Origin of the sequence: Pseudoduganella umbonata (assembly GCF_014192225.1) — a bacterium.
GTDB classification, from domain to species: Bacteria; Pseudomonadota; Gammaproteobacteria; order Burkholderiales; family Burkholderiaceae_D; genus Rugamonas; species Rugamonas umbonata.
Genome location: NZ_JACHXS010000016.1, coordinates 55,849 through 144,053, shown reverse-complemented (window position 1 = coordinate 144,053; position 88,205 = coordinate 55,849). Strand labels below are relative to the sequence as shown.

At 62.3% G+C, this 88,205-nt stretch carries 74 protein-coding genes and 1 pseudogene (1 of these 75 running past the window's edge); 43 read left to right on the top strand and 32 right to left on the bottom strand.

Translation table 11 applies throughout. The annotated features are described in order from the left end of the window. The 9 genes from FHS02_RS29710 to FHS02_RS29670 all read left to right on the top strand — a co-directional run. A partial coding sequence (locus FHS02_RS29710; protein ID WP_260115675.1) for a flagellin occupies nucleotides 1-170 on the top strand: 170 nt, incomplete at its 5' end. Between the two features lie 400 nt (nucleotides 171-570). Continuing rightward, a complete protein-coding gene (locus FHS02_RS29705) occupies nucleotides 571-2,040 on the top strand; it encodes a flagellin N-terminal helical domain-containing protein (RefSeq protein ID WP_137314265.1) in 1,470 nt (489 codons plus the stop codon). A gap of 107 nt (nucleotides 2,041-2,147) precedes the next feature. Next, complete coding sequence (locus tag FHS02_RS29700; protein WP_137314266.1) at nucleotides 2,148-2,537, top strand: flagellar protein FlaG; 390 nt, start codon at nucleotides 2,148-2,150, stop codon at nucleotides 2,535-2,537. A 179-nt stretch (nucleotides 2,538-2,716) separates the two neighbouring features. Continuing rightward, nucleotides 2,717-5,359: a flagellar filament capping protein FliD gene (gene fliD / locus FHS02_RS29695; protein ID WP_229422693.1), complete on the top strand. Its 2,643-nt coding sequence runs from the start codon at nucleotides 2,717-2,719 to the stop codon at nucleotides 5,357-5,359. A gap of 26 nt (nucleotides 5,360-5,385) precedes the next feature. Continuing rightward, on the top strand, nucleotides 5,386-5,826 hold the full coding sequence (gene fliS, locus FHS02_RS29690) for a flagellar export chaperone FliS (RefSeq protein ID WP_137314267.1): 441 nt from the start codon (nucleotides 5,386-5,388) through the stop codon (nucleotides 5,824-5,826). 59 nt (nucleotides 5,827-5,885) lie between these two features. Then, nucleotides 5,886-6,218, top strand: coding sequence for a flagellar protein FliT (locus tag FHS02_RS29685; RefSeq protein WP_229422695.1), 333 nt, complete (start codon nucleotides 5,886-5,888; stop codon nucleotides 6,216-6,218). A 40-nt stretch (nucleotides 6,219-6,258) separates the two neighbouring features. Next, complete coding sequence (locus FHS02_RS32010) at nucleotides 6,259-7,455, top strand: flagellar hook-length control protein FliK (RefSeq protein WP_137314268.1); 1,197 nt, start codon at nucleotides 6,259-6,261, stop codon at nucleotides 7,453-7,455. Then, complete coding sequence (locus FHS02_RS29675; RefSeq protein WP_137314269.1) at nucleotides 7,439-7,801, top strand: EscU/YscU/HrcU family type III secretion system export apparatus switch protein; 363 nt, start codon at nucleotides 7,439-7,441, stop codon at nucleotides 7,799-7,801. Before FHS02_RS32010 ends, FHS02_RS29675 begins: the two co-directional genes overlap by 17 nt. Then, nucleotides 7,801-8,559, top strand: a complete 759-nt coding sequence (locus FHS02_RS29670) for a flagellar brake protein (RefSeq protein WP_137314270.1) — start codon at nucleotides 7,801-7,803, stop codon at nucleotides 8,557-8,559. The genes FHS02_RS29675 and FHS02_RS29670 overlap by 1 nt, the downstream gene beginning before the upstream one ends. A gap of 93 nt (nucleotides 8,560-8,652) precedes the next feature. Here the strand turns inward: FHS02_RS29670 and fliE are convergent, their stop codons facing one another. Beyond that, entirely contained in the window at nucleotides 8,653-8,994 is a 342-nt protein-coding gene (gene fliE / locus FHS02_RS29665; protein ID WP_137314271.1) for a flagellar hook-basal body complex protein FliE, read from the bottom strand. A 274-nt stretch (nucleotides 8,995-9,268) separates the two neighbouring features. Here fliE and fliF point away from each other — a divergent pair, with 274 nt between their 5' ends. The 14 genes from fliF (at nucleotide 9,269) to FHS02_RS29595 (ending at nucleotide 21,600) form a co-directional block, all read left to right on the top strand. Further along, nucleotides 9,269-10,990, top strand: a complete 1,722-nt coding sequence (gene fliF / locus FHS02_RS29660; RefSeq protein WP_137314272.1) for a flagellar basal-body MS-ring/collar protein FliF — start codon at nucleotides 9,269-9,271, stop codon at nucleotides 10,988-10,990. After that, complete coding sequence (fliG, locus tag FHS02_RS29655; protein WP_137314273.1) at nucleotides 10,983-11,981, top strand: flagellar motor switch protein FliG; 999 nt, start codon at nucleotides 10,983-10,985, stop codon at nucleotides 11,979-11,981. Before fliF ends, fliG begins: the two co-directional genes overlap by 8 nt. A gap of 126 nt (nucleotides 11,982-12,107) precedes the next feature. Continuing rightward, a complete protein-coding gene (locus tag FHS02_RS29650; RefSeq protein WP_137314274.1) occupies nucleotides 12,108-12,875 on the top strand; it encodes a flagellar assembly protein FliH in 768 nt (255 codons plus the stop codon). A gap of 120 nt (nucleotides 12,876-12,995) precedes the next feature. After that, nucleotides 12,996-14,405, top strand: a complete 1,410-nt coding sequence (gene fliI / locus FHS02_RS29645; protein ID WP_137314275.1) for a flagellar protein export ATPase FliI — start codon at nucleotides 12,996-12,998, stop codon at nucleotides 14,403-14,405. Between the two features lie 34 nt (nucleotides 14,406-14,439). Then, nucleotides 14,440-14,880, top strand: a complete 441-nt coding sequence (fliJ, locus tag FHS02_RS29640; protein WP_137314276.1) for a flagellar export protein FliJ — start codon at nucleotides 14,440-14,442, stop codon at nucleotides 14,878-14,880. Between the two features lie 23 nt (nucleotides 14,881-14,903). Beyond that, nucleotides 14,904-16,151, top strand: a complete 1,248-nt coding sequence (locus FHS02_RS29635) for a flagellar hook-length control protein FliK (RefSeq protein ID WP_137314277.1) — start codon at nucleotides 14,904-14,906, stop codon at nucleotides 16,149-16,151. Nucleotides 16,152-16,309: 158 nt separating this feature from the next. Then, on the top strand, nucleotides 16,310-16,831 hold the full coding sequence (gene fliL / locus FHS02_RS29630; RefSeq protein WP_137314278.1) for a flagellar basal body-associated protein FliL: 522 nt from the start codon (nucleotides 16,310-16,312) through the stop codon (nucleotides 16,829-16,831). Nucleotides 16,832-16,871: 40 nt separating this feature from the next. Then, complete coding sequence (fliM, locus tag FHS02_RS29625; RefSeq protein WP_131144338.1) at nucleotides 16,872-17,855, top strand: flagellar motor switch protein FliM; 984 nt, start codon at nucleotides 16,872-16,874, stop codon at nucleotides 17,853-17,855. A 9-nt stretch (nucleotides 17,856-17,864) separates the two neighbouring features. After that, nucleotides 17,865-18,281, top strand: a complete 417-nt coding sequence (gene fliN, locus FHS02_RS29620) for a flagellar motor switch protein FliN (RefSeq protein ID WP_137314279.1) — start codon at nucleotides 17,865-17,867, stop codon at nucleotides 18,279-18,281. Then, nucleotides 18,278-18,928, top strand: coding sequence for a flagellar biosynthetic protein FliO (gene fliO, locus FHS02_RS29615; protein ID WP_137314280.1), 651 nt, complete (start codon nucleotides 18,278-18,280; stop codon nucleotides 18,926-18,928). Before fliN ends, fliO begins: the two co-directional genes overlap by 4 nt. Further along, nucleotides 18,918-19,661, top strand: coding sequence for a flagellar type III secretion system pore protein FliP (fliP, locus tag FHS02_RS29610; RefSeq protein WP_137314281.1), 744 nt, complete (start codon nucleotides 18,918-18,920; stop codon nucleotides 19,659-19,661). Before fliO ends, fliP begins: the two co-directional genes overlap by 11 nt. Before the next feature lie 12 nt (nucleotides 19,662-19,673). Further along, complete coding sequence (gene fliQ / locus FHS02_RS29605) at nucleotides 19,674-19,943, top strand: flagellar biosynthesis protein FliQ (RefSeq protein ID WP_137314282.1); 270 nt, start codon at nucleotides 19,674-19,676, stop codon at nucleotides 19,941-19,943. A 45-nt stretch (nucleotides 19,944-19,988) separates the two neighbouring features. Further along, complete coding sequence (gene fliR / locus FHS02_RS29600; protein ID WP_137314283.1) at nucleotides 19,989-20,813, top strand: flagellar biosynthetic protein FliR; 825 nt, start codon at nucleotides 19,989-19,991, stop codon at nucleotides 20,811-20,813. A 139-nt stretch (nucleotides 20,814-20,952) separates the two neighbouring features. After that, on the top strand, nucleotides 20,953-21,600 hold the full coding sequence (locus FHS02_RS29595; protein WP_137314284.1) for a transposase: 648 nt from the start codon (nucleotides 20,953-20,955) through the stop codon (nucleotides 21,598-21,600). 119 nt (nucleotides 21,601-21,719) lie between these two features. Here FHS02_RS29595 and flgL read toward each other — a convergent pair whose 3' ends face one another. From flgL to flgB, 11 genes are all read right to left on the bottom strand, one after another. Beyond that, nucleotides 21,720-22,958, bottom strand: a complete 1,239-nt coding sequence (gene flgL / locus FHS02_RS29590; protein ID WP_137314285.1) for a flagellar hook-associated protein FlgL — start codon at nucleotides 22,956-22,958, stop codon at nucleotides 21,720-21,722. Nucleotides 22,959-22,973: 15 nt separating this feature from the next. After that, nucleotides 22,974-24,866: a flagellar hook-associated protein FlgK gene (gene flgK, locus FHS02_RS29585; protein WP_137314286.1), complete on the bottom strand. Its 1,893-nt coding sequence runs from the start codon at nucleotides 24,864-24,866 to the stop codon at nucleotides 22,974-22,976. A gap of 97 nt (nucleotides 24,867-24,963) precedes the next feature. Next, nucleotides 24,964-25,920, bottom strand: coding sequence for a flagellar assembly peptidoglycan hydrolase FlgJ (flgJ, locus tag FHS02_RS29580; RefSeq protein WP_137314287.1), 957 nt, complete (start codon nucleotides 25,918-25,920; stop codon nucleotides 24,964-24,966). Between the two features lie 12 nt (nucleotides 25,921-25,932). Beyond that, nucleotides 25,933-27,039 carry a flagellar basal body P-ring protein FlgI gene (locus FHS02_RS29575; RefSeq protein ID WP_137314288.1) on the bottom strand — a complete coding sequence of 369 codons (1,107 nt, stop codon included), beginning with the start codon at nucleotides 27,037-27,039 and terminating at the stop codon, nucleotides 25,933-25,935. A 1-nt stretch (nucleotide 27,040) separates the two neighbouring features. Next, nucleotides 27,041-27,697, bottom strand: coding sequence for a flagellar basal body L-ring protein FlgH (locus tag FHS02_RS29570; RefSeq protein ID WP_137314289.1), 657 nt, complete (start codon nucleotides 27,695-27,697; stop codon nucleotides 27,041-27,043). Nucleotides 27,698-27,738: 41 nt separating this feature from the next. Further along, a complete protein-coding gene (gene flgG / locus FHS02_RS29565; protein WP_137314290.1) occupies nucleotides 27,739-28,521 on the bottom strand; it encodes a flagellar basal-body rod protein FlgG in 783 nt (260 codons plus the stop codon). 59 nt (nucleotides 28,522-28,580) lie between these two features. Continuing rightward, nucleotides 28,581-29,324, bottom strand: a complete 744-nt coding sequence (gene flgF, locus FHS02_RS29560) for a flagellar basal-body rod protein FlgF (RefSeq protein ID WP_137314291.1) — start codon at nucleotides 29,322-29,324, stop codon at nucleotides 28,581-28,583. A 91-nt stretch (nucleotides 29,325-29,415) separates the two neighbouring features. Beyond that, nucleotides 29,416-30,948: a flagellar hook protein FlgE gene (locus tag FHS02_RS29555; RefSeq protein ID WP_137314292.1), complete on the bottom strand. Its 1,533-nt coding sequence runs from the start codon at nucleotides 30,946-30,948 to the stop codon at nucleotides 29,416-29,418. 28 nt (nucleotides 30,949-30,976) lie between these two features. Further along, on the bottom strand, nucleotides 30,977-31,663 hold the full coding sequence (locus FHS02_RS29550; RefSeq protein ID WP_137314293.1) for a flagellar hook assembly protein FlgD: 687 nt from the start codon (nucleotides 31,661-31,663) through the stop codon (nucleotides 30,977-30,979). A 14-nt stretch (nucleotides 31,664-31,677) separates the two neighbouring features. Next, nucleotides 31,678-32,082 (bottom strand): flagellar basal body rod protein FlgC, encoded by a 405-nt coding sequence (gene flgC, locus FHS02_RS29545; RefSeq protein ID WP_131144323.1) that lies wholly within the window; start codon nucleotides 32,080-32,082, stop codon nucleotides 31,678-31,680. A 25-nt stretch (nucleotides 32,083-32,107) separates the two neighbouring features. After that, the gene (gene flgB / locus FHS02_RS29540) at nucleotides 32,108-32,524 is read right to left on the bottom strand and encodes a flagellar basal body rod protein FlgB (protein ID WP_137314294.1); all 417 of its coding nucleotides are present in this window, start codon (nucleotides 32,522-32,524) and stop codon (nucleotides 32,108-32,110) included. 150 nt (nucleotides 32,525-32,674) lie between these two features. On the opposite strand from flgB, the gene flgA reads away from it, so the two are divergent. From flgA to FHS02_RS29525, 3 genes are all read left to right on the top strand, one after another. Continuing rightward, complete coding sequence (flgA, locus tag FHS02_RS29535) at nucleotides 32,675-33,364, top strand: flagellar basal body P-ring formation chaperone FlgA (RefSeq protein WP_137314295.1); 690 nt, start codon at nucleotides 32,675-32,677, stop codon at nucleotides 33,362-33,364. A gap of 108 nt (nucleotides 33,365-33,472) precedes the next feature. Further along, a complete protein-coding gene (flgM, locus tag FHS02_RS29530) occupies nucleotides 33,473-33,778 on the top strand; it encodes a flagellar biosynthesis anti-sigma factor FlgM (protein ID WP_137314296.1) in 306 nt (101 codons plus the stop codon). Nucleotides 33,779-33,796: 18 nt separating this feature from the next. Continuing rightward, a complete protein-coding gene (locus FHS02_RS29525; RefSeq protein WP_137314297.1) occupies nucleotides 33,797-34,264 on the top strand; it encodes a flagella synthesis protein FlgN in 468 nt (155 codons plus the stop codon). Nucleotides 34,265-34,403: 139 nt separating this feature from the next. Here the strand turns inward: FHS02_RS29525 and motD are convergent, their stop codons facing one another. From motD to flhB, 7 genes are all read right to left on the bottom strand, one after another. Continuing rightward, a complete protein-coding gene (gene motD / locus FHS02_RS29520) occupies nucleotides 34,404-35,198 on the bottom strand; it encodes a flagellar motor protein MotD (RefSeq protein WP_137314298.1) in 795 nt (264 codons plus the stop codon). A gap of 7 nt (nucleotides 35,199-35,205) precedes the next feature. Beyond that, nucleotides 35,206-35,952 carry a flagellar motor protein gene (locus FHS02_RS29515; RefSeq protein ID WP_137314299.1) on the bottom strand — a complete coding sequence of 249 codons (747 nt, stop codon included), beginning with the start codon at nucleotides 35,950-35,952 and terminating at the stop codon, nucleotides 35,206-35,208. Then, nucleotides 35,934-36,665 (bottom strand): RNA polymerase sigma factor FliA, encoded by a 732-nt coding sequence (locus tag FHS02_RS29510; RefSeq protein WP_137314300.1) that lies wholly within the window; start codon nucleotides 36,663-36,665, stop codon nucleotides 35,934-35,936. Before FHS02_RS29510 ends, FHS02_RS29515 begins: the two co-directional genes overlap by 19 nt. Nucleotides 36,666-36,681: 16 nt before the next feature. Continuing rightward, nucleotides 36,682-37,560, bottom strand: a complete 879-nt coding sequence (locus FHS02_RS29505) for a MinD/ParA family ATP-binding protein (RefSeq protein WP_229422697.1) — start codon at nucleotides 37,558-37,560, stop codon at nucleotides 36,682-36,684. Further along, entirely contained in the window at nucleotides 37,553-39,010 is a 1,458-nt protein-coding gene (gene flhF, locus FHS02_RS29500; RefSeq protein WP_137314301.1) for a flagellar biosynthesis GTPase FlhF, read from the bottom strand. The genes FHS02_RS29505 and flhF overlap by 8 nt, the downstream gene beginning before the upstream one ends. A 228-nt stretch (nucleotides 39,011-39,238) precedes the next feature. Then, a complete protein-coding gene (flhA, locus tag FHS02_RS29495) occupies nucleotides 39,239-41,392 on the bottom strand; it encodes a flagellar biosynthesis protein FlhA (protein ID WP_137314302.1) in 2,154 nt (717 codons plus the stop codon). A 24-nt stretch (nucleotides 41,393-41,416) separates the two neighbouring features. After that, nucleotides 41,417-42,562: a flagellar biosynthesis protein FlhB gene (gene flhB, locus FHS02_RS29490; RefSeq protein WP_137314303.1), complete on the bottom strand. Its 1,146-nt coding sequence runs from the start codon at nucleotides 42,560-42,562 to the stop codon at nucleotides 41,417-41,419. Nucleotides 42,563-43,101: 539 nt separating this feature from the next. On the opposite strand from flhB, the gene FHS02_RS29485 reads away from it, so the two are divergent. The 4 genes from FHS02_RS29485 to FHS02_RS29470 all read left to right on the top strand — a co-directional run bounded on the left by FHS02_RS29485 (nucleotide 43,102) and on the right by FHS02_RS29470 (nucleotide 52,482). Then, the gene (locus FHS02_RS29485) at nucleotides 43,102-44,151 is read left to right on the top strand and encodes a DUF4214 domain-containing protein (RefSeq protein WP_137314304.1); all 1,050 of its coding nucleotides are present in this window, start codon (nucleotides 43,102-43,104) and stop codon (nucleotides 44,149-44,151) included. 11 nt (nucleotides 44,152-44,162) lie between these two features. After that, nucleotides 44,163-46,187, top strand: a complete 2,025-nt coding sequence (locus tag FHS02_RS29480; RefSeq protein ID WP_137314305.1) for a glycosyltransferase — start codon at nucleotides 44,163-44,165, stop codon at nucleotides 46,185-46,187. Continuing rightward, a complete protein-coding gene (locus FHS02_RS29475) occupies nucleotides 46,139-48,580 on the top strand; it encodes a glycosyltransferase family 2 protein (RefSeq protein WP_137314306.1) in 2,442 nt (813 codons plus the stop codon). Before FHS02_RS29480 ends, FHS02_RS29475 begins: the two co-directional genes overlap by 49 nt. A 446-nt stretch (nucleotides 48,581-49,026) precedes the next feature. Next, nucleotides 49,027-52,482, top strand: coding sequence for a glycosyltransferase (locus FHS02_RS29470; RefSeq protein WP_137314307.1), 3,456 nt, complete (start codon nucleotides 49,027-49,029; stop codon nucleotides 52,480-52,482). 41 nt (nucleotides 52,483-52,523) lie between these two features. On the opposite strand, the gene FHS02_RS29465 is transcribed toward FHS02_RS29470, so the two are convergent. After that, complete coding sequence (locus tag FHS02_RS29465; protein WP_137314308.1) at nucleotides 52,524-53,681, bottom strand: alginate O-acetyltransferase AlgX-related protein; 1,158 nt, start codon at nucleotides 53,679-53,681, stop codon at nucleotides 52,524-52,526. 320 nt (nucleotides 53,682-54,001) lie between these two features. Next, on the bottom strand, nucleotides 54,002-55,828 hold the full coding sequence (locus FHS02_RS29460) for an HAD-IIIC family phosphatase (protein ID WP_137314309.1): 1,827 nt from the start codon (nucleotides 55,826-55,828) through the stop codon (nucleotides 54,002-54,004). A gap of 638 nt (nucleotides 55,829-56,466) precedes the next feature. Here FHS02_RS29460 and FHS02_RS29455 point away from each other — a divergent pair. After that, entirely contained in the window at nucleotides 56,467-57,525 is a 1,059-nt protein-coding gene (locus tag FHS02_RS29455) for a phytanoyl-CoA dioxygenase family protein (protein WP_137314310.1), read from the top strand. A 167-nt stretch (nucleotides 57,526-57,692) separates the two neighbouring features. Here FHS02_RS29455 and kdsA read toward each other — a convergent pair whose 3' ends face one another. Continuing rightward, nucleotides 57,693-58,535, bottom strand: a complete 843-nt coding sequence (kdsA, locus tag FHS02_RS29450) for a 3-deoxy-8-phosphooctulonate synthase (RefSeq protein WP_137314311.1) — start codon at nucleotides 58,533-58,535, stop codon at nucleotides 57,693-57,695. Between the two features lie 213 nt (nucleotides 58,536-58,748). After that, nucleotides 58,749-59,465, bottom strand: coding sequence for a pseudouridine synthase (locus FHS02_RS29445; RefSeq protein WP_137314312.1), 717 nt, complete (start codon nucleotides 59,463-59,465; stop codon nucleotides 58,749-58,751). 179 nt (nucleotides 59,466-59,644) lie between these two features. Between FHS02_RS29445 and FHS02_RS29440 the strand changes: the two genes are divergently transcribed. Next, nucleotides 59,645-59,848: a hypothetical protein gene (locus tag FHS02_RS29440; RefSeq protein ID WP_137314313.1), complete on the top strand. Its 204-nt coding sequence runs from the start codon at nucleotides 59,645-59,647 to the stop codon at nucleotides 59,846-59,848. Nucleotides 59,849-60,201: 353 nt separating this feature from the next. Here FHS02_RS29440 and FHS02_RS29435 read toward each other — a convergent pair whose 3' ends face one another. Genes FHS02_RS29435 through FHS02_RS29420 form a run of 4 tightly spaced genes read right to left on the bottom strand, consistent with a single transcriptional unit; the run spans nucleotide 60,202 to nucleotide 63,342 of the window. Beyond that, nucleotides 60,202-61,206 carry a S49 family peptidase gene (locus tag FHS02_RS29435; protein ID WP_137314314.1) on the bottom strand — a complete coding sequence of 335 codons (1,005 nt, stop codon included), beginning with the start codon at nucleotides 61,204-61,206 and terminating at the stop codon, nucleotides 60,202-60,204. After that, nucleotides 61,203-61,577 carry a Rieske (2Fe-2S) protein gene (locus FHS02_RS29430; RefSeq protein ID WP_137314315.1) on the bottom strand — a complete coding sequence of 125 codons (375 nt, stop codon included), beginning with the start codon at nucleotides 61,575-61,577 and terminating at the stop codon, nucleotides 61,203-61,205. The genes FHS02_RS29435 and FHS02_RS29430 overlap by 4 nt, the downstream gene beginning before the upstream one ends. A 40-nt stretch (nucleotides 61,578-61,617) precedes the next feature. Continuing rightward, nucleotides 61,618-62,280 (bottom strand): HAD-IIIA family hydrolase, encoded by a 663-nt coding sequence (locus FHS02_RS29425; protein WP_137314316.1) that lies wholly within the window; start codon nucleotides 62,278-62,280, stop codon nucleotides 61,618-61,620. Nucleotides 62,281-62,319: 39 nt separating this feature from the next. Then, nucleotides 62,320-63,342: an RluA family pseudouridine synthase gene (locus tag FHS02_RS29420; RefSeq protein WP_137317462.1), complete on the bottom strand. Its 1,023-nt coding sequence runs from the start codon at nucleotides 63,340-63,342 to the stop codon at nucleotides 62,320-62,322. Nucleotides 63,343-63,931: 589 nt separating this feature from the next. On the opposite strand from FHS02_RS29420, the gene FHS02_RS29415 reads away from it, so the two are divergent. From FHS02_RS29415 to FHS02_RS29390, 6 genes are all read left to right on the top strand, one after another. Next, complete coding sequence (locus tag FHS02_RS29415; protein ID WP_137314317.1) at nucleotides 63,932-67,327, top strand: Rne/Rng family ribonuclease; 3,396 nt, start codon at nucleotides 63,932-63,934, stop codon at nucleotides 67,325-67,327. Nucleotides 67,328-67,404: 77 nt separating this feature from the next. Then, nucleotides 67,405-68,736, top strand: coding sequence for a chromate efflux transporter (gene chrA / locus FHS02_RS29410; protein WP_137314318.1), 1,332 nt, complete (start codon nucleotides 67,405-67,407; stop codon nucleotides 68,734-68,736). 114 nt (nucleotides 68,737-68,850) lie between these two features. Then, the gene (gene moaA / locus FHS02_RS29405) at nucleotides 68,851-69,963 is read left to right on the top strand and encodes a GTP 3',8-cyclase MoaA (protein WP_137314319.1); all 1,113 of its coding nucleotides are present in this window, start codon (nucleotides 68,851-68,853) and stop codon (nucleotides 69,961-69,963) included. A gap of 74 nt (nucleotides 69,964-70,037) precedes the next feature. After that, nucleotides 70,038-71,912: a molybdopterin molybdotransferase MoeA gene (moeA, locus tag FHS02_RS29400; RefSeq protein WP_260115673.1), complete on the top strand. Its 1,875-nt coding sequence runs from the start codon at nucleotides 70,038-70,040 to the stop codon at nucleotides 71,910-71,912. A 419-nt stretch (nucleotides 71,913-72,331) separates the two neighbouring features. Continuing rightward, nucleotides 72,332-73,312, top strand: coding sequence for a MerR family transcriptional regulator (locus tag FHS02_RS29395; protein WP_137314320.1), 981 nt, complete (start codon nucleotides 72,332-72,334; stop codon nucleotides 73,310-73,312). Between the two features lie 90 nt (nucleotides 73,313-73,402). After that, nucleotides 73,403-73,816 (top strand): BLUF domain-containing protein, encoded by a 414-nt coding sequence (locus FHS02_RS29390; RefSeq protein ID WP_137314321.1) that lies wholly within the window; start codon nucleotides 73,403-73,405, stop codon nucleotides 73,814-73,816. A gap of 39 nt (nucleotides 73,817-73,855) precedes the next feature. On the opposite strand, the pseudogene FHS02_RS29385 reads toward FHS02_RS29390, so the two are convergent. The 3 genes and pseudogenes from FHS02_RS29385 to FHS02_RS29375 all read right to left on the bottom strand — a co-directional run. Next, a pseudogene (locus FHS02_RS29385) lies at nucleotides 73,856-75,406 on the bottom strand (acyl CoA:acetate/3-ketoacid CoA transferase); the annotation flags it as partial. An 88-nt stretch (nucleotides 75,407-75,494) separates the two neighbouring features. Beyond that, the gene (locus tag FHS02_RS29380; protein ID WP_137314323.1) at nucleotides 75,495-76,766 is read right to left on the bottom strand and encodes a DNA recombination protein RmuC; all 1,272 of its coding nucleotides are present in this window, start codon (nucleotides 76,764-76,766) and stop codon (nucleotides 75,495-75,497) included. 168 nt (nucleotides 76,767-76,934) lie between these two features. Next, a complete protein-coding gene (locus tag FHS02_RS29375) occupies nucleotides 76,935-77,336 on the bottom strand; it encodes a group II truncated hemoglobin (RefSeq protein WP_137314324.1) in 402 nt (133 codons plus the stop codon). 123 nt (nucleotides 77,337-77,459) lie between these two features. Between FHS02_RS29375 and FHS02_RS29370 the strand changes: the two genes are divergently transcribed. After that, nucleotides 77,460-78,734: a sensor histidine kinase gene (locus FHS02_RS29370; protein ID WP_137314325.1), complete on the top strand. Its 1,275-nt coding sequence runs from the start codon at nucleotides 77,460-77,462 to the stop codon at nucleotides 78,732-78,734. Beyond that, entirely contained in the window at nucleotides 78,731-79,735 is a 1,005-nt protein-coding gene (locus FHS02_RS29365) for a response regulator (RefSeq protein ID WP_137314326.1), read from the top strand. The genes FHS02_RS29370 and FHS02_RS29365 overlap by 4 nt, the downstream gene beginning before the upstream one ends. 158 nt (nucleotides 79,736-79,893) lie before the next feature. Here FHS02_RS29365 and FHS02_RS29360 read toward each other — a convergent pair whose 3' ends face one another. Both FHS02_RS29360 and FHS02_RS29355 read right to left on the bottom strand, forming a co-directional pair. Beyond that, entirely contained in the window at nucleotides 79,894-82,425 is a 2,532-nt protein-coding gene (locus FHS02_RS29360; RefSeq protein WP_137314327.1) for an ABC transporter permease, read from the bottom strand. A 14-nt stretch (nucleotides 82,426-82,439) separates the two neighbouring features. After that, on the bottom strand, nucleotides 82,440-83,453 hold the full coding sequence (locus FHS02_RS29355) for an adenosine deaminase (protein ID WP_137314328.1): 1,014 nt from the start codon (nucleotides 83,451-83,453) through the stop codon (nucleotides 82,440-82,442). A gap of 589 nt (nucleotides 83,454-84,042) precedes the next feature. Here FHS02_RS29355 and FHS02_RS29350 point away from each other — a divergent pair. The 3 genes from FHS02_RS29350 to FHS02_RS29340 all read left to right on the top strand — a co-directional run. Beyond that, the gene (locus tag FHS02_RS29350) at nucleotides 84,043-85,965 is read left to right on the top strand and encodes a PrkA family serine protein kinase (RefSeq protein WP_137314329.1); all 1,923 of its coding nucleotides are present in this window, start codon (nucleotides 84,043-84,045) and stop codon (nucleotides 85,963-85,965) included. A gap of 110 nt (nucleotides 85,966-86,075) precedes the next feature. Next, nucleotides 86,076-87,344, top strand: coding sequence for a YeaH/YhbH family protein (locus FHS02_RS29345; protein ID WP_137314330.1), 1,269 nt, complete (start codon nucleotides 86,076-86,078; stop codon nucleotides 87,342-87,344). Then, nucleotides 87,344-88,205, top strand: the 5' portion of a protein-coding gene (locus FHS02_RS29340; protein ID WP_371861472.1) for a SpoVR family protein. 680 nt of this gene lie beyond the right edge of the window; the window shows 862 of its 1,542 coding nt (coding positions 1-862); it begins with the start codon at nucleotides 87,344-87,346; the stop codon falls past the right edge of the window. The genes FHS02_RS29345 and FHS02_RS29340 overlap by 1 nt, the downstream gene beginning before the upstream one ends.

The following is an 88,205-nucleotide window of genomic DNA, read 5'->3' as shown; positions in this document are numbered from 1 at the left end:
TGTCGACCACGGCCGAGAACCTGTCGGCATCGAAGAGCCGCATCGTCGATACCGACTTCGCAGCGGAAACCGCCAGCATGACCCGCGGCCAGATCTTGCAGCAGGCCGGTACCGCCATGTTGGCCCAGGCAAACCAGCTGCCGAACGGCGTGATGAGCCTGCTGCGTTAATGAACCTGCTGCATTGATGAAACTGCTGCGTTGATGAGCCTGCTAAGTTGACAAGCCTGCTACATGAGCCTGCCAGGCTGATCGGGCATCCACCTGCCTGAACAATAAAAATCCCCGGACTGCATCGCCAGCCGGGTTTTTTTGACGCGGCCTCCCACGCCGCGGAAGCACATCCCTGCCTCGCCACGAGGCCCGAGAGCCGTTCCTCACGGCTGACAATCCCCATCCCCTGCACCAAAGAAATAAATCCATACGGAAAAAAATACTTCCACAAATCCCTAAAGATTACCGATGGGAAACCGTAACCAGATACAACAGCGGCTTGATCGTCCCGGAACACGGGGACGGGCCAAAGTAAGCGAGCAAATGCCGAATCGAAGTATCTGTCTGGAGTAATACCATGGCTTCCCCAATCAACACCAACGTCGCATCCCTTAACTCGCAGCGTAACCTGAGCCAGTCGCAATCCGCACTGTCCACCTCGCTGCAACGCCTGTCCTCCGGCCTGCGCATCAACAGCGCAAAGGACGACGCTGCTGGCCTTGCAATTTCTGACCGGATGAATTCGCAGATTCGCGGCATGTCGCAAGCAACCCGCAATGCCAACGATGGCGTGTCGATGACGCAAACAGCCGAAGGCGCCCTGTCCTCGTCCGGCGACATCCTGCAGCGTATCCGCGAACTGGCCGTGCAATCGTCGAACAGCACCAACTCGGCTTCCGACCGCCAGGCCCTGCAGACCGAAGTCGGCCAGCTGTCGTCGGAACTGAACCGCATTGCCCAGACCACCACGTTCAACGGCCAGTCGCTGCTCGACGGCACGATGGGTACCGCGAACTTCCAGGTCGGCGCCGATGCCAACCAGCTGATCTCTGCCAACGGCGCGAACTTCCTGACCAGCACCTACGGCAACAACCGCGTGGCCGACGACCAGATCGCCGAAATCACGGATACCACCAACATTACCGCCGGCACGTTCACCATCAATGGTGCGCGCGGTTCGGCCAACGTCGACACCGTGGTGACCGACAACGCCGCGACGCCGCCAGTGGTCGGCGATACCGCAAAAAGCATTGCGGAAAAGATCAACAAGCAAACCGGCGACACCGGCGTGACGGCCACTGCCCGCACCGACGTCAACATGACCCTGACGGCCGGCACCGCCTACTCGTTCGACCTGAAGGGTGACAACGGCGAAGCGAAGACGATTTCGTTCACGACCGGTTCGGGCACCTCGGCCAGCGACTATGCATCGGGCATCAGCGCCATCAATGCGCAATCGGCCAGCACCGGCATTACCGCGCAGTACGACCAGGAAAACGGCGGCATCAAGCTGACCCATGCCAGCGGCAACGATATCGAGATTACCGACAGCTCGGAAACGATGGACCTGTCCACCTACAAGGCCGACGGTTCGAAAAACGAGGCGACCGAAGGCGTGAATGGCGGCCTGGTCAACGGCCGCATCACGATGGACTCCGCGCAGGGCTTCTCGATCGACGATAGCGCTTCCGGCCTGGACCTGGGCGGCTCCAACAACGGCTCCTCGAAGCTGAACTCGGTGGCAAACCTGGACGTGACGTCGTTCGAAGGCGCCCAGCTGGCCATCAAGATCGCCGACGCGGCACTGTCGACGGTCAACAGCCAGCGCGCCGAATACGGTGCACTGCAGTCGCGTTTCTCGTCGACGATCTCGAACCTGTCGACCACGTCGGAAAACCTGTCGGCATCGCGCAGCCGTATCGTCGATACCGACTTCGCTTCGGAAACCGCCGCCATGACCCGCGGCCAGATCCTGCAGCAGGCCGGTACCGCCATGCTGGCCCAGGCGAACTCGCTGCCGAACGGTGTGATGAGCCTGCTGCGTTAATTCGCGCAGGTAGCAACCGGTAAGCTTCGCGCCGGTTCACCCGTCACTCAACGGTTCCCCGTCTGGTCCAAACCAGCCGGGGAATTTTTCGCATCCAGGAGTTCATCATGACAATCGACCCGCTCGGCCTCGCCGCCATCCGGCCGGGGAACAGTTTCGCGGCCCAGGCGCCGCCGCCGGCAGCCAGCCGCGCACCCGCAGCGGCAGCCACTACCGCTACGACCGCCACCGCCACGGACGAGACGCCGCCAGCTGCCACGATCCCCGGCACCGACGGTTCGACCGACGCGCTGGACGACGCGGTCAGCAAGCTCAATGCCTCGGTCCACGCGCAAAGCCTGGAGTTTTCCATCGACGAGGACAGCAAGCGCACCATCGTCAAAGTCATCGACAGCGAGACGAAGGAGGTAGTGCGGCAGCTGCCGACTAAGGAAGCGCTGGAGATCGCCAAGTCGCTCGACAAGGCTTTCGGCCTGCTGATTCGCCAGCAAGCCTGACTGGCGGCTGGCTTGCGGCCACGCCGTACAGCGGGGCCGGCGCCTACACGGGCGTCGGCCCCGTTGCCATTGCGCTACCATCGGACGCATCGCGCAAACTGGGCTTTATTTCCCCCTCTCAAGTCTCGTTTGATTCTGCCGATAATGAACTACATTATCGCTTTCTCAGGAGCACAGCCGTGGCAACCATCACCGCATCCGGCGGCGTACTAGACGTCAGCAGCATCGTTTCCCAGCTGATGGCTGTCGAACAGCAGCCGCTGGCCAAGTTCCAGCAAAAGCAGGCGTCCTACCAGGCGACGCTGTCCGCCTATGGTTCGTTGTCCGGCGCCATCGGCGTCTTCCAGTCATCGCTCGGTGCCCTGAACAAGGCGTCCGACTTCAACGCGCTGAGCGCCACGCCGAGCAAACCCGAAGTCATGACTGCCTCGGCAACGTCGAAGGCCGTGGCCGGCAACTACAAGGTCAATGTCACGCAGCTGGCCCAGGCGCAAACGCTGACGACGCCGGGCATCACCAGCAACAAATCCGCGATCGGTCTCGGCGGCAAGACCACGCTGTCGTTCCAGTTCGGCACCGTCAGCGGCAATTATGGCCAGGCTGGCACCGCGCTGACCGGCGCTGTCGCCACGAACGGCATCAGCAACGGGTCGCTGACGATCAACGGCACCGCGATCGCCACCGACAGCACTACCAGCAGCGCCCGCGCACTGGCCGAAGCCATCAACGCGAAAAGCACGACGACGGGTGTCACCGCCACCGCCACGGCTACCGCGACGGACGGCACGCTGTTCAAGGTCTTCGGCGACGTGTCCACCACGTCCGGGACCTATGCGCTGAAGGTCGGCGGCATCGAGATCGCCGCCCTCGGCGAGAACGAGAGCGGCGTCACCTTCGCATCGATCGACGCGACGCTGGCCGGGCCGAGCACCGCGCTGACGGCACTGACGAACGCCGGCATTACCTTCACGGGCAGCGTTGAAAACGGCGACCTGACCTTCACGCGCGCCGATGGCTCGAACCTCGCAATCGAGGAAGTGGTAACGGGCGACGCCCAGGGCGGCATCGGCAAGCTCGCCGGCGCCGTCAACGCCGGCTCCAGCGTTACCGCTTCCAGCGGCGTTTCGCTGAGCTCCACGGACGCCAGCCCGATCACGATCGCCGGCAGCAATCCGGCTGCGGCCGGCCTCACGGCCGGCACCGGCGGCACATACCTCGGCGGCGGCTTCTCGCAGGATGCCAACGTGGCATCCGGCACGGTCACGATCGACTCCACCAACAACTCGCTGGAAGGCATTCGCGACGCCGTCAACAAGGCCGGCCTGGGCGTGACCGCCACCATTGTGTCGGACGGCAGCAGCACGCCTTACCACCTGGTGTTCACGTCGAATGCCACCGGTGCCAACTCGTCGATGAAGATTTCGCTGTCGGGGACCGACACCGATCCGCCCGATGCCGCGCTGGCCAACCTGCTGGCCTACGATCCGGCCGGCGAGCAGAAGATGTCACAGACTTCCGCCGCGCAGGATACCAAGCTGACGGTCAACGGCATTGCCGTCACCAGCAAATCGAACAATGTCGGCGAGGCGATCCAGGGCGTGAGCCTGACCGTGAACCAGATCGGCGCCAGCACGCTGGCGGTCAGCCGCAACACGGCACAGGTGAAGACCAATGTCGAAGCCTTCGTCAAGGCGTACAACGACCTCAGCGGCACGCTGAAAAAGCTGACGGGGTATAACGCCGATACCAAGTCGGCCGGTGCATTGCAGGGCGATTCGACGGCGCAGTCGGTCCAGTCGCAGATGCGCCGCATGCTGACTTCGAACATCACCGGCATCTCGGGTGCGTTCAGCAGCCTGAGCGACGTGGGCATCGGTTTCACGAAGGATGGCACGCTGGCACTCGATTCGACCAAGTTCCAGAAGGCCATCGACACCAATTTCGCCGATATCGGCACGCTGTTCGGCGCGGTCGGCAAGACCACCGACAACCAGGTTGCGTTCACCAGCTCCAGTGCCGCCACCAAGCCTGGCACGTATGACCTGAACATCACGCAAATGGCGACCCAGGGCGAGCTGACGACCGGCGCGGCAGTGCCGGCCAGCACCACCATCGCGGCCAACACCTCGTGGGCGGTCACGCTGAACGACACCAAGCCCAGCAGCAGCAAGAACATGGCCATGGTCACGATCCCGGCCGGTACCTATACCCCGGCCGAGCTGGCCAAGGTGGTGCAGTCGTCGATCAACGGCACCACGGCGTTTTCCAGTGCAGGCAATTCCATAACGGCTTCGATCGACGCCGACGGCAAGCTCGTCGTGTCGTCGGCGAAGTACGGATCGACCTCGAATATCGCCCTGGCGTCGGGCACCGGCACCACCACCGACAGCCTGTTTGGCGGCAGCACGGCGGTGGCCGGACTGGACGTGGAAGGCACGCTCGGCGGTCATCCGGTGACCGGATCGGGGCAAACCATGACAGGCAAGGCGGGTACGGATGCCGAAGGCCTGAAGATCGAGATTACCGGCGGCACCACCGGTTCGCGCGGCACCGTCAGCTTCTCGCAGGGCTATGCCTACCAGATGAACAACCTGGCCACCCAGATGCTGAGCAAGACCGGCCAGATCACCAGCCGCACGGACGGCATCAACCAGTCGATCAAGAATGTCCAGAAGCAGAGCGACGCGTTCACGGACAAGCTGGCCGGCATCGAAGCCCGCTACCGCAAGCAGTACGCCGCGCTGGACGTGATGCTGGCGAACATGCAGACGACATCGAATTATCTGACCCAGCAGTTGTCGGCCCTGGCCGCCAACAGCTGATCGCAACAAGGAACGAGGAGAACATTATGTTCGGAAGCCCCCAACGCGGCGTCAATGCGTACGCCAAGGTCGGCCTGGAAACCGGCGTCGCCGCGGCCTCGCCGCACAAGCTGATCACGATGCTGTACGACGGCGCCGTGCTCGCGGTGATCAACGCCACCACGCATATGAAGGCCGGCAATATCGAAGCGAAAGGCAAGGCCATTTCGCACGCGATCCAGATCATCGACAACGGCCTGAAGGCCAGCCTGGACAAGGAAGTGGGCGGCGAGATCGCCAGGAACCTCGATGCGCTGTACGAATACATGAGCTCGCGCCTGCTGACGGCCAACCTGCAGAACCAGGTCGAGATCCTGGACGAGGTGCGCGGCCTGCTGACGGACCTGCGCGATACGTGGAAGCAGATCGGCGAGGACGCCGGCGGCGCCCCGGCCGGTGGCACCCCGGTGGCCAACCACCGGCAGTAAGCAAGAACAAACAGCATAAAAACAAGCAGGACTTTTCCCGTTTCCAGGATTTACAAACGATGACGATGACCAATCATGACGTGCTGTCCGTGTATGCGGCAATGAGCGAACTGACCAACCAGATGGTGGCGGCCGCCAACGCTTCCGACTGGGAACACCTGCAGGACCTGGAACAGCGCATGAACGCGCACGTGGCCGTGCTGAAGGTCAACGAGGGCATGGTGCGCCTGGAAGGCGAGCAGCGCACGCGCAAGGCCACGCTGATCAAGCAGATGCTGGAAGACGACCGCAAGGTGCGCGACCTGATCACGCCATGGATGGCGCAACTGTCCCGGCTGATCAACAGCGCCGGCACGGAGCGGCGCCTGGTCAATGCCTATGGCGGCGTGTAAGCCGCCCCATGCGATAAACCGGTAAACGGAGCGACAAGCAGTGCAGACGCGGCTCGATTCTGCCGGGCTGCGGCCCCTGGTACCCGGTGGCGGCCAGCCGGCCGCCGATCCGCGGCAGGCCGCGTTCCAGCGCGCACTGGCGCCGATGGTGGGCAAGACCGTGCCCGGCGAAGTGCTGGCGAAGATCCCCGACGGCAGCTACCTGGTGCGCGTGGCGGACACCAATGCGCGCATGATGCTGCCCGGCGGTACGCAGGTAGGCGCCCAGGTGGCGCTGAACGTCGTGGCCGCGCACCCCAGGCCGCTGCTGCAGGTGGGGACCGAACAGGCCCAGCCCGCCACCGTGTACACCCCGCCGGGCGGAGCGTCCGCCGCATCCTCCCGCCCGATGAGCGCCGCCGCGGTGCTGCTGAACAAGGCGCCGCTGATCGCCGCCGACCAGCTCCCCACTCTCGACCATACTTCCGCGCAAGCCACGCTGAGTCCCGCCGCGCGCGCAATCGCCAGTGCGCTGACGCAGGCCTACACGGCGCCCGGTGCGCCGGTAACGATCCATGGCAAGCATCCGCTGGCGGCCGCCGGGGCGCCCGATCCCGCACGGGTCGAAACGGCCCTGAAAAATGTGCTGGGCGAATCCGGCCTGTTCTATGAATCTCACGTGGCCGAATGGGCCGAAGGCAAGCGCAGCCTGCAGGAACTGGCGCGCGAACCGCAGATGCAGCGGATGACGCAGCAGGGATCTTCCGAGGCGCTGGCGCGCGCGATGGGCGGTCCCGACCTGTCCGCCGCACAGATGATCAACCTGCAGCTGCACGCGCAGGAACAGGGCAAGGTGCAATGGCATGGCGAAGCGTGGCCTGGCCAGAAGATGCAGTGGGAGGTGGAACGCGAGGAGAACGACGGCCGTTCGCGCGGCGGCCGCGACGAGGCCGACGGGCAGCCGGTGTGGCGCAGCGGCGCGCGCTTCTCGCTGCCGCTGCTGGGCAATGTGGCGGCCAGTGTCACACTGGTCGGCGACCAGGTGCATGTGACCCTGCAATCCGGTACCGAGGAGTCGGCGGACGACCTGCGCGCGTGGTCCGGTATGCTGCAGCGGGCACTGGAGGCGGCCGGAACGCCGCTGTCGTCGCTGTCGATCGGTGCCGATGCGGAAAAGGAAACGGGCACGCAAGCAGGCGTGGCGGGAAATGCGGCCGGGGCGGTCGCGGCGCCGGAAGGAAATGCCGATGCGGCGTGACGAGGGCACCAAGCGCCCGCTGAACAGTGCCGCCGCCCTCGCCTATCGCGACGGCTCGGGGGCGCCGAAGGTGGTCGCCAAGGGACGCGGGCTGGTGGCGGAGCAGATCATCGCCGTGGCGGCCGAAGCGGGTGTCTACGTGCACGAGTCGAAGGAACTCGTGTCGCTGCTGATGGACATCGATCTCGACCGGCAGATTCCGCCCGCGCTCTACCGTGTCATTGCGGAACTATTGGCCTGGCTTTATCATATCGAAGCAGCAAAAAAATCCGGCACGGCGCCACCGCCCGCACCCGATACCGAAGCTGTCCTCCCCCCTTCCACATCTACCTCTGGCGAACCCTGATGCAACCCTTCATTGCGGACACGGATACCGAAAACTGGCACGATTTCGAGGTAGGATCGCGCCGTGAAATCATCGCGCTGCTACGCGCAATCTCTGACAAGAAACAGGAAGTGCGCGTGGCCGCGCGCGACGGCGGTGCCGTGTACACCACGTCGATCCTCGATGTCGACGGCGATACCGGCACCGTGCTGGTCGACCGCCCGCTCGACCCCGATTACGAGCGCGCCCTGCTCAGCGGCGACGTTTCGTTTGAAACCTCGCTCGACAAGATCCGCATCTTCTTCGGCACCGATCATTTGCAGGCATCGCTGCACGACGGCAAGCCGGCGCTGAAAATGGGCGTTCCCGCCAGCCTGATCCGGCTGCAGCGGCGCGAGTACTACCGGATGGCGACACCGCTGACGAACCCGGTGCGCGTCTCGATCCCGTTGCCGCCCGAGCTGGGCGGCGGCGTCGGCGTCTTCCCGCTGGCCGACATCAGCGTGGGCGGCATCGCCATCCTCGACAACCAGTTCGTACTGGGCGACACGATCGGCCGCGATTATGCGGAATGCCGCATCGAATTGCCGGACCTGGGCAATGTCACCACGGGCCTGCAGATCCGCAACATGCTCGACATGACGCTGCTCAACAACAACACCAACCGCCGCCTCGGCTGCCAGTTCACCGACATGGGCCGCGGCGCCGCCGCCGCCGTGCAGCGCTACATCACCAAGCTGGAACGCGAGCGCAACGCCCGCATCGCCGGACTGGGCTGATCGCAAAAGTTGCTTAAAAAATGGGGACGTACCCCATTTTTCAGGAAACATTGCTCGAAAAATGGGGTCCGTCCCCATTTTTCAGGAAACATTTCACACCTGCATGTTCATGATGTCGGTATAAGCCTGCACCAGCTTGTTGCGCACCTGGACGGTGGCCTGGAAGTTGATGCTGGCTTTCTGCATCTGGATCATCACGTCCGACAGGTTCACCGAATCGTCGCCGAGCTGGAACCGCTTCGACATGTCCTGCGCCTTGTTCTGGCTTTCCGCCACGGAATCGAGTGCGCCTTTCAAGGCGTTGGAAAAATCGACCTTGGTGGCCGGCTGCTCGGTCTGCACGACCGGCGGTGCGGCTTGCGGACGCGTGGCGGCCGCCTTCAGCTGGGCGATCATGGACTGGATCTGGCTGCTGTCGATACCGCCTGTGCGCATGGTGGACTCCGCTTGATGACTTGGGCTGTTGCTGTAGCGGAACAAATCCACGCAGAGTAAACATTGCCGCGCTACAATATGCATTCGGGCACCGGCAGCGTGCCAGTCCCTTTTCTACCCTCGCAGAATATCAGCCGGCATACCAGCGGCGGCGCCGAAGCAGGCCGGGAAACCGGCTTCTGTTCGGGGGATCGAAAGGCCGGGCGCGCACCCATAATTCGCATCACGCCCGCCCTGTCCGGGCTGCCCAACTCAACGTTCCCGGAATTCATCCATGGCCGCAGCTGCCGAACAACTCGACCTCGACGCCAACGCCGCCGGCGACGCGCGTCCACCGTTCTACAAGACCCCACTGGGCAAGAACATCATCCGCGGCGCCGCCGTGGCCGCGGTGCTGGCGGTGATCGCGATGGTGTGGATGTGGCAGACCCAGCCCGAATACCGCGTGCTGTTCGCCAATTACTCGGACCGCGACGGCGGCGCCATCACGGCCGCGCTGGACCAGATGCAGGTGCCTTACAAGTTCAGCGAAGGCGGCAATGCGATCCTGATTCCCGAGGAACAGGTGGCCGCCACGCGCCTGCGCCTGGCCTCCCAGGGCTTGCCGAAAGGCGGCAATGTCGGCTTCGAGCTGATGGAAAACCAGAAGCTGGGCATCTCCCAATTCCTCGAACAGGTCAATTACCAGCGCGCGCTGGAAGGCGAGCTGGCCAAATCCGTCGAATCGCTGGGCAGCGTGCAGGCGGCGCGCGTGCACCTGGCGATGCCGAAGCCTTCCGTGTTCGTGCGCGAACAGCAGCATCCGACCGCCTCGGTGGTGCTGACGCTGCACCCGAACCGTTCGATCGATCCCGGCCAGGTCAGCGCCATCGTGCACCTGGTCGCCTCCAGCGTGCCGGACTTGGCGCCGGCCAACGTGACGGTCGTCGACCAGCAGGGCAACCTGCTGTCGAACCAGAACAAGGACAGCAACACGGCCATCAAGAGCCTCGATGCGACGCAGCTGAAATACGTGCAGGAACTGCAGAACCAGATCATCAAGCAGGTCGAGAACATCGTCAAACCGATCGTCGGCGACCAGAACGTGCGCGCCGAAGCGGTGGCCGACGTGGACTTTTCCGCCGTCGAGCAGGCCGCCGAATCGTACAAGCCGAACTCGGCACCGGCACCGTCGGCGATCCGCAGCCAGCAAAGCAGCGAAACGACGGGCAACCAGAATGCCAACCCCAACGGCGTACCCGGCGCCCTGTCGAACCAGCCGCCCGGCACCGCGACCGCGCCGCTGACCACCACGCCGCCCGACGAGGCAGCGCCGCCGGGCACCGTTCCCGCCGGGGCCGGCGCGCCCGGCACGCTGCCGGGCCACAAGGAATCGACCACGAACTACGAAGTCGACAAGACCGTGCGCTACGAGCAGAAGGCCATTGCCGGCCTGAAGCGGATGACGGTGGGTGTGGTCGTCAACTACCGCCGCATCGTCGGCCCGGACGGCAAGGTGACCGTGCGCCCGCTCAGCGCCGAGGAGATGGCCAAGATCAACAGCCTGGTGCGCGAGGCGATGGGCTTCAACCAGGACCGCGGCGATTCCGTCAGCGTGGCCAACGTGCCGTTCGACGGCATCGACAAGCCGGCCGACCCCGTGCTCGACTGGTGGCGCGACCCGGCGAACCTGCCGCTGGCGGCCGAGATCGCCAAGTTCGCGATCGTGGCCCTGATCCTGCTGTACATCCTGCTGCGCGTGGTGCGTCCGATGATGCGGCCGGTATTCAAGAAGATCGACGAAATCAACGCGCCCGAACCCGAGCCCGAGGAAGAGATCGTCGAGGAACCCGCCGGGCCGACGGAAGAAGAGATCCGCGCCCAGGAACTGGCGGCAATGGAAGAAAGCACGGCGCGCACGTACCGCGACAACCTGGCGCTGGCGAAGAAACTGGCCACCGAGGACCCGCGCATCGTCGCCAACGTCATCAAGGCATGGATAGGCAACAATGACTGAAAATACCGGACTGCAAAAAGCAGCGATCCTGATGCTCGCCATGGGCGAGGCCGAGGCCGCGGAAGTGATGAAATTCCTCGGCCCGCGCGAGGTGCTCAAGCTGGGCGCGGCGATGGCGACGATGAAGAACGTGCCGCACGAGCAGGTGGTCGACGTGCTGGACGGCTTCCGCGACGAAGTGGCCGCGGCCTCCACCGTCGGCCTCGATTCCGACGAGTACATCCGCCAGGTGCTGACCAAGGCGCTGGGCGACGACAAGGCGTCGGTGCTGCTGTCGCGCATCCTGGGCGGCAAGGACGCGTCCGGCATCGAAAGCCTGAAGTGGATGGATTCGCAATCCGTGGCCGAACTGATCCGTAACGAACACCCGCAGATCATCGCCACCATCCTGGTCCACCTGGAGCGCGACCAGGCTTGTGAAATTCTGGGACACTTTACTGACCGGCTGCGCAATGACGTGGTGCTGCGGATCGCGACGCTGGATGGCGTGCAGCCGGCCGCCCTGCGCGAGTTGAACGACGTGCTGACCAAGCTGCTCTCGGGTAACGAGAACATCAAGAAGTCCACGCTCGGCGGCGTGCGCACCGCGGCCGAGATCCTGAACTTCATGAGCGGCGAGCAGGAAAACTCGGTCATGGAGAACATCAAGAACTACGACAACGACATGGCGCAGAAGATCATGGACGAGATGTTCGTGTTCGACAACCTGATCGACATCGACGACCGCGGCATCCAGCTGCTGCTGCGCGAGGTGCAGTCGGAAATGCTGATCATCGCGCTGAAGGGCGCTTCGCAGGAGCTGCGCGAGAAGATCTTCAAGAACATGTCGGCGCGCGCCAGCGAGATGATGCGCGAAGACCTGGAATCGAAAGGCCCGGTGCGGCTGTCGGAAGTGGAAACGCAGCAGAAAGGCATCCTGCAGATCGTGCGGCGCCTGTCCGACGAAGGGCAGATCGTCCTCGGCGGCAAAGGTGAGGATTCGTTCATCTAACGTTTCCCGACAACCGGTGACAGACACCGGTTTACTTGCAACGAATGTTCCAAAAAAACCGGTGTCTGTCACCGGTTTTGGGGGCAGATCCGACTCTGTAGTTGCTGTTTGAAGAAGAGGTAAGGCTTGGCGACTTTTCCAAAAGATGCGCAACCCGCGTTCCAGCGCTGGGAACTGAAATCGTTCGGCGACTTGCGGCCCAGCACGCTCGCGCAGCGCGAACGCGAGGAGGCCGAGGCGCGCGCCCGTGCCGAGCAGGCGGCGGCGCAGCAGGCGGCCGAGGCGGCGGCGCGGCAGGCCGAGTACCAGCGCGAGCTGAACGCTCCGCCCCCTGTCATCGGGCCGAGCGAGGAAGAACTGGCGGCGATCCGCGAGGAAGCGCGCCAGCAGGGTTACCAGGATGGCTACGCACAGGGACACCGCGCCGGCGAGGACGAGGCGATCCGCGAGGGAGAAGAAGCGCTGAAGGCGGCGCTGGCCCCGCTGGCAACCCTGGCCGACAATTTCGCCGAGGCGCTGCGCGGCGCCGACCAGTTGATCGCCAATGACGTGCTGGACCTCGCCCTGCACCTGGCGCGCAATATGCTCAAGCAGGCGCTGCCGGCCAAGCCGGAACTGATCGTGCCGATCGTCCAGGATGCGATCGCCTACCTGCCGACGATGCAGAAGCCGGCGGTGCTGTTCCTCCATCCCGACGATGGGGCGATCATCCGAGGCGCCATGGGCGAAGAACTGGACAAGGGCGGCTGGATCGTCAGCGACGACCCGACCATCGAACGGGGCGGCTGCCGCATCGATACGCCAAGCAACCAGATCGATGCCCAGGTGCAGGCGCGCTGGGCGCGGCTGGCGCACGCGGTCGGCAAGAACCTCGACTGGCTGGAGCACGATTAAATGGACACCTCCGTCCAGGGCCCCGAACAGCACGCCAACCGCTGGCGCTCTTACCTGAACGACTGCGGCACCCTGCTCGACTTCGAAGCAGTCGGACTCAGGTAGGCGGGACAAGCACATATGGATACTCAAGTACAAGGCCCCGAACAGCATGCCAACCGCTGGCGCTCTTACCTGAACGACTGCGGCACCCTGCTTGACTTTGTCGAGCCGATGCAAGTGTCCGGCCGCGTCACGCGCGTGGCCGGTCTCGTCATGGAGGCGGTCGGCCTGCGCCTCGCCGTCGGTGCCGCCTGCACGGTGCCGTTGCCGGCGGGTGGCAAGGTCGAAGCCGAGGTGGTCGGCTTCGAGGGCGACCGGCTGTTCCTGATGCCGCAAAGCGACGTGGAAGGCATCGTGCCGGGCACGCGCGTGTTCCCGATCGAACCATCGATCCCCAAGCCGGGCTCCGTCACGCACCCGCGCCGGCGCACCAGCGACCGCGCGCGGCAATTGCCGGTGGGCCCGGAACTGCTGGGCCGCGTGGTCGATGCGGCCGGCCGCCCGCTCGACGGCCTGGGACCGATCCAGACCAGCGATTCGGCGCCGATCAATGTGCGCCCCGCCAACCCGCTGGGCCGCGCGCCGATCGTGGAAACGCTGAACGTGGGCGTACGCTGCATCAACGGCATGCTGACCGTCGGCCGTGGTCAACGGATGGGGCTGTTCGCCGGCTCCGGCGTCGGCAAGTCGGTGCTGCTCGGCATGATGGCGCGCTATACCGAGGCGGACGTCATCGTCGTCGGGCTCATCGGCGAGCGGGGCCGCGAAGTCAAGGAATTCATCGAGCACATCCTGGGCGAGGAAGGCCTGGCGCGCTCGGTCGTGGTGGCGGCGCCGGCCGATACGCCGCCGCTGATGCGCATGCAGGGCGCCGCCTACTCGACGGCCATTGCCGAGCACTTCCGCGACAAGGGCCAGGACGTGCTGCTGATCATGGATTCGCTGACGCGCTACGCGATGGCCCAGCGCGAAATCGCCCTGGCCATCGGCGAACCGCCGGCCACCAAGGGCTATCCGCCTTCCGTGTTCGCCAAGCTGCCGGTGCTGGTGGAACGGGCCGGCAACGGCGAAGTAGGCGGCGGCTCGATCACCGCCTTCTACACCGTGCTGACCGAGGGCGACGACCAGCAGGACCCGATCGCCGACTCCGCGCGCGCGATCCTCGACGGCCACATCGTGCTGAACCGCCGCCTCGCCGAGGCAGGCCACTACCCGGCGATCGACATCGAGCAATCGATCAGCCGGGCGATGCATTCGATCACGTCGCACGACCACCAGAACAAGGCGCGCCGCCTGAAGCAGCTGTTTTCCGTGTACGAGCGCAGCCGCGACCTGATCGCAGTGGGCGCTTACACCCCCGGCACGGACCCGAAGATCGATGAAGCCATCAAGCTGCACGACCGCATCGAGCATTTCCTGCAACAAAAGATCACCGAGCGGGTCGACATGACGGAGAGCTTGGAGCAATTAGCCACGCTGTTCGACTGATTGATGCATCCGGCGCTCCGTATAATTTTCCATCATGGCCTCGACATCCCAACTTGAAACACTGATCGACATGGCGCGCACCGAAACGGACGATGCGGCCAAGCGCCTCGGTGCGGCCCTGAAGGCCGTCAGCGATGCCGAAGACAAGCTGAACATGCTGATCGGTTATCGCGACGAATACAGCCGCAAGTTCCTGGCGAACCAGCAGGCCGGCATCACGCCGATGGCTTACCGTAACTTCCAGGCCTTCATGGAAAAGCTCGACAGCGCCATCCACGGCCAGGAAGAAGTACTGCGGCACACCCGGAAACGCGGCGAACTGGAAAAGGCCACGTGGCAGGCGGCCGAGCGCAAGCGTGTGTCGTATTGCACGCTGCGCGACCGCGAGGCGACCAAGCAGCAGAAGCTGGAAGCCAAGCGCGACCAGAAAGCAATGGACGAGCACGCGTCGCGCCAGGCGTTTTTCCGGCGTTAATCCTTTATCTCCCAAGGCGCTTCATGCAGACCCAGTCCATCAAGAACCAGTCAACGAACCCGCTGCAGCCGCCGAAAAGCGCGCCGCTGCCCAGCAGCGACTTCAAGAACGCGCTGACGCTCGAGATCGAACGCATGCCCGTGTGCGCGGCGCCCGAACAGCCGGCCCCGGCGGCATCGCAGAGCAAGGCGCCGGTGAAGAATGCGCAAGCGGCAAAACCCGCACAGCAGGCAAACCGGCCGCAGGAGGCCGGCCGCGCCGACCAGGCCGATTCCGCCGCCAGCGCCAGCGAGGCGGCCGACGCCAGGCCGGCGACGGCGGCGCAGCCTTCCGGCGAAAACGACAGCGCCGACGAAGCCGACGACAGCGCGGTGGCCGATCCGGCCGCCGGCATGCTGGCGATGCTGGCCGCCTACGGCCAGCTGACGGCCAAGGCGGAGCTGGCCACCGACAGCGGGAGCGCGACCGCGGACCTGGCCACGGACGCCGCCGCGCTGGCCGCCCTCCAGGCGGACGCGGCCGGTAAAGCCACGCTGGCCGACCTGGCTGCCCGCGCGCGCGGCACGGATGGCTCATCCACGTCCGCACTGCAGGATGCGCTGTCGGAACAGGGCGGTGCCGGGCGGATGCCGAACGGGGGCACCGGACTGGCGCTGGGCGCCGACCAGAAGGCCCAGGCGTTTGCCGCGCGCCTGGCCGAGAGCGCGGCCGAGACCCTGGCTGCGACGCTGGCCGACGCCGCGCCGGCGGCCCAGCCGGTGGCGGCGCCAGCCGCGCAAGCGCTGGCCGCGACCATGCAGGCCGCCAATGCGGTGGCCGCCAGCCAGCTGCAGGCCCGGGTCGGCACGAATGTCTGGGAACAGCAACTGGGCCAGAAAGTGGTGTGGATGGTGGCCGGCGGCGACCAGAGCGCCTCGCTGACGCTGAATCCCCCCGATCTCGGTCCGCTGCAGGTCGTGCTGAACGTATCGAACGATTCCGCCACCGCCACCTTCACGGCGCACCAGCCGGAGACCCGGCAGGCGATCGAGAACGCGCTGCCCAAGCTGCGCGAAATGATGGGCGAGGCCGGCATCGTGCTGGGCGACGCGTCGGTATCGGCCGGCTCGCAGGAACAGCAGCAGGCATTTGCCGAACAGGCCGCCCGCAATGGCGGCGGCCGCTACGGCAATGGCGGCAATGGCGGCGATGGCGGCGATGCCGCCGCCCCGGAAGATGGCCAGCCGGTCATCCGCCGCACGGTGCTGGGCGCCGTCGACACCTTCGCCTGAACCGGCAACGCACCCTTATACGGCAGAGCTGGCGGGTCTTTGGCCCGCTGTTTCGCGTATCCCGACGCGCCGCCTCTGCCGATAATGCCATAATGGCGATACGTATCCATTAGCAAGATCGTGCGACAGCACAAGTAAAGTTGAAAGCAAAATCAAACATGAAAGCTGACCCAAAGGCTGAAGCGGCACCTGCCGGTGGCGGCAGCAAGAAACTGGTCATCATCCTCATTGCCGTGCTGGTCCTGGTACTGGCCGGCGGCGGCGCGGCCGCGTTCTTCCTGCTGAAGGGCGGCGATGCTGCGGAGTCCGAACACGCGGAGGAAACCGCCAAGCCGAAGAAGAAAAAGAAAAAGGGCGACGAGGGTCCGCCCGTGTATGTGACGGTCGAGCCGTTCACGGTCAACCTGAACCCGGAAGAAGGCGAGCAGTACCTGCAACTGGCGTTCACGCTGCAGGTACCGGATGCCGAGCAGTCGGACATCATCAAGAACAACATGCCGAAGGTGCGCAGCCGTATCCTGCTGCTGCTGTCGTCGAAGAAGGCTTCGGAGATCAACACGCCGGAGGGCAAGGTCCAGCTGGCCAAGGAAATCCAGGAGCAGGTGAACCAGCCGTTCCAGGAACACGACTACGACCAGGAAGTGTCGGAAGTCCTGTTTACCTCGTTTATTATCCAGTAAGCATCCAGCACCCCAATAAACCCCGGAATCCAGCGCAACCATGGCGGATAATTTTCTCTCCCAGGAAGAAGTCGATGCCCTGCTGAAAGGCGTCAACGGCGACCAGGACGACGTTGCGGCGCCGGAAGAAGTCGCGGGAGTCAGAACCTACAACCTGGCTACCCAGGAGCGCATCGTGCGCGGCCGGATGCCGACGCTCGAGATCATCAACGAGCGCTTCGCCCGCCTGCTGCGCGTGGGGCTGTTCAACTTCCTGCGCCGCAGCGCGGAAGTGTCGGTGGGCTCGGTGCGGGTGTCGAAGTACAGCGAATTCATCCGCAACCTGGTGGTGCCGACCAACCTGAACCTGGTGCACATGAAGCCGCTGCGCGGCACGGCGCTGATGGTATTCGACCCGGGCCTCGTGTTCCTGCTGGTCGACAACCTGTTCGGTGGCGACGGCCGCTTCCATACCCGTGTCGAAGGCCGCGACTTCACGGCGACCGAACAGCGCATCATCCTGCGCATCCTCGATATCGTGTTCGAGGCCTACACGAAATCGTGGGAACCGGTGTTTCCCGTCGAGTTCGAATACATCCGCTCGGAGATGAACACGCAGTTCGCCAACATCGCCACGCCGAACGAAGTGGTGGTGGCGTCGACGTTCACGGTGGAACTGGGCTCCGTGTCGGGCCAGATCCACTTCTGCATGCCGTACTCGATGATCGAACCGATCCGCGACGCGCTGACGTCGTCGCTGCAGGGCGAGGCGCTGGAAGTGGACAAGCGCTGGATCCGCCTGATGACGCAGCAGATCCAGATCGCCGAAGTGGAACTGGTGGCGCGGCTCGGCACCGCCAAGGTAAGCTTCGACGAGATCCTGAACATGCGCGTGGGCGACGTGATTCCGCTGAATATACCGGAAACAATCGAGGCCACGGTGGATGGCGTGCCGGTGCTCGATTGCACATACGGCGTGCTGAACGGACAATACGCGCTGAAGGTCGAGCGGCTGCTCGCCAACAGCGACAACTTAAGCAAGTAGGAGCACATCATGGCGGATAACCAGGACGACCAGAGCCTCGACGACGATTGGGGCGCGGCGATAGCCGAACAGGCCAAGGCCGAAGCGGAGGCATTGCAGAAGGAGGCCGCCACCGCTGCCGTGTTCAAGGATTTCTCGAAGGCGGCAACGCGTACGGAAACCCATAACGACATCGACTTCATCCTCGACATCCCGGTCCAGCTGACGGTGGAACTGGGCCGCACGAAGATCGCCATCAAGAACCTGCTGCAACTGGCGCAGGGCTCGGTGGTCGAGCTCGACGGCCTGGCCGGCGAACCGATGGACGTGCTGGTGAACGGCTGCCTGATCGCCCAGGGCGAGGTGGTGGTGGTGAACGACAAGTTCGGCATCCGCCTGACCGACATCATCACGCCTTCCGAACGCATCCGAAAACTGAATAAATGAAGCGTGTCCTGGTTTCCGCACTGCTGGCAGGCGGCGTCCTGGCCGGCAGCGTTGCGTTTGCGCAGCCGCAGGCCACCGCGCCCGCGCCTTCCACCGCCCCTGCGCCCGTCATCACCAATCCCGCCGACCGCACCGTCGCGCCCGTGAAGGCGGGCGAGCCGGCCACCGTCGTTTCGCCCGAACAGGCGCCGGCGCCGGGCCCGGTGCCGCCACCGGCCGCCACGCCGGAACAGCAGGCCGTGCTGGCCGGTGCCCGCACTGCGACGCCGCCGGCCATGCCCACGGCCCCATCGGCGGCGGGCAGCCTGCTGCAGACGGTGGCCGCGCTGGCCTTCGTGCTGGCCATCCTGGTCGGCCTGGCGTGGGCGCTGAAGCGCTTCGGCCCGCGCAATGTCACCGGCGGCAGTACCGTGAAGCTGGTCGGCGCGCTGTCGGTCGGCGCGCGCGAGCGCATTCTCGTCGTCGAGGTCGGCGACCAGTGGATCGTCGTCGGCGCCTCGCCGGGCCGCATGAACGCGCTGGCCACGCTGCCGCGGCAGGAAGACGACCTGGCCGGTTCGGCCGATCCGGCCCGGCAGCACGCGCTGCCGGCGACCAATTTCTCCGAATGGTTCAAGCAAACGATTGAAAAGCGCAATGGCAAGTAAATTCGTTCGAGCACTGCCGTTGATGCTCATGGCACTGCCGCTGGTGGCGGCTGCGGAACCCACGATTCCCGCCTTCACGAGCACGCCCGCGCCGGGCGGCGGCGTCCAGTATGGGCTGACGCTGCAGACGCTGATCCTGATGACGGCGCTGACGTTCCTGCCCGCCGTGCTGCTGATGATGACGGGCTTTACGCGGATCGTGATCGTGCTGTCGCTGCTGCGGCAGGCGATGGGCACGCAGTCGGCGCCGCCGAACCAGGTGATGGTCGGGCTGGCGCTGTTCCTGACGTTCTTCGTGATGGGCCCCACCTTCGACCGCATCTACACCGAGGCTTACCAGCCGCTGCAGGCCAACCAGATCACGATGCAGCAGGCCATCGAGCGCGGCGCGGCACCGCTGAAGACCTTCATGCTCAAGCAAACCCGGCAGGCCGACCTGGCGCTGTTCGTGAAGATCTCGCGCAGCCCGGCGCTGCAAGGGCCGGAAGACGTGCCGATGCGGATCCTGGTGCCCGCCTTCATTACCAGCGAGCTGAAGACGGCATTCCAGATCGGCTTCGCGATCTTCATCCCCTTCCTGATCATCGACATGGTGGTGGCTTCCGTGCTGATGGCGATGGGGATGATGATGATGTCGCCGGCCGTGATCGCGCTGCCGTTCAAGCTGATGCTGTTCGTGCTGGTCGACGGCTGGCAACTGCTGCTGGGCTCACTGTCGCAGAGTTTTTATTAGGAATAACGGAACATGACCCCGGAAACCGTGATGACGATGGGCCGCCACGCGATGGAAGTGACGCTGATGGTGGCCGCGCCGCTGCTGCTCGTCGCGCTCGGCATCGGCCTGGTCGTGTCGATCTTCCAGGCCGCCACGCAGATCAACGAATCGACGCTGTCGTTCATCCCCAAGCTCGTCGGCGTGTTCGTCGCGCTGGTGGTGGCCGGGCCGTGGATGATCGGCGTGATGACCGACTACATGCGCGAGATCTTCGGCGGCATTCCCGGCCTGGTCGGCTGACGCTCCCCGACCTTCACCTTAATCTTCGCCCTCATCTTCATCGCCATGCTGGCCCTGACGCTTGCCGACATCAACACGTATATCGCCGGCTTCATCTGGCCGCTGACGCGGGTGCTGGGGCTGATTGCCGCATCCCCCGTGTTCGGCAACGCGCGCGTGCCGCGCACGGCCCGGCTCGGCTTCGGCGTCGTCGTGGCGATGGCCATCGCGCCGGTGGTGCCGGCGGTGCCGGCGGCCGATCCCGCGTCGTGGGAAGGCCTGCTGATCCTGGCGAAGGAACTGATCACCGGCGTCATGATGGGCTTTGCCATGCGTCTCGTGTTTGCCGCCGTGGAAATGGCCGGCGAGATCAGCAGCCTGACGATGGGCCTGGGCTTCGCCAGCTTCTTCGACCCGATGTCGCAGGGCCGCTCGTCGGCCATCTCCCAGTTCCTGACGTGGATCGCCACGCTGATGCTGTTGGTCGCCAATGTGCACCTGTGGCTGCTCGAAGCACTGGCCGAAAGCTTCTTCACGCTGCCGATCTCGGGCCGCATGTTCCATGGCGGCGGCTTCTGGGACCTGGCGCTGTGGGGCGCGAAGATCTTCTCGGCCGGCGTGCAGCTTTCGCTGCCGATCGTCGCCGCGCTGCTGATCACCAACGTCGCGCTCGGCATCCTGACGCGCGCCGCGCCCCAGCTGAACCTGTTCGGCATCGGCTTCCCGATCACGCTGGGCGTCGGTTTCATCGTGGTGATGATCGCCCTGCCCTACCTTGCCACCCCGTTCGTCAACCTGCTGGGCCAGGGCGCCGAGAAAGCGCAGATGATCCCGCGCGCCCTGCAGGGCGAAGGCCAGTTCCCGGCGCGGCCGCAACCTCAAAACCGGTGACAGACACCGGTTTTTTTGCAACATTCTTGGGAAACTGCGAAGGAGGCTTCATCGCTCGATACTAGTCACTTGAGATTGCGCAGCAGCACGACCAAGCGCCACTATCACCATTGAGGATGTCTTCCAATGGAGGCCCCTCATGTCACGTCGCGCCCGACTTGTTTTGCCTGGAATGCCGCTTCATATCGTTCAACGCGGTCACAACCGTCAACCATGCTTCCATACCCCGTCCGACCATCTGGTGTACCTGGAAAAATTGAGCGAGCACGCATCGCTTACTGGCTGCGCAATCCATGCTTATGTGATGATGACCAACCATGTACACATCCTGACGTCGTTCGATGACATCAGCGCGCCGGCTCGGTTGTTCCGTTTGCTGGGTCAGCAGTACAGTTCTTACCTCAACAGGCGCCTGGGCAGGAGCGGCTCCACCTGGGAAGGCCGCTACTGGTCGTGCCCTGTGCCGACAGAGCAGTACTTATTCATATGCCAACAGTATATCGAGCTCAATCCGGTGCGTGCCGGGATGGTGGCTCATCAAGAGAGTTATCGATGGTCGAGTTATCGCGGTAATGCCGGGCTTGGCGAGGATCGCCTTCTAAGCCGGCACGAGCTGTATGACGGGCTGGGTTGCAATGACGCGGAACGTCAACAGAACTATCGCAGCTTGTTCAAACAGGCACTGACAGAAACCGAGCTGACACAGCTGCGGGAAGGATTCAAGGAGTCGCTGCCGAACGACCGCATCGCCAAGCAACCTGACCGTCCCGGCAAGCCATCACCGTGACTACTTTGACATAACAGCGACAGCGCCGGTATTCAGAAAATATTTCAAAAAAACCGGTGTCTGTCACCGGTTTCAAGGAAATATTCCAAAAAACCTGGTGTCTGTCACCGGTTTTGCCGTCAGATGTAGTTGAACAGCGAGAGCTGGGTGGCGGCGCGGAAGGTTTGCTGGGCGGCGGTCAGGCTGGTGGTCTGCTGCTGGAACAGGGAGACCGCGGCAATCTGGCCGCGCGTGGTCAGGCCGACCAGGTTGGTGATCTGGTCCACGTATTCGATGTCCAGCGCCGAGCCCGACAAATCGAGCGAATCGAGTTCATTCTGGCGCGCGCCGACCGAGGCGACGACCGACAGGACGTTGTCCTGCGCGTTCTGCAGGTTCTGGTTGGCCGTGTTCAGCGCGTTCGTCAGCTGCGCACCCGCGGTCGGGCCCGTGCCGGCCTCGCGCAGTGCCGTGATCACGTCGCGGATCGTCGCGAAGACGGACTGGTTCTTGCTGGGCTCGATCGTGAAGATGTCGCCATCGGCCGGTGCGCCGGCAATGTCGAACGTGAGTCCGTCGAAGGTGATCGGCTCGCCGGCCTTGAAGTCGGTGAGCGGCACGGCCTCGGTGCCGTCGGTGGTGTTCGTGACCGAAAATTGCACCAGGCCGGTGGTGGCGTCCTTCGTGAAATTGACCGTGTAGTTATCGCCGGTCAGCGCGCTCGCGTCGATGACGCTGCCAGGGGCGATGATGCCGGTGCCGCCCCGCTCGGCGTTGCCCGGATCGGCCTTGGTCTGGAACGTGCCGTTGCCGGTCAGGTTCTGCTCGAAGATCTGGCTGCCCGATGCGCTGATCGCCATCTGCCGCCCCGAACCGACCTGCAGTTCGCGCTGGCCCTGGTCGCCGAAATAGGTGGCCCCGGTGCTCGTCAGCGCGAACGGCTGGGTGTTGGTCTTGAACCCGGAGAACAGGTAGCCGCCGGTACCGTCGGCCGAGTTGGCCTGGCCCAGCAGATCGTTCAGCTGCCCTTCCAGCGCGGTAGCGACCGCGTCGCGGTCCGACTGGCCCTGGCCGGGGTTGCCGGCCCGTACCACCTCGGCCAGTGCCGCTTCCATGATGTCGCTCACCGACTGCATCACCGTATCGACCTGGCTCAGCGAAGCATTCGCATTCTGGCGGTTCAATTCGAATTGCTCGTTCATCTGCTGCGACTGCGTCACTTCCAGCGCGCGGGCCGATGCCACCGGATCGTCCGCCGGCGTCAGCACGCGGCGGTCGGTGGACAGCTGCATCTGCGTGCGCAGCATGTTACCCTGCAGGTTCGCCAGCTGCGAGACATTGCGGTCGTACATCGTCTGGGTACTGATACGGATTGCCATGATCAACCTCGAAAATTACTGTGCGATCGACAGCAGCGTGTCGAACAATGTTCCTGCCACCTGCATCACCTTGCCGGCCGCCTGGTAGGCCTGCTGGTAGCGCAGCAGGTTCGCGGCTTCCTCGTCGAGGTTGACGCCGGATACGCTCTGCTGCGCGGCAATGGCCTGGTCGACGGCGGTATCGCTGGCGGCGCTGCCTACCTGCAACTCGCGCGTCTTGTTGCCGACGAAGTTCACCGTTGCCGCATAGCCGCCCTGGAATGTGGACGTGCCGTTGTTCAGGATGTTCTGCGTTTGCAGGCTGGCCAGCAGCACGCCGTTGCGGCCATCGCCGACACCGCTCGTGTTCGGGCCGACGATGAAGGTGTCGCCCTCGGCCGGCGTGCCGGATATCGAGAAATTGATGCCGCCGAAACTGAGCGGCGCGCCTTCTTCGTACGCCACGGTGCTGCCGTCGGGGAAGCCGGTGATTTCGCCGTTCGTGAACGTCAGCGTCACCGGTTCCGTCAGCGGGCTGCCGATGTAGGCTTCGTCGACCACGCCGGCGCTGATCTTGCCGTTGCCGGCGTTCGTCGTCGGCACCGACGTCGCCACCGGGGACGCCAGTGCGATCTTGCGGTAATCGGTGATCGCCACGCCGAAATCGGCCGCCGTTGTGTACGTGGGGCGCACCTGGATCCGGTCACCCACCTGCGGGTCGCCGGTAAATGTGTACGTGACGCCATCGATCTCCTGCGGCACGGACGGGTCGGCGATCGCCGTCACTGCACCGTCCGAGCGCGTGACCGTGTAGGAGGCCGGATCGCCGCCATAGTTCACCTCGTAGTCGAGCCCGGTCAGCGCGCGGGCATCGGTGATCGACGCATCCAGCTCGGCCGTGCTGAGCGGCGAGTTGCGCGCATCGTAGCCGACATAGCCCTTCAGCGGCGTGAAGAAATCGCCGCCCAGGTCGCCGTTCAGGTCCTGCCCCAGGCGGTGCTGCTCGTTGAACGCCTGCGTCAGCCCGGCGGCCACCTGGCCGATCTGGTTCTGCACGCGGTCCAGCGATTCGCGGCGGAAGTCCATCAGCCCGCCCAGCGCGCCGCCGGCGAACGTATCGTCGGCAATGATCGTGCTGCGGCCGGTGGCGGGATAAGACACCACCAGGCGGCCGGGATCGGTCGGCGACTGCACGGCCGCCATCTCCAGGTGGCTGGTCCCCACCACCAGCGGCTGGCCGGAGCCGAACGTGATGTTCAGCATGTTGTTGTCCGACGGCAGCACGGTGATCTTCACCTGCTGGTTCAGCTCGCGCACAAGCCGGTCGCGCTGGTCGAGCAGGTCGTTCGGCGGGTTCAGCGGATCGGTGGTCAGCGCGGAGATCTGGTTGTTCAGGTTGGCGATCTGGGTCGCATACGAATTGATGCCGTTGACCGTGTTCGTGATGTTCGTGTTCACGCCATCCTGCAACTCCTGCAGCCGGCCGGACACTTCTTGGAAGCGCGCCGCCAGCGTTTCGGCGCCCGACAGCATCGACGTGCGCGACGATTGCAGCGACGGCGTCGAGTTGGCCGTCTGCACGCCGCGGAAGAAATCCTGCAGCGCCGGCGACAGCCCGATGGTGGCGTCGCTCAGCATGTTGTCGATCTGGCTCATCTGGCTCAGGTAGGCATCGACCGAACCCTGGGTCGACTGCGCGTTCATCACCTGCTTGTTCAGGAAATCGTCGTAGTAACGCTTGATCTGCGCCACTTGCGTGCCGGTACCCACGTAACCCACGCCCTGGCCGAGCGGTGGCAGCGTCGACTGCACCACGCCCTGGCGCGTGTAGCCAGGCACGCTCGAGTTCGTGATGTTGTGACCGGTGGTGGCGATGCCGGTTTGCGCCGCCAGCAGGCCGGTCCTGCCGATGCTGAGTAGATTGCTCATGCTTACGCTCTTTCCTGATGTGGCTAGTTTACGGCAATACGCAGCGGAACTTGAGTTGCCGCAAAGCTAACGTGCACGACGGGTGGTTTGTCACCCGCTACACGAGCGTCTTGTTGATGACGGCCGCCAGCTTCGCCGCATAGTTCGGATCGGTCGCGTAGCCGGCCTTTTGCAGGTTGCGCGCAAACGCGGCGGCATCGCCGGCGCTGGCCAGCACTTTCTCGTAGCGCGGGTTGTCCGTGATGAGCTTGGCATAATCCTTGAAGCTGTCGGCGTAGCTGTCGTAGGCGCGGAACCGCTCAATCTTGCGCTGCGCCCGGCCGTTGACGTACTCGGTGGTGGCCACGTCGACTGTCTTGCCCTTCCAGTCGCTGCCGGCCTTGATGCCGAAGAGGTTGTGGCTGCTGGCGCCGTTGCTCCCCTTGATCTCGCGCCGCCCCCAGCCGCTCTCCAGCGCGGCCTGGCCCAGCATGAACTTGGCCGGGATGCCGGTGGCGCGGCTGGCTTCCTCGGCGTGGCTGGCCAGCTTGTCGGCGAACGCGCGCACGTGCGCATGGCGCGAGGTGCTCGGTGCCACTTCGCTGGCCGCCGTTCCCACCGCCCTGGTCCCCAGGGCCGCGTTGCCGCCGGCCGCATCGATCGAGCGCTGCAGCCTTGCCGCATCCAGCATCGACTTCGTGAAGCCGCCTTCCGGCAGGCCGGTTTCCGCCCCTGCCGCGGCATCCTGGCCGCTCAGGCCGGCCGTCTTCGACAGTTGCCGCACCAGCACGTCCGCCAGCCCGACACCCTTTTTCGCGATGTTCTGGCTGGTCTGCTGGTCCAGCATCGTGGTGAACATCTTCGTCTGCGAATTGTCCAGCAGCCCTTCCTGCGGCGTGGCCTCGCGCATGCTCTTCAACATCATGTTGACGAACATGGCTTCGAATTGCGTGGCCGCGCCCTTCAGCGCCTCGGGCGAGCCCGCCTTGGCGCCCTGGCGCAATTCCGCCAGGCCCTTGGAGTCGAGCGCAAGATTGGCGGAAAGGTCGGTCGGTGTGCTGGTCTGGCGGATCATGGCGTTCCCCGGTCAAATAATCTCGAGTTCGGCGCGCAGCGCCCCGGAAGCCTTCATCGCCTGCAGGATCGCCAGCAGGTCCTGCGGCGACGCGCCGATGGCGTTGAGGGCCTTGACCACGTCGGCCAGCTGGGCGCCGGCCTGCAGTTGCAGCACCTTGCCCGGCGCCTGCTGGATGTCGACGGCGCCCGGCTGCGTGACGGCGGTCTGGCCGCCGGACAGCGGCCCCGGCTGGCTGACCTGCGTGTCGGGCGAGACCGACACCTGCAGGTTGCCGTGCGAAACGGCACACGCCTGCAGCGTGACGGACTGGTTCATCACCACCGAGCCGGTGCGCGCATTCATGATCACCTTGGCCGCCAGCGCGGCCGGCTGCACGTCCAGCTCTTCCAGCTGGCCGATGAAGGCCACGCGCTGGTCGGAGGCGGCCGGCGACGTCACGCGGATCACCCGGCCATCGAGCGCGTAGGCCACGCCGGCGCCGAAGCGGTTGTTGATGGCGGTGACCACGCGGCTGGTGGTGGCGAAATCGGCATTCTTCAGTTCCAGGCGGATCTGGCCGCCCTCGCCCAGCGCCGTCGGCACCGCGCGCTCGACGGTGGCGCCGTTGCTGATGCGCCCCACCGACAGGTGGTTGACGACGGTGGCGGCACCGCCACCCGGCGCTTGCGCGCCGACGCCGCCGACCACGAGATTGCCCTGCGCCATGCCGTACACGTTGCCGTCGGCGCCTTTCAGCGGCGTCATCAGCAAAGTGCCGCCGCGCAGGCTGCGCGCGTTGCCCAGCGACGACACCGTCACGTCGAGCTGCTGGCCCGGCTGTGCGAACGCCGGCAGCGACGTCGTCACCATCACGGCCGCCACGTTGCGCAGTTGCAGCTGCGAACCCGACGGCAGCGTCACGCCCAGCTGCTGCAGCATCGATGCTACGCTCTGGACCGTGAACGGGGTCTGGGTGGTCTGGTCGCCGCTGCCGTCCAGGCCGACCACGAGGCCATAGCCCATCAGCTGGTTTTCCCGCACGCCGGCAACGCTGGCGAGGTCTTTCAGGCGCTCGGCCTGGACAGCCGGCGCCAGCAGGGCCAGGCCAACGGCGAAGGCAGTAAGGAATTTTTTCATGTCAGAACGGCAGCAGGCTCAAGAAGAAACGCGACGCCATCGACGTCAGCTCGGCGCGGTCCAGGTGGGTATTGGTACGGTACTCGACGCGCGCATCGGCGATCGCCGTCGACGGCACCGAGTTCCCCGCGCCGATCGTATCCGGGTTGACCGTCCCGGAAATGCGGATGAACTCGGTACCCTTGTCCATCGCGATCTGCTTTTCGCCGGCCACCACCAGGTTCCCGTTCGGCAGCACTTCGACGACCGTGACGCCCAGCGTGCCGGTAAAGGCATTGCTGGCCGTTTGCGCAGCCGTGTCGGCGTAATTGTTGTCCGTTTCGGTCGCAATGCGCGCGCCCAGCCGGCCTTGCAGCGGCCCCGGAATGCCGATGCCCACGCCGCCCGTGCGGGTGGCCGAACTGGCGCCGTTCTTGTTGGCGGTGGTGCGCTCGGTGATGAGCACGTTGATGATGTCGCCCACCATGCGGCCACGGCGGTCCTCGAACACGGGCCGGAAGGTCTGCGCCTGGTAGATCGCGCCGTTGGCCGGAAGGTTGACCGGCATCGGCGGGATCGGCCGCGCGGAGGTGGGACCGGCCACGATCGATGGCGGTTCGCTGGCGCAGCCGGCCAGCAGGGCGGCGGCGGCGACAATGGTGAAAGCGGAGTACTTCATGGCGGATCCTTGCAGCGGCATCGGAAGTTAGAGCTGCATAATCAAAGCTGAGACAAGCGCTGCAGCATCTGGTCCGAGGTGGTGATGGCCTTGCTGTTGATCTCGTACGCGCGCTGCGTCTGGATCATGTTGACCATTTCCTCGACCACGTTGACGTTCGAGACTTCCACATACCCCTGCAGGATCTGCCCGAGGCCGTTGGCACCCGGTGCGTTGGCCTGCGCCGCGCCGGACGCGCCGGTTTCCAGGTACAGGTTCTCGCCGATCGATTCCAGCCCGGTGGGATTGATGAACGATGCCAGCTGCAGGTTGCCGATCTGCTGCGCGGCGGCCTGGCCGGGCAGTTGCACGGTCACGGTGCCATCCTTGGCCACGTTGATTTCATCGGCATCGATCGGGATCGTGATCGGCGGCTGCAGCGCGTAGCCGCTGGAGGTGACCATCTGGCCATTGCTGTCGCGCTGGAAGGAACCGTCGCGCGTGTAGCCGGTGGTACCGTCGGGCAGCAGCACGGTAAAGAAGCCGTTGCCGTTGATCATCAGGTCCTTGTCGTTGCCGGTGGCCTGGGGATTGCCCTGCGTGTGAATGCGTTCGATCGCCACGGGGCGCACACCGGTACCCTGCTGCAGGCCGGAAGGCAACTGGGTCTGCTGCGACGAACTGGCGCCCGGCTGGCGCACGTTCTGGTACAGCAGGTCTTCAAAGACCGCGCGCGATTTCTTGAAACCGTTGGTGCTGACGTTGGCGAGGTTGTTCGCCACCGTATCCATCTGCGTCTGTTGCGCTTCCATGCCGGTCTTGGCAATCCAGAGCGAACGTATCATCTGCTTTCTCCCTGCCCCGCGGGGCTTTCATCCACGAAAGCATTATGCGACGGCGGGGATCAGTTCAAAGCAAGGATCTGGGCGGCTTTCGCGGCGTTATTCTCGGCGTTCTTCAGGAGGCTCATTTGCGTCTCGAACGACCTGGCCAGCGTGATCATGTTGACCATCGCATCGACCGGATTGACGTTGCTGAGCTCCAGGCACCCGTCCGCCACGCGCACCGCCGGGTCGGCGGCGGCCGGCTCGCCGGACTGCTGGCGGAACAGGCCGTCGTCGCCGCGCACCAGGCCGGCCACGTCGGGGTTGACCAGTTTCAGCCGGCCGATGATGTTGGTGGGCCCGGCCTGTACCTGGCTGGCATCGATGCCGCTGACGGTACCGTCGGCGGAAATCGAGATATTGGTATTGGGAGGCACCGCGATCGGCCCGCCCTCGCCCTGCAGGGTCAGGCCGCCGGACGTTTGCAGCAGCCCGTTCTCGCTGACCTTGAAGCTGCCGTTGCGCGTATAGGCTTCGGAGCCGTCCGCCGACTGCACGGCGAACCAGCCTTCGCCGCGGATCGCCACGTCCATCGGCCGGCCGGTGGTTTCCATCGGCCCTGCGCGGAAATCCGAGCCGACCGTGTTGTCGACCACGAAGGTCCGCGTCGGCATGCCTTCGGACACCACGGGCACGGCGCGGAACGCATCGAGCTGAGCGCGAAAGCCCACCGTGGTGGCATTGGCCAGGTTGTTCGACGTGGTGGCCTGCTGGTCCAGGATGTGCCTGGCGCCGGTCATCGCCGTGTAGATCAGGCGGTCCATGGTTGCTCCTCGTGCTTGAACTGCAAAAATTGGGGACGGACCCTGTTTTTCAGGAAATTTCCCTAAAAACAGGGTCCGTCCCTATTTTTTATCAGCGCAGGTTGATCAGTGTCTGCAGGACCGAATCCTCGGTCTTGATCGTCTGCGCATTGGCCTGGTAGACGCGCTGGGCGGTAATCATGTCCACCAGCTGCTCGGTCAGGTCCACGTTCGACGATTCCACCGACGAAGCGCGCAGCTGCCCCATGCCACCCGTGTTGGGCGTGCCGATCTGCGGCACGCCGGAGGCGCCGCTCTCCGCCCAGGCGTTGTTGCCCAGCGGCGTCAGGTTGTCCACGCTGGCGAAGTCGGCCAGCACGACCTGGCCCAGCGCGCGCGACTTGCCGTTGCTGTACTGGCCCATGATGATGCCGTTTTCGTCGGCGGCGAAGCGCTGCAGGCTGCCGGACGAGTAGCCGTCCTGCGTGGAATTCTTTTCGCTGGTCGCGGTGCCGTATTGCGTGCTGCCGTCGAACGTGAGTTCGATCGGGATATCCAGGATGGCGCCATTGTCGGGGAACACCGGCAGGTTCACGTTCAGCGGCAGCGTGAAGCCGGCGGCCTGCATGGCGGCCGAGTCGATCAGGCCGTTCTTCGTGAAGATCAGCGTGCCCGCCTTTTCGGCCGGCACGTTGACAGCCCGGGCGAACGCGGCGTCGATCATGTCCGGCGTGTTGCTGGCCACGTTGCCCACGCTGGTGGTCGGATCGTACAGCGCGGCGATCTGGGCCAGCGCGGCAGCCGATGCGCCTTCCGCCGTGGCGACCGTCGTGACGGCGGTGCCGACCGCCGTGGCATACGCCTGGCGCGCAGTGGCGATCGCCGCGGCATCGCCACTGGAGACAGCCGTCGCGTAGCCGGCACGGGCGGCGACCACGGGCTCGCTGGCGACCACGTCGCGCATCACGGCCTGCGAGTTGACCTGCACGCCGTCGTTCGCCACGTACGCGTCCCAGGTGCTGCCGCCGGTGCGCACGTAGTACAGGCCCATCGTGTGCTCGTTGCCCAGCGAATCGTAGATCGGGATCACGGTCTGCTTGTTGTAGGTGCGCGGATCGCCGGCATCGAACGGCTGCACGGTCGGCGTGGCGGAATTGGACGACAGGTTGATCTGGAAGTTCGCCCGCGTGGTCTGCACCGGGGCCAGGTCGGCCGCGTCGATCTGCAGCGGCACCGGCGCGCCTTGCAGGATCTGGCCATCCACGGTGGCCAGGTAGCCGGTCAGCGCGGCACCTTGCGCGTTGACGATGGTGCCCGTGTTATCGAGCAGGAACTGGCCGTTGCGGGTGTACTGGATCGCGCCGTCCTGCACGGTGCGGAAGAAGCCGGCGCCGTTGATCGAAATGTCCAGCGGGTTATTGGTGGTCTCGATATTACCTTGCGAAAATTGCTGGGCAAGGCGGGCCACGGTCACGCCGATGCCGGGATTGCGGCCGCTGATGCCGTTCAGCGAATTCGCGTAGATGTCCGCGAACTGGGCTTCGGTACTCTTGAAGCCGACCGTGCTGGCGTTGGCGACGTTGTTGCCGATGACGTCGAGCTGCGTGGAGGCGGCGTTCAGGCCGCTGAGACCTTGCTGGAACATGGATTTCCCCTGCTGGTATAGATGGGTATTACAAGACTTGTTTGATGTCGTCCATGGTCAGCTGACCAAGTCCGGGAACATTGAGCTTCGCGCCCGCGGGGCCGGTCGACACGCTGGCCACGGTGCCGAACGCCAGCGCCTGCGCATCGGTCAGCGCCTCGCCGCCGGCGGTCGCGGTCAGCGCCAGCGTGTAGGTGCCGTTCGCGGCGGTGGTACCGTCTTCCAGCTTGCCGTCCCACGCCAGCGGGAGCACGCCGGCATCGACATTGGTCAGCGTCATCGAATGCACCACCTTGCCGCTGCTGTTCTTGATGTCGAGCTGCACGTTGTCCGCATAGGAGCCCAGTTCGATGCCGAAGATGCCCTTGCCCTCGGTGACCTGCATCGCCTTGCCCGGCGCAAGCACGCCGTGGTTGATCATGTTCACCGCCTGCGCCGACTGCGAGGAGGCCAGGTCGGTCTTCAGGGTCTCCAGCGTGTCGTTCAGCTTGTTGATGCCGGTGACTGTGTTCAGCTGGGCCAGCTGGCTGGTGACCTGGGCGTTGTCCAGCGGGTTGAGCGGATCCTGGTTCTTCAGCTGCGTGATCAGCAGCGTCATGAACTTGTCCTGCTCGGCCGAGATCGCGTTGCCGCTGCTGGACTTGGTGTTCATCGAGTCCATCAGCGACTGCGACACGGTATTGGAGGCGGCGCTGGGAGTGGTAATGACTGCCATGGTGGTTATTCCTGTTATTGACCGATGGTCAGGGTTTTCAGCAGCATGCTTTTCGCCGCATTCATCGTTTCGACATTGTTCTGGTACGAGCGCGAGGCCGACAGCATGTTGACCATTTCATCGACGACGTTCACGTTCGGCATCGTCACATAGCCGTTCTCGTCGGCCAGCGGGCTTTTCGGGTCGTACACCTGCTTCATCGGCGATGGATCCTCGATCACCTGCTGCACCTTGACGCCGGTGGAGGCGTTGTTCGCCGACGGAGTGGCTTCGAACACGACCTGCTTGGCCCGGTACGCTTCGCCGGTGGCGCTGGTGGCGCTGTCGGCATTGGCCAGGTTGCTGGCCACCACGTTCAGGCGCTGCGACTGCGCGCTCATGGCCGAACCGGAAACATTGAATATGCTGAACAGTGACATGGCGTTTCTCCTCGTTAGCCGGGGCTTACTGGCCCTGGATGGCCGTCATCAGGCCCTTGATCTGGCTGTTGATGAAGGTAACGCCCGCTTCATAGCGCAGCGCGTTGTCGGCGAACTGGTTGCGTTCCACGTCCATCTCCACCGTATTGCCGTCGACGGCGCCCTGTACCACGCCGCGGTACAGCAGCGGCGTGCCGTTGGCCAGCGTGCTGCCGTCCGGCGCCGGGGTGGGGAAATGGCGCTGCGCCGTGGTCTTCAGCGTGCCCGTCTGCGCCGTATTGTTCAGCGCGGTTTGCAGCGCGCTGGTGAAGTCGATGTCGCGCGCCTTGTAGTTCGGCGTATCGGCGTTGGCGATGTTCGATGCCAGCACGCTCTGGCGCGTCGAGCGCAGGCCCAGGGCCAGTTCGTTGAAGCGCAGGTGATTGTCGAGTTTTCCCAGCATGACGGCAGCCTTCCATCGGTAACAGGATCCATCTTACGGATGCTCCACGGCAAATGATCGTGGGAGAAGCACGGACTTTGCCACGCTGTTCGCTGCTTTCGGCACGGCCCGCGCGCGTAAGATGGCGGCATTCCACTCCGGACACGCCCCATGAAACCGCTGAACATTGCCTTTGCCTCACTGCTCCTGCTGGCCGGCGCCGCGCAAGCCGCCGCCGGCATGGACCCGGCCGCGCTGCGCCGCACCGTCGACGGCTTCCTGCAGGTGCAGAGCACCGGCTTGCCGGGCAAGGTGACGGTCACGGTCGGCAACGTCGACTCGCGCATGAACCTGGCCCACTGCCCTGCCCCGGAAGCGTTCCTGATGCCCGGCGGTAAAGCATGGGGCAAGACGACGGTGGGCGTGCGCTGTGCGGCCCCATCCCAGTGGACGGTGTATATTCAGGCGAATGTGTCGGTGCTGGGCAACTATATTGCCGCGGCCACGCCGCTGTCGCAGGGCCAGCCCATCCTCGACACGCAGTTGGTGACGATGCAGGGCGACCTGACCACGCTGCCGGCCAGCATCGCGACCGACAAGGCGCAAGTCGTGGGCCGCAGCACCAATGTTTCCATTTCGGCAGGCACGCCGCTGCGCCTCGACACGCTGCGCAGCCAGCCGGTGGTACTGAATGGGCAGATGGTGAAACTGGTCACGGCGGGCAGCGGATTCCGCATCACGGCCGAGGGCAAGGCGATCGCCAATGCCGCCGACGGCCAGGTGGTGCAGGTGCGCACGCAGGGTGGCCGCAGCGTCAGCGGCATCGCCCGCGCGGGTGGCCAGGTCGAGGTGGCGTTTTGAAAGATATTCGGTGGATGCCGCTAAAGTTTGCAGTGCGTCAGCCGTTAAGAACTCGTAGATGGAGTGAAATCGCGGAGCAGGAGCTCCGGCCAGACGAGGGATGATGCTGTGAAAATCAACGATTCAGTAAAAAACGCGGGCTTGCCGGCGACGTCGACGTCGGCGACGAGCAATGCTCGCAACGCCGAGAAAACGGCGGCCACCACTTCCACGCAAACGAATTCGGAAAGCGTCAAGCTGTCGGCCCAGGGCCAGGCCATGGCCACCAACAGCAACAGCGCCGTGTTCGACACGAAGAAGGTGGAGCGTATCAAGCTGGCCATCGCCGATGGCCAGTTCCAGGTCAATTCTGAAAAAGTGGCGGACGGGCTGCTGGACACGGTCAAGGACCTGCTGCATTCCCGCCAACGCTAAAGCCTTTTGAGGTCACCCATGCATGACGGCGCTCCCATATCGATGCTGCGCGAAGAGCAGCACCTGATCATCGAACTGCTCGCCCTCCTCCGGGACGAGCAGCAATCGCTGGTGGCCGCCGACATCGACAGGCTGTCCGCGCTGACGCCCCGCAAGTCCGAAGTGCTGGGCCGCATGGGCGCACTGGCCGCCGCACGCCACGCCGCGCTGGCCGAGGCCGGCTTCGAGGCACGCGAGGCCGGCATGGAAATGTGGCTCTGCACCCACGGCTCGCCGGACGACAAGACGCTGTGGAACGACGTGCTGGCGCATACCCGCGAAGCCAAGGAACTGAACCGCCTGAACGGCATGCTGATCAACAAGCAGCTGTCGCACACCCAGGGCGCCCTGCAAGCCCTGCGCCCGCCCAGCCCGGGCGGCAACGTTTACGGCCCGACCGGGCTGACCGCCACCACCACCACCTCGCGCGGCTTCCTCGCCGGCTGAGCCATTTTGTTGCCTGAAAAATGGGGTACGTCCCCATTTTCTGGGAAACATTGCCTGAAAAATGGGGCGTTACGGCGGCCGGCGGACCCTGTTTTCTGGGAAATGTTTCAAAAAAACCGGTGTCTGTCACCGGTTTTTTTTATTGCGGGGCTGGTGCCTGCTGCGCGGCGGGATCGGTGGGGATCTCGGTCTCCGGATCCGGCACCGACGACAGGATCGTTACCGCCACGCGCCGGTTGCGGGCGCGGCCGACCGGGTCGGCGTTGGGGGCGACCGGGTGGTTCGATGCGTGGCCGACGGCCGTCAGCCGTTCCGGGGCGACGCCCGATTCGATGAACAGCCGCACCACGGTGGCGGCACGCATCGACGACAGTTCCCAGTTCGACGCATAGATGTTGCGCACCGGCTGGTCGTCGGTGTGGCCTTCGACCTGGATCGCGTGCCGGTCGTTGACCAGCAGCGCGGCCACGGCGGTCAGTGCTTCGCGCGACTCGCTCGTGAGGTTCACGTCGGCCGGGTCGAACAGCACGCTGGCATTGATTTCCACCGATACGCCGCGGCTGTTCTGCGTGACCCGCACCTTGCCCTCCTTGACCAGCGGCGCCATCGTCGATTGCAGGTCCTGCGCCAGCTTGGTCAGCGAAGCGCGCTCCTGGCGCATCATTTCCTGCCGCTTCTTCAGGTTCGGATTCGGGATCGGCTGGTTCAGCACTTCGGTATTGGGCTTGACGTTGGCACCCTGGCCGCCCAGCGCATCGCCCAGCGCATCGGAAAAAATCCGGTACTTGCCGATGTTGACCGACGAGATCGCATACATCACGACGAAGAATGCGAACAGCAGCGTGATGAAATCGGAGTACGAGATCAGCCACCGTTCATGGTTTTCCGGTTCTTCGTCGAACGGGCGGCGCGCGCGGCGGTACTGGAAGCTCATCGTCGTCTCAGTAATCGTGCATCAGCGTGGAGATGCGCTCGTCCATGATGCGCGAGAAGTCGCCGCTGGCGATGTCGTGGAAGACGGCGGCGGCGATTTCCTGCTGGTGCACCTGGGCGATGACGATGTTCTTCAGCTTGTTCGCGATCGGGTAGAAGAACAGGTTCGCCAGTCCCACACCATAGATCGTGGACACGAACGCCACCGCGATGCCGGGCCCCAGCCGGGACGGATCGGTGAGGTTTTCCATCACGTGGATCAGGCCCAGCACGGCGCCCAGGATGCCGATCGTGGGCGCATAGCCGGCCGCCGATTCCCAGATGCGCACGGCCTGCCGCTCGGCCGTTTCGAATGCGGTGATCTCGGTATCGAGCAGCTGGCGCAGCTTGTCGGGCTGGATGCCGTCGATCACCATGCGCAGGCCCTTGGCCAGGAACACGTTGCGCGCGCTGTTCATGTGGCGCTCCAGCGCCAGCGGGCCTTCGCGGCGCACGGTCTGGTTCCACGCCTGGATGTCGCGCGCCAGCAGGATACGGTTATCCGTCGGCGGCCGGAACACCCACTGCAGCATCAGGATGCCGCGCCGCAGCGTGGCCGGCCGGGTCTGCAGCAGCACGGCGCCGAAAGTACCGACCACCACGATCGCGAATGCGGCCGGCTGCACCAGCGACGACGGGTCGCCGCCTTCCAGTGCCATGCCCACGATCAGGCCGGCCAGCGCCAGCAACAACCCCGCTACGCTGGACCAGTCCATGCCTGCTCCCGCAACGTGGCGCGCAGCCGGGATACCGCCTGGGTATGCAACTGCGACACGCGTGATTCGGAGACGCCCATCACGGCGCCGATTTCCTTCAGGTTCAATTCTTCTTCGTAGTACAGGCCCATCAGCAACTTCTCGCGCGGCGGCAATGCGTCGATCGCATCGATCACGGCCTGGCGGAAACCGGTGTCCATCAGCGAGCGCAGCGGATCGGCCTCGTCGTCCTGCGCGTAGCGGTCGAGGAAGCTGTCGCTGCCGTCTTCGTTCTTGAAGTCCTCGTAGTACACCAGCTGGTGGCCGCCGCCTTCGCCCAGCATGTCCTGGTAGGCCTCGAGCGACAGCTTGAGCGACTTGGCGACTTCGGATTCGGAGGGCGGGCGGCCCAGCTGCTGCTGCAGCACCGACATGGCGTTTTCGATCTTGCGCATGTCCTGCCGCAAGGTGCGGGGCATCCAGTCGCTGCTGCGCAGTTCGTCGAGCATGGCGCCGCGGATGCGCATCACCGCATAGGTTTCGAACTGGGCGCCATGCGTTTCCTCGTAGCGGTTGATCGCGTCCAGCAGGCCGATCATGCCCGCCTGTACCAGGTCATCCACTTCCACGCTGGGCGGCAATTTTGCCTTCATGTGGTGAGCAAGGCGCTTTACGAGGGGCATGTGCTCCGTCAGCAGCGAATCCTTGTTCACCTTCCCTTTGACCGTGTACATAAATCTCTATTCTTGTTCAGTGCTGCATGTAGTGGCCGTCCCCTGCATGATGCGACGACATCGACGAGATCGAAGAAATCGACGATAGCGACGGCGCTGACGATGGCGACGGCGCGGCCAGCGCGAACCGCCCCGCCAGTTGACGAAACGCTACCGAAGCACCGGCCAGCGGGAATGCGTCGACCACGGCGCGACCCAGACGCGCCGCACGGTGCAGGTATTCATCGGCCGGCACCGAACCCATCGAGACGAGATTCACTGCCAGGTAACGGCTTGCCGCCTGTGCCATATTATCGTAAACCACCCTGGCCTCCCGCTCGGACGCTCCAGTGACGACGATGCCGAACGGCCGCCGGCCCAGCTCGTGGTTGAGCCGCTTGATCATCATGTACGCATTCGTGATCGACGTGGCGCTGTTCGATACCTGCACCACGATTTCAGAGCTGGCCATGACCGGCACCGGGAATGCTTCGCCATCGAACTCGCCGTCGACGAGCACGATGCCGGCCTGCGCGGCCAGCACGTCGAACGCCTTGGCCAGCCGGCGCGCTTCCTGCGGGCCGTTGCGCGGTTCGCCGCGCGTCATCGACACCACGTTGAAGCCCTGCGGCACTTCATGGATGACTTCGTTCAGCGCGCATTCCTGGCGCGCCACGTTGAGCAGGCTGGCGCCGTTGTCGACGCCGAGGCGCGACGCCACGCCATGCGCGCTGGCGCAGGCATCGACCAGCACCACGTCGTTGCCGGCACGCGCCAGCGAAGCGCCCAGGTTGACCAGCATGGCGCCCTTGTCGTCCTGCGGCGTGGCCGACAGGAACGTGACGATGCGCGGCCGCGGCGGCCCTGCCAGCATGCGCCGCAGTCCTTCCGCCTGGTCAAAGTTAAAGTTAGCCAAGGTGCACCTCGCGCAGTCCATCGTTGCCGGCCGCCGCCATCAGCATCGGCAGCTCGCCATCGGTAAGGTCGGATCCGTCCTTCTTCAGCCGGAACGCCCGCTCCACGAGCTCGGCCGGCTGTGCCAGGTGCAGGTCTTCCGGCACGCGCTGGCCATTCGACACATAGAACAGTTGCAGCTTCTGGCGAATCACCACGTCGAGCACATTGCCCAGCGACGCCGCTTCGTCCAGCTTGGTGATGATGCTGCCGGCCAGGCCGCTGCCCTGGTAGGCGCGCACCACTTCGGTCAGCGTTTCCTGGGTGGACGTGGCGTTCAGGCACAGCAGCCGCTTGACGTCGACATCGGTGCCCTGCAGCATCGCCACCTGCTCGGTGACCATCTGGTCGCGCTGGCTGACGCCGACCGTATCGATCAGCACCGTGTGCTTGTTGCGCAGCTCTTTCAGGGCGATGCGCAAGTCGGCCTCATCCTTCACGGAATGTACCATCACGCCAAGGATCTTGCCGTAGATACGCAACTGTTCGTGTGCGCCGATACGATAGGCATCGGTGGTGATCAGCGCCAGCTTTTCCGGGCCATGGCGCATCACGCAACGCGCCGCCAGCTTGGCCGTGCTGGTGGTCTTACCGACACCGGTCGGCCCCACCAGCGCGAACACGCCGCCGCGCTCGATCAGCGCATCTTCGTTGGCCATCGCACCGATGTTCCGTGCCAGCACGGTGCGGATCCAGCGCAGCGCTTCGTCGGCGCCGCGGCCGGCCGGCAGCTTGTCCAGCAGGCGGCGCGCCAGCGTGGCTGAAAAGCCGGCGGCCAGCAGTTCGCGCAGCACGGCCGCCTTGTGCGGTTCGCGCTGCTGCGCGCTGCCCCACGACAGTTCGGCCAGCTGGGTTTCCATCATGCCGCGCATGGCGCGCAGCTCGGTCATCATGCCGTGCATCTCGGCGGCGGCATTGGCCTTGGCCGAGTTGACGGCCTCGGCCAGCAACGCGCTGATGCTGGCCATGTCCACGGCCGGCGGCATCGCTTGCTGCCGCGGCTGGTGCATCGCCTGCTGGACGGGCTGGTGCGTCGCTTGCTGGATCGGCTGGTGCGCCGGCGGCTGCATCGGATGCATCGACTGAGGCGGCATCGACGGCGCGAATGGCGCGCGCGGCATCGGTGCCGACGGCGCCTGCATGGCGGGGCGCGCGGCCATCTGCGGCTGCCGTGCAGCGACCGGTGCCGGCGCGGCGGCGTAGCCATCGTCCAGGTCCAGGTGCGGCGCGCCCGGTGGCGCATCGTCGACCGGGCTGGCCAGCGATGCGGCATCGTCGTTGGCCAGCGCCAGGATCTCGACCACGCCATCCATCGGGCGATTCGACAGGATCACCGCATCCGGCCCCAGGGCCTCGCGCACCTTGCGCAGCGCCTCACGCGACGTGGGCGCGGTAAATTTCTTGACGTTCATTGCTGCTCCTGTTCGCCATGCACAGAGTTTTTCTCGATGGTGAAATTATTGACGATGCCGTGGAGTAAGCATCATTGGAACAGGTGGGGAAAAGGGGGGTATTTCGACGACCGCTATACAGATGACTCCGAGCGAGCTCAGGTGTTGCCGGTTTAGCGACACGAACCAGGCCATCTAACTGACGAGTTCGTGTCCACTTTCGTGCCTGACCCCATGGTGGACACGAGCTCAGGTGTTGCCGACCAGCGCCGTCACCCGGATCGTCTTCGATTCCGGAATCTCGGCATGCGACAGCACCTTCAGGTGCGGCAGCGCGCGCCGCAGGAAGCGCGACAGCAGTGGCCGCAACGGGCCGGGCACCAGCAGCACGGCGTTGACGCCCAGCGCTTCCTGCTGCGCGGCGGCCTGCGCGGCCTGCTGGGCGATCGTGTCGGCCAGGCCAGGCTCGATGCCGGCACCGTCGGCGCCGCCCTGGGCCAGCGCCTGCATCAGCAGGCGTTCCAGGCGGTTGTCGAGCGTCATCACCGAGAGTTCGCCATTCCCCGGGAACAGTTGCTGGACGATCGCCCGGCCCAGCGCGATCCGCACCAGCGCGGTCAGTTCGTTCGGGTCCTGCGTGTGCGCGGTGTGTTCGGACAGCGCTTCGATGATCGAGCGCATGTCGCGAATGTGCACGCCTTCGGCCAGCAGGTTCTGCAGCACCTTCTGCAGGGACGACAGCGAGATCGTCTTCGGCACCAGGTCCTCGGTCAGTTTCGGCGCTTCCTTGCCCAGGTGGTCGAGCAGCGCCTGCACTTCGCTGCGGCCCAGCAGTTCCGAGGCGTGCGACGTGATCAGGTGGTTCAGGTGCGTGGCGACGACGGTGCCGGCATCGACCACCGTGTAGCCCATGCCCTGCGCCTGGTCGCGCAGGCTGGCATCGATCCATACGGCGGGCAGGCCGAACGCCGGGTCGGTCGTGGCCAGGCCCGGCAGCGTACCGCTCGCCATGCCCGGGTTGATCGCCAGGAACTGGCCGTTGAACGCTTCGCCGGTGCCCACCTCCACGCCCTTCAGCGTGATGCGGTAGGCGGAAGGCTTCAGCTCCAGGTTGTCGCGGATGTGCACCGGCGGCGCCAGGAAGCCGACCTCCTGCGCGAACTTCTTGCGGATGCCCTTGATGCGCTTGAGCAGTTCGCCGCTCTGCGCCTTGTCGACCAGCGGAATCAGGCGGTAGCCCACTTCCAGGCCGAGGGTATCGACGGCCATCACGTCGCTCCACGTGGCCTCTTCGTTCTCGCCGGCCGCGCCGCCGCCCTGCCCGCCCGCGGCCGCGCCGCCTGCAGCGGCACCGGCACCCGCACCGCCGCCGCCAGCCGGGCCGGCCGCCGCACCGCCTTCCGGCGCCTCCTTTTCCCGCTTGGCAAGCAGGTAGCCGCCACCGGCCAGCGCCCCGCCCAGCAGCAGGAACACCAGGTTCGGCATGCCGGGAATCAGGCCCAGCCCGCCGATGATGGCGGCGGTGATGTACATGACCTGCGGCTTGGCGAACAACTGGCCGACCAGCTGCGAGCCGATATCCTTTTCCGACGCCACGCGCGACACGACGGCACCGGCCGCCAGCGAGATGATCAGCGATGGGATCTGCGCCACCAGGCCGTCGCCGATGGCCAGCAGCGTATAGGTGCGCACCGCATCGCCGAATGCCATGTCGTGCATGATCAGCCCGACCAGCAGCCCGCCGACGATGTTGATGACGGTGACCAGGATACCGGCTACCGCATCGCCCCGCACGTACTTCGAGGCGCCGTCCATCGCGCCATAGAATTCCGCTTCCATCGACACTTCGCTGCGGCGCTGTTTCGCTTCGGCCTCGCCGATCAGGCCGGCGTTCAGGTCGGCGTCGATCGCCATCTGCTTGCCGGGCAGCGCATCGAGCGCGAAACGGGCGCCCACCTCGGCGATACGGCCAGCACCCTTGGTGACTACGACGAAGTTGATGATGGTGAGGATGATGAACACCACGATACCGACGGTGTAGTTACCGCCGATCAGGAAGTGGCCGAACGCCTCGACCACCTTGCCGGCCGCGTCCGGCCCCGTGTGCCCTTCGGTCAGCACGATGCGGGTCGAGGCCACGTTCAGCGCCAGCCGCAGCATCGTGGTCAGCAGCAGCACGATCGGAAACGCCATGAAATCGAGCGGCTTGACGGTATACAGCGCGGTCAGCAGCACGATCACGGAAATGGCGATATTAAAGCTGAAGAACAGGTCGAGGATGAATGCCGGCAGCGGCAGGATCATCATTGCCAGCAGCATGATGATCAGGACCGGCGCGGCCAGTGTCTGTGGCTTGCCGCCGGTGATACCGTTCATCCAGCCGGCCATCTTGAGCGCTTGCATCGTGTTCTTCCTTCGGTGTGACGGTTACGGTTTCGGTGGCGCGGTATTCGGATCCATGTCCGCCGGCACGTCGAGTTTGGTTGGACGATCCGGATAGCGCCCGCCCGGCCGGTAGGCGCGCAGCTGGTATACGTAAGCCAGCACTTCGGCCACGGCCGCATACAGCCGCTGTGGGATCTCGTCGCCGATATCGCTGTGCTTGTGCAGTGCGCGGGCCAGCGCCGGCGCTTCCAGGATCGCCACCCGGTGCTCCTTGGCCAGCTCGCGGATCTTCGCGGCCACCGCATCGGTGCCCTTTGCAACCACCTTCGGCGCGCCCTTCGAGCCGTCCGCATACTTCAGCGCCACCGCGTAGTGGGTCGGGTTGGTGACGACCACGTCGGCGGTCGGCACGTCCTGCATCATCCGGCGACGCGCCATCTCGCGCTGCATCTGGCGGATCTTGCCCTTGATCTGCGGGTTGCCGTCCGATTCCTTCGATTCCTGGATCATTTCCTGCCGCGTCATCTTCATCTTGTTCGCGTAGTGCCACATCTGGTACGGCGCATCGATGAGAGCGATGAAGCCCAGCGCGCCGACCAGGATCAGGAAGCTCATCGCCAGCATGTCCAGCATGTGCTGGTAGCCTTCATGGGCCGGCTCGGACACGAGGCCGAAGATGGCATCCTTGTAGCGCATCACGACCATGTAGGCGACGGCGCCGACGATGATGGTCTTGATGATGGCCTTGACCAGTTCCACCAGCGCGTTCTTCGACACCATGTTGGTGATGCCGTTGATGGGGTTCAGCTTGCCGAACTTCGGCATGAAGCCCTTGGCGGTAAACAGCCAGCCGCCCACCAGCACCGGCGAAGCGATCGCCACCAGCATCACGGCCAGGCCCAGGGGCAGGAACGTGATCAGTACCTGCACCACGTCGGCCAGGATGCGCGTGCCCAGCACATCCATGTCGAATACCTGCTCGCGCGTCAGCCTCAGGCCGGAAGCGAGCGTGGCCGACAGCTGGCGCGCCATCGTTGCACCAAAGATGTACAGGCCGGCGCCCGCGGCCATCAGCACGGTAAACGTCGCCACTTCCCGCGAGCGGGGAACATCGCCTTCTTCACGCGCCTGCTGGAGGCGCCTCTCTGACGCGGGTTCTGTCTTCTCGGCTTCGCTGTCTTCTGCCATGTTTTCTGCCTGATGCTCGACTGTGCTGGATTACTGAGCCTGCATTGTCGGGCATGGAATGAAAAGGCGAAGGCGGGAACAGCGCGGCAAAGCCGGGGTAATTCGGTGTTTCAATGATGCAATTTTTATAGCATTTGAGGTTTCACGAATGAATATTTTGACGTAATAGCCATTTTTCGTAACAATGTGTGAGATTTCGCAGGATATTTCCCTGTAGAATCGCGAATTCAAGCTAACCCTGCAGTACGTGACGTCAATTCGCAACATCTGACGTCAATGTTCAGTCCCTACGTTTGATGCAATTAAATCATCCCTGCGCGTGGGTGAAAAACGTGGCACGCTTATTCTCGCGATTAGTTCGACCAGAGTATGACTCTGCACGTCTTGATCTCAGCCAAGCCTGGTGGCGAAGACAGCAATACTCAAGTGAGTTTGAACAGGCACTGAAAACGAATAACGGACCGCGTCTTGCGGCCTGGTCCGTTTGATAGAACCGGGGTATTCCCGGAGATTACTAAACCTTAAGGAGTAGGTCTCTCATGTACGATACCAACCAAGCTGCCGTCACCGAAGCGCTGACGAGCGCGTCGACCGCGGTCTTCACCGAAGCTACCATCAACAGCATCTTGGCGCTGATCAGCCCAACCGCGACCGATACGATCGTTGCAGAAGAAATCACCGTTGCGGACGACGGCGCGCTGACTATCGCTGCTGGCACCGAGATCGCATTTGTTACCGTGTCGGACGATGAGCAAGCCACGGTCACCGTTAACAGCGATACGCCAGTCGTGCTGTTCCAGGGCGAAGGCGGCGTGGACGTGACGTTCGATTCCGCTGCTGCAGCCGGCGGCAAGGTACCTGGCGCTGTGGTACAGGCAGCAGTTGGTGACACGATCGAGCGTATCGTGGTTGGCACGGCAGCAGCCGACAACATCACGATCGCCGACGACAAGAACACCCATGTGACGGCTGGCGACGGCGACGTGGTCACGGCAGGTACCGGTCACACGATCGTTGTTGCGGCCGAGGGCAGCAGCACGGTGGTTGGCGGTGGCGACACCCTGATCCAGGCAGTCGGCGAAGCCGATGACTTCACCGTCGAAGTGGAAGATGGCCATGCTGTGGTCAACAACGCAGAGACCGGTGTGTCGATCGACATCTCGAACGCGCAATACGTGCAGCTGGACGATGGCGAAGCGCTGATCTTCGCTGCCGACGCGGACGAAGCCGCAGTAGCTAACCTGTACCAGGCGCTGTTCGACCGCACGGCCGACGCAGGTGGCGTGGACTACTGGTTCGCGCAACTGGAAGCCGGCTGGACGCTCGGCCAGGTAGCTACGGCACTGGCGGCTTCCGAGGAATACACCGGCGGCGAACTGACGAACGCCGAGTTCATCGCTGACCTGTACGAAGATGTACTGGGCCGCGAAGGCGAAGATGCCGGCGTAACGTATTGGACCACCGTTCTGGAAGCAGGCGGTTCGCGTGCATACGTGGCAGCCAACTTCGCACAGGCGGCAGCAACCGTCGAGTTGAACGAAGTGAACGTGGTCGGTTCGGTCACGATCGTAGACGGCATCGTCAGCTAACTGTTCGAACCATGCAACATCTGAAAGGGGGCCCTGCCCCCTTTTTTCTCTCTATGTGCACGCCCCGCTTGCGGGACGACGCGCTACTGACCCGAGCACTGGAAGCATTCCAGGCAGGCTATTACGCCGATGCGTTGCTGGCCGCCGAGTACGTTTGCCGGCGCTTGCCCCTGAAAAGTATTCCCGCCATGCTGCGCGCCAAGGTGCTGCAGACTGGCTATCCATTCATGGCCGCGCGCGCATGGCACGCGGCATGGCTTTCCGATGCCGAGAACCCCGTTCTGCAGGATGCGATGCTGCAAAGCTGGCTGCAGGATGGCGGCCGCGCCGACGTGGCCAGCCTGGGCCCGGCTTTCCTGCCCGCGCGCTGTCAGGCAGGGCGACACGCCAGCCTGCTGCCGCTATTGCGCGCGGCTGGCGTTGCCCATACCGGTGCCTGCTGGAAGGACGGCGACGCGATCGCAGGCATGGTGTTTTTGAATGTGCAGGCGGGCGCCTCCGCGCCGCGTGCAAAATTACTGTTGTCGGACGAAACCCGGCAATACCAGGTCGAGATACCAGCCGACGGCAGCCGATTCCGGCTCGCCTGTCCAAAGCCCGGCGCGGTCTGGTCTGTAACGCTTGTACAACCCGACGGGAAGCAACAATTGCTTCCGGGCTCGCCGCTGGCGTTTTACGCGCCGCCCGTCATCCAGGCACGGCAAAGCGACGACGATGGCTTTTCGTCGCGCCCGGTTTCGATCGTTATTCCGGTCTACCGTGAACTCGCGCTGGTACAGGCTTGCCTGAACAGCGTACTCGCCAGTCTGAAACAGAACCAAACGCCTGCGCGGGTGGTCGTGATCGACGATGCCAGCCCGGAGCCGGCCCTGTCGGCCTGGCTCGACAAACAGGCCACTGCCGGCCTGATTACCCTGTTGCGCAATCCGCGCAACCTGGGCTTTATTGAAACGACGAACCGCGGCATGCGCGAGTTTCCGGACCACGACGTGTTGCTGCTAAACGCCGACACGCAGGTACACGCTGACTGGATAGATCGCCTCAAACGTGCGTTGTATGCCGAACCAGACATCGCTTCGGTAACACCCTGGACGAACAACGGTGAAATCAGCAGCTTCCCTTTGATGAGCCAAGCTGCCTCTGCGCCAGACTTGCGTGAACTTGCGACACTGGACGATGCGGCTGCTCGGGTTCGCGCCATGAATGGCGGCAGCGATATCGAGCTCCCTTCGTGCTGTGGATTTACAATGTTGATCCGCCGTCCAGTGCTCGATGCTATCGGCATGCTCGATGGCACGTCGCTCATACGCGGTTACGGTGAGGAAGTGGACTGGTGCATGCGCGCCCGCGCTGCAGGCTGGCGCCACTTGCAAGCGACCGGGGTATTTGTGACCCACGCTGGTACCGTATCGTTCCGAGCCGAAAAAACGCTGCGTGTAGTGCAAAACCGCCGTGTGCTGCTCGCTCGCTTTCCGTCTTTCTATCCAGAATTTTCTGCGTTTCGCCAAAACGATCCGTTATCCACAGCGCGTGCCGCATTGCGTTTGGCCGTCGAGCGGTCGTGTGCGGCTAATTGGCTGCGTAAGGCCGATACTGCTCAGCAGCCAGCCACCTTACCTTTAGTTGTCGCAAAAAAGGCGATGCCGACAATGCTGCAGCGACTTCGATCGTCCAGTCAACGTATTGCAATTTGGAATCACGACGTCAGGAGACCAGCAGCGCATCAAGTGCTCGCTCTAGCACGCCTGGTCGCCAGCAAGCCAGATTTGCAGGTTCGGCTGCTGGTCTTTGGTGATAGTAGTGAGGCTCTCTGGCACACTGGGGTGGTGGATCTCTTACCGCGCATTGGCGATGATGCTCACCTGCTTTTAGACGATTCCCGCTTTCTACAGATTGCGGGTTGCAATGCTGTTTTAACAGATGATCCCACCGGCCTGCCATCGAAATTGCGTCCTGTATCGCTCGATGAGCGATTCGATGCGACAGCATGGTTGAAATCGTGGAGCAACACCCATTCAGGCGTGAAAGTTGCCTGATAATTTACGCTTTGGAAATGAAACCTGATTCTGCTGCTACTCGCACGCCTGGCATTGCGCCACTATCTCGCTCAGAGAATTTATCGAACGGCTCCCGCTGGCAAGGCGCAGTGGAAGGTTTGCATGGCCAACTGCTGTACGGCTGGGCGCTGGACTGCGAACGACCCGACGCACGTGTAATCGTCGAAGTCTGCCTGAATGATTCACCGTTCGGCACCATTGCGGCGGACGTCGCGCGCACTGACCTGCTGGAATCCTTTTGTATCCTGGCTAGTGACTCTGATGCCTGCCACGGCTTTGTCGCCGACATTGGTTCCCAACCTGCGAATTTGCAAGGTACGCTTTCAGTCCGAATCGCCAATACGGATGTCGCTCTTCCCGGTTCTTTTTCACTCGGCGAAAGCAAGACACCACCGGCGGCCGCCCTGAATACCGTGATCGGCGATGGCGGCCTGCGCTTGCATGGCTGGGCTGTTGATCCTGAAGATCCAAAACGCGTGCTGACAATTCGAGCATTTGTTGGAGAGCGCATGGTTGCAGAAACGCTCGCCAACGTGACGCATCCTTTCATACGGGGCTACGTGGATGGCGCTCACGGCTTCGACTTGGCTTTGCCCAACTCTCTAGCCGACGGCAAAGTCCATAACGTTCGTGTGGTGGATGACCACGGCCGCACGTTGAACGGTAGCCCGCTGACTATCAGCTGCTCTGTAAACGGCATGGCGGCGTTGCTGCCCGAGGACGCGGATCCGCTGACACTGGCCGTAGCAGACATTTACGAACGGCATCTGCCGCGCAGCCTGCCGCTGAGTGCATGGCCGGAATGGTCGACTCGCTTCGACGCGCCCCCCCCAGCTGTCATCTCAGTGCTTACTACGGCCATTCTGATCACAGACAGCGCTGCACGCAACGATCCTGCCGCACTTGATCGAACTCACGAGAGCATCCGCAAGCAGGAAGGAATGGCCGTGCAGATATTCGCAGGTGCGCCCTTCTCCGTCATGCTTGCCGACGCGCTGACTGCAGGCTGCGACGTGATCTGCTGTGTGCGTGCCGGAGATACACTGACCCCGCATGCGCTGGCCTATGCGCTAGAAGGGTTCAGCCGTCCTGAAGCCACGCTCGTCTACACGGACACTGAGCAGAATGGTCGCCCTTGGTTCAAGCCAGCTTGGAACCCGGACTATGCGCTGGCCAGCGACTATCCGATCGACTGGCTGTTGGTACGTATGGACGTCGCCAGTGCCCTGTCATCGGCGAGGGACCAAGCCGCCTTTGCCTGGTCCGCTCTCTCTGCCGCCTGGTCGAACGGTATGCACAGCATCGTACACGTGCCGCGTGTCCTATACCGCATGCTGTCGCCGCTGGAACCTGAAGAGCGTGAATGCCGCAATGCAGCTGCATGGCAAACCGTGTGCGCCCATGAGCCATCCGTCACGCTTGAGTCCCTGCCGGGAGTTCCAAGCGGCTTAACGCACGCCGCGCGCCGGCTCAGAGCGGCGCTGCCTGATTCAGCACGCGCGCTGACAGTAAGTCTTGTCATACCCACCCGCGACCGCGCGGATCTGCTTAAACGCTGTATAGATACCATCCGCCGTTTCACTTCATGGGCCAAGCTAGAGATTATCGTCATCGACAATGGTTCCACCGAAGCTGCAACCAAGTCTTATTTTGCAGAGATTATCGAATTGGGCGTCCGTGTGCTACCAATGCCAGGCCCATTTAATTATGCAGACCTGAACAACCGGGCGATTGCTCAGGCGACTGGCGACATCGTTGGCCTCGTCAATAACGACATTGAAGCGCTGCATGAAGGCTGGCTAGAAGAAATTGTGGCTCAGTTGCTACGGCCTGGTGTGGGCGCGGTAGGGGCCAAACTCTTATGGCCAAACGGCATGGTACAGCACGGCGGTGTATTGCTTGGCGTCGGCAATGTAGCTGGGCATTTCGGAAATCTCTTATCCGATGACGATTGGGGAGACCATGGCCGAAATCAACTTCCACAGCAAGTCAGCGCCTGCACAGCGGCATGCCTCTTCCTTCGCCGCCACGATTATCTGGACCTGGGCGGCATGGACGCTCATGCTTTCCCAGTCGCATTTAACGATGTCGATCTCTGCCTGAAAGTTCGAAAATCGGGGAAGTCAATCATATGGACACCCTTCGCCAAGCTTCTGCACGCTGAATCTGCGAGTCGCGGGCACGAAGACACACCGCAGAAGAAGTCTAGGGCGCGCCGAGAAGTTAACGAACTGCGTCGCAAATGGGGGGAAGTTCTCCAGAAAGATCCGTCTTATCATCCTAGCGCAAATTTGGATCCTCAAGCTCATGCTTATGGCGGGCTGGCTATCCCTCCCCGTACTCGAGAGCCACGCAAAGGGACATTGCCATGAACGAGCTCAACGACGTAAGGTCCCCCTTTCGATGTACTTACCCCTCTATACGGCTCATTCAAGCTTACATATTATGAATCGGTGGTTTTCGGAATATGAGTTTTCAACCGTATCTTCGCCTCAATTCTTAACAATCTAACGAGCCCGACTGGGATCTAAGGAAGCCTCCACAAGCACAGTAAATATTTGGTCTGTTAATTGTGCACTCCACACGGAGGTTATAGTAAAAATACTCGTCTTCCGAAATTTTACTATGCGGAAATTAATATCTTTAGCGTCGCCGTTCGAATAGCGACACCAGGCAAGCTGGAACATTATCGATGATAGATCCGCAATACCATATGCTTAGTTGAAAGACGATTAAAGAAGCCATTAAAATCAGTTCGGCTCGTTAGTCAAGTCACAATGAATAGCAATTATCAAATTATTAAGAAACTTAGATACCTATGAGTACGCCACAAGGCAAGGCAGACGCTGCCACTGCAAAGAAGAACCAAAACAAATCAATGCCGATCAAGCCAGATTTTTCAGGATCGTTTGACGACGTTGCATATGGATGTGTTGATACCATCGATCAAAACGGCGTAACCGGGTGGTATATAAGTGAGGCAGAGGACCCGCCTTTGCTCCAGATAAGCTATGGTGACTTAGTAATCGGGCATACCCGTCCGAATATGTTAAGGCAGGATATTTCAGCGGTGGCCGGGCGTCCTTCTCACAGCGGCTTTTTGTTTAGGTGGCAAGACCTCGCAACGAATATACCGCTACAGCTAACAGGTGAGGACGCGCACTTCACTGAAGTAACGGTAAAGTGTCTCAAAACCAATCGGCCGCTGCACAGTTTGAATTCCCAAGATGATATCCGAGAGCGCCTGCTCGAATGGATAAGGCCGTACTCCCAACGACACCCAACAACTGAACAGTTTAAAAATGGAGGAGGCCCCGTTCTCTGTTCCGAGAATTTAAACTCAGCTTCCCCTCCTTGTGTTGATATAAAAATTTCAGGATTGAATTCTGCAAAATTGCACGGATTGTTATCGTGGGACCAGAATAATGGGATTAATCCTTCCACCGTTCAATTGGCAATTTACGTCGATAAGATATTGATCGAAAAATTTGATGTTAACCCACGAAAAGGGGCAAGTTCGGAAGTCATTACACGGGGCTTTTCTTGGTTAGTTCCTGAGAAATTTCTTAATGGCGACGAACATATTCTAGAAATTAGAGCTACCGCATCTAGGCGTACGACCGTTTCGAGGGCCTTCAAGCTCGGCAAAGGGAATTTTGACGCTGAGCTCACCTATATGGGCGCAGGCCGCCTTGATGGTTTTTGTGCAGAGAGAACAATTGTACAAGAACGTGTGAGTGTAGAACTTCTCATTGATGGAGAAGACGTATTTCCGATTGCGGAAAGTGAAAAATCTCACACAAAAAAAGGGGCTTTTTCGTTTTATCTTCCGAATAAATATCTAGATGGTGCTCCACATACGGTTGAGTTGTTGTGCAATGGAAAATCAATATGCTCGATTTTTGCTGTTTGCGATATTAGGGGCCATATCGATGTCCTCAATGGAAACGAATTAGTAGGCTGGGCTTATGATGCCGCCAGCGAAAACCCGCTTGAACTAGTCGTAATTGTGGACGGAAGTGAACTACCTTATGTAATAGCGAGTGCATCGCGACAGGATGTCGGACGACCATCGGGCTTTCGTGTTGAGCTTTCTAGCTTAACCAAAGGAAAGTCAAGTTTCGATATAACCATAGCTCTCCGTCATGGAAAGGCGCCAATACTGCGCACTCCAAAAACTTTCTTCCGTATGGATGGGCTGATTGAAACGATACGGAAGATTATGTCTGCAGACGGAGAGACAAAATTATTCGAGAGCGAAAAATTGGCACTTTCCAAATACCTTGGGCCACGGCTCATAGACATACTTCGCCAAGAGGTAGGGCAAAGTGTATTTTTGATGAAACCAAATGATGCAATCAGTGAAAAAGTTAAAGTTATCGTGCCAGTATATGATGGCGTTGACGAAACCATTCGTTGCTTAGTTGCCCTATTCCAGTCAAAGGCAGCAAACGAAACTAAATTTGACGTGGTCCTCATTAATGACCAAGGACCTAATCCGGCAATTACACCGCTACTTGAAAAGATTTCGGAACGGAATGACGTAACGTTGCTGGTTAACGAAAGAAATATGGGGTTTGTCTTATCGGTCAACCGCGCTCTTCGGATTACAGCAGGTTATGATGTGGTTCTGTTGAATGCTGATGCTGTTGTGAACGGAAACTGGCTGGATCGTATTCGCAATATTGCATATAAGAACTCAACTATAGCGAGCGTAACTCCATTCTCAAATAATGCTACGATTTGTAGCTACCCTGATCTAGAGCTTGAGAACTCCATGCCACAGGAGATTTCTTTAAGTGAAATAGATCAGTTGTGTTCAAAGCTTAATCACGCTCAGGCTGTTGAAATTCCGAGTGGTGTTGGCTTTTGTATGTATATGAAGGCGGCCGCAATTGCAGAAGTTGGGTTGCTCGACGCGCAGAAGTTTGGCATGGGTTACGCTGAGGAGAATGACTGGTGCATTCGTGCGCGAGACCTTGGATGGAAACATATGCACGCCTGTGACACCTTTGTGGAGCATATTGGAGGAGTGTCCTTTGGAAAAGACAAAAAAAATTCGCTAGTCGAGAAGAATTTAGTTATCCTAGGCAACACTTACCCCGAGTATACGCCTGTCGTTATGGACTTTATCCAAGCCGACCCAGCAAGAATGTTTAGGAATCGCATCACAGTTGAGAGAATTCGCCGAGCCCTGAATAAATTTGCTGAAGCCCATCTGTATATATCGCACTCCTTTGGTGGCGGGATTGAGGTTTTCTGTAATAATCGCGCTAATGAGTTAGCAAACGATAACATTGCGATTCTTAAGCTCGAAAGCGTAGGTGCCGATAAAGTCCGATTACTTTATGAGGACTATACCGCCATATATCGATTGACTGAATGGGTTGGGGAACTGGTACCAGCATTAAAACAACTCTCACCGCAACGTGTCCATATTAACAGCGATATTGGCCACGGGACAAATGTATGGTCAATACATGAGATACTGCAGATTCCGTTAGATGTGACAATTCATGACTATACTGTAGTCTGCCCTCGCGTCAACTTTATGACGAGTAATCACACCTATTGTGGCGAACCCAAAGATAGCCAGACATGCAACAGTTGCATAGAGAATGAGGGGACATATGCGTATCTGAACACTCGCTGGAGAGAGTTAGGTGGCACAACTTCCCGTTGGCGTGATTTTTACAGTTCTCAGCTCAAACTAGCAGAAAATGTCTACGTTCCCGATCAAGATGTGGCTCAGCGTCTAAGTAAATATTTTCCTGACATCAAAATAACTGTTAACCCACACTCCTATATTGGTGAGATACCAAATATCACAATGCCTTCCATTTCGAAAGGCGAGGTCATGAGGGTTGCCGTAATTGGAGCTATAGGCCCGCACAAGGGTTATGATATGCTGCATGCATGCATAGCCGAAGCAAGCCAGAAAAGTCTGCCGCTACACTTTTTTGTGGCTGGCTACACATGCAATGACGACAAACTTCTAAAGTACAAAAATGTGTCGATCACAGGAAAATTTGAACAAGAAGATCTGCCAGACGTTTTGGAAGAACTCGACTGCCATGTCGCGTTGTTCTTAAGCCCTTGGCCTGAGACCTATAGTTATACTTTAACGGAAGCACTCCTCTCTGGCTTATGGCCGATTGTTTTGCCTATCGGTGCACAAGCATCACGTATTAGAGACGCGAACTACGGAACTATATTGCCGGAGAATGCGACCGCGCGTGGCGTTATCGAAACCTTATTGTCGTTGGCAACATAATTCTTTGCCGAAAAAATTTCGAAGATGGCTGGGCTATAAAGTTATAGCTCAGTCATCAATTTAGATACTTGTTGGAACGTAGCTGGGAGACCACTCACGTCGTTTAGATCTGTAGGAAGAAACCGTTCTGCAGGAAGCCATAGGATACAATCTGGCTTGAACAGTTCAATGACTCGATAGTCAAATGTATTTTCCCATATCATCAAAGTCTGCGCGAATCCACACGATAGCAATGGCAAAGCGTGGTAAGCAGATGATGTCCCAAAGACTAGGAGACGATTTTTTGCGTGCTCATTGACTACATATATTGTCTGCCCCCTCAGTCGTCCTCCCGAGGCAATCGTTTCCAAGACATTATCATGCTTGTAGTAATGTTCCGCTGAAGCTGGATGAGCGTACTCCTCCACAGTTTCGATTCGGACTGGACGAATTTTTCCACCCAAGTCTCCGCAGAATTTTGTGTTAAGAACCGGAGAGGGTAGCTTCACGTCTCCGAAAAGCTCTGGCAACTCAGATCGAATAATTTCAAATATTAATCTATATCCTGACGCGTTAGCATGTGTATCCGTCTTGGAGAATAAAATCGAAGCATTGCCGCGGAATTCATCTATAGGATATATAGCAGTACAATTAAGTCTACTCAACTGCTCCATTATCAAGTTAACCGGCCGCATCTCACTTACCGCCAGCCCTGGCAGAAATTGAGAGCATACTACATTCTTCTCTGGCAATATTAAGGATCGATAAGGAATTCCCAACTGTTTCAGTGTGGCTTCTCGCATAGCAAAAAGCAAAGCGGTGCGATGAATTTTCTCGGCTTCTATATCAACTTGAGCAGAAATGCGCAGGTTCACTTGATTGGAATCCGTATTCAGAAATAACCATTCATCCTCACCGAACGCGACCGCGCCCTCATACATCCACAATCCCTCATGTAGGAGATGTTTTTTGTCCGTCACTGCGAAGACGGAGAGATGCATATTCCTCGTGAATCCGTCTTCTTCGGTTGGATCAAAGGAGAACCCGTGATTTTCCTCTCCAACAGCATCTAGCAAGTCAATGCGACAAAAATCCGCAGTACAGCGGTAGATCGGATGTCCATTGTGCTCAATAACTATCTCAACTGCACGGCCAGGGTAATTGGGATCAAACGCCCATCCCGCAATAGTTGAGTTAAAGCGATCAATATGCCCTTTCATTGAAACTCCTAACAAATAGTGCACCATTAATAAATATAGTACGAAACCTCAAAATGCAAGAGGAAGGATTAGAAGATACCTCATAAAAAAGCTTCCCTCACACCTAGAGCGGGAGAATAAGCGAAATATATGGGTTGCCTGAAATGGCAGGAGTAACCAACACTTGAATGACCGCTTACAAAATGCACTTGATAGTAGCCTTCCAAGTGCATTTGACAATACCATTGTCATTAATTTATGTGCAAGCGAGTTCTCTTCGCAGCACAGATTCGTCTGTATGACTGGAAAACATATCGAACGATTTGCAATGCGCCTTCCACTTAATGCTCTTGAGTAACAGAAATGTGACTAACACTTACTGTATTCCTGCCCGCTCGAAGAATAAAGTTTCCACATTCGGTTTTATCGAACCCTGCTCGCGCAAATACAGTACGACAAGGGTTGTTTGATTCAGTTTCTACCAGTACTGCACTTAAATCCATGACTTTCTTCTCGCGCAGCATTTTGGCGATGTGATCGATAATTGAAAGCTCTACGTCTAACCCAAGCGTACGGCAACTCATAACAAATTGATCTATTTGCCCCTCGCGAACAAAAACAGCCCCAACGCTACCGTAATCGGAAAATTTATCGACTACGGAGAAAGCAAATATAATTCCGCCAGCAGAAAAATATTTATTATACTCATCTAATGCCCATCTTTTCCCTGTTGTATTAAACTGATTTGTTTTGTTAACAAGCTCAAATGTACGAGAAAACAGCTTATGTGATACATTTTCCACTATACTTATGCAAACCTTCAATTCTAGAGTTTGCAAAAATTCTTCCCTGGACAACTTTGCTGATATCGCTTTTCGATCAATCTTAGCTTTAAGCATATCCTCTCTGCGTAAAGATTCGGAACTTCTCCGGGCGATCTGCGTCTCCGGGGACCACATTAGTATTCTGCGAACGACAAACGGGTCTGATCCAATCGTCCGAATATCTGGAAAAGCAGCTTTGACAAAATCTCGCTCAACAGGGTTATCATCCACGAATACTACACTCTTTGGCGTGAGCGAAAACTCTTCCAATAATTCTTGTATTCCTTCAGCTTTTGGACGCCAACTGATCTTCGGACTTAAGAAATCCGAATATTTTATGAACGGTGGCTGAACAGCGTCATCCCATTTCTTTTTGACTAGCTCTTCGTCATTTTTTGATGCAATGGTAACGATTATGCCGCGGCGACGAAGTTGATGTATCGCATCCCACAATCCGAGCGGCCATCCGTCAGAATATGGTGCCTTAATTCCTGGTTGATAATGTTCAACCAACTGTCCTCGCCATAACGTGTTGTCGAGATCAAAGACGACGAGCTTGACCATATCGATCTGCATAACAGAGCGATAGATTGCGTCCATCTGTCGGAATACCGCATCGAAGAACTCGTCATTTTTATTTTCATAGGTTTCCCCCAAGTTTGGAATATCCTCGATTCGCCCCTTAACCGGTGCCGTCCAGCTAGGATAGCGTTCATGCCCGGACCAGTCGGTATAGAACAAGGCTCCGTGCGTGGAAAAAACAATCGAATCGTCTAAGAAGTATTTCTTCCCAATTGAGTTGGCTATCATATCCACGTCAGCTATATAGGCATTCCGAAGTTTACCTATCTCGCTTGCCAAATATTTATTTAAGCTTCGGACAACTTCAACGATATCATTGTCAGCCCCGAAATCAGATAAGCTAGGGGCTAATCTTCCTTGGGGGACTATAAAGTTCGCCACCAGAGTTAATAGTCCTGTCTGCCTATTATACGCTGTCGCCTTCTCAAGCATTGCATCAATATTACGCATACCCAACTCAAGCCAATCTGCCGGTGTTTCTGACTTATCATTGTCCGCTATGCGCACGACCGCGTCGGTAAGAACACTTCTCAAAGGAATTTGTATATACTGATAGTCGTACTGTTGCAATTGCTCGTCTGTTCGACTCTGTAAATCTGATGCATTATTAAATAGATCGTAATCATAGACAACATCTGGAAAGCGCTCTCGCATTTTTAAAACATAAGTCCGTGAAAGGCATGAGCCTATAACCAAAACCCGACGGAACCTTACATCACTTACCTGTAAGTCTTTTGGAAACAAAAAATCAGCAGTTCTCATATCATTTATAAAATTTCGTTAAGTTTCTAAAAATTTATTGAGCGAATTAGGCTGTTAAGAAAACTAAAACTTACTATCAGGAATTTTTTTCAGTACAAAATTCAGATAGTTATTCTTTCAACAGAACGTAATCGTACCAGAATTCAAGACAAAAAAAGATTGCTTCAAGAAAAATATTGTTACGTTGTACAAGAAATTAACTATGCTGTATCTCTAGAGGACGTTTGCAATCTATGCCGGCGATCGCGATCTGCCTCCCTACAATGGACGATTGTCGCAATCCCCCCATTAGAACCTAAAGGCTTGTCCACTTCAGTCGCTGGACTACTGGCAAAGCCCCTGTTACGGTATAAGCGATCCCGAGCCTACACAGCACGGAAATATAAGTTGTTACAGTTAGCGAAAGGATAACGTCGTAAATATTGCAGATTGACAATCCCTATGATCGCCCTACATCACCTTTGGTGTCACTAAGGCAAACAGGTAGAATAGGTTTCCGAGTTCAGATTATTTGAATAGACTAGTTGATAATCCTCCTTTGCGATGGAAAGTTCGAAGTTCAAAATTCACAGTTCAGTGACGGGTTTTCAGTTGGCAAAGTTTCACGTAACATCTGCTATTTATACCTAAAAGATCAAATGTCCGTCAATTTCCACAATTCCCTCCCCGGCGTCCCCCACGTCGAATCCCCCTTCTTCGCCCGCATCTTCGACGAATCCATCGCCCCGGAAACCCGCCGCATCGCCTTCGAACTTGCAGTAAAAGGCTACGCAGTACTCGACTTCCCCGATGCCGATTTCGACCAGATGGCAGAGTCGGTCAAGCAGGATCTGCACAGCTACTACGACTTCGACGGCTGGCGCGCAGAGGGCCACAAGGCCGGCATCAGCCTGCGCGTCCAGGATGCCTGGGCCTTTGACGAGAACGTAAAACGCATCGCCTGCAACGAGAAAATCCTCGCCCTGCTGTCGCAACTCTACGGCCGCCAGGCCTGGCCCTTCCAGACGCTGAATTTCCCGGTCGGCACCCAGCAGCACTTCCACACGGACTCGATCCATTTCAGCTCCAGCCCGGAACGCTTTATGTGCGGCGTGTGGGTGGCCATGGAAGATATCGATGAAACCAATGGCGCGCTGGTCTACTTCCCCGGCAGCCACCGTTGGCCCATCTATACGAACGAGCATATCGGCAAGTGCATCGCCGAGCTGGAAGGGACGAAATCCCAGGCGATCTACGAAGCAATGTGGCGGGATCTGGTGGAGGCGCACGAAGCAAAACCGGATTACTTCCATGCGAAGAAGGGACAGGCGCTGATCTGGGCAGCGAACCTGATGCATGGCGGCACCAAGCAACTGGACCCACAACGCACCCGCTGGTCGCAGGTGACGCACTACTTCTTCGAGGACTGCGCTTATTACACGCCGATGATGTCCGATCCGTTCTACGGCAGCATCGCGTTCCGCACGCTGAAGAACATCGTTACCGGTGAAGTGATTCCGAACCAAGTGGCCGGCCACCGGATTCCCCAGCGCTTCATCGAGGCGACGTCTCCCGATCAGTTGCAATGGAAAGACGAAGACAATTTCGATCCGGCCTTGTACCTGCTGGCCAATCCGGACGTAGCGGCTGCCGGGGTGGATCCTGCGCACCACTACCTGCAACACGGCCGCAAGGAGCGGCGCAAGCTTCGGCCGTAACGCCCAGGCCCGCGGCACGAGCGCGGGCCACCAGGCAATTCAAGCGCACTTGATCCTCCACGTTGCAGATTTGACCGGGGCACCATGCGCACGCTCAACCAGTGTATACCAGAGGCAGGCCGCTCCCGCGCGCCGAGCTGACGAAACTCCTGGCAGCGTTTCAGCTCTTATGCAATCAGCAATGGATCGAAGGACTTGACCAGTTCGTCCAGGCGCTTCATCTGGGTCAGGAAAGGCTCGAGCTGCGCCAGCGGCAGTGCGCTGGGGCCGTCGCACAATGCGGCATCCGGGTCCGGGTGCGCTTCCAGGAACAGGCCTGCCAGTCCCACCGCCATGCCGGCACGGGCCAGGTCGACCACCTGTTGCCGCCGGCCACCGGAAGCCGCGCCGCCCGGATCGCGCTGCTGCAGGGCATGCGTGACGTCGAAGATCACCGGCAGGTTACCGCTGGCCTTTTTCATGACGCCGAAGCCCAGCATGTCCACCACCAGGTTGTCGTAGCCGAACGCAGTGCCGCGGTCGCACAGGATGATGCGGTCGTTGCCCGCTTCGCGGAACTTCTCGACCACGTGGACCAGTTGGGACGGGCTCAGGAATTGTGGCTTCTTGATATTGATCACGCGACCGGTACGGGCCAGTGCCACCACCAGGTCGGTCTGCCGGGCCAGGAATGCGGGCAGTTGCAGCACATCGACCACTTCGCCAACAGGCTGGGCCTGCCACGGCTCGTGCACGTCCGTAATCACGGGCACGCCGAATTCAGCCTTCACCTTCTGGAAGATGCGCAGCCCTTCTTCCAGCCCGGGTCCGCGATACGAATGGATTGACGAACGGTTCGCCTTGTCGAAGCTCGCCTTGAAAACGTAGGGGATGTCGAGCTTGGCGCAGACACGCGTGTACGCTTCGCACGCGCGCAGTGCCAGGTCTTCCGATTCAAGCACGTTGATCCCGCCAAAAAGGACGAACGGCAGCTCGTTGCCAACGTTAATTTTTTCACCAATGGAAATCATGCAATTACTCTCTTCAATGGGTAGGAATGAACCAGGGATGATTCACTGCACTCGACGTGGCCACGGCCTGGACTTTCGGCGGCACCCGGTCCGATATGCCGGCGGCCGGCGCCGGTCCATCCCCGCATAAACTGTAGCACGCCCGAAAGGAGTGCCGCGAGCTACGCCCGAACGCCAACTTCGCGTCCGGCCGTCGCGGGGCAGCGGGATTTCTTAGGCCGGCGCCAGCAGCGCCAGCTGTTCTTCTTCCAGGAAGCACCACTCCCCTTCATTCAGGCCCAGGTCGGCCAGCTGCAATCCGCCGATGGCCGACCGGTGCAGCGTGCTGCAATGATTCCCGGCGGCAGCGAGCATCCGCTTTACCTGGTGGTACTTGCCCTGCTCCAGCACGATCTCGAGCTGGTTGTCGCCTCTCCGCTCGCATACCAGTGCCGCCAGCGGCGCCGGTTCGTCGTGCAGCTGCACGCCGGACAGCATGTGCGCCACCAGCGCCTCCGTCACGGGCTCGGCGGTCGTGGCCTGGTACACCTTCGGCACGTGGCGCTTCGGCGAGGATTGGGCATGGATGAACGGGCCGTCGTCGGAAATCAGCAGCAGGCCGGTGGTGTCGTGGTCGAGGCGGCCCACCGGCTGCACTTCGCGCCAGGTGAACTGTTCGGGCAGCAAGGTCAGCACGCCGGGATGATGGCTGGGCTTGCGCGAGCATTCATAGCCGGCCGGCTTGTACAGCGCGATATAGACGTGTTCGCGATAACGCCATTCCTCGTCGAAGACGGTCAGGACGAGGCCGTCCGTTTCAATGGCGCTCTTGTAGCTGTCGACGATGGTGCCGTTGACGGCCACTTCGCCATCTTCGATCAGTGCGCGGCAGTATTTGCGGGTGCCGAAACCCTGGGATTGGAGGATGCGATCCAGCGATAATTTGCTCATGGGCGGCATTCTACCGGATTGCAAGGCGCAAACGCTTTGCCGTTGAGGAATGTCAAGTTGCGTTTCATCGCCATGGCTACACTGAGACTCATGTAGGAATTTGCTGAACAGCAGCCAATCTTCCTACCCTATCGTTAAGAAAGTATCCGAGATCCCGATACGTTCACCTGGAGGCCGTAATGATCACTGTTGAATGCCGCTCCGCCGTTGGCCGCCATGCCGCTGCCCGGTTCGCCACCGACTTGTTGCTGACCCGTTGCCGTACCGGCGCCGAACCGGCATTGATGCCGCAAAACCACTGGTTCGCGGCAACCACGCAAGGCTTGCACGAATGGCTGCGCGAAGGCGGTTTCCAGAGCGAGATCGAGGCAGTGCGGCGTTAGGATCACCGAGACTCCGGCAAGCGCGGCAAGCGCGACCTCGGCAAACGAGGCCACGACATGGGCATCCCCAACAAGGAGGACCCCAAACGAAAACAGCGGCAGAGCCGCTGTTTTCCAGCCCCGGAAGGGACCAGTGAGGAATTTAATTCTCTCAATTCGCTGATGCGATATATAGCTCACTACGCGAGTCGGTACGGATGACACTACGGATTAAACTCGCGCAATCGAAAGTTGAGTGCTTTTAAAGATTGCGCCCTCCGTTCAATGACTACAGGACTACTATAACCTATCTGGAGTCGTTTTCAAGCTCGCGAGCGCTTTTGTTTTGCAAGCGACGACAAGCTTCCCTGTGTTCACTTGATGACCGGCACACCCGCTTCCACGGCGGCCTTTACGGCGCCGTGACCCACGGCGGCACCGAATTTCTTCAGCACCCGCTCCGGCAAGCCTTCGTGTTGCGTGTAGTCGATGATGTCCTCGGCCTTGACGACGTCGCGCGCGACGCTGTCTACACTGCCCAGCTCGTCAGCGAGGCCCATGTCGATGGCCCGTGCGCCGGTCCAGAACGAACCCGAGAAGGTTTCGGGTGTTTCGTGCAGGCGCTTGCCGCGGCCGGCGCGTACGGTTTCGATGAATTGCTGGTGGATTTCATTGAGCATGGCCTGGGCGTGCTGCTTCTGCTTGTCCGACTGCGGGCTGAACGGGTCCATGAAGCCCTTGTTGGCGCCCGCCGTGAGCAGGCGCCGCTCGACGCCCAGCTTTTCCATCGCGCCCGTGAAGCCGAAGCCGTCCATCAGCACGCCGATCGAGCCGATGATGCTGGCCTTGTTTACATAAATCCGGTCGGCCGCGGAGGCGATGTAGTAGCCGCCCGACGCGCAGATTTCATCCACCACCACGAACAGCGGTTTTTCGGGGTAGCCCTGGCGCAGGCGGCGGATCTCGTCGACGATCATGCCGGCCTGCACGGGGCTGCCGCCCGGGCTATTGATGTGCAACACCACGGCCACCGAGCCGTCGTCGGCGAAGGCCTTGTTCAGTGCGGGTATGACGACCGCCGCCGCGCCGCTGCCCTGCGCTTCGATATCGCCTTCGATCTCGATCAGCGCCGTGTGGCGGCCCACGTCGCCTTCGCCGCCGAACACGTCGACCTCGAAATAGCTGGCGATCGCAAAGAACACGAGCAACAGCAGCGCGACCTTGTAGAAGATGCTCCAGCGGCGATTGGCGCGCTGTTCCTTGATGGTGGCGAACACCAGTTTTTCGAGCACCTCGCGCTCCCATTTGATGGGCGGCGTGTCCGGGCGGGCCGGATCGGGCGTCGGCGAGGTCGGGGTGTCAGGGATTTCGTTGCTCATGACGGGGATTTCGGAGGGCGGATGTAGTCGTCCGGTTGCCAGTACAGGTTGCCGTCGCGCTCGGCCAGCGCCACCGGCCGCAGGCGGCCGCCGCGGCACGGGCCGCCGGCACATTGGCCGCTGCTGGGAATATACACGGCACCGTGCGTGGAGCACATCAGGTACAGGCCGCTGGATTCGAAGAAATCGCCTTCGCTCCAGTCCAGCTCGATCGGCACGTGCGCGCACCGGTTCAGGTAAGCATAGGCCTTGCCGCTGTACCGGATGACGAACGCCGTGGCGGCCTCGCCACCGGCCAGCACGGGGAAGCGGATGCCCTTGCCGCCGTCCGGCACCGCATCCGCGGCGCAGATCAGGATATCGGTGGTCATGGCCGGCGTGCGCGTTTCCTGGCGTGTGCGTGGATGCCCATCAGGCGTTGGCGTTCAGCCACTGATGCAGTTCCGGCACGTTCTTCGCCGAGAAGACCGGGCGGCACGCGTGCAGCTGGTCGACCGGGTGCGCGCCATACTCGACGGCGATGCCGGCCGATCCGGCGTTCTGCGCCATCATCAGGTCGTGCGTGGTGTCGCCGATCATCACGGTGCGCCGCAGGTCCTGGCCCAGCTCGCGCGTGAGTTCCTGCAGCATGGCCGGATGCGGCTTGGAAAACGTTTCGTCGGCGCAGCGCGTGGCGTGGAACGTCGACAGCAGCTTCGCCGCGTTCAGCGCGCGGTTCAGGCCCACGCGGCTCTTGCCCGTGGCCACGGCCAGGAAATAGCCCTGTTGGCTCAGTTCGGTAAGCAGTTCCGGCACGCCGTCGAACAGCGTCAGCTCGTGGTCCTTGGTCAGGTAGTGATACCGGTAGCGCTCGACCATGCGCGGATAGTATTTCGGGTCCACGTCCGGCCCCAGCACCTTCTGCATGGCTTCCGACAGGCCCAGGCCGATCACGTGCGACGCCGCCTCGCGCGAGGGAATCGGCAGGCCCAGGTCCCTGGCCGCGGACTGGATGCTTTTCACGATGGTGGCGGTGCTGTCCATCAGCGTGCCATCCCAGTCGAAGACGATCAGGTCAAATTGCTTTCTTGCCATGTGCTCCGGCCGAGGCCGGCTCCATTCTTGTTGCCCACTTTATTGCAGAGCAGAGTTATCAGGTTGGCCCAAGCTTACCAAGAATTTTTCGCATTCGGGGGCGAGCGGCGCGTTCAACGTGATGATTTTCCCGCTCTCGGGATGCCGGAACGTGATCTGGTGCGCGTGCAGGAACATGCGCTTCAACGGCACCGGGCGCTTCTGCAGCGCCTTGTTCTGCGCGAAGTCGCCGTATTTGTCGTCGCCGGCGATGGGGAAACCGGTCGATTGCAGGTGCACGCGGATCTGGTGCGTGCGGCCGGTTTTCAGCTCCGCCTCGAGCAGCGCGAATTCCCGGTACTTGCGCAGCAGCGTGAACACCGTGTGCGAAGGCATGCCGGTTTCCATGACGGCCACGCGGCGCTCGCCGTCGCCGGTCGTGTACTTGTGCAGCGGCGCCTTGACGTGCTGGCGCTTGTTCTTCCAGTCGCCGGTGGCCAACGCCAGGTAGCGCTTGTCCGTTTCGCCGTCGCGCATCTGCTCGTGCAGGTTGGTCAACGCAGAGCGTTTTTTCGCCAGCAGCAGCAGGCCGGACGTTTCACGGTCCAGCCGGTGCACCAGTTCCAGGAATTTCGCGTCCGGCCGGGAGGCGCGCAGCTGCTCGATCACGCCGAACGAGACGCCGGAGCCGCCGTGCACGGCCACGCCGGCCGGCTTGTCGATGACGAGCAGGTGGGCATCTTCGTAAATGACGGGGAATTCCGCCGCCGGCACGACATTGTCCGGCTTCTCCGCGATGCGCACCGGGGGGATGCGCACCACGTCGCCCGCCACCAGGCGGTACAGCTGGTCGATCCTGCCCTTGTTCACCCGCACTTCGCCGGAGCGCAGGATGCGGTAGACATGACTCTTCGGTACGCCTTTGCAAATACGCAACAAGTAGTTATCGATACGTTGTCCGGCCTCTTCTTCGCCGATCGTCACGAATTGTGCTTGTGGCAGGACTGTTTGGGGGGAAGACTGCGCGGCTTCTGGCCGGGCCTTTTGGGTTGTCTTCCCAGAAAATCTCTCTAAGTCCTTCATTTTGAATATATAATCAATTCGCCGTAGCAATGCTGCACTTGTATAAGTGTTTGCCCTGCTGTTGCTGTGTGTAAGAAGAAAACCACGATTTTACACAGGGGCGCATCCGCTGGCCTCGCTTAAATGCGCATTCAGCGGAAATAAACGTATACGCACATACGGGCACGGATCAGGGTGGCAACCAATGTTGTCATCGGGTTGGGTGAACGGATGTTGGAATTAGATTGGCTGGATCGTTAGGATAACTCCGGCAAGCAAGCCCAGAGTCGTTGCTTGCCGGTTGATGAAGCTGATAACGCTTGCCGTTTTCGCCCGGCACCACACAAGATGCCAGGCTCGACCAATTGCGCACGCCCGCATTCTCCGCGGCCCACTTCATGGGCTGGACAGGATGAGTTGCAGGTGGTGCGAACTCGGCATGACGATCAGCTTCATGCGCCCACTGTGGCAGCTGCGCCTGCGCGCTGCCGCACGACGAGGCATTTCCCCGCAGCCTCCTTAATTCCGCGTATATCCTCGTACGATTGCCGCCCGGGCTCCCGAGCTTGAGCGGCGCATTTGGCCGAAGGGTCGCGGAGTCAAATAAAAAATGAAACGCATGTTGTTCAACGCTACGCAGCAGGAAGAGCTGCGCGTAGCCATTGTCGATGGTCAGAAACTGATCGACATCGACATCGAAACCGCCGGACGCGAACAGCGCAAGTCCAATATCTACAAAGGCGTCATCACCCGTATCGAACCGTCGCTGGAAGCGTGCTTCGTCAGCTACGGCGAAGATCGCCACGGTTTCCTGCCGTTCAAGGAAGTAGCGCGCAGCTATTTCCGTGAAGGCATCGACGTGCGCAATGCCACCATCAAGGATGCGCTGCGCGAAGGCCAGGAAATCGTCGTCCAGGTGGAAAAGGAAGAGCGCGGCAACAAGGGCGCGGCGCTGACGTCGTTCATTTCGCTGGCCGGCCGCTACCTGGTGCTGATGCCGAACAACCCGCGCGGCGGTGGCGTTTCCCGGCGCGTCGAAGGCGAAGAGCGCCAGGAACTGCGCGAAACGATGGACAAGCTGGACCTGCCGCAGGGCATGTCCGTGATCGCCCGCACTGCCGGCATCGGCCGCAACGTCGATGAACTGCAGTGGGACTTGAATTACCTGATGCAACTGTGGCGCGCCATCGAAGGCGCGTCGAAATCGGCCTCCGGCGCCTTCCTGATCTACCAGGAATCGTCGCTCGTGATCCGCGCGATCCGCGATTATTACCAGCCCGATATCGGCGAGATCCTGATCGATACCGACGAGATCTACGAACAGGCCCACCAGTTCATGAGCCACGTGATGCCCGACATGGTGCATCGCGTAAAGCGCTACAGCGACGACGTGCCGCTGTTCTCGCGCTTCCAGATCGAACACCAGATCGAAACGGCCTACAGCCGCACGGTACCGCTGCCTTCCGGCGGCGCCATCGTGATCGACCACACCGAAGCACTGGTGTCCGTCGACGTCAACTCGGCCCGCGCCACCCGCGGCTCCGACATCGAGACCACCGCCTTCAACACCAACTGCGAAGCGGCCGAGGAAGTGGCCCGCCAGTTGCGCCTGCGCGACCTGGGCGGCCTGATCGTGATCGACTTCATCGACATGGAAGTGGCGAAGAACCAGCGCGAAGTGGAACAGCGCCTGAAGGACGCGCTGCACCATGACCGCGCGCGCGTTCAGATGGGCAAGATTTCCCGCTTCGGCCTGATGGAACTGTCGCGCCAGCGCCTGCGCCCTTCGCTGTCCGAAGGTTCGCACGTGACGTGCCCGCGCTGCTCCGGCACCGGCCACATCCGCGATACCGAATCGTCCGCCCTGCAGGTGCTGCGCATCATCCAGGAAGAGGCGATGAAGGAAAACAGCGCCGCGATCCACGTGCAGGTGCCGGTCGACGTGGCCGCCTTCCTGCTGAACGAAAAGCGCGGCGAAGTGCTCAAGATCGAGAATCGCCACCGCATCACCGTGATCCTGGTGCCGAACAAGCACCTCGACACGCCGCATTACAAGCTCGAGCGCATCAAGCACGACGATCCGCGCCTGGAAGAAGCCCCGGCCAGCTATTCGATGGCCGAGCAGGCGGAAACCGACATGGGCTTTGCCAAGCGCCAGAAGGAAGAGCAGAAGCCGCGCCAGGAAGCCGTCGTGAAGACGATCACGCCAAGCCAGCCGGCCCCGATCGTCGACCGTACGCCGGCCCCGGCGCCGGTCCAGCCGGCGGCCCCCGCACCGGTTGCGGCACAGGCGCCGGCCGAAAAAGGCTTCTTTGCCAAGCTGGTGTCGTTCTTTACCGGCAAGACCGAGGAACCGGCAGCGCCGGCCGCCCCGGCCATCGTGACGAAACCGGCGGTTGCGCCGGTCGAGCGCGCCGACAAGAACGGCCGTGGCCCGCGCGCCCGCAACCCGCGCGGTCCGAAGGAACGCGAACCGGGTGCCCGCGACGAGGCAGCAAAGCCGGCACAGGAAGCCCGCCCGGCCCGCCCGCCGCGCCCGCCACGCGAGCCGCGTGAGAAGCTGGAAAAATTCGCCGACAAGGCGGTCGAGAAAGTGGAAGGCGTCGAAGGCGTCGTGGTGCCGCGCACCGAGCGTGCCGAGCGCCCGGAACGTGGCGAGCGCCCGCAGCGTGAACCGCGCGAAGCCCGTCCGCCGCGCGAACCGCGCGAGCAGCGTGAACCGAAAGCCCAGCCAGCCGAAGCCAAGGCCGATGAACTGGCACTGGCCGCGACCGGTGTTGGCCCGGTCGGCACCGGCACCGGCACTGGTACCGCCGTCGGCGTGCCGGCTGCCGCGCCGCTGGCCGCGCAGGCAGGCGAAGCGCCGAGCCTGGTGAAATCCACCGGCAACATCGGACCGGAAGGCGAGGAACTGGATGGCGAAGGCGGCGACGAGCCGCGCCGCCGCCGCCGTCGTGGCGGTCGCAACCGCAATCGCCGCGAGCGTGAAGGCGCCGAAGGCGAAGGCATCGAGTCCGCCGACGAGTTCAGCACCGGCACGGTCGAAGGCGATACCGTCAAGATTGTTACCGCGACCGTGGTGACCGAGCAGGTTCACGTTTCCATCCGTGAAGAAGCGGTAGCGCCGGCCGACACTGCCCAGGCTGCAGCTCCGGCCGAGCCGGTGGCCGCCGCCGCCTCGGAAGCGGTGCGCGACGCGGCTCCGGCTGCCGAAGCGCAACCGCAACCGGTGGCATCCGCACCGGTCGCCGAGCCTGCCGAAGCGGAAATCGTCCAGGCGCCGGCTGCGGAAGCCCTGCCGCCGGTAACGGCCGATGCCGCACCGGTAGCGATCGAACCTGCCGAAGCGGAAGTGGTGCAAGCCCCGGCCGCCGAGCCGCTGCCCGTGGCAGCGCAGGCAGCCGCGGAAACGCCAGCGGAAATGCCAGCTGCGGCGGTCGCCATCGAGCCGGCCGAAGCGGAAGTGGTGCAGGCGCCTGCGGCCGAACCGCTGCCCGTGGCCGTGGAAGCTGCCGTGGAACCGAAAGCCGCCGAGCCTGCCGAAGCGGAAGTCGTCGATGCGCCGGCCGCCGAACCGCTGCCGACCGCCACGACCGCGACGGCACCTGCCGCCGCCGCCGTGACGCCGGTGACCGAAGCGGGCGTGGCGATTCCTGCTGCTGCCGAGATCGCCACGGCGGAAGCCGTGGCCGCCGAAAAGGTGGCCACGCAGCCGGTGCCTGTCACGACGGCCGCCGAGCTGCCTGCCGCACAAGCTCCTGCTCCTGCTCCTGCTCCTGCTCCTGCTCCCGCTGCTGCTCCGGCACAGCCTGCCGCAGCGCCGGCGGATCTGCAAACGATCCTGGCAGCGGCCGGCCTGCAGATGGCTGCCACGGATCCGGCCAAGCTGCGCGCCGCCCAGGAAGCGGCCGCGCAGCAAGAGGCGCCGGTGCGGGCACGCCGCACCCGCAAGCCGGCACCGGTGGTGGCGGACGAGCCGCTGGTGCAGGTAGACACCCGACGCTGATAGCGATCCACTGAAAAGGGAAGCCGCGGCTTCCCTTTTTTTTCGCCCCATGCTTTTCGCCCCATGCTTTTCGCCCCATGACCACACCACCCTCCCTGTCGACCGCATTGCGCTACTGGCTGAAGCTGGGCTTCATCAGCTTTGGCGGCCCGGCCGGCCAGATCGCGCTGATGCATGCCGAGCTCGTGGAGCGGCGCCGCTGGATTTCCGAGCAGCGCTTCCTGCACGCGCTGAACTACTGCATGCTGTTGCCGGGGCCGGAAGCAACCCAGCTGGCCGTCTACATCGGCTGGCTGCTGCACCGGGCCCGCGGCGGCATCCTGGCCGGCGCATTGTTCGTGCTGCCTTCGCTGCTGATCCTGATCGGGCTGGCATGGATCTACCTGGCCTTCGGCGATGTGCCGGCCATTGCGGCGGTGCTGTATGGCATCAAGCCAGCCGTCGTGGCGCTGGTGCTGGCCGCGACGTGGCGCATCGGCCGGCGCACGCTGAAGAACGGCTTGCTGGCGGGCCTGGCAGGCACGGCCTTCGTTGCCATCGTGCTGGGTGTGCCCTTCCCCGCCGTCGTGCTGGCTGCGGCCCTGCTTGGCCTGCTCGGCGGGCGGCTGCGGCCGGCGGCGTTCGCGCCGGGCTCGCCCGGCCACGGCAGCGCATCGGCTAGCCATGGGCCCGCCGTGATCGACGACGACACGCCGACGCCACCCCATGCCCGCTTCGGGTGGCGCAAGTTGCTGGCCACGTCCGCCGCCGGCATCGGCCTGATGGCTGCCAGCTGGGCCGCGGTGGCGGCGCTGACGGGCCTGTACAATCCGCTCGCGCAGATGGGCTGGTTCTTTACCAAGGCGGCGCTGCTGACATTCGGCGGCGCCTACGCGGTATTGCCTTATGTCTACCAGGGTGGTGTGGAAACCCATGGCTGGCTGACGCCGGCCCAGATGATCGATGGCCTGGCGCTGGGCGAAACCACGCCGGGACCGCTGATCATGGTGAACGCGTTCGTCGGCTTCGTGGGCGGCTGGACGCACCAGGTGCTGGGCAACCCGGCCGCTTCCGGCGTGGCCGGCGCGCTGGTGGCGGCCTGGTTTACGTTCGTGCCGTCGTTCATCTTCATCCTGGCCGGCGGGCCGCTGGTGGAAGCCACGCGGGGCAATATCCGCATGACCGCGCCGCTGACGGCGATCTCGGCGGCCGTGGTGGGCGTCATCGCCAGCCTGGCCGTGTTCTTCGGCGAGCATGTCTTTTTCGCCGGCGCGCGGCCGGACTGGGCGGCAATGGCGATCGCCGCCGCCGCCGCGTGGGCGTTGCTGCGCTGGCAAACCGGCCCCGTCAAGTTGCTCGCGGCCTGTGCGATGGCTGGCCTCGTGCTACATTACGCCAAAGGAATCAACGCCTTAATGCCAATTAATTAAGCCTGCGCAATGATGCAGCAATACGTCAGCCCAATCAGCCAGCCCAATCAGTCAGCCCGATCATTCAGCCCAATCAGCCAGCCAAACAGTGCCGCCCCGTTCAGTAGTTTTGTCATGACCGAAAAAATCATCATCCTCGCCGACGGCCGCAGCCGGCCGCCGGCGATTCCGCCTGCCTTCGAAGCCCCCACCGGCGAAGTGCGCGACCGGCTCGCGCGGCCGCTGCGCGACCTGCGCATCTCGATTACGGACCGCTGCAACTTCCGCTGCGTGTATTGCATGCCGAAGGAAGTGTTCGACAAGGATTACCAGTACCTGCCCCATTCGTCGCTGCTGACGTTCGAGGAAATCACACGCCTGGCGCGCCAGTTCGTCGCCCATGGCGTGGAGAAGATCCGGCTGACGGGCGGCGAGCCGCTGCTGCGCAAGAATATCGAACGCCTGATCGAGATGCTGGCCGCGCTGCGCACCGTCGACGGCAAGCCGCTCGACCTCACCTTGACCACCAACGGCTCGCTGCTGGCACGCAAGGCCAGGGCATTGAAGGAAGCGGGCCTGCAGCGGGTCACCGTGTCGCTGGATGCGCTCGACGATGCCACGTTCCGGGCCATGAACGACGTGGATTTTGCCGTTTCCGACGTGCTGGAGGGCATCGAGGCCGCGCACGACGCCGGCCTCGGTCCGATCAAGGTCAACATGGTAGTGAAGGCCGGCACCAACGAGCAGGAAATCCTGCCGATGGCGCGGCACTTCCACGGCACGCCGCACATCCTGCGCTTCATCGAATTCATGGACGTGGGCGCCTCCAACGGCTGGAACATGAAGGATGTGATTCCGTCCGCCGAGATCGTGCGCCGCATCGGCGCCGAACTGCCGATGGTGCAGATGGATCCGAACTACACGGGCGAAACGGCGGCGCGCTGGCGCTATGCCGACGGCGGCGGCGAAGTTGGCGTGATTTCCAGCGTCACGCAGGCATTTTGCCGCGACTGCACGCGGGCGCGCCTGTCGACCGAAGGCAAGCTGTACACCTGCCTGTTCGCCACGCAGGGCCACGACCTGCGCGCGCTGCTGCGCGGCGGGCACAGCGACGAGGAACTGGCGGCGGCGGTCGGCGCGCTGTGGCAGGCTCGGGGCGACCGCTACTCGGAGCTGCGCACCATCAATACCGACGGGCTGTCGGGCAGCGGCGCGCGCAAGGTCGAGATGTCCTACATAGGCGGATAAAATCGCGGTGATGACATTCGCGGCGACCGCATGCGCCGCGAGGAATGTGCGTTGATTATTGACGGGGGAATCAATTGAGCGACAACGACGTCAGCGGCCTGATCTTCGCGGGTGGCCGCGGCAGCCGCATGGGCAACGTGGACAAGGGCCTGCAACCGTTCCGGGGATCCACGCTGGTGGCGCATGCGCTGCAGCGCTTCGCGCCGCAGGTGACGGCGCTGACGATCAGCGCCAACCGCAGCCATGAAGCCTATGCGGCGCTGGGCGCCCCGGTGCTGGCCGACGACCTGGCCGGCTTCGCAGGCCCGCTGGCCGGCCTGCAGGCGGGCTTGCGCCGTTGCGCCACGCCGCTGCTGGCCACGGTGCCGTGCGATTCGCCGTTCCTGCCGGAGGACCTGGTGCAGCGGCTGCGCGATGCGCTGCTGGCGCAGGATGCCGACCTGGCGCTGGCCGTGACGATGGAAGCGGACGACACCGGCGCGGCGCGCAAGCAGGCGCACCCGGTGTTCTCGCTGATGAAGACGGGCGTGCTGCCGCGGCTCGACGCCTACCTGGCCCGCGGCGGCCGCAAGATGGATGGCTGGCACGAGGGCCTGAAGGTGGCCGAAGTGCTGTTCACCGATGCTGCGGCGTTCCGCAATATCAATACGCGCGAAGAGCTGCTCGCCGAAGAGCGCGCCAAGCGGCTGGCCGATCTCACCACCGATCTCGATCCCGGCGCGATGCCGGTACGGCGCGCGCGGCAAGTCATCGAGCAATTCGTGCGCCCGGTGCGCGGCGTGGAAAAAGTGGCGCTGCGCGCGGCGCTGGGCCGCGTACTGGCAGAGGATGTGATTTCGCCGATCAACGTGCCCGCCCACGACAATTCGGCGATGGACGGCTTTGCGTTTGCGGGCGCCCAGCTGTCGGCCGATCATCCGACGAAACTGAAGGTGATCGGCACCGATTTCGCCGGCCGCCCGTCCGGCCTGCAACCCGGGCCCGGCCAGTGCCTGCGCATCATGACGGGTGCAGTGATGCCGGCGGGGTGCGACACGGTGCTGCCGCAGGAACACGCGGCCGGCATCGACGATGACTGCCTGACGATCGCGCCGCGCAGCGTGCGCCCCGGCGACAACCGCCGGCTGGCAGGCGAGGACCTGATGGCGGGCCGCCCGGCACTGGCCGCCGGCAAGATCGTGCGCCCGGCGGACCTGGGCCTGATCGCCTCGCTCGGCATTGCCGAGGTGCCGGTGCGGCGACGCGTGCGCGTGGCGTTCTTTTCCACCGGCGACGAATTGCGCTCGGTCGGCGAGCCGCTGGCGCAGGGTTGCGTGTACGACAGCAACCGCTACACGCTGTTCGGCATGCTCACGCGCCTGGGTTGCGAACTGGTCGACATGGGGATCGTCAAGGACGACCCGGCCGCGCTGGAGGCGGCGCTGCGCGATGCCTGCCAGAGCGCGGACGCGATCGTCACTTCCGGCGGCGTGTCGGCCGGCGCCGCCGACTACACGCGCGACATCATGGCGAGACTGGGCGAAGTGGCGTTCTGGACGATCGGCATGCGCCCCGGCCGCCCGATGGCGTTCGGGCGCATCGGCGCCGACGGCCACGATGCCTTCCTGTTCGGCCTGCCCGGCAATCCGGTGGCCGTGATGGTGTCGTTCTACTTCTTCGCCCGCCCCGCCCTGCTGCGGATGATGGGCGCCGACGCGCCGGCCGACCTGCTGGTGCAGGCGCGCTCCGCCGAGCCGATCCGCAAGCGCCAGGGGCGCACCGAATTCCAGCGCGGCGTGCTGAGCATTGCTGCCGACGGCACCCGCGAAGTGCGCATCACGGGCGCCCAGGGTTCCGGCATCCTGCGCTCGATGACGGAGGCGAACTGCATCGTCGTGCTGCCGGACGAACAGGCCAATGTGGCGGCGGGGGACCTGGTGGAAGTGCTGATGTTCGAGGGACTGCTGTAATCCCATTCTTGCCACGCGCGGTGGTGGTCACAAGCCTGATCGCGCATTTCCTGTGAGAGCAATCCTCCGGACTTCCACGCGGCGACAGGCTTCGTGCCGCTGTCCAGGCTGAACGGTACCGCCCCCGCCTCCCTGCACCCGCGCCCGGCGTATTTCGCCGGCTCGCGCGCCTCCAGCATTCCTCATCCATCATTTCTCATCCATCACTTCGCATGTCCTGTCGCCGGTGCGTCGGCGGGATCGTGCTTGCCAGCTGAGGCGGACGACGGAGTGTTTCCGCCAGTGGCGCCTCGATGGACACGGATCCAGCCACGTTGTATTTCCGCACAACAATACATTCCATATTGCAATTTATGTTGCCTAGTATGCGAGCGTGAAGCATACTTTGTCTAAGACATTTTGATAAACCTGAGGCAGCCATGTCGGACGTTCGGTCAATCGCGGCAATCTCCCTGGAGACCGGGATCGCCAAGGAAGTGTTGCGCAAGTGGGAGGAACGCTACGGCTTTCCCGTGCCGGAGCGGGACGCGAGCGGCCATCGGACCTATGCGGCACAGCAAACGGTGCGCCTGCTGTTGATCAAGCGGTTGATCAACAGCGGCAAGCGTCCTTCCCAGGTGGTTCCGTTGAACGAAGAAGCCCTGCACGCGCTGCTGCACCAGCAGGACAGCCAAACGCTACCGTCCCATGCGAATACCCGTGTCGTGAGCGAGTTGATGGATCTTCTTCATGCGCGCGACCGTCTTGCGCTCGATGACAGGCTGCATCGCGAACTGCAACAGGCGGGTCTGGAAAAGTTCGTGACGGAAGTAATGAGTGCGCTGAACATTGCCGTGGGAACCGCCTGGGAACAAGGCCGGATCGGCGTCCGGGATGAGCATATGTATTCGGAATCGATTCAACGCCTCATCCGGCAGGGTATATCGCGGGTCGCCCGGCGCGAAGGCCGGCCCCGCATGCTGTTCACCACGCCGTCTGGCGAGCTGCATACGCTCGGCATCCTGATGGTGGAGGCGCTGGCTTCGCAGCATGGGGCGTGCTGTATTTCGCTGGGCGCCCAGACGCCTGTCGAAGAGATACCCCTCGCCGCCGCCGACTGCGACGCCGATATCGTCTGTCTTTGCTTCAGTGCGGCATTCCCCAAGCGCCAAATCGTTCCGTACTTGAGAGAGCTGCGCAGTTCGATACCGCCTCGCGTGGAGATCTGGACAGGCGGCGCAGGTACAGGTGGCCTCGATCGTTTGCCCAGGGGTATCAAGGTACTGCCGACGCTCCAGGGTGTGATCGATGCCGTGCAGGGTTATGGCGTGCCAAAAAGCCGGCGGTCGGGGCGGCAAGGGCTGAACGGTCCACCGCGCACCGCCCAGGAAGAACCGTCGAGGCAGGAGAGGAGTCTTTAACGCGTACATGTCCGCTTCCAGCCCCCGCTGCCGGCCCCCGCTGCCAGCACCATCTTTACCGATTACAACTTTTACCAGTGAGGCAATGAAATGTCCATCAACCAGCTCGTCTACATCAGCCAGGCAGTGCGCAAAATGTCCGCCGAGGATCTGCACGCGATCCTTCACACCGCCAAGAGCAACAACCAGCACATCGATGTCACCGGCAGCCTGTTCTACAACGGCGGCTGGTTCATGCAGGTACTGGAAGGCCCGCTGGAGACCTTGAATGCGTTGTACAAGAAGATCGAGAAGGATCCCCGTCACAAGAATTCGCGCATCCTGTACAACGAGCCGGCAAAGTTCCGCACTTTTACGCGCTGGAGCATGAACATGACCAACCTGGAAAACCGGCAAGCGGATAAATACGATCAGCTGGTGGAAGTCATCGACGCAGCGACAACCGATCGCAAGATCGGTGCGGCATCTCCCGCGGTCACTCTGCTGAAAATGTTCAGGGAATAATCGCCGGCGCCTGGCGCCTCATTCGGCGTTCGTCCCTGCCCCCATCGCGCCCTCCCCGAACAGCCGCGCATCCATCGTCTTTACCTCCGCCGCGATGCGCGGCACGAAATCCATCTGCGCCAGGATATCGCGCTCGATATCGATTCCCGGCGCGACCTCGACCAGTTCCAGCCCCTGCGGCGTGAGCCGGAACACGCACCGCTCGGTGACGAACAGCGCTTCCTGCCCCCGCTCCAGCGCCACGGCGCCGCTGTACGTACGGTGCTCGACCTCGTGCACGAACTTGCGCGCCCCGCCTTCGCGCACGATGCGCAGGCTGCCGCCGCCGATCGCCACGTCCAGCGCGCCGGCGGTGAACGTGCCGATGAATACCACCTTGCGGGCGCTCTGGCTGATGTTGATGAAGCCGCCGGCGCCGGCCAGCTTGCGGCCGAACTTGCTGACGTTCAGGTTGCCCTGCCGGTCGGCCTGGGCCAGGCCGAGGACCGCCACGTCGAGCCCGCCGCCATCGTAGAAGTCGAACTGGTAGGGCTGGTCGATGACGGCGTCGGCGTTGACGGTGGCGCCGAAATCGAGCCCGCCTGCGGGCATGCCGCCGATCACGCCCGGTTCTGCCGTCAGCGTGAAACGTTCCAGCATGCCTTCCTCGGCGGCCACCGCCGCCACGCCTTCCGGCATGCCGATGCCCAGGTTGACCACGTCGCCGTCGGCCAGTTCCAGCAGCGCGCGCCGGGCGATCACCTTGCGGGCGGACAGCGGCATCGGGGCATAGCCGTCGAGCGGCACCCGCAGCTCGCCGGCAAACGCGGCATCGTATGACGTGCCGAACGTTTGCATGTGATATTCGGGTTTCTCGGCAACCACCACGCAATCGACGAGGATGCCGGGGATACGCACCTGGCGCGGCGGCAGCGTGCCGCTCGCCGCCAGCCGTTCCACCTGCACGATGACGATGCCGCCGCTGTTGTGGGCCGCCATCGCGATCGCCAGCGCTTCCAGCGTGAGCGCCTCGCGCTCCATCGTCACGTTGCCGGCGGCGTCGGCCGTGGTGCCGCGGATGATCGCCACATCCACCGGAATCGATTTGTAGAACAGCCATTCCCGGCCGCCGATCGTCGTCAGTTCGACCAGGTTCTCGGTCGTGCGGCCGTTGACCTTGCCGCCGCCGTGGCGGGGATCGACGAAGGTGCCCAGTCCCACGTGCGTCAGCAGGCCGGGCTTGCCGGCCGCCGTGTCGCGGAACAGCTGGCTGATCACGCCCTGCGGCAGGTTCCAGGCTTCGATGCGGTTGTCGATGGCGAGGTGCTGCAGTTTCGGCACCAGGCCCCAGTGCCCGCCGATCACGCGCCTGACGAGGCCTTCATGGCCGAAATGGTTCAGGCCGCGCTCGCCGCCATCGCCCTGGCCGGCCGCATACAGCAGCGTGAGGTCGCGCGGGCTGCCCTGGGAGGTGAAGCGGCGCTCGAGGGCGACGGCCACGTTTTCCGCGAAGCCCACGCCGACGAAGCCACCGGTGGCGACCGTATCGCCATCGCGGATCCTGCCAACCGCCTCCTGGGCACTGACGATCTTGTTGCGATGGGACGGCATGGCGGTCTCCTGAGAAATTTAACTGTCGTTAATGTTCTTCGGTTCGGTTCAGCTCAGTTCGGTTCAGCCCAGTTCAGTTTAGTTTAGTTCAGTTCGGCTCAGTTCCGTTCAGTTCGTCGAGCCCGATGTCGGCCTGCCGGCCCAGCAGCAGTTCCGCCGCCTCGGCCGGCAGCGCCTCGACGGATTTCAGCTTCCTGGCCATCTGGCGGCTGCGCACTTCGGCTGTTTCGATGTTCTTCGCGGCCCGCTCCAGCGTGGTCTTGGTGGCCGCCAGCACGTCGCCGAACTTGCCGAATTCCGTCTTGACCGCACCCAGCACCTGCCACACCTCGGACGAGCGTTTTTCCAGCGCCAGCGTCCTGAATCCCATCTGCAGGCTGTTCAGCAGCGCGGTCAGCGTGGACGGGCCGGCGATGCTGATGCGGTTGACGCGCTGCAGCTCGTCCGCCAGGCCGGGGCGCCGCATCACTTCCGCATACAGCCCCTCGGTCGGCAGGAACAGGATCGCGAAATCGGTCGTCTGCGGTGGGCAGACGTATTTGTCCGCGATGGTTTTCGCTTCGCTGCGCACCGCCCGTTCCAGCTCGCGCCCGGCCAGCGCCACGCCATCCGCATCGGCCCGCTCGGCCGCTTCCAGCAGCCGCTCGTACTGCTCCTTCGGGAATTTGGCATCGATCGGCATCCACACCGGCGGCCCGCCCTCCTTCTGGCCCGGCAGTTTCAGCGCGAATTCCACGCGCGCATTGGTGCCGGCCACCGTTTCGACATTTTTAGCATATTGGTCCGGCGTCAGCACTTGTTCGAGCAGCATTTCAAGCTGTACTTCACCCCACGTGCCGCGCGTCTTCACATTGGTGAGCACGCGTTTCAGGTCGCCCACGCCCAACGCCAGCTGCTGCATTTCGCCCAGGCCCTGGTGCACCCGCTCGAGCCGGTCCGACACCTGCCTGAACGATTCCGTCAGCCGCGATTCCAGCGTGGCATGCAGCTTCTCGTCGACGGTCTGGCGCATTTCCTCCAGCCGCGCGCCGTTATCGGCCTGCAGGTCGCGGATGCGCGTTTCCAGTGTCGCGCGCACTTCCGCCATGCGGCGCGCGTTCGATTCGGTCAGGACCTCGATCTGGCGGCGCATGCCGTCCAGCTGCTGGACGGTGGCGGCATGGGCCTGGGCCAGCGTGTGGCTCATTTCCTGCCGCTGTGCCTGGGCGGTGGCCTGCAGCTGCATGCGCACCTCGCGCTCGACCCGTTCCAGCCGCTCGCCGATGTCGCCGGGGCCCTTGTTGCCATTGCCGCGTAACAGGATAACGACCTGCAACGCAAGGATTGCGATGGCCAGCACCAGCAATGCGTGGATTTCCATGATTCAGTTTGCTTGATTCGCCCAGGTTCGGGCTCGGTTCAATCCGCGCGCTTAATTTGCACGGTTAATTTGCGCGGTTAATTTGCGCGGTTAATTTGCGCGGTTAATTTGCGCGCTTATTCTGCAGGGCCGATCTGCGCGGTCTTTCTGCGCAGTCAGCCTGCGCAGTCAATCCGCTTTATTGCGCATCCAGTCGGCGGTCTGGTAGAACGACTGCATCAGCCGCAGGCGCAGGTCCTCGGCGATGCCCACGTCTTCCATCGCCCACGCCATTGCGCGCAGCCACTGGTCGCGTTCGCTGCTGCCGACGGGGAACGGCAAATGCCGGGCGCGCAGCCGCGGGTGGCCGAACTGCTCCTGGTACAGGTCCGGGCCGCCCATCCAGCCGGTCAGGAACCAGTAAAGCTTGTCGCGCGAGCCATCCGTGGAGGGTGGATGCATGGCGCGGATCCCGGCAAATTCCGGCTCCAGTTCCATCAGATCGTAGAAACGATCGACCATCGCGCGGAGCTTTTCCGCGCCGCCGATGGTGTCGTAGAGAGTGCGTGTTTCAGTGCGTGATTCGGTCATGCCTTCCATGATAGCGCAATGCACGTAAGCAGATTGATCCAAATCAATCCACCATGCGATACCGCTCAACACGGCTGGGTTTGATAGGAAGATGGTCGCTTGTCTCGAGCCATTCAAACAGCCATGGGTCACGATGCTTTCGAACGCGCGGCCGGCGGCTTCATCGGCCGGCTGGCGCGGCGCCACCGCGGCGGCGAACGTGCGGCCATCCAGGCCTTTGTCCTGGGCTGGCTCAGCCTGGTTCTCCACCCCCTCTACTTCGTGGTGTTCACGTGGGTGTTCCCGCAACCCTACGAAAGCCCGGCGCTGCGGCTGCTGGGCACCGCGGTCGGCGCGGCCGGCATTGTCGCCGCGCGCTACCGTACCCGCTGGTGCGAGCTGTATGTGCCGGTCGCGCTCACCTTCGTGCTGCCGTTCTTCGGTTCCTACATGTTCATGATGAATGGCGCTTCCAGCGCGTGGACACAATGCCTGACGGTGATGATCGTCGGGCTGTTCCACTTTCCCACCGGGCTCGCGCTGCGCTGCTATGCGGGCGGCATCGCGCTGGCCTGCCTGTGCGTGGTGTTGCAGGACAACGGCGGCGTGATCCTGTCGCAAGGCGTGCTGGAGCAGTTACCGGTGCATGCCATGATCGTCCTGCTGCTGGGCCTGGCCCGCTTTTCCCGCGTGGCGCTCGAGCAGGAAAAAATGGCCGGCCTGGGCGAAGGGCTGGGCGCGGTGGCGCACGAGATGCGTACGCCGCTGGCCGCCATGGAAGCGAATGTGCGGGGCCTGACGCGGATGCTGCAGGCGCTGCCGGCCGGCCAGCCGGACGAACTGCGCCATGCGCTGGGCCGCGTGCAGTACGAAGTGCGCCACATGAACCACCTGATCGACCTGTTCCTGCTGTCGGCCAACGCCGTGCGGCGGCGCCACGAGCCGTTCGAGACGGTATCGATGGCCGATGCCGTGCAGGCCGTGCTGCGCCGCTATCCGTTCACCAGCCAGGAACAGAGCGAGACGGTGACGGTGGAGGTGCGCGGCAACTTTCGCTTTTCCGGCCAGCACGAGCTGACGGTCGTCATCCTGCTGAACCTTCTGCGCAACGCCCTCAAGGCGATCCACCGGGCCGGCAAGGGCCGCGTGCGCATCGTCGTCGACGGCAACCGCAAGGTTCCCCGGCTGCTGTTCATCGACACGGCCTGCGGCATCGCGGCACGCCGCCTGCCGCTGATCTTCCAGCGCTTCTACGCCTACCCCGCGCACAACGGCACCGGTATCGGCCTGGCCCTGTGCCGGCAGATCATGCGTGCATGGCATGCCGAAATCCGCTGCCTGTCGCGCGAGCATGCCTACTCGATCTTCGTGCTGGAGTTTCCGGTCCAGCGCAGCACTCCGCCATCAGGTGCCCCATGAGACTTCCGATCCTTTCCCATCCGACCACGGTCGTGCTGGTGGACGACAGCGACTCCTTCCTGAAAAGCCTGTCGTTCCAGCTCGACCCGCTGTTGCCGAGCAAGACCTTCCACGACACGGCCGTGGCACTGGACTGGTTCGCGCGCAGCACCCGGCGCGAAGACCTGCCGCTGCACGTGGATTTCGACAGCCTGAGCCAGTCGCCCGACCAGCCCAACGTGGCGGTCGACATGCGCCGCATCCACCGTGTGTGCGAGCAGCCGCTGCGCTTCACGATTCCCTCCGTGCTGGTGGTCGATTATTCGATGCCGCAGATGAACGGCGTGGAGTTCTGCGAGGCGCTGCAGCACCTGCCGACAAAGAAGATCCTGTTTACCGGCGCGGCGGACGAGAAGATCGCGGTGGATGCGTTCAACCGCGGCCTGATCGACCGCTACATCAAGAAAAGCGACGACGACGCGCTCGACCGGCTGGAGCTTGAAATCGGCAACATGCAGCGCGCCTTCTTCCTCGACTACGCGCAAACGCTGGCCGACATGCTGGCCCTGCACGACTACAGCTTCCTGCGCTGCCAGGCGATGGCCGCGGTGGTGCGGGAACAGTACCGCCAGCATGGCTTCGTCGAGCATTACCTGTATCCGGGCCCGGCCGGCATCCTGTTCTTCGACCGCTACGGCCGCGCCAAGCTGATGGTCATCGAAACGGAACAGGGCATGTGCGCGCAGTACGAAGTGGCGCGCGACAACGATGCACCGCACTCGCTGCTGCTGGCGCTGTCGGAGCGGCGCGTGCTGCCGTTCTTTCCGCCCGGCGACGGCATGTATTCCACCGAAGCGGGCGACGAGTGGCATCGCCACTGCCGCGCGCCGCAGGTGTGCATGGGCCGCGAAAAATACTACTGGGCGCTGTTCGATTTCCCCGAGCACTACCTGGCCGCGCCGCCGGCGCGGTTCGAGCAGTTCCTGAATGCGCGGCAGGCCGATGCCTACCTGGCGGCGTGAGGCAAAGGCAGCCGCCGACCGAAGGTGTCGGACACTGTTTTCTGGGCGCCTGTTCCAGAAAATGGTGTCGGACACCGGTTTTCTCCCTGATATCGCTGCCGAAAAACCGGTGTCCGACACCATGAAGCCGGTGTCCGACACCGCGACTTCGGCGCCGGTCAGGCTTCCCGCAGCGTCTGCAATGGCGGCTGCCGCAGCACATTGCGCAGGCCCAGCCAGCCGCCCACCGCGGCGCAGATAGCACCCACCACCACCCCGGCCATCCACGCGGTGGGGCTGAAGACCCAGTCGAACTTGAACTGGTATTTCGCCAGTCCCCAGCCCATCGCCGCGGCGCCGGTCGCGGCCAGCAGCCCGGCCAGCGAGCCCACCAGCAGGAACTCGATCATCTGCGCGCGCGACAGCTGGCGCCGCGTGGCGCCCAGTGCGCGCAGCAGGCCCGATTCGCGGGTGCGTTCATCCTGCGAGCCCATCAGCGCCGCGTACAGCACCAGCAGGCCGGAGGCGAGCGTGAAGCCGAACAGGAATTCCACCGCCTGGATCACCTGGTCGAGCACGGACTGGATCTGGCGCAGCACGCCGCCCACGTCCACCACCGTCAGGTTCGGATAGTCGCGCGACAGCTGCGTGCCCAGCGCGGTGGCCTTTTTCGGCAGGTGGAACGACGTGATCCACGTCTGCGGCGTGTCGGCCATCGCGCGCGGGTTGATGATGACGAAGAAGTTCACCCGCATCGAGCCCCATTCGAGCTTGCGCAGGCTGGTGATCTTCGCTTCCACCGGCGAGCCGGCGATGTCGAAGCGCATCGTGTCGCCCAGCTTCAGGCCCAGCGTCCTGGCCAGGCCTTCCTCGACGGAGGCCTCGGCGCTGCCGGGCGCGTCGTCATACCATTTGCCGGCGGTAATCCTGTTTTGCGACGGCATCTCGCTCATCGTCGACAGGTTGAACTCGCGCTCGGCCAGGCCGCGCGCCCGGCCCTCCGGATAGGTGGCCGGCGTGATCGCCTTGCCGTTGACGGCGGTCAGGCGGCCGCGGATCATCGGGTACAGCGGCGCTTCCAGGGCCCCGCCGGCGCGCAGCTTGCCGGCGATTTCCTCTTTCTGGTCGGGCTGGATATTGATGATGAAGTGATTCGGCGCATCCGGCGGCGTGGCATTGCGCCAGGACGTCATCAGGTCGTCGCGCACGATCGTCAGCACCAGCAGCGCCATCAGTCCCAGCGCCAGCGACACCACCTGCACCACCGTGGCGCCGGGGCGCCGCTGCAGCGACGTGACGGCAAAACGCCATGCCGGATGCTTCAATGTCGTGCGCAGCGACTTCAATGCCGCCAGGCCGCCATAGCCGGCCAGCGCGAACAGGCCGAACGCGCCGACGAAACCAAGCGCCGTGTACAGCGCCAGCTTCAGGTCGCCTGCCTGCCACAGCAGCAGCACGACGAAGGCGGCAAGGCCGAGGCCGTATGTGGCCAGCGCCATCGGCTGCGGCGGCGCCTGCTCGCGGCGGATCACGCGGTTGTGCGGCACGTTGCGCAGCTGCAGGATCGGCGGCAGTGCGAAACCGGCCAGCAGCAGCATGCCGGTGGCCAGCCCCTGCAGGGCCGGCATCACCGATACCGGCGGCAGGTCCGCCTGCACCAGGCGGCCCAGCAATTCGAGCAGCACGAAATGGCTGCCGAAGCCGACCAGCACGCCGATCACGCTGCCGGCCAGGCCCACCAGCAGGAATTCGATCAGGTACATCGCCGTGACCTGGTTCTGGGTCAGCCCCAGGCAGCGCAGCATGGCGCACGCGTCGAGGTGGCGCAGCATGAAGCGGCGCGCCGCCATCGCCACCGCCACGGCGGCCAGCATCGCCGACAGCAGGCCCACCAGCGACAGGAAGCGGTCGGCCCGCTCCAGTGTCTCGCGCATCTCCGGGCGGCCGTCTTCCAGCGTGTCGATGCGGATATTGCGTGCCTTGCCGGCATTGATCTCGCCGCGCAGCCATTCGGTGAAGTCCTTGACGGCGGCGCGGCCGTCCGGCCCCTGCCCCGCCGCCAGCAGGCGGTAGGTGATGCGCGAGCCGGTCTGCACCAGGTTGGTTTTCGCCAGCTCGTCGTGCCGCAGCATCACGCGCGGCGCGAAATTGATGAAGCCGGTGCCGCGGTCCGGCTCGGCGGCGATCAGTTGCGCGATGCGGAACGTGGCGTCGCCCACCCGCAGGTTGTCGCCGATGCGCACGTTCAGCGCGCGCATCACGGCCACGTCGATCCACACGGTGCCCGGCGCCGGAATGTCGGGCGCCGGAGCGCCGACGTTCTCGTTCGCCTGGTCCGGATCGGTCGTTACCTTCACGCGGCCGCGTAGCGGATAGCCCTGCCCGACCGCCTTCAGCGACGCCAGGACCGATTGCGCGGCGTCGCCCTCGCCGGCCTGCGCCATGCTGGGGAAGACGGCCGTATCGGACAGCACGAGGCCGCGGCGCGCCGCTTCATCGCGCCATGCGGACGACAGCTGCTGGTCGCCGGCGATCACGAGGTCGGCACCGAGCAGCTGGTGGGCATCGCGGTTCAGGCCGGCGCGCAGCCGGTCGATGAAGAAGCCGGCCGACGACAGCGCGGCCACGGCGACGATCAGCGCGACCAGCAGGAAACGCAGCTGGCCCGCGCGCCAGTCGCGCGCGGTCATGCGGAGGGCTTGAAGGAACATGGTTGCTCAGTTGATCAAACGACGTCGAACGCGGCGAAATACGCATCCACTTCGTCGAGGAACTTCTGCTTTTGCCCGGCCGGCAGGAACGATGCGGCAAAGCCGTTCCTTGCCAGCTCGTGCGCGTGCTGCAGCCCCAGCGGCAGCGAGTCGAACGCGGCCAGGAAGTTCTCGTTCAGGTAGCCGCCGAAATAGGCCGGATCGTCCGAGTTGATCGTGACGACGAGGCCGGCGTCGAGCAGCGTCAGCAGGTTGTGTTCGCCCATGTTGTCGAACACGCGCAGCTTGATGTTCGACAGCGGGCACACCGTCAGCGCCATTTTCTCGGCGGCAAGGCGGCGCGTCAGCGCGGCATCTTCCAGGCAGCGCACGCCATGGTCGATGCGTTCCACGTGCAGCACGTCCAGTGCCGACCAGATGTATTCCGGCGGGCCTTCCTCGCCCGCGTGCGCCACCAGGTGCAGGCCCAGTTCGCGGGCGCGCGCGAACACGCGCGTGAATTTCTCCGGCGGATGGCCGACCTCGGACGAGTCGAGGCCCACGCCGATGAACTTGTCGCGGTACGGCAGCGCCGCTTCCAGCGTGGCGAGCGCGTCCTCCTCGGACAGGTGGCGCAGGAAGCACAGGATCAGCGTGGCGGAAACGTCGCTGTCGGCGCAGGCGCGGTGGATGCCGTTGATCACGTCGCCGATCGGCACGCCGCGCGCCGTGTGCGTTTGCGGATCGAAGAAGATCTCGGTGTGGCGCACGTGGTCGGCTTTGGCGCGGTCCAGGTAGGCAGCCGTCATGTCGTAGAAATCCTGTTCCTTCAACAGCACGCTGGCGCCGGCATAGTAAATATCCAGGAACGATTGCAGGTCCTGGAACGCATAGGCCGCGCGCAGTGCGTCGACGGAGGGATAGGCCAGCTGCACGCCGTTGCGCTGGGCAAGCGCGAAGATCAGTTCCGGTTCCAGCGAACCCTCGATGTGGATGTGCAGTTCGGCTTTCGGCATGTTCTGCACGATGTGACGGATTTGGGTATTCATTTACGGTCCTTTGTTCGCTGATAAGGCGCATCTTATCGCAAGATGAAATGTTTTTTCAGCTCCTGCCCTGCCGCACGTTTTGTATGGTGTTCAGCACAGCTTGATCAACCATGCTACTGTGATGTCAAGCGTGAAGAAATTGGCAACAACGCTGTGAATGACGTCAGGCGTGCGCAGGTTTTTCCTTGTGAATCATGGCTTTACAGAAGAGATTGAGGATGTTGGATAATATTTTGACTTCCCGCACTATTAGCGCAATAATCGATTCCACAAGCGAATTTCACAATCGTAAGATGCGTTTCGGCGCAAACAGTTTCGACTCAAACATTCGCAAGCCGGCACCCTTCCACAGCGCCGCGAAAAAAAACTCAGCTCACGGCACGCGCAACGCGTGCTACGGACAGAAGCTGACGGTATTCATGGACAATCAAGGAGCATCACCCAGGATCAGGCCGACAGCCTTGCACGACGACTGCCGACCACAGTAAGGGAAGCCCTGCAGAACCGCCGCGCGCATCCGCCTGGATGGCGGCGCGGCAGCGATGGCGGACTTTCCGTGACGAGTAGGTTTACATCAGAGGACACGCACATGACGATCTTTGACACTTACGCAGCACGGTACGAGCGCACCCGGGAAGAGGAAATGTCCCTCTCGGAGTATCTCCAGTTATGCAAGAAGGATCACCTGACCTATGCGACGGCGGCGGAGCGGATGCTGGCCGCGATCGGCGAGCCGACGCTGGTCGACACGCGCAACGACACCCGGCTGTCCCGCATCTTTGCCAACAAGGTCATCAAGATCTATCCCGCCTTCCGCGAGTTCTACGGCATGGAAGAAGTGATCGAGCAGGTGGTGTCCTACTTCCGCCATGCGGCCCAGGGACTGGAAGAACGCAAGCAGATCCTGTACCTGCTTGGTCCCGTGGGCGGCGGCAAGTCGTCGATCGCCGAAAAGCTCAAATCGCTGATGGAACAGGTGCCGTTCTACTGCCTGAAGGGTTCGCCCGTGAACGAGTCGCCGCTCGGCCTGTTCAACGAGGCCGAGGACGGCGTGATCCTGGAAGAGGATTACGGCATCCCGCGCCGCTACCTGCGCAGTATTCCCAGCCCGTGGGCAGTGAAGCGGCTGCACGAATATAACGGCGACATCAACCAGTTCCGCGTGGTCAAGCGCTATCCGTCGATCCTGAAGCAGATCGCCATCTCGAAAACGGAACCGGGCGACGAAAACAACCAGGATATTTCTTCGCTGGTCGGCAAGGTCGACATTCGCAAGCTCGAGGATTACGCGCAGGACGATCCGGACGCCTACAGCTATTCCGGCGGCCTGTGCCTGGCCAACCAGGGCCTGATGGAATTCGTCGAGATGTTCAAGGCGCCGATCAAGGTGCTGCACCCGCTGCTGACGGCCACGCAGGAAGGCAACTACAAGGGCACCGAGGGCTTCGGCGCGATCCCGTTCGACGGCGTGGTGCTGGCCCACTCGAACGAATCGGAGTGGAAGAGCTTCCGCAACAACCGCAACAACGAGGCATTCCTCGACCGTATCTATATCGTCAAGGTGCCGTACTGCCTGCGCGTGTCGGACGAAGTGAAGATCTACGACAAGCTGCTGCGCAATTCGTCGCTGGCCGAGGCGCCTTGCGCACCGGGCACGCTGCGGATGATGTCGCAGTTCGCGATCCTGTCGCGCCTGAAGGAACCGGAAAACTCGTCGATCTTCTCGAAGATGCTGGTCTACGATGGCGAAAACCTGAAGGATACCGACCCGAAGGCAAAGTCGATCCACGAATACGTCGACTACGCCGGCGTGGACGAAGGCATGAACGGGCTGTCGACCCGCTTCGCGTTCAAGATCCTGTCGAAGGTCTTCAACTTCGACTCGACCGAGGTGGCCGCCAATCCCGTGCACCTGCTGTACGTGCTCGAGCAGCAGGTCGAGCGCGAGCAGTTCCCGCCGGAGACCGAACAGAAATACTTCTCCTATATTAAGGAGCACCTGGCGCAGCGCTACGTGGACTTCATCGGCAAGGAAATCCAGACCGCCTACCTGGAAAGCTATTCCGAATATGGCCAGAACATCTTCGACCGTTATGTGACGTTCGCCGATTTCTGGATCCAGGACCAGGAATACCGCGATCCGGATACCGGCGAGAGCTTCGACCGCGAATCGCTGAATGCCGAGCTGGAAAAGATCGAGAAGCCGGCGGGCATCAGCAATCCGAAGGATTTCCGCAACGAGATCGTCAACTTCGGCCTGCGCGCGCGCGCCAACAACGGCGGCAAGAACCCGGCCTGGACGTCGTACGAGAAATTCCGCACGGTCATCGAGAAAAAGATGTTCTCGAACACCGAAGAACTGCTGCCGGTGATCTCGTTCAACGCCAAGGCCAGCGCCGAAGATGCCAACAAGCACGCCGACTTCGTGGCGCGGATGGTGGAAAAAGGCTACACCGCCAAGCAGGTCCGCCTGCTTTGCGAGTGGTATCTGCGTGTGCGAAAGTCGTCGTAACGCTGTCGGTGCCATAATAGGTTCGACAAGCGAGTCTGGTTCACAGCAGTACCGGGCTTCGCGCTCCCGCCTGCCGGCGGGAGCGTGGTCCCCACCGCAGGAGGATTCTTTTGAGTTACCTCATCGACAGACGGCTGCAGGGTAAAAACAAGTCCGCGGTCAACCGCGAACGGTTCCTGCGTCGCTACAAGGCCCAGATCAAGGACGCGGTCGGACGCGCCATCAAGGGCCGTTCAATCACCGACATCGAAAACGGCGAGAAGGTCTCGATTCCCGTCAAGGACGTCAACGAGCCCTCGTTCGGCCATGCCCACGGCGGCGTGTGGGAAGTGGTCAATCCCGGCAACCAGGAATACCAGAAGGGCGACCAGATCGCCCGGCCCAAGGGCGGCGGCGGCTCCGGCCGCGGCAAGGCAGGCAACAGCGACCAGACCAACGAGGATGACTTCATCTTCGAACTGTCGCGCGAAGAATTCATGAATTATTTCTTTGAAGACCTCGAACTGCCGAACCTGGTCAAGACGCAGCTGACCGCCACCACCGATTTCAAGAGCCAGCGTGCCGGCTATACCGTGTCCGGCACACCCAGCAATATCCACGTGCTGCGCTCGTTGCGCGGCGCACTGGGGCGGCGCATCGCCGTGGGCGGTCCGTCGCGCAAGGCGCTGGCGGAAGCGGAGCTGGAACTGGAAACCCTGCTGCTGGCTGACGTGCCGCTGGACGATTCCCGCGTCGTCGAGCTGAAAAAGCGCATCCATCACCTGCACACCAAGCTGCTGGCGATTCCGTACATCGACCCGTTCGACCTGCGCTACAGCAACCGCATCAAGATCCCGAAACCGATGACGCAGGCCGTGATGTTCTGCATCATGGACGTGTCGGGCTCGATGGACGAGCAGCGCAAGGACACGGCGAAGCGCTTCTTCATCCTGCTGTACCTGTTCCTGAAACGGGTCTACGACAAGATCGAAGTCGTGTTCATCCGCCACCACACGGCGGCGGCCGAAGTGGACGAGCACGAGTTCTTCCACTCGCGCGAATCGGGCGGCACCGTGGTGTCGTCGGCGCTGAACCTGCTGAACAAGATCATCGACGAGCGCTACGGCGCCGGCCAGTGGAACAGCTACGTGGCGCAAGCGTCCGACGGCGACAACTGGGACAACGACTCGGTGCTGTGCCGCCAGTTGCTGACCAACACGATCATGCCGAAGGTGCAGTATTACACCTACGTGGAAATCACCGACGGCCCGCCGCAGAACCTGTGGGAGCAATATGCGCAGGTGCCCGAGATCCACCAGCACTTCGCCATGCAGAAAATTGTCACACCGGCCGACATTTACCCGGTGTTCCGCGAACTGTTCAAGAAGCAGCCTAAATAATGAACCAGATGATGAAGCGACCGCCCCACCCGCGCGCGCTGCCGGAACAGTCTGAATGGACATTCGAGCTGATCGAGCAGGCGCACGAGGAAATCAAGCGCGTGGCCGAAAGTTTTGGCCTCGACACTTACCCGAACCAGCTGGAGATCATCACGGCCGAGCAGATGATGGACGCCTACACGTCCGTCGGCATGCCCGTGTCGTACAGCCACTGGTCGTTCGGCAAGCACTTCCTGTCCACCGAAAAAGGCTACAAGCGTGGCCAGATGGGCCTGGCCTACGAGATCGTCATCAACAGCAATCCCTGCATCGCCTACCTGATGGAGGAAAACAGCCTGACGATGCAGGCGCTGGTGATCGCCCATGCGGCCTACGGCCACAACTCCTTCTTCAAGGGCAATTACCTGTTCCGTACGTGGACCGATGCGGAAGCGATCATCGACTACATGGTGTTCGCCAAGAACTACATCGCCGAGTGCGAACAGCGGCACGGCATCGATGCCGTCGAGCTGCTGCTCGATTCCTGCCATGCGATCCAGAACTACGGGGTCGACCGTTACAAGCGGCCGGCCAAGCTGTCGCTGGCGCAGGAACAGCGCCGCCAGAAGGAACGCGAAGCCTACCTGCAATCGCAGATCAATGAACTGTGGCGCACCTTGCCGCGCAAGACTGAAGAGGAGACGGTGGCGCAGGCGCCTGCCCGCTTCCCGCCCGAGCCCGAGGAAAACCTGCTGTACTTCATCGAGAAGTACGCGCCGCTGCTGGAACCGTGGCAGCGCGAGCTGGTGCGCATCGTGCGCAAGATCTCGCAGTATTTCTATCCGCAGCGGCAAACCCAGGTCATGAACGAGGGCTGGGCCA

What these genes read in the sequence shown, in the direction of transcription:
- FHS02_RS29455 (WP_137314310.1), top strand. Translation starts at nt 56,467, where the DNA reads ATGTCCGTCAATTTCCACAATTCCCTCCCCGGCGTCCCCCACGTCGAA.
- fliG (WP_137314273.1), top strand. Translation starts at nt 10,983, where the DNA reads ATGACTGAAAATACCGGACTGCAAAAAGCAGCGATCCTGATGCTCGCC.
- flgL (WP_137314285.1), bottom strand. Translation starts at nt 22,958, where the DNA reads ATGGCAATCCGTATCAGTACCCAGACGATGTACGACCGCAATGTCTCG.
- FHS02_RS29700 (WP_137314266.1), top strand. Translation starts at nt 2,148, where the DNA reads ATGACAATCGACCCGCTCGGCCTCGCCGCCATCCGGCCGGGGAACAGT.
- flgG (WP_137314290.1), bottom strand. Translation starts at nt 28,521, where the DNA reads ATGATACGTTCGCTCTGGATTGCCAAGACCGGCATGGAAGCGCAACAG.
- FHS02_RS29675 (WP_137314269.1), top strand. Translation starts at nt 7,439, where the DNA reads ATGCCGATGCGGCGTGACGAGGGCACCAAGCGCCCGCTGAACAGTGCC.
- FHS02_RS29575 (WP_137314288.1), bottom strand. Translation starts at nt 27,039, where the DNA reads ATGAAAAAATTCCTTACTGCCTTCGCCGTTGGCCTGGCCCTGCTGGCG.
- flhF (WP_137314301.1), bottom strand. Translation starts at nt 39,010, where the DNA reads ATGAACGTCAAGAAATTTACCGCGCCCACGTCGCGTGAGGCGCTGCGC.
- fliE (WP_137314271.1), bottom strand. Translation starts at nt 8,994, where the DNA reads ATGCGCACAGGCGGTATCGACAGCAGCCAGATCCAGTCCATGATCGCC.
- FHS02_RS29425 (WP_137314316.1), bottom strand. Translation starts at nt 62,280, where the DNA reads ATGGCAAGAAAGCAATTTGACCTGATCGTCTTCGACTGGGATGGCACG.
- FHS02_RS29470 (WP_137314307.1), top strand. Translation starts at nt 49,027, where the DNA reads ATGAGTACGCCACAAGGCAAGGCAGACGCTGCCACTGCAAAGAAGAAC.
- FHS02_RS29440 (WP_137314313.1), top strand. Translation starts at nt 59,645, where the DNA reads ATGATCACTGTTGAATGCCGCTCCGCCGTTGGCCGCCATGCCGCTGCC.
- flgK (WP_137314286.1), bottom strand. Translation starts at nt 24,866, where the DNA reads ATGAGCAATCTACTCAGCATCGGCAGGACCGGCCTGCTGGCGGCGCAA.
- moaA (WP_137314319.1), top strand. Translation starts at nt 68,851, where the DNA reads ATGACCGAAAAAATCATCATCCTCGCCGACGGCCGCAGCCGGCCGCCG.
- motD (WP_137314298.1), bottom strand. Translation starts at nt 35,198, where the DNA reads ATGAGCTTCCAGTACCGCCGCGCGCGCCGCCCGTTCGACGAAGAACCG.
- flgJ (WP_137314287.1), bottom strand. Translation starts at nt 25,920, where the DNA reads ATGATCCGCCAGACCAGCACACCGACCGACCTTTCCGCCAATCTTGCG.
- FHS02_RS29570 (WP_137314289.1), bottom strand. Translation starts at nt 27,697, where the DNA reads ATGAAGTACTCCGCTTTCACCATTGTCGCCGCCGCCGCCCTGCTGGCC.
- FHS02_RS29465 (WP_137314308.1), bottom strand. Translation starts at nt 53,681, where the DNA reads ATGAAAGGGCATATTGATCGCTTTAACTCAACTATTGCGGGATGGGCG.
- flgA (WP_137314295.1), top strand. Translation starts at nt 32,675, where the DNA reads ATGAAACCGCTGAACATTGCCTTTGCCTCACTGCTCCTGCTGGCCGGC.
- FHS02_RS29420 (WP_137317462.1), bottom strand. Translation starts at nt 63,342, where the DNA reads ATGAAGGACTTAGAGAGATTTTCTGGGAAGACAACCCAAAAGGCCCGG.
- FHS02_RS29595 (WP_137314284.1), top strand. Translation starts at nt 20,953, where the DNA reads ATGTCACGTCGCGCCCGACTTGTTTTGCCTGGAATGCCGCTTCATATC.
- fliF (WP_137314272.1), top strand. Translation starts at nt 9,269, where the DNA reads ATGGCCGCAGCTGCCGAACAACTCGACCTCGACGCCAACGCCGCCGGC.
- FHS02_RS29380 (WP_137314323.1), bottom strand. Translation starts at nt 76,766, where the DNA reads ATGGAAATCCACGCATTGCTGGTGCTGGCCATCGCAATCCTTGCGTTG.
- FHS02_RS29670 (WP_137314270.1), top strand. Translation starts at nt 7,801, where the DNA reads ATGCAACCCTTCATTGCGGACACGGATACCGAAAACTGGCACGATTTC.
- FHS02_RS29515 (WP_137314299.1), bottom strand. Translation starts at nt 35,952, where the DNA reads ATGGACTGGTCCAGCGTAGCGGGGTTGTTGCTGGCGCTGGCCGGCCTG.
- FHS02_RS29555 (WP_137314292.1), bottom strand. Translation starts at nt 30,948, where the DNA reads ATGTTCCAGCAAGGTCTCAGCGGCCTGAACGCCGCCTCCACGCAGCTC.
- fliO (WP_137314280.1), top strand. Translation starts at nt 18,278, where the DNA reads ATGAAGCGTGTCCTGGTTTCCGCACTGCTGGCAGGCGGCGTCCTGGCC.
- FHS02_RS29685 (WP_229422695.1), top strand. Translation starts at nt 5,886, where the DNA reads ATGACGATGACCAATCATGACGTGCTGTCCGTGTATGCGGCAATGAGC.
- fliJ (WP_137314276.1), top strand. Translation starts at nt 14,440, where the DNA reads ATGGCCTCGACATCCCAACTTGAAACACTGATCGACATGGCGCGCACC.
- FHS02_RS29360 (WP_137314327.1), bottom strand. Translation starts at nt 82,425, where the DNA reads ATGTTCCTTCAAGCCCTCCGCATGACCGCGCGCGACTGGCGCGCGGGC.
- FHS02_RS29390 (WP_137314321.1), top strand. Translation starts at nt 73,403, where the DNA reads ATGTCCATCAACCAGCTCGTCTACATCAGCCAGGCAGTGCGCAAAATG.
- FHS02_RS29350 (WP_137314329.1), top strand. Translation starts at nt 84,043, where the DNA reads ATGACGATCTTTGACACTTACGCAGCACGGTACGAGCGCACCCGGGAA.
- FHS02_RS29370 (WP_137314325.1), top strand. Translation starts at nt 77,460, where the DNA reads ATGGGTCACGATGCTTTCGAACGCGCGGCCGGCGGCTTCATCGGCCGG.
- FHS02_RS29480 (WP_137314305.1), top strand. Translation starts at nt 44,163, where the DNA reads ATGCAACATCTGAAAGGGGGCCCTGCCCCCTTTTTTCTCTCTATGTGC.
- chrA (WP_137314318.1), top strand. Translation starts at nt 67,405, where the DNA reads ATGACCACACCACCCTCCCTGTCGACCGCATTGCGCTACTGGCTGAAG.
- FHS02_RS29705 (WP_137314265.1), top strand. Translation starts at nt 571, where the DNA reads ATGGCTTCCCCAATCAACACCAACGTCGCATCCCTTAACTCGCAGCGT.
- flhA (WP_137314302.1), bottom strand. Translation starts at nt 41,392, where the DNA reads ATGCAAGCGCTCAAGATGGCCGGCTGGATGAACGGTATCACCGGCGGC.
- FHS02_RS29395 (WP_137314320.1), top strand. Translation starts at nt 72,332, where the DNA reads ATGTCGGACGTTCGGTCAATCGCGGCAATCTCCCTGGAGACCGGGATC.
- FHS02_RS29365 (WP_137314326.1), top strand. Translation starts at nt 78,731, where the DNA reads ATGAGACTTCCGATCCTTTCCCATCCGACCACGGTCGTGCTGGTGGAC.
- kdsA (WP_137314311.1), bottom strand. Translation starts at nt 58,535, where the DNA reads ATGATTTCCATTGGTGAAAAAATTAACGTTGGCAACGAGCTGCCGTTC.
- fliR (WP_137314283.1), top strand. Translation starts at nt 19,989, where the DNA reads ATGCTGGCCCTGACGCTTGCCGACATCAACACGTATATCGCCGGCTTC.
- FHS02_RS29375 (WP_137314324.1), bottom strand. Translation starts at nt 77,336, where the DNA reads ATGACCGAATCACGCACTGAAACACGCACTCTCTACGACACCATCGGC.
- FHS02_RS29475 (WP_137314306.1), top strand. Translation starts at nt 46,139, where the DNA reads ATGGTTGAAATCGTGGAGCAACACCCATTCAGGCGTGAAAGTTGCCTG.
- flhB (WP_137314303.1), bottom strand. Translation starts at nt 42,562, where the DNA reads ATGGCAGAAGACAGCGAAGCCGAGAAGACAGAACCCGCGTCAGAGAGG.
- FHS02_RS29415 (WP_137314317.1), top strand. Translation starts at nt 63,932, where the DNA reads ATGAAACGCATGTTGTTCAACGCTACGCAGCAGGAAGAGCTGCGCGTA.
- flgF (WP_137314291.1), bottom strand. Translation starts at nt 29,324, where the DNA reads ATGGACCGCCTGATCTACACGGCGATGACCGGCGCCAGGCACATCCTG.
- FHS02_RS29525 (WP_137314297.1), top strand. Translation starts at nt 33,797, where the DNA reads ATGCATGACGGCGCTCCCATATCGATGCTGCGCGAAGAGCAGCACCTG.
- fliS (WP_137314267.1), top strand. Translation starts at nt 5,386, where the DNA reads ATGTTCGGAAGCCCCCAACGCGGCGTCAATGCGTACGCCAAGGTCGGC.
- FHS02_RS29510 (WP_137314300.1), bottom strand. Translation starts at nt 36,665, where the DNA reads ATGTACACGGTCAAAGGGAAGGTGAACAAGGATTCGCTGCTGACGGAG.
- fliP (WP_137314281.1), top strand. Translation starts at nt 18,918, where the DNA reads ATGGCAAGTAAATTCGTTCGAGCACTGCCGTTGATGCTCATGGCACTG.
- FHS02_RS29435 (WP_137314314.1), bottom strand. Translation starts at nt 61,206, where the DNA reads ATGAGCAACGAAATCCCTGACACCCCGACCTCGCCGACGCCCGATCCG.
- flgB (WP_137314294.1), bottom strand. Translation starts at nt 32,524, where the DNA reads ATGCTGGGAAAACTCGACAATCACCTGCGCTTCAACGAACTGGCCCTG.
- flgC (WP_131144323.1), bottom strand. Translation starts at nt 32,082, where the DNA reads ATGTCACTGTTCAGCATATTCAATGTTTCCGGTTCGGCCATGAGCGCG.
- FHS02_RS29445 (WP_137314312.1), bottom strand. Translation starts at nt 59,465, where the DNA reads ATGAGCAAATTATCGCTGGATCGCATCCTCCAATCCCAGGGTTTCGGC.
- FHS02_RS29430 (WP_137314315.1), bottom strand. Translation starts at nt 61,577, where the DNA reads ATGACCACCGATATCCTGATCTGCGCCGCGGATGCGGTGCCGGACGGC.
- fliM (WP_131144338.1), top strand. Translation starts at nt 16,872, where the DNA reads ATGGCGGATAATTTTCTCTCCCAGGAAGAAGTCGATGCCCTGCTGAAA.
- fliQ (WP_137314282.1), top strand. Translation starts at nt 19,674, where the DNA reads ATGACCCCGGAAACCGTGATGACGATGGGCCGCCACGCGATGGAAGTG.
- FHS02_RS29355 (WP_137314328.1), bottom strand. Translation starts at nt 83,453, where the DNA reads ATGAATACCCAAATCCGTCACATCGTGCAGAACATGCCGAAAGCCGAA.
- fliI (WP_137314275.1), top strand. Translation starts at nt 12,996, where the DNA reads ATGGATACTCAAGTACAAGGCCCCGAACAGCATGCCAACCGCTGGCGC.
- FHS02_RS29485 (WP_137314304.1), top strand. Translation starts at nt 43,102, where the DNA reads ATGTACGATACCAACCAAGCTGCCGTCACCGAAGCGCTGACGAGCGCG.
- fliL (WP_137314278.1), top strand. Translation starts at nt 16,310, where the DNA reads ATGAAAGCTGACCCAAAGGCTGAAGCGGCACCTGCCGGTGGCGGCAGC.
- fliN (WP_137314279.1), top strand. Translation starts at nt 17,865, where the DNA reads ATGGCGGATAACCAGGACGACCAGAGCCTCGACGACGATTGGGGCGCG.
- FHS02_RS29550 (WP_137314293.1), bottom strand. Translation starts at nt 31,663, where the DNA reads ATGGCAGTCATTACCACTCCCAGCGCCGCCTCCAATACCGTGTCGCAG.
- FHS02_RS29460 (WP_137314309.1), bottom strand. Translation starts at nt 55,828, where the DNA reads ATGAGAACTGCTGATTTTTTGTTTCCAAAAGACTTACAGGTAAGTGAT.
- FHS02_RS29635 (WP_137314277.1), top strand. Translation starts at nt 14,904, where the DNA reads ATGCAGACCCAGTCCATCAAGAACCAGTCAACGAACCCGCTGCAGCCG.